The 111856-nt window shown below is 61.3% G+C and carries 110 protein-coding genes, 2 tRNA genes and 1 other RNA gene (2 of these 113 running past the window's edge); 54 read left to right on the top strand and 59 right to left on the bottom strand.

All coding sequences use genetic code 11. From position 1 onward, the window contains the following. The 5 genes from VWZ87_RS12375 to VWZ87_RS12395 form a co-directional block, all read left to right on the top strand. A protein-coding gene (locus VWZ87_RS12375) for a relaxase/mobilization nuclease domain-containing protein (protein ID WP_416601102.1) crosses the window boundary here: on the top strand, nt 1-496 show its end. Its footprint begins 1313 nt before the window's first position; 496 of the gene's 1809 nt are visible here — the last part of the coding sequence; its start codon lies beyond the left edge, outside the window; it ends in the stop codon at nt 494-496. Next, on the top strand, nt 489-2381 hold the full coding sequence (locus tag VWZ87_RS12380) for a type IV secretory system conjugative DNA transfer family protein (protein WP_416601105.1): 1893 nt from the start codon (nt 489-491) through the stop codon (nt 2379-2381). Before VWZ87_RS12375 ends, VWZ87_RS12380 begins: the two co-directional genes overlap by 8 nt. Nucleotides 2382-2518: 137 nt before the next feature. Further along, nucleotides 2519-3916: an SIR2 family protein gene (locus VWZ87_RS12385; protein WP_416601108.1), complete on the top strand. Its 1398-nt coding sequence runs from the start codon at nt 2519-2521 to the stop codon at nt 3914-3916. Then, nucleotides 3913-5706, top strand: coding sequence for an ATP-binding protein (locus VWZ87_RS12390; RefSeq protein ID WP_416601111.1), 1794 nt, complete (start codon nt 3913-3915; stop codon nt 5704-5706). The genes VWZ87_RS12385 and VWZ87_RS12390 overlap by 4 nt, the downstream gene beginning before the upstream one ends. A 16-nt stretch (nt 5707-5722) precedes the next feature. After that, a complete protein-coding gene (locus VWZ87_RS12395) occupies nt 5723-6775 on the top strand; it encodes a hypothetical protein (protein WP_416601114.1) in 1053 nt (350 codons plus the stop codon). Nucleotides 6776-6943: 168 nt separating this feature from the next. Here the strand turns inward: VWZ87_RS12395 and VWZ87_RS12400 are convergent, their stop codons facing one another. The 15 genes from VWZ87_RS12400 to VWZ87_RS12470 all read right to left on the bottom strand — a co-directional run bounded on the left by VWZ87_RS12400 (nt 6944) and on the right by VWZ87_RS12470 (nt 18166). Further along, nucleotides 6944-7240, bottom strand: coding sequence for a DUF1413 domain-containing protein (locus VWZ87_RS12400; RefSeq protein WP_416601117.1), 297 nt, complete (start codon nt 7238-7240; stop codon nt 6944-6946). A 106-nt stretch (nt 7241-7346) separates the two neighbouring features. Then, a complete protein-coding gene (locus tag VWZ87_RS12405) occupies nt 7347-8345 on the bottom strand; it encodes a type IV secretion system protein (RefSeq protein ID WP_416601119.1) in 999 nt (332 codons plus the stop codon). Between the two features lie 9 nt (nt 8346-8354). Then, on the bottom strand, nt 8355-8546 hold the full coding sequence (locus VWZ87_RS12410; RefSeq protein WP_416601122.1) for a DUF4177 domain-containing protein: 192 nt from the start codon (nt 8544-8546) through the stop codon (nt 8355-8357). Then, the gene (locus VWZ87_RS12415) at nt 8539-9534 is read right to left on the bottom strand and encodes an ATPase, T2SS/T4P/T4SS family (protein ID WP_416601125.1); all 996 of its coding nucleotides are present in this window, start codon (nt 9532-9534) and stop codon (nt 8539-8541) included. Before VWZ87_RS12415 ends, VWZ87_RS12410 begins: the two co-directional genes overlap by 8 nt. A gap of 2 nt (nt 9535-9536) precedes the next feature. Continuing rightward, on the bottom strand, nt 9537-10850 hold the full coding sequence (locus tag VWZ87_RS12420; protein ID WP_416601128.1) for a TrbI/VirB10 family protein: 1314 nt from the start codon (nt 10848-10850) through the stop codon (nt 9537-9539). Continuing rightward, nucleotides 10843-11538, bottom strand: a complete 696-nt coding sequence (locus VWZ87_RS12425) for a TrbG/VirB9 family P-type conjugative transfer protein (RefSeq protein WP_416601131.1) — start codon at nt 11536-11538, stop codon at nt 10843-10845. Before VWZ87_RS12425 ends, VWZ87_RS12420 begins: the two co-directional genes overlap by 8 nt. Before the next feature lie 3 nt (nt 11539-11541). Next, a complete protein-coding gene (locus VWZ87_RS12430) occupies nt 11542-12192 on the bottom strand; it encodes a virB8 family protein (RefSeq protein ID WP_416601134.1) in 651 nt (216 codons plus the stop codon). A 4-nt stretch (nt 12193-12196) separates the two neighbouring features. Further along, entirely contained in the window at nt 12197-12976 is a 780-nt protein-coding gene (locus VWZ87_RS12435) for a type IV secretion system protein (RefSeq protein ID WP_416601136.1), read from the bottom strand. Next, nucleotides 12973-14067: a lytic transglycosylase domain-containing protein gene (locus tag VWZ87_RS12440; RefSeq protein WP_416601192.1), complete on the bottom strand. Its 1095-nt coding sequence runs from the start codon at nt 14065-14067 to the stop codon at nt 12973-12975. Before VWZ87_RS12440 ends, VWZ87_RS12435 begins: the two co-directional genes overlap by 4 nt. A 46-nt stretch (nt 14068-14113) precedes the next feature. Beyond that, the gene (locus VWZ87_RS12445; RefSeq protein ID WP_416601139.1) at nt 14114-14272 is read right to left on the bottom strand and encodes a hypothetical protein; all 159 of its coding nucleotides are present in this window, start codon (nt 14270-14272) and stop codon (nt 14114-14116) included. After that, nucleotides 14265-16631: a type IV secretion system protein B4 gene (locus tag VWZ87_RS12450; RefSeq protein ID WP_416601142.1), complete on the bottom strand. Its 2367-nt coding sequence runs from the start codon at nt 16629-16631 to the stop codon at nt 14265-14267. Before VWZ87_RS12450 ends, VWZ87_RS12445 begins: the two co-directional genes overlap by 8 nt. Further along, entirely contained in the window at nt 16621-16899 is a 279-nt protein-coding gene (locus VWZ87_RS12455) for a type IV secretion system protein VirB3 (RefSeq protein ID WP_024096577.1), read from the bottom strand. Before VWZ87_RS12455 ends, VWZ87_RS12450 begins: the two co-directional genes overlap by 11 nt. A gap of 7 nt (nt 16900-16906) precedes the next feature. Beyond that, the gene (locus VWZ87_RS12460) at nt 16907-17197 is read right to left on the bottom strand and encodes a TrbC/VirB2 family protein (protein ID WP_025060020.1); all 291 of its coding nucleotides are present in this window, start codon (nt 17195-17197) and stop codon (nt 16907-16909) included. Further along, nucleotides 17197-17775: a lytic transglycosylase domain-containing protein gene (locus VWZ87_RS12465; RefSeq protein ID WP_416601145.1), complete on the bottom strand. Its 579-nt coding sequence runs from the start codon at nt 17773-17775 to the stop codon at nt 17197-17199. The genes VWZ87_RS12460 and VWZ87_RS12465 overlap by 1 nt, the downstream gene beginning before the upstream one ends. A 64-nt stretch (nt 17776-17839) precedes the next feature. Continuing rightward, nucleotides 17840-18166: a hypothetical protein gene (locus VWZ87_RS12470; RefSeq protein WP_416601148.1), complete on the bottom strand. Its 327-nt coding sequence runs from the start codon at nt 18164-18166 to the stop codon at nt 17840-17842. Between the two features lie 163 nt (nt 18167-18329). Here VWZ87_RS12470 and VWZ87_RS12475 point away from each other — a divergent pair, with 163 nt between their 5' ends. Beyond that, nucleotides 18330-18617, top strand: coding sequence for a hypothetical protein (locus VWZ87_RS12475; RefSeq protein ID WP_416601151.1), 288 nt, complete (start codon nt 18330-18332; stop codon nt 18615-18617). 279 nt (nt 18618-18896) lie between these two features. Here VWZ87_RS12475 and VWZ87_RS12480 read toward each other — a convergent pair whose 3' ends face one another. From VWZ87_RS12480 to VWZ87_RS12490, 3 genes are read right to left on the bottom strand one after another with little or no spacing between them, the layout of a single operon-like run. Next, nucleotides 18897-20114, bottom strand: coding sequence for an MFS transporter (locus VWZ87_RS12480; protein ID WP_416601153.1), 1218 nt, complete (start codon nt 20112-20114; stop codon nt 18897-18899). 57 nt (nt 20115-20171) lie between these two features. After that, nucleotides 20172-20957, bottom strand: a complete 786-nt coding sequence (locus VWZ87_RS12485; protein WP_416601156.1) for an enoyl-CoA hydratase/isomerase family protein — start codon at nt 20955-20957, stop codon at nt 20172-20174. A gap of 21 nt (nt 20958-20978) precedes the next feature. After that, on the bottom strand, nt 20979-21458 hold the full coding sequence (locus tag VWZ87_RS12490; RefSeq protein WP_416601159.1) for a winged helix-turn-helix transcriptional regulator: 480 nt from the start codon (nt 21456-21458) through the stop codon (nt 20979-20981). A gap of 138 nt (nt 21459-21596) precedes the next feature. On the opposite strand from VWZ87_RS12490, the gene VWZ87_RS12495 reads away from it, so the two are divergent. From VWZ87_RS12495 to VWZ87_RS12515, 5 genes are all read left to right on the top strand, one after another. Continuing rightward, nucleotides 21597-22199, top strand: coding sequence for a glutathione S-transferase family protein (locus tag VWZ87_RS12495; RefSeq protein WP_416601162.1), 603 nt, complete (start codon nt 21597-21599; stop codon nt 22197-22199). 9 nt (nt 22200-22208) lie between these two features. Further along, complete coding sequence (locus tag VWZ87_RS12500) at nt 22209-22946, top strand: SDR family oxidoreductase (protein WP_416601165.1); 738 nt, start codon at nt 22209-22211, stop codon at nt 22944-22946. 64 nt (nt 22947-23010) lie between these two features. Further along, a complete protein-coding gene (locus tag VWZ87_RS12505; RefSeq protein WP_416601168.1) occupies nt 23011-23925 on the top strand; it encodes an AEC family transporter in 915 nt (304 codons plus the stop codon). 33 nt (nt 23926-23958) lie between these two features. Then, entirely contained in the window at nt 23959-24375 is a 417-nt protein-coding gene (locus VWZ87_RS12510) for a GFA family protein (RefSeq protein ID WP_416601171.1), read from the top strand. A 452-nt stretch (nt 24376-24827) separates the two neighbouring features. Next, complete coding sequence (locus tag VWZ87_RS12515) at nt 24828-25745, top strand: DMT family transporter (RefSeq protein ID WP_416601174.1); 918 nt, start codon at nt 24828-24830, stop codon at nt 25743-25745. A 148-nt stretch (nt 25746-25893) separates the two neighbouring features. Here VWZ87_RS12515 and rpsU read toward each other — a convergent pair whose 3' ends face one another. From rpsU to VWZ87_RS12535, 4 genes are all read right to left on the bottom strand, one after another. After that, on the bottom strand, nt 25894-26094 hold the full coding sequence (rpsU, locus tag VWZ87_RS12520; RefSeq protein ID WP_114872101.1) for a 30S ribosomal protein S21: 201 nt from the start codon (nt 26092-26094) through the stop codon (nt 25894-25896). A gap of 189 nt (nt 26095-26283) precedes the next feature. Continuing rightward, nucleotides 26284-27345: a DMT family transporter gene (locus VWZ87_RS12525; RefSeq protein ID WP_416601177.1), complete on the bottom strand. Its 1062-nt coding sequence runs from the start codon at nt 27343-27345 to the stop codon at nt 26284-26286. A gap of 247 nt (nt 27346-27592) precedes the next feature. Then, nucleotides 27593-27793 (bottom strand): hypothetical protein, encoded by a 201-nt coding sequence (locus tag VWZ87_RS12530; protein ID WP_303704609.1) that lies wholly within the window; start codon nt 27791-27793, stop codon nt 27593-27595. A 2-nt stretch (nt 27794-27795) separates the two neighbouring features. Next, entirely contained in the window at nt 27796-28095 is a 300-nt protein-coding gene (locus VWZ87_RS12535) for a helix-turn-helix domain-containing protein (RefSeq protein WP_366140679.1), read from the bottom strand. A 71-nt stretch (nt 28096-28166) separates the two neighbouring features. Between VWZ87_RS12535 and VWZ87_RS12540 the strand changes: the two genes are divergently transcribed. Continuing rightward, entirely contained in the window at nt 28167-28808 is a 642-nt protein-coding gene (locus VWZ87_RS12540) for a hypothetical protein (protein ID WP_416601181.1), read from the top strand. Nucleotides 28809-28810: 2 nt separating this feature from the next. On the opposite strand, the gene VWZ87_RS12545 is transcribed toward VWZ87_RS12540, so the two are convergent. Next, nucleotides 28811-29158: a hypothetical protein gene (locus VWZ87_RS12545; RefSeq protein WP_416601184.1), complete on the bottom strand. Its 348-nt coding sequence runs from the start codon at nt 29156-29158 to the stop codon at nt 28811-28813. A 321-nt stretch (nt 29159-29479) separates the two neighbouring features. Here VWZ87_RS12545 and VWZ87_RS12550 point away from each other — a divergent pair, with 321 nt between their 5' ends. Then, a complete protein-coding gene (locus VWZ87_RS12550) occupies nt 29480-30664 on the top strand; it encodes a tyrosine-type recombinase/integrase (protein WP_416601187.1) in 1185 nt (394 codons plus the stop codon). Between the two features lie 62 nt (nt 30665-30726). Here the strand turns inward: VWZ87_RS12550 and VWZ87_RS12555 are convergent. From VWZ87_RS12555 to VWZ87_RS12575, 5 genes are all read right to left on the bottom strand, one after another. Beyond that, a tRNA-Cys gene (locus VWZ87_RS12555) sits at nt 30727-30800 on the bottom strand. 231 nt (nt 30801-31031) lie between these two features. Continuing rightward, nucleotides 31032-31796: a sirohydrochlorin chelatase gene (locus VWZ87_RS12560; protein WP_416535075.1), complete on the bottom strand. Its 765-nt coding sequence runs from the start codon at nt 31794-31796 to the stop codon at nt 31032-31034. 163 nt (nt 31797-31959) lie between these two features. Beyond that, nucleotides 31960-34263 (bottom strand): PAS-domain containing protein, encoded by a 2304-nt coding sequence (locus VWZ87_RS12565; RefSeq protein WP_416535076.1) that lies wholly within the window; start codon nt 34261-34263, stop codon nt 31960-31962. Continuing rightward, nucleotides 34260-35513, bottom strand: a complete 1254-nt coding sequence (locus VWZ87_RS12570; RefSeq protein ID WP_416535077.1) for an FIST N-terminal domain-containing protein — start codon at nt 35511-35513, stop codon at nt 34260-34262. The genes VWZ87_RS12565 and VWZ87_RS12570 overlap by 4 nt, the downstream gene beginning before the upstream one ends. A gap of 17 nt (nt 35514-35530) precedes the next feature. Beyond that, nucleotides 35531-36124 carry a LuxR C-terminal-related transcriptional regulator gene (locus VWZ87_RS12575; protein ID WP_416535137.1) on the bottom strand — a complete coding sequence of 198 codons (594 nt, stop codon included), beginning with the start codon at nt 36122-36124 and terminating at the stop codon, nt 35531-35533. A 465-nt stretch (nt 36125-36589) separates the two neighbouring features. Here VWZ87_RS12575 and VWZ87_RS12580 point away from each other — a divergent pair, with 465 nt between their 5' ends. From VWZ87_RS12580 to VWZ87_RS12600, 5 genes are all read left to right on the top strand, one after another. Continuing rightward, nucleotides 36590-37138, top strand: coding sequence for a CoxG family protein (locus VWZ87_RS12580; RefSeq protein ID WP_416535078.1), 549 nt, complete (start codon nt 36590-36592; stop codon nt 37136-37138). A gap of 121 nt (nt 37139-37259) precedes the next feature. Further along, nucleotides 37260-37333 (top strand) — tRNA-Gly (locus tag VWZ87_RS12585). Between the two features lie 198 nt (nt 37334-37531). Beyond that, nucleotides 37532-39331 (top strand): ABC transporter transmembrane domain-containing protein, encoded by a 1800-nt coding sequence (locus VWZ87_RS12590; RefSeq protein WP_340546090.1) that lies wholly within the window; start codon nt 37532-37534, stop codon nt 39329-39331. 181 nt (nt 39332-39512) lie between these two features. Next, the gene (locus VWZ87_RS12595) at nt 39513-41408 is read left to right on the top strand and encodes an acyl-CoA synthetase (RefSeq protein WP_340546089.1); all 1896 of its coding nucleotides are present in this window, start codon (nt 39513-39515) and stop codon (nt 41406-41408) included. Between the two features lie 142 nt (nt 41409-41550). Beyond that, nucleotides 41551-42477 (top strand): alpha/beta hydrolase, encoded by a 927-nt coding sequence (locus tag VWZ87_RS12600; RefSeq protein WP_340546088.1) that lies wholly within the window; start codon nt 41551-41553, stop codon nt 42475-42477. A 32-nt stretch (nt 42478-42509) separates the two neighbouring features. Here VWZ87_RS12600 and VWZ87_RS12605 read toward each other — a convergent pair whose 3' ends face one another. The 6 genes from VWZ87_RS12605 to VWZ87_RS12630 form a co-directional block, all read right to left on the bottom strand. Further along, the gene (locus VWZ87_RS12605; protein WP_416535079.1) at nt 42510-43073 is read right to left on the bottom strand and encodes a DUF4453 domain-containing protein; all 564 of its coding nucleotides are present in this window, start codon (nt 43071-43073) and stop codon (nt 42510-42512) included. 51 nt (nt 43074-43124) lie between these two features. Then, nucleotides 43125-43961: an alkaline phosphatase family protein gene (locus VWZ87_RS12610; protein ID WP_416535080.1), complete on the bottom strand. Its 837-nt coding sequence runs from the start codon at nt 43959-43961 to the stop codon at nt 43125-43127. Between the two features lie 123 nt (nt 43962-44084). Beyond that, nucleotides 44085-45722 carry an ABC transporter ATP-binding protein gene (locus tag VWZ87_RS12615; RefSeq protein ID WP_340546086.1) on the bottom strand — a complete coding sequence of 546 codons (1638 nt, stop codon included), beginning with the start codon at nt 45720-45722 and terminating at the stop codon, nt 44085-44087. After that, nucleotides 45719-46534, bottom strand: a complete 816-nt coding sequence (locus VWZ87_RS12620; protein ID WP_340546085.1) for an ABC transporter permease — start codon at nt 46532-46534, stop codon at nt 45719-45721. The genes VWZ87_RS12615 and VWZ87_RS12620 overlap by 4 nt, the downstream gene beginning before the upstream one ends. Next, nucleotides 46531-47487: an ABC transporter permease gene (locus VWZ87_RS12625; protein WP_416535138.1), complete on the bottom strand. Its 957-nt coding sequence runs from the start codon at nt 47485-47487 to the stop codon at nt 46531-46533. The genes VWZ87_RS12620 and VWZ87_RS12625 overlap by 4 nt, the downstream gene beginning before the upstream one ends. 14 nt (nt 47488-47501) lie before the next feature. Continuing rightward, a complete protein-coding gene (locus tag VWZ87_RS12630) occupies nt 47502-49088 on the bottom strand; it encodes an ABC transporter substrate-binding protein (RefSeq protein ID WP_061048721.1) in 1587 nt (528 codons plus the stop codon). Nucleotides 49089-49256: 168 nt separating this feature from the next. On the opposite strand from VWZ87_RS12630, the gene VWZ87_RS12635 reads away from it, so the two are divergent. Continuing rightward, nucleotides 49257-49403: a hypothetical protein gene (locus tag VWZ87_RS12635; RefSeq protein WP_340546082.1), complete on the top strand. Its 147-nt coding sequence runs from the start codon at nt 49257-49259 to the stop codon at nt 49401-49403. A gap of 161 nt (nt 49404-49564) precedes the next feature. On the opposite strand, the gene dtd is transcribed toward VWZ87_RS12635, so the two are convergent. From dtd to VWZ87_RS12680, 9 genes are all read right to left on the bottom strand, one after another. After that, the gene (gene dtd / locus VWZ87_RS12640) at nt 49565-50011 is read right to left on the bottom strand and encodes a D-aminoacyl-tRNA deacylase (protein ID WP_416535081.1); all 447 of its coding nucleotides are present in this window, start codon (nt 50009-50011) and stop codon (nt 49565-49567) included. Between the two features lie 28 nt (nt 50012-50039). After that, nucleotides 50040-50711, bottom strand: coding sequence for a nitroreductase (locus VWZ87_RS12645; protein ID WP_416535082.1), 672 nt, complete (start codon nt 50709-50711; stop codon nt 50040-50042). A gap of 50 nt (nt 50712-50761) precedes the next feature. Next, nucleotides 50762-51916, bottom strand: a complete 1155-nt coding sequence (locus VWZ87_RS12650; RefSeq protein ID WP_416535083.1) for a TFIIB-type zinc finger domain-containing protein — start codon at nt 51914-51916, stop codon at nt 50762-50764. 11 nt (nt 51917-51927) lie between these two features. After that, the gene (locus VWZ87_RS12655; protein ID WP_416535084.1) at nt 51928-52455 is read right to left on the bottom strand and encodes a cytochrome b/b6 domain-containing protein; all 528 of its coding nucleotides are present in this window, start codon (nt 52453-52455) and stop codon (nt 51928-51930) included. Between the two features lie 87 nt (nt 52456-52542). Beyond that, complete coding sequence (locus VWZ87_RS12660; RefSeq protein ID WP_416535085.1) at nt 52543-53730, bottom strand: SPFH domain-containing protein; 1188 nt, start codon at nt 53728-53730, stop codon at nt 52543-52545. A gap of 56 nt (nt 53731-53786) precedes the next feature. After that, nucleotides 53787-54671: a DUF2927 domain-containing protein gene (locus tag VWZ87_RS12665; RefSeq protein ID WP_416535139.1), complete on the bottom strand. Its 885-nt coding sequence runs from the start codon at nt 54669-54671 to the stop codon at nt 53787-53789. A gap of 86 nt (nt 54672-54757) precedes the next feature. Further along, on the bottom strand, nt 54758-55954 hold the full coding sequence (locus VWZ87_RS12670) for a toxic anion resistance protein (protein ID WP_416535086.1): 1197 nt from the start codon (nt 55952-55954) through the stop codon (nt 54758-54760). Between the two features lie 22 nt (nt 55955-55976). Then, entirely contained in the window at nt 55977-56894 is a 918-nt protein-coding gene (locus VWZ87_RS12675; protein WP_416535087.1) for a 5-bromo-4-chloroindolyl phosphate hydrolysis family protein, read from the bottom strand. Between the two features lie 191 nt (nt 56895-57085). Beyond that, nucleotides 57086-58450 (bottom strand): pseudouridine synthase, encoded by a 1365-nt coding sequence (locus tag VWZ87_RS12680; protein WP_416535088.1) that lies wholly within the window; start codon nt 58448-58450, stop codon nt 57086-57088. Nucleotides 58451-58512: 62 nt separating this feature from the next. Here VWZ87_RS12680 and VWZ87_RS12685 point away from each other — a divergent pair, with 62 nt between their 5' ends. Continuing rightward, nucleotides 58513-58974, top strand: a complete 462-nt coding sequence (locus VWZ87_RS12685; protein WP_340546073.1) for a nucleoside deaminase — start codon at nt 58513-58515, stop codon at nt 58972-58974. Between the two features lie 86 nt (nt 58975-59060). Then, nucleotides 59061-59684 (top strand): DNA-3-methyladenine glycosylase I, encoded by a 624-nt coding sequence (locus VWZ87_RS12690; RefSeq protein WP_416535089.1) that lies wholly within the window; start codon nt 59061-59063, stop codon nt 59682-59684. Nucleotides 59685-59831: 147 nt separating this feature from the next. Here the strand turns inward: VWZ87_RS12690 and VWZ87_RS12695 are convergent, their stop codons facing one another. Continuing rightward, entirely contained in the window at nt 59832-60524 is a 693-nt protein-coding gene (locus VWZ87_RS12695) for a metal-dependent hydrolase (protein ID WP_416535090.1), read from the bottom strand. A gap of 193 nt (nt 60525-60717) precedes the next feature. Here VWZ87_RS12695 and gatC point away from each other — a divergent pair, with 193 nt between their 5' ends. The 6 genes from gatC (at nt 60718) to rpmG (ending at nt 64902) form a co-directional block, all read left to right on the top strand. After that, a complete protein-coding gene (gatC, locus tag VWZ87_RS12700; protein WP_008561736.1) occupies nt 60718-61005 on the top strand; it encodes an Asp-tRNA(Asn)/Glu-tRNA(Gln) amidotransferase subunit GatC in 288 nt (95 codons plus the stop codon). A gap of 3 nt (nt 61006-61008) precedes the next feature. Then, the gene (gene gatA, locus VWZ87_RS12705; protein ID WP_416535091.1) at nt 61009-62496 is read left to right on the top strand and encodes an Asp-tRNA(Asn)/Glu-tRNA(Gln) amidotransferase subunit GatA; all 1488 of its coding nucleotides are present in this window, start codon (nt 61009-61011) and stop codon (nt 62494-62496) included. Between the two features lie 39 nt (nt 62497-62535). Further along, nucleotides 62536-63309, top strand: a complete 774-nt coding sequence (locus VWZ87_RS12710) for a hypothetical protein (protein ID WP_416535092.1) — start codon at nt 62536-62538, stop codon at nt 63307-63309. Between the two features lie 15 nt (nt 63310-63324). Further along, the gene (locus tag VWZ87_RS12715) at nt 63325-64035 is read left to right on the top strand and encodes an N-acetylmuramoyl-L-alanine amidase (RefSeq protein ID WP_416535093.1); all 711 of its coding nucleotides are present in this window, start codon (nt 63325-63327) and stop codon (nt 64033-64035) included. Nucleotides 64036-64206: 171 nt separating this feature from the next. Then, nucleotides 64207-64627, top strand: an RNA gene (rnpB, locus tag VWZ87_RS12720) — RNase P RNA component class A. A gap of 107 nt (nt 64628-64734) precedes the next feature. After that, complete coding sequence (rpmG, locus tag VWZ87_RS12725) at nt 64735-64902, top strand: 50S ribosomal protein L33 (RefSeq protein WP_007814563.1); 168 nt, start codon at nt 64735-64737, stop codon at nt 64900-64902. Between the two features lie 399 nt (nt 64903-65301). Here rpmG and VWZ87_RS12730 read toward each other — a convergent pair whose 3' ends face one another. The 3 genes from VWZ87_RS12730 to VWZ87_RS12740 all read right to left on the bottom strand — a co-directional run bounded on the left by VWZ87_RS12730 (nt 65302) and on the right by VWZ87_RS12740 (nt 67391). Beyond that, nucleotides 65302-65775 carry a GNAT family N-acetyltransferase gene (locus tag VWZ87_RS12730; RefSeq protein ID WP_416535094.1) on the bottom strand — a complete coding sequence of 158 codons (474 nt, stop codon included), beginning with the start codon at nt 65773-65775 and terminating at the stop codon, nt 65302-65304. 115 nt (nt 65776-65890) lie between these two features. Continuing rightward, the gene (locus VWZ87_RS12735) at nt 65891-66667 is read right to left on the bottom strand and encodes a Bax inhibitor-1 family protein (RefSeq protein ID WP_416535095.1); all 777 of its coding nucleotides are present in this window, start codon (nt 66665-66667) and stop codon (nt 65891-65893) included. Between the two features lie 508 nt (nt 66668-67175). Then, nucleotides 67176-67391 carry a DUF1127 domain-containing protein gene (locus VWZ87_RS12740; RefSeq protein WP_340546065.1) on the bottom strand — a complete coding sequence of 72 codons (216 nt, stop codon included), beginning with the start codon at nt 67389-67391 and terminating at the stop codon, nt 67176-67178. Nucleotides 67392-67518: 127 nt separating this feature from the next. Here VWZ87_RS12740 and VWZ87_RS12745 point away from each other — a divergent pair, with 127 nt between their 5' ends. After that, the gene (locus tag VWZ87_RS12745) at nt 67519-68412 is read left to right on the top strand and encodes a LysR family transcriptional regulator (RefSeq protein ID WP_416535096.1); all 894 of its coding nucleotides are present in this window, start codon (nt 67519-67521) and stop codon (nt 68410-68412) included. Between the two features lie 59 nt (nt 68413-68471). On the opposite strand, the gene VWZ87_RS12750 is transcribed toward VWZ87_RS12745, so the two are convergent. Continuing rightward, nucleotides 68472-69440: an NADPH:quinone oxidoreductase family protein gene (locus VWZ87_RS12750; protein WP_416535097.1), complete on the bottom strand. Its 969-nt coding sequence runs from the start codon at nt 69438-69440 to the stop codon at nt 68472-68474. A gap of 367 nt (nt 69441-69807) precedes the next feature. On the opposite strand from VWZ87_RS12750, the gene VWZ87_RS12755 reads away from it, so the two are divergent. The 3 genes from VWZ87_RS12755 to VWZ87_RS12765 all read left to right on the top strand — a co-directional run bounded on the left by VWZ87_RS12755 (nt 69808) and on the right by VWZ87_RS12765 (nt 72495). Next, nucleotides 69808-70179 (top strand): helix-turn-helix domain-containing protein, encoded by a 372-nt coding sequence (locus tag VWZ87_RS12755; protein WP_340546062.1) that lies wholly within the window; start codon nt 69808-69810, stop codon nt 70177-70179. Nucleotides 70180-70244: 65 nt separating this feature from the next. Further along, nucleotides 70245-71039: a histidinol-phosphatase gene (gene hisN / locus VWZ87_RS12760; protein ID WP_340546336.1), complete on the top strand. Its 795-nt coding sequence runs from the start codon at nt 70245-70247 to the stop codon at nt 71037-71039. 115 nt (nt 71040-71154) lie between these two features. Continuing rightward, entirely contained in the window at nt 71155-72495 is a 1341-nt protein-coding gene (locus tag VWZ87_RS12765; RefSeq protein ID WP_416535098.1) for an 8-oxoguanine deaminase, read from the top strand. A gap of 107 nt (nt 72496-72602) precedes the next feature. Here VWZ87_RS12765 and guaD read toward each other — a convergent pair whose 3' ends face one another. After that, nucleotides 72603-73889, bottom strand: a complete 1287-nt coding sequence (gene guaD, locus VWZ87_RS12770) for a guanine deaminase (protein ID WP_416535099.1) — start codon at nt 73887-73889, stop codon at nt 72603-72605. A gap of 136 nt (nt 73890-74025) precedes the next feature. Here guaD and mgtE point away from each other — a divergent pair, with 136 nt between their 5' ends. The 4 genes from mgtE (at nt 74026) to VWZ87_RS12790 (ending at nt 79038) form a co-directional block, all read left to right on the top strand. Then, nucleotides 74026-75414, top strand: a complete 1389-nt coding sequence (gene mgtE, locus VWZ87_RS12775; protein ID WP_416535100.1) for a magnesium transporter — start codon at nt 74026-74028, stop codon at nt 75412-75414. Between the two features lie 60 nt (nt 75415-75474). Further along, entirely contained in the window at nt 75475-76035 is a 561-nt protein-coding gene (locus tag VWZ87_RS12780; protein ID WP_416535101.1) for a 5-formyltetrahydrofolate cyclo-ligase, read from the top strand. A 114-nt stretch (nt 76036-76149) separates the two neighbouring features. Further along, nucleotides 76150-76962 carry a TIGR00282 family metallophosphoesterase gene (locus VWZ87_RS12785; RefSeq protein ID WP_416535102.1) on the top strand — a complete coding sequence of 271 codons (813 nt, stop codon included), beginning with the start codon at nt 76150-76152 and terminating at the stop codon, nt 76960-76962. A 297-nt stretch (nt 76963-77259) separates the two neighbouring features. Continuing rightward, a complete protein-coding gene (locus VWZ87_RS12790; RefSeq protein ID WP_340546056.1) occupies nt 77260-79038 on the top strand; it encodes an SLC13 family permease in 1779 nt (592 codons plus the stop codon). A gap of 51 nt (nt 79039-79089) precedes the next feature. Here VWZ87_RS12790 and VWZ87_RS12795 read toward each other — a convergent pair whose 3' ends face one another. Continuing rightward, a complete protein-coding gene (locus VWZ87_RS12795) occupies nt 79090-80760 on the bottom strand; it encodes an FAD-binding dehydrogenase (RefSeq protein ID WP_416535103.1) in 1671 nt (556 codons plus the stop codon). 111 nt (nt 80761-80871) lie between these two features. Then, complete coding sequence (locus VWZ87_RS12800) at nt 80872-82647, bottom strand: SLC13 family permease (RefSeq protein WP_416535104.1); 1776 nt, start codon at nt 82645-82647, stop codon at nt 80872-80874. Between the two features lie 180 nt (nt 82648-82827). Between VWZ87_RS12800 and VWZ87_RS12805 the strand changes: the two genes are divergently transcribed. Both VWZ87_RS12805 and VWZ87_RS12810 read left to right on the top strand, forming a co-directional pair. Further along, a complete protein-coding gene (locus VWZ87_RS12805; protein ID WP_340546053.1) occupies nt 82828-83568 on the top strand; it encodes a YebC/PmpR family DNA-binding transcriptional regulator in 741 nt (246 codons plus the stop codon). Nucleotides 83569-83656: 88 nt separating this feature from the next. Then, complete coding sequence (locus VWZ87_RS12810) at nt 83657-84127, top strand: GNAT family N-acetyltransferase (RefSeq protein WP_416535105.1); 471 nt, start codon at nt 83657-83659, stop codon at nt 84125-84127. A gap of 9 nt (nt 84128-84136) precedes the next feature. On the opposite strand, the gene VWZ87_RS12815 is transcribed toward VWZ87_RS12810, so the two are convergent. Continuing rightward, a complete protein-coding gene (locus VWZ87_RS12815; RefSeq protein WP_416535106.1) occupies nt 84137-85057 on the bottom strand; it encodes a hypothetical protein in 921 nt (306 codons plus the stop codon). 20 nt (nt 85058-85077) lie between these two features. Beyond that, nucleotides 85078-85962 carry a LysR family transcriptional regulator ArgP gene (locus VWZ87_RS12820; RefSeq protein ID WP_340546050.1) on the bottom strand — a complete coding sequence of 295 codons (885 nt, stop codon included), beginning with the start codon at nt 85960-85962 and terminating at the stop codon, nt 85078-85080. Nucleotides 85963-86100: 138 nt separating this feature from the next. Here VWZ87_RS12820 and VWZ87_RS12825 point away from each other — a divergent pair, with 138 nt between their 5' ends. The 3 genes from VWZ87_RS12825 to VWZ87_RS12835 all read left to right on the top strand — a co-directional run bounded on the left by VWZ87_RS12825 (nt 86101) and on the right by VWZ87_RS12835 (nt 88948). Further along, nucleotides 86101-86706, top strand: coding sequence for a LysE/ArgO family amino acid transporter (locus VWZ87_RS12825; RefSeq protein ID WP_416535107.1), 606 nt, complete (start codon nt 86101-86103; stop codon nt 86704-86706). Between the two features lie 136 nt (nt 86707-86842). Beyond that, nucleotides 86843-87811: a DMT family transporter gene (locus VWZ87_RS12830; protein WP_416535108.1), complete on the top strand. Its 969-nt coding sequence runs from the start codon at nt 86843-86845 to the stop codon at nt 87809-87811. A gap of 66 nt (nt 87812-87877) precedes the next feature. After that, a complete protein-coding gene (locus VWZ87_RS12835; RefSeq protein WP_416535109.1) occupies nt 87878-88948 on the top strand; it encodes a DUF1036 domain-containing protein in 1071 nt (356 codons plus the stop codon). Between the two features lie 55 nt (nt 88949-89003). On the opposite strand, the gene betI is transcribed toward VWZ87_RS12835, so the two are convergent. After that, nucleotides 89004-89579: a choline-responsive transcriptional repressor BetI gene (gene betI / locus VWZ87_RS12840; protein WP_340546046.1), complete on the bottom strand. Its 576-nt coding sequence runs from the start codon at nt 89577-89579 to the stop codon at nt 89004-89006. A 159-nt stretch (nt 89580-89738) separates the two neighbouring features. On the opposite strand from betI, the gene VWZ87_RS12845 reads away from it, so the two are divergent. From VWZ87_RS12845 to VWZ87_RS12865, 5 genes are all read left to right on the top strand, one after another. Continuing rightward, nucleotides 89739-90947 carry a BCCT family transporter gene (locus tag VWZ87_RS12845; protein WP_340546045.1) on the top strand — a complete coding sequence of 403 codons (1209 nt, stop codon included), beginning with the start codon at nt 89739-89741 and terminating at the stop codon, nt 90945-90947. Between the two features lie 182 nt (nt 90948-91129). Then, complete coding sequence (gene betC / locus VWZ87_RS12850) at nt 91130-92638, top strand: choline-sulfatase (protein WP_416535110.1); 1509 nt, start codon at nt 91130-91132, stop codon at nt 92636-92638. Between the two features lie 66 nt (nt 92639-92704). After that, a complete protein-coding gene (gene betB / locus VWZ87_RS12855) occupies nt 92705-94162 on the top strand; it encodes a betaine-aldehyde dehydrogenase (RefSeq protein ID WP_416535111.1) in 1458 nt (485 codons plus the stop codon). Nucleotides 94163-94328: 166 nt separating this feature from the next. Beyond that, on the top strand, nt 94329-95984 hold the full coding sequence (gene betA, locus VWZ87_RS12860) for a choline dehydrogenase (protein ID WP_340546042.1): 1656 nt from the start codon (nt 94329-94331) through the stop codon (nt 95982-95984). A 151-nt stretch (nt 95985-96135) separates the two neighbouring features. Further along, a complete protein-coding gene (locus tag VWZ87_RS12865; RefSeq protein WP_340546041.1) occupies nt 96136-96375 on the top strand; it encodes a YdcH family protein in 240 nt (79 codons plus the stop codon). Between the two features lie 110 nt (nt 96376-96485). Here the strand turns inward: VWZ87_RS12865 and VWZ87_RS12870 are convergent, their stop codons facing one another. From VWZ87_RS12870 to VWZ87_RS12885, 4 genes are all read right to left on the bottom strand, one after another. Next, nucleotides 96486-96983 carry a hypothetical protein gene (locus VWZ87_RS12870; protein WP_340546040.1) on the bottom strand — a complete coding sequence of 166 codons (498 nt, stop codon included), beginning with the start codon at nt 96981-96983 and terminating at the stop codon, nt 96486-96488. A gap of 135 nt (nt 96984-97118) precedes the next feature. Then, nucleotides 97119-98507, bottom strand: coding sequence for a helix-turn-helix domain-containing protein (locus tag VWZ87_RS12875; RefSeq protein WP_340546039.1), 1389 nt, complete (start codon nt 98505-98507; stop codon nt 97119-97121). 162 nt (nt 98508-98669) lie between these two features. Beyond that, the gene (locus VWZ87_RS12880) at nt 98670-99881 is read right to left on the bottom strand and encodes a multidrug effflux MFS transporter (protein ID WP_340546038.1); all 1212 of its coding nucleotides are present in this window, start codon (nt 99879-99881) and stop codon (nt 98670-98672) included. Nucleotides 99882-99928: 47 nt separating this feature from the next. Further along, nucleotides 99929-101158, bottom strand: a complete 1230-nt coding sequence (locus VWZ87_RS12885; protein WP_416535112.1) for a M10 family metallopeptidase — start codon at nt 101156-101158, stop codon at nt 99929-99931. 217 nt (nt 101159-101375) lie between these two features. Between VWZ87_RS12885 and VWZ87_RS12890 the strand changes: the two genes are divergently transcribed. The 7 genes from VWZ87_RS12890 to VWZ87_RS12920 all read left to right on the top strand — a co-directional run bounded on the left by VWZ87_RS12890 (nt 101376) and on the right by VWZ87_RS12920 (nt 108121). Then, nucleotides 101376-102908: an acyl-CoA carboxylase subunit beta gene (locus tag VWZ87_RS12890; protein WP_416535113.1), complete on the top strand. Its 1533-nt coding sequence runs from the start codon at nt 101376-101378 to the stop codon at nt 102906-102908. Between the two features lie 404 nt (nt 102909-103312). Beyond that, entirely contained in the window at nt 103313-103708 is a 396-nt protein-coding gene (locus VWZ87_RS12895; protein ID WP_260104883.1) for a DUF6497 family protein, read from the top strand. 283 nt (nt 103709-103991) lie between these two features. Beyond that, a complete protein-coding gene (locus VWZ87_RS12900; protein WP_416535114.1) occupies nt 103992-104132 on the top strand; it encodes a hypothetical protein in 141 nt (46 codons plus the stop codon). Nucleotides 104133-104201: 69 nt separating this feature from the next. Continuing rightward, nucleotides 104202-104558 (top strand): hypothetical protein, encoded by a 357-nt coding sequence (locus VWZ87_RS12905; RefSeq protein ID WP_416535115.1) that lies wholly within the window; start codon nt 104202-104204, stop codon nt 104556-104558. 552 nt (nt 104559-105110) lie between these two features. Next, nucleotides 105111-105314: a hypothetical protein gene (locus tag VWZ87_RS12910; protein ID WP_340546034.1), complete on the top strand. Its 204-nt coding sequence runs from the start codon at nt 105111-105113 to the stop codon at nt 105312-105314. A 227-nt stretch (nt 105315-105541) separates the two neighbouring features. Then, a complete protein-coding gene (locus VWZ87_RS12915) occupies nt 105542-107587 on the top strand; it encodes an acetyl/propionyl/methylcrotonyl-CoA carboxylase subunit alpha (protein ID WP_340546033.1) in 2046 nt (681 codons plus the stop codon). Nucleotides 107588-107596: 9 nt separating this feature from the next. After that, nucleotides 107597-108121 (top strand): hypothetical protein, encoded by a 525-nt coding sequence (locus tag VWZ87_RS12920; protein WP_340546335.1) that lies wholly within the window; start codon nt 107597-107599, stop codon nt 108119-108121. Between the two features lie 97 nt (nt 108122-108218). On the opposite strand, the gene VWZ87_RS12925 is transcribed toward VWZ87_RS12920, so the two are convergent. Then, on the bottom strand, nt 108219-108821 hold the full coding sequence (locus tag VWZ87_RS12925; RefSeq protein ID WP_416535116.1) for a DUF4174 domain-containing protein: 603 nt from the start codon (nt 108819-108821) through the stop codon (nt 108219-108221). 202 nt (nt 108822-109023) lie between these two features. On the opposite strand from VWZ87_RS12925, the gene VWZ87_RS12930 reads away from it, so the two are divergent. After that, on the top strand, nt 109024-109959 hold the full coding sequence (locus tag VWZ87_RS12930) for a hypothetical protein (RefSeq protein WP_416535117.1): 936 nt from the start codon (nt 109024-109026) through the stop codon (nt 109957-109959). Beyond that, nucleotides 109922-111856: the 5' portion of a methylmalonyl-CoA mutase gene (scpA, locus tag VWZ87_RS12935; protein ID WP_416535118.1), read on the top strand. 192 nt of this gene lie beyond the right edge of the window; only the first 1935 of its 2127 coding nucleotides appear in the window; it begins with the start codon at nt 109922-109924; its stop codon lies off the right edge, out of view. The genes VWZ87_RS12930 and scpA overlap by 38 nt, the downstream gene beginning before the upstream one ends.

The following is a 111856-nucleotide window of genomic DNA, read 5'->3' on the forward strand; positions in this document are numbered from 1 at the left end:
TGACCTGTCACGCGCCGATGAGCTCGAGAAAGCGATCGACCGTCTCGACCAAGTGCACAGTGATCTGGGCCGCGCGTTGGCAGATGCTGAGGTTCTTAAAGACAGTGGGACGGTGGAGACCGACCGACAGGAAGCCATCATCGACCGGCTTCCGCCGACCACTGCTGACATCCTGAGCCGTATGAGGGACGACCCAACTGCGGATCCATTCCACAGCGATCTGGAGCGCGAGACCTTGCGCGCCGAGCTGGAGGAACTGGTTGGTGAAGAAAGCACTCTGGACTTGGCGATTGGCGATGAGACCACGCTGGAGGAACATATCGAAGACCGCCTAGACCGGCTCTATGCGGCCAAGGCCTATCTGCAGAGCGACGCCGCTCTGGCGAACAGTGTGGCGATGGAGCATGTCCTCGACGAGATCGTCAATGAAGAAATTGATGTTCAACGCGAGCGGCATGTCGATAGCGATGGCGAAAAGGGTGTGACGCATGGGTAAGGCGCGGATCGCACTCGGCGTCATGAGCTTTGCTCTTCTGGGCGCGGCATTGGGCTATGTCCTGGCGTCGGCCTTTCTGACGGTTCGCTGGTTCGGGGTCGGGTCGGAAATCGATTTTCTGATGCTGGCGCGTGGTTATGTGGATTTTCGGGAAGCCCAGCCGGACCTTGTGCAGATCGTTCACCTGATCGTCGGGATCAGCACTGGTGGCGGTGTTTTGCTTAGTGCGGTCTTGATGAACGATGCGCTGACCAAATTTGGAGAAACCCATTGGCAGCACATGTCCGAGATGAAACGGAACGGCTTTTTTGGCAAGCCCGGCCACGGCTTTGTCCTCGGCAAAATGGGCACGCCCAAGAGCCGCAAACCGTTTGTCATGTCCAAGGTCTTTCCCCATGCCCTGATCGTGGCCCCGACCGGACGCGGCAAGACGACGGGTTTTGTTATCCCAAACCTTCTGACCTATCAGGGCAGTGCGGTGGTGCTGGACGTGAAGGGCGAAAACTTCGAGGCAACCGCCCGCCACAGGGCTGCACAGGGTGACAAGGTGTTCCGGTTCGCGCCAACAGACTGGAAGGATGGCCGTTCGCACCGGTACAATCCTTTGCTGCGCATATCGGCGCTGGAAAATGTCGACCGCCAGCAGATGGAGCTGCAACTCCTGGCATCCCTTTTCCTGCAAGCTGATAGCGACCGGGTCCAAGGGCTCCTCGATGGCGGCATTGACCTATTTGTGGCGGCAGGGCTTTTGGCGTTTGAACGAAAGCGGCCGACCCTGGGCGAGATCTACCGCATCACCGCATCAGGCGGTGACAAGCAGAAGGAGTATCGCCGCCGCGCTGACGAAGTGGTCAACCCAGCCGCCAAGCTGATCTTCATGCGCATGGCCTCGACCAACAACGACACGCTGACGTCCTACCTGTCGCTTCTGATGACCTCGGGCCTCAAACAATGGTCGAACCCTGCGATCGACCGCGCGACAGCAACGTCAGACTTTGACTTTCGTGACATCCGAAAGACGCCGTTTTCCGTCTATCTCGTGGTTGAACCGCTGATGGTGAAACCCCTCGCGCCGCTGATCCGTCTGTTTTTCTCGGACTTGTTGGCATCTCTGCAGGATCATGAACCTGGCAAGGACGAGCCTTGGCCGGTGATGATCATGCTCGATGAGTTCAACCGCCTAGGCAAAATGCCCATTGTTCTGGACAGCATCGAAACTCTGCGATCCTACCGGGCCAACCTCGCGATCGTCACACAGACGATCCCGGCGTTGGACGAGATCTATGGTGAAAATGCCCGCCGCGCCCTGCAGGGTAACGCGGGCATCAAGCTCTATCTGACCCCCTCAGATGAAAAGACCATCGAAGAGCTCAGCAAAGCCGTCGGCAAAACAACCAAGCGTGTTGTGACCCGCTCGCGATCAGTCGGCCGAAACCCCTTCGCCGGTCGCAGTATGTCTGAACGGACTGAAGAGACCGCGCTGCTACCTGAGGATGAGGCGCGGCGCATGGATCTTGATGACATCGTTCTGGTGGTCGACGCGCAAATGCCTGTGCGAGCCAAGCGGATCAAATACTATGAGGATCGGTTCTTTAAGCAGATCTTCGACAAGCAGAGCGGCGATCTGCCATATCCCTCAGCCGGAGACCAGATGCGCGGTCTGCAAGGGCAAATCAAGGCGCTGGAGGCGAAGATCGGGGCGCTGGAGGTGCCCAGAGCAGTTTCCGGTGACGGCTCTGAAAGTGGAGGGAAACGGCGCGATGAAATTGAAAAGTTGGCGTCCGGCAGTGAAAACGCACAGTCAGGTGACAAGGCCAGTTCAGGTGACTACCAGGCCGGAACTGAAAGGGTAGAGAAGTTCATGGAAGAGGCCGCTCGAGGATGAGGGGGAAATCCAAACCTCCGCTGCACCTGCGATAGAACAACGTTAGAATCTAAAAGCAGACCACTATGGTCTGCATGCTTACAACGTTGCCAATTCTTAGCGCGCTACCTGATAGAGCGTTTTACCGACAGCAATAAATGCACTATGTTCACCTCAGGATTGTAAGGCGGGCGAATATTTTGACTGATTATTGGGATGGCGAGCCGGTAGGCAAAAAAGAGTTGCTCCGGTTGCTAACACGCCAGAGTAGTTGGCTTAGGTGGGAAAGTGAAAAAGAAGCCTCCGAAGACCCAAGCAAAAAGCCTAAATCCGGATGCAAGGAACAAGTTGAAGAAGCCCTATTGGCGGCGCTACACTCTACCAATGTCGTGGTTCTGTTGGGGTCTGGGGCGTCGTTCTCCGCTAAGAACAAAGATGGGCCGAATGCGCCGGGGATGGGCGATTTGTGGCATGCCGTGCGAGATGCTGCTTCGGAACAGAACTTGGCCGACCAAAATGAGTTTGACGATCTCTCAAAGAAAGTAATGGGCGGCCTGCCGCAGAACGACAGCGAGGGAAAGCCGAAGGCTGGAGATATCGAAAGCCTGTTAAGCCTCTGCAAGATGCAAATCGAGCTGCTCAGTATTCGGGCCAAGAATGATCCTGATTTCGCTGATAGGCCTTGGTTGGAAGAACTGATCGAGTTTGTTCGCGTTGCTGAAAACACCATCTTGGACAAAGTGGGCTTCGTTGGCGCAGGGACAGATTTGCCAGCGCATTCGGCTTTCTTGAAGAAGTTCGCTCGTCGCTCTCCGGAAAAGCCCCGAGTTAAGCTCTTCACGACAAACTATGACCTTTGCATTGAGACGGCAGGGCTACGTCTGGGCGTGGTGCTGGTCGACGGGTTCTCCCACAGTGCGGAACAGCGATTCAACCGCGACCACTTCGACCACGATATCGTGCGGCGAGCCGCATCCGGCACGAAAGCCGACTACCTCGACGGCGTGTTTCAACTCTACAAGCTGCACGGGTCGGTGGATTGGCGGCGATGTTCCGATGAGGTCGTTATTCGTAGCCTCGATGATCCCGGCAAGGACCGAAAGCCAGTCCTGATATATCCTCGGTCTTCGAAGTATCAGGAGGCGTTCGAAAGCCCCTATCTCGATATGTTCGCGGCCTTGCAGGCAGCTTTGCGGGAACCTGACACGACGCTGATCGTCTCTGGGTTTGGTTTCGCTGACGATCATATCAGCGCCCCGATCTGGTCAGCCATCGAAACGAATCTGTCCCTGCGCCTAGTGCTCTGCGATCGTGGGTTCGTAGAGCAGCAAAAGCTATTCGATGACGAGGTGCAGGAAATCGACCTCGATCTGGGCGGACAACGCCGTTACCAGAGCAAGATCGCGCGGCTTGTACAGCAAGGTGACACTCGCATCATTATGCTGAACGGGCGCTTCGAAGACCTTGCCGATGCTCTTCCGATGATCTCAGGCAAGACGGATCGACAGCTCTTGAAAGACCGGCTTGAGAAGCTGCGCGAAGGTGATGACAGTTGAGTGAACTTGCCTCGCTAATTGACCCGTCTAAGCGCATCGGGACAGTCACGCGGGTGACAGCCAGCGCTGTTGAACTCACCTTACCAAATGCGCTTGCGGCCCTCGGCAGGCGAGGACTGGCGAAGGGATCAGTTGGTAATTTCGTCTTTGTCGATTGCGACCGCGCTGCAATCTTGGGGCGTGTCACGGAGGTTGGCATTCCAGATCGGCAGCGCAACTTGCTGGAACACCAGATCGAAACTGATGCCTCGGTTGAGCCGCAGGGGCACGTCCAACTGCTGGCGACCGTAAGCAAGACCACGCGAAAGGTGACACGCGGGATCAATACACAGCCAAGGGTTGGCGACGGAGTTTATCTCGCGGAAGGCGGGGCGTTGTCCCATTCCATCAAAGATGCACTTGAAGGTGGCAATGCACGATTGCTCGTAGAGTTAGGCCATCTTTCCGGGCTAGATGACGCTGCTCTGAGTATTCCGCCAGAGAAACTGTTCGGTCGCCATTGCGGTGTCTTTGGTGCGACCGGCGGGGGCAAGAGCTGGACGGTTTCCCGCCTTGTGAACGAGATCGTTCGGATCGGTGGGAAGTGCATTCTTTTTGATCCGACTGGAGAGTTTGCTGGAAAGGTCGCAGGAGCCCGTCAACTCGCCTTTGGTGCGGCTACTGCAAAAGGGGTAGAGCAGGTTCATTTCCCGCACAAAAATCTCTCCGAGATTGACCTCTATTCGCTCTTGACCCCTTCCCAACAAGTTCAAGGACCCACGCTGCGAATTGCTATCAAGAGCCTTCGTTTGGCCAAGGCGTTGTTGGCTGGGCAAGGCGACTACACCGTTGAAGAAGATGGTGGGCGAAAAAAGTTCGATATCGACGGTAAGGGGTTCGTAGAGGTATTGGCCAATGGCACGATCAGGAAGGCAGGTAACAGCCGCCATGCGATTTCAGTTGCTCAAATCGCTTTGGCGGAAGAGATAAATAGCGATCTCTGCGACTTTGATCTCACAATACTTGCCGAACAGATCCGTTACGAATGTGTCAAACAGGGCAGCAACAGCGATCATAGTGTGCTTGGGAATTTTGGCAAACCTGACGATTTCGCTCTGGGAGCCTGCAATCATCTCAACGTCCGCATCGAGACCTATCTCAGCGCTTCAGAGCTGGCGTGCATATTCAAATCTGATGGCCAAGATATTACGAGCGTAATAGAAGAGTTCATCGACGACGAAACACAGAGGGCGTTGGTCGTTTCATTTCGGGATGTTTCCTTCAAGTACAATGCACGTGAATTACTGCTGAACACGCTCGGCAGGCACCTTCTTGAACGGGCGCGAGACAGTAGATTTGTCAGTAAACCACTTGTTTGCTTTCTGGATGAAGCTCATCAGTTCATTGGGCGCTCAATTGGTGATGAACAGAATAGCGTTACTCTCGATGCCTTCGGCCTCATCGCCAAGGAGGGTAGGAAATACGGACTGACAACTGTCATTGCGACCCAACGTCCCAGAGATGTTCCACAAGATGTTCTCAGTCAACTGGGAACGCTTTTTGTGCATCGGCTCACCAATGACAGAGACCGGGAGACCATCGAACGAGCCTGCGGCGACCTCGACCGCAGCGCTGCTGCTTTCATCCCATCCTTGTCACAGGGCGAGGCGATCATTGTCGGCCCCGACTTGCCCGCACCTTTGCCGGTAATGATGAGTAAACCAGAATCAGGGCAGCAGCCGGAAAGCCACGGCCCGAAGTACCAAGAGTTTTGGGGAGAACGACAGGCCACCTCCGTGGTTGAAAATTAAGTTCGGAAAGTCGCAGATGAAACGGCAGTCAAGAAATCCAAAAAAGTTCGACACGCTAGAACTGTATTCGGCGCTTTCCCGTGAGGAGGGCTTTCAAATAAATGCCCCCGGCGATCTGGAGACATTTCACAGAAGAATTGGAGAATCCTTAAGGGCCACACTGAGCAACCCCAATGTCCTACACGGTAAGCGCGTTGAGGCTATGTTTGCCTATGTTGCGGGGGCTATGGGTCGATGCAAGTACTTAAAACAGGAAGACGGTGGTACTGCTTTTGCATCTTCCGATGACTATGTTGCTCCAGACTATCGTATAGTAACTCACTCTGACGAGCTATTTCTGGTGGAGGTAAAGAACTTCCACATGAAGCACTTTTCATCGGTATACCGGATAAAACGGGCCTATCTTAAGAAGCTCGAGGCCTACGCGAGAATTAACCGCGCTGATCTCAAACTTGCAATTTATTTTTCAAGGGTCAATCAATGGGCGCTTCTTTCCCCTGAATCATTCTTGGAAAAAAACGGCGAGCTTTGGATAGACCTACCTCATGCCATGGCCCGAAGCGAGATGTCGGCCTTCGGAGATAGAAAGATTGCGACTTTGCCCTTATTGCGGTTTGAGATGCTCTGCGATCAGGAAGGTGATGAATCGCGCATCTCGAACGACGAGACAGCAGCCATTACGATCAAAGAAGTCAAGATGCACTGCGGAGACCAACTGCTCGAAAACTCCATAGAGGCAAGGATCGCATTCTACTTAATGCGCTATGGTGATTGGGAGACAACTCAGGATCCCGTCGTCATCACCGACGGGCGAATTTCGAAAGTATCATTTTCGTCGTCGCCACGTGAAGCCACAACCGATCAAGGGTTTGAGATTGTTGGCAGCTTGAGTTCAATGGTTAGTAACGCATTTCGAGAGCTGACGGTCGATGATGGCTCAGATATTGTTTCGCTTGATGTAAAATACGATCCTGAGTTTTTTGAACTCGCAATTCCGGAAAACTATAAGGGCGAAGGGCTACCCATCTGGCAGTTCATAATTCAGCCCAATCCTGAATTTTCGACGTAGAAATCTGCGTTAGTGTTCTGGCTCAAAATGTCCAAGTTCCAGTGTTTGGGGTGTTCAGGGTCGCTGAGAACTTCCCGTTGTCGTTCTTCCATTCGCGGAACGGCGATTAATCGAGTGGCCAAGGCCCGGTCCTTCAGATGTATCGGGTTTGACCATTGAAGGTTTTGGTTAGAGGCCTTCAATATAGTTGTACCGGGCTTCGTTTCCGCCGCGTTCATATCGCTGTTCGTTGCGGGCTATTCTTGGAAACCGCCCATTGTTTACATCTTGACCGAACCGACGGCCGAACCTTTGCCGAGCCTGTCCATCGCCGATTTGAGCCCATTCTTCGGGCGTGAAGAGGTCTTCGATGTTGAAACCGTTTTCCGGTTGCTGTTCTTCTAATCTTTGTTGGATCTCAGCGTAGCGCTGTTCGAATCCTTGTCCCTCTTGTCGCTGGGGTTGTCTGGCCATTTGATCATCCATTTTTCTTGAGGTCCTCAACCTTCAATAAGCGAAGAACAGCTTGCTTTCTATGAACTAGACAGCTTCGCCGAAGCAATATTGCAATGAATGGCAGCTATGGGAACTCCTATTCCAACCGCTTCGCACGCTCAGCCACCCGCTGAACCATCGAAACAGTCGCGCCGCCCGCCTGACGTATCCCAGCCCCGGCGATCTCTGCATTCGACCTCGTTCCAAACCGTGCCCGCGCCCGTGAGCCCTTGGTGCCAATCAACCCCTTTGCGAAGCCGCCCGGTCCCGGAATGCTCGGCGGTCCGGCCATCATGAAGTTGCCTGAGATCGATCGCACGATCAGCGGGGTGGCGATGATCATGCCGCCTGCGAGGAACATCATCATGAAGAAGGGCACCAGCGCGCCGATGTTGCTTGCGCCGGAAGGATCTCCGAGTTCTGTCATCAGCGAGCGGGACATGCCGACGACGGTGGAAAACACGCCTGCGATCACGAGGGGGTATAGCGCGTAGGATACGGTGCTGGACAGCCAGCGGTGGAAATAGTCCTTGCTGACATCAAACAGTGAAAGCGCGATCATGATTGGTGCGATGCCGATCATGAAGGCCAGCATGATTTTGGCGAAGATCAGGACAAGGCCGCAGAGCGCACCGATAACGCCCAAGAGGAACGCGCCGATCGCGCCGATCAGGGCTCCGGCCATCCAATGCATGTTGTCACCGGCCGCGTTCAGGTAGTCGCCAAATTCCTCGATGAGACTGTCAAAGGCCTCGGCAAAGTAGGATGCACCTACGCCGCCACCGCCAAGCCCGGCCACCATGCCGCCCGCAAGTTGGTCTAGGCCATCAATCAGGGCGCTTGCCACGGCGTTGAATTGGACCCAGTTCATCGCAAAGAGGGTGATGAGCATAAGCTTGAGGGCGAACCAGAAGGCAGTTCGTCCATCCATGGATTTGTACTGAAACACCATGTTGAGAAAGACGCCTATGACAGCGAGCGTCGAGGCCACGGCGATGATGCCGCCTAGTTGACCCGCGACGTTGCCAAAAGTGGTTTGGGCCGCGTCGTCCAGAAAGTTGTCGGTTGTCTCGACCATCCAGGTGACGACGCCCATTGGGTGCTCCTATGCTTTCTCGGTCGGTTTGACACGCCAGATGTCGCGCTTCAGGAAGGCCTTCAGGATGTGTTCGCCGTCGAAATCCGGCACGACCGAGACCAGTTCCCAGCCTTCTTGGCCGAGTGCGGTCAGCTGCGCTTCAATCTTTGGCGGCTTTGTCTTGGCGGTGTTGATCTGTTCAATCTTGTACTCAAACATGGGCTGTTTCCTTTGAATGGGCCGGATCAATCGGCAGGTAGAATTCGGTGATGCCGCGCGCGCCTTCATGGCGACCGGCCTGGATGATCACATCGATGGAGCGGGTGATGTAGTCGTTCATGTCCTGGTAGGTCATGGGCACGTCGGTTTTCAGGGCGGCGATAGCTAGGCGCTGGACCGCCAGCTGCGGCGTCTCAGCGTGTAGCGTGGTCAGCGAGCCACCATGGCCGGTGTTTATGGCCTCGAGGAAGGTCATGGCCTCTTTGCCTCGTACTTCGCCCAAGACGATGCGGTCCGGTCGCATGCGGAGCGTGGAGGTCAGCAGGACATCAGCGCTGCGCGTGGCCTCATCGCGGTCAGACATCAGCGTGACGACATTGGGCTGCGTTGGCCGCAGCTCGGCGGCCTCTTCGATCGTGATGATGCGCTCGTTGGCGGGCACGAAGGAGAGGATCTTGCGCGCCGTGACGGTCTTGCCGGTGGAGGTCCCGCCGGACACGATCATGTTTAGCTTGTGGGTGACGCAGAACGTGATCGCAGCGTCTATGTCGCCTGTAGCGACGACATCGCGCAATTCGGCTTTGCGCTTGCGCCGCGCACCTTCATTGCTGCGCTCTTTGCCGAAAAGGTAGGACAGCTTGATCTGCTCAAGCGGCAGGTCGGCAAAGAACCGCAGTGAAATCGCGTGACCGCCATCAACGGCTGGGGGCTGGATGACTTGCGCGCGGATCGGGCGGTCCCGGTAGGTGATGCTGACCGAGACGATAGGCTTGGTCCGGCTGAGGGTGGTGTTCGCGGCCGAAGCAATCTGATTGCCAAGGTCCTTGATCTCATTCGGCGAGAGCCGACGACTGAGGGACCGCATGAAGTGATCCCCTTGAAACTCCGCCCACAGCGTGCCGTCGGGGTTGATGCAAAGCTCGATCAGCTTCGGATCACGCGCCTCGGGGATCTTGTCCATCGAGCTTTGCAGATAGCTGGCGGCCATAGTCAGAAAATCTCCAGATCGCGGTCGACCATCACGGTGACGCGGGCACCTTGATCGACATAGATCACGGGCGAGACGGAGAGATATTCGCCAATCACGCTTTGCGCGCTGTCTTGCAGGTCTTCGCCAATGCCTTCCAGAACATCAGAGGTGATCTCATCTTCGGTGTTCTGGGCTGCCACGGCGGGCAAGGCTCCGATCAGCGATATCAGGGAGGCTGACCCAAACCGCGTGCCAAAGCGGCTGTCGACGAAACCGGTTGTGCCGGAGCGCCCCAACTCATCACCGCCAAAGGCGCTGATTTCGACGGTCTGGTTGCTGGGCAGAATGATCCGGTCCCAAGCGATGGTCACGCGTTGTTGCGCGATGTCGAGGCCAGATTGATATCGCCCGATCAGACGCGCGCCGCGCGGGATCAGGATCCGCGTGCCGTCATAGGCGTGGACATCTTCCGATACCATCGCGCGGACCTGACCGGCGAGCGAACTGTCAATTGCGGTTTCCAGCACAGCCTGGATCATCGTGCCCTGAACGACTGTGTTTGACGGATTCACAATCAATTGAGCCTGCGTCACCTCAGCGGGATCTGCGCCGTTGCGGACAAAGTCTGTGTCGCCATCAAGCCGCCGCTGCTGCGCGGCGGTTTCATTGCTGCCGCCTTCGGCGCCGCCAAAGGCGATGATAGGACTGGCGATGCGGGCTTGGAGTTCCTCAAGTTCGGCTTGCCGCCGCCGTTCTAGTTCCTGAAGGCGCAGTTCTTCGGCCGTGGGGCCGGTTGGTGCTGGTGTGCGAGGGGTTTCCAGGCGTGCAAGCTCCAGATCATTCTGCAGTCGCTGTATTTGTCGTGCACGTTCTTCCAACTCCTCGCGCAAGGCGGCTTGCGTTGCTGCTGCCTCGCTGCGCAGGGCATCGATCTCTGCACCCAAGGTATCCAATGCCTCGATGTCGACGGTTGGGGCTTCAGGTGCTGGCGCGTTGCGCAGAGCTTCAAGCTCTGCCCGCATAGCGTCCATTTGCGCGCGCAGCTCTTCTGTTTCGCGGTCTGGTTCCGGCTCCGGCGGCGGGGTTGTGTCTATCGGTGCAGGCGTGGGCTCGAGCGCACCAAAGCCCGGTCCCGCCGCCTGGAACTCATCCGGTGAGGCGGTTTCCAGGCTGTCGGGTTCAGAGCCGCCAGAGAACAACAGCAAGAGACCGCCAAGGGTCGCGATTGCTCCGATGCCTAGGGCAATCGTGACAACAGATGGCCGTGACTTGCGGTTTTGTGGTTTTCCTTCAAGTGCTTCTAGGCGCTTCTTAAGTTCGGCGGTTTCACTCATCTTGGTTTGCCTCGCTCATCTCTTGGACGCAGAGCTCATCCTCACCGAGCCTGAGAACCCATCGATCGCTGACACCTGACACACGGATCACGCCGTCTGGCCTTGCGAGAGCATTCACGCTGCGCTCATTGCCAGCCGACCAGCGAAAGATCGCGGGCAACGGCGCGTTTGAGGCGAAGCGGAAATAGGTGAAGGTCCCGTCGTCCCAGATTTCTTGCGGGGTGATATCGGACCGCGCGCTGACGCCATAGGCGTGGTTTGCAGGTTGGCTTGCGGCCACTCGGGATTGCTGGGGAGCGGACTCAGAATAGGTGAAGCGGATGACATAGAAGGTCGGCGAGCTCGCCTCGGTCACGTTGAAGTAATAGCTGCGCCGGTTGGTGTAGACGGTGATGTTGGTATGCGCGCCGCGCGTGACGGGCTTGATCGCAAAAGCCTGACCACCCGGCACGCCGTCCAAAAGGAACCCTTCAGTGTCACCGGCAATGATCGAGCGGATGGTCTCGCCTTGGCCAAACTCGATGCTGGTCACGTGGGTCAGGCTGGTTCTGATGCGATAAACCTGCCCATCCTGATAGGTGGCCAGCCGGACGCGGGCATCATAGGGGCCTTGGCGCGGCTGGGTCTCCGCATAGGCGGTGCCAGCAAGCGGAACAATGAGGGCGAGGATCAAGAACAGGCGGCGCATGGGTTACTCCAAACGATCCGAGCGGATCGCGTATTCTGTGACAGTGAAGCCGAAAGGGTTCTGCCAGACATCATCGATCGACCGGCTGTTCTCGGGCCGAAACTCAAACATCAGGGTTGCAGTAAAGAGACCGTTTTGACTGCCGCGCGGCGAGTTCAAGCGCTTGCGCAGACGTACCTGGGCACGATTGGCGCTGATATGGGTGATCGACAGAACCTCGACATCAAGGCGGGCATCTGTGCCGTAGCTGTCCGGCGGATAGGCTTCGTGGCCGCTGGTCCAAAGCGCGCGCAGCCCTGCAGCGGCCGCACCATCCGACTGGTCCAGGACCCGCCGCACACGCACGTCATTGTCGAGCTGATTGTACGTCTCTCGTTCAATGACATAGCGGTAGACCTGTGCCTCGATGATAGCGGGGCGTTCCGTGAGTGAGACCGCTTCAACCATGGCATTGGGGAGGGCCATGCCGGTTTCGCTATCAAAGGGCACGATCATTGGCGGCGGGTCCACGTCGAACAGGGCAACAAGGGCAGCGGCGAGGCAACCTGCCATGCCAAACGCCATGCCTGTCAGCCCCAGTTTCTGCCACATGAGCTCGCGTCGTCGTGCGCCGTAGACGAGCTCTTCTTCGATGATTTCTGCCTTGCTGCTCATGGGATCAGTCCGCGCGCAGGTCTGGCAGGGTGAAGTCCATGTAGCGGCGCTCTTCGGCCAGCGTGGCGGCATCGACCACGCCAGATTGGCCCGCGCCGACGGTTTGAATGGCTTCGAGCTCCCACATGCGCGTCATGGCAATGGCCAGTTCGGCTGTGACGCGGGTGTTGTGGTCGACCGCTTCCTTGAGAGTTTCCATGTCGGGGATCAGCGAGACCAGTTGCTCGACGCGTTCCAGGGATTGCGCGGCTTCTTCGTAGCTGTTCTCGGCCGCCGCTGACATCACGGCCCCGGTGCCCGCCTGGCTGGCAATGCGCTCAGACCCCGGATTGCCGCTGCTGGCCATGTCTGAGAGCGTTTCTTGGTCAAAACCTGCGTCCTCCAAGGCTTGCGTCATGCGGCCTTCCATCTGAGGGGCCGCGTTGCCGATCAACCCGCTGAAGTCGCCGCTCTGGATTTGCCGGATGGTGCCAAGAAGATCGCCGAACTCCTGATCGAGAAGCCCGTCGAGATCACCGCCCATGGCCATCTCAATGATGTCCGTCGCTCCGGTCAGGGCGGCGTAAGTTTCATTGAGCGTGTCCAGTTGCTGCTGCACCAGGTCGAGCTGTTCGAGAAGCGTGTCGAGCTGGTCGGTCTGGATCCCGAAATCTTCAAGCATCTGCTGCAGCTGACGAATTTCCTGCGCGATGTTGCGGGTGTCGATCGTCGGCACGCCTTGGGCAGATACGGGCGACGCAACCAGTAAAGCGCAGGTGGCAACGGAAGAGAAAAAGCGGATCATCGGAGAGCCTCCAGATCAAAGTGCATGAAGTCTTGTTCGCGCGCTTGCGAGGCCGCCATGGCCAGCTCTGCGGCGCTGAGCGGGCGGGTATGAGCGGCCTTGAGGCGCGTGCGGATGGCGATCAAGCGGGCGAGTTCCGCCCGCGCATAGGTGTTGAGCGACATGGCCGCGTGAATGTCATCTGTCTCGCCAATGCGGGTGATGATGTCCTGCACGCGCAGAGCTGCCGCGCGCACCGAGACCATGGAATAATCGCCATAGATCCCTGCACCGAAGGAGGTGAGGCTCATGGTCGAGTTAGCAAGCAGAACCGGATCAATGGTGCCAAGCGCATCGACGCCGCCGACACGGGCGAGGTAGAGATTGTAGCGCTCGGGGATGACCTGAACGTAGTGCTGGGTCTCAGCAAAGGGCGGCACGCCGCCGTAGCGCTGCACATTGCCGGGACCGGCATTGTAGGCCGCCAGACCGTGAATGATGTTGCCATCAAACATGGCCAGCATCTGCGCCAGATAGCGCGCGCCGCCAGTGACCTGGATGTAGGGGTTTTCATAGTAGGCCGGGTAAATCCCGAGATCCTGCGCCGTGCCGGGCATGATCTGGGTCAGGCCGAACGCGCCGACAGGAGAACGCGCGCCGATGGTGAAGCGGCTTTCTTGCCAGATCAGCGCCTGCAACAGACAGCGCCACTGCTTGGGCGATAGACCCGCTGCGCGCACGCCAGACATGTTGTGCGTTTCTTGGGCGGCGCGAATGATCAGCTCTTCGATCGATCCCGAGGCATCGCCGAACATCTGTGCCGCACCAGGGTTTGGGTCAACCGGACCGTAAAGCGTGTCTGCGGCGCTTTCAGGTGATGAACCAGCTTCCAAGCTCGCGACAAGTGCGCCGGAATTTCCGCTGGCAAGCGTCGCGGCATCGAGGATGTCTTCTAGCGCTTGGAGTTGTTCTTGTTCGAGCTCTTCAAGCTCGTCTTCTTTGGTCAACCGATCTCGCTGCAGCGCCAGATCTTGTTCGCCATGCTGCAACACGCGCTCGCGCTGCAAGAACATGCCCGCATCAAAGGTCGGCACGCCTTGGGCATAGGCCATTGGCGCAGCGAAACAGACCAAGCCCGCAAAGATATGCAGGCGGTGCTTACTCACCGAGACCACCAATCGGCCCGAGCAGCTCGAAATTGCAGTTGCTGCGGCTGACCTCGGCAAAGGAGTTGAAGCATTCCGCTTCCGACGGCCGGTATTCTGCGCAGGCTGTCAGGGTCAAAAGGGTGAGGGTCAGTATGCAAAGTCTACGCATCAATCTGTCTCCAAAAATCGGGGTTCTGGCGATAATCAGCGCCCACCAGTGCTTCGCCTTTCTCCATGCCGCCAAGGATCGTGAGGTAGGGGCCAAGGGCGCTTAAATCAGCGTCGATCACCACCGAACCTTGATCATCGCGCACCAACGCCAGACGGGAGTTGCTGCCTGTGCCGAGCAAAACGCTCAGCTCTTTTTCAGTGAGGCCCAGCATGGTGTAGTCGCTGGCCGAAGCGCGGATGTTGGGAAGCAGGAGCTGCGTAGGAACGGCCTCGACAATCGTCTTGCCGGTGCGGGTTTTCTCAAGCTGGCTTGCGTATTGGGTCATCATCACGACGACCGCGTTCTGTTTGCGCGCCGTGACCAGCCAGTTGCTCAGCCTGTCGGCAAAATAAGGGTTGTCGAGCGCTTTCCAGGCCTCATCGATAATGATCAAAGTGGGCTTACGGTCCTCGATCACGCGTTCCACCCGCCGAAACAGATAGGACAGGACCGCCATGCGTTCCTTCTCGCTTTCGCTGTCGAGAATGCCGGTAAGGTCGAACCCCACGACATCACCGTCGAGCGAGAAGGTATCCTCAGCGCTTTGACCGAAGATCCAGCCATATCGGCCGTCTGCGGTCCATTCCTGGATTCGCTCGAACAGATCCCCTTCATCAGCCCCGGCCACAAAGAGCGAGGCCAGATCCTGCCAGTTACGAAGGGCGGCATCGCTGGCTCCGGCATTCTGGCGCACCACTTCCTGAATGCGGTTGATCTGGACCGGGATCAGGGGCTTGTCGATGCGATGCAGCAGCGTGGCCAACCAATCAGAAAGCCAGGCTTGCCCGCGCCCGTCGATTTCTGTGTGCAACGGGTTGAGACCAGTGGCTTCACCTGCCTTGATGGCGCTGTAACGCCCGCCATTGGCGCGCACCGCCATTTCCATGCCCGCGCGATAATCGAAGACAAAGACGCGCGCGTCGCAGCGACGGGCTTGGGTCATGAGGAAGGCCGACAAAACTGACTTGCCTGAGCCAGGACGACCGAGGATCAAGGTATGCCCACCGGTCGGTTCTTTGTCCGGCTGACCTGTCTCATGATAGTTGAACAGGAAGCCTGAGCGTTCAGGCGTCGGGAACAGTGTAATCGGTTTGCCCCAAGGCACTCTTTCGCCGAGCTTGCCCAGTTGACCGCGATGCAGCGCTGCGAGATCGGCAAAATTCGTGTTGGTGATGGCGGCCTTGCGGCTGCGCATCTGTCCATTGCCCGGATGCTGCGCAAAATAATGGGTTCGCGCCGCAAAGCTCTCGTTTACCAGATTAACACCTTCACTGGCCGCGATGTTGCGCACCTCGGCAGCGATTGCATCCAGCTTTTCCCCGGTCTCGGCGAAAACCGTGACCGTCATGTGATGATCGCCGAAGCTGAGGCGTTTGGATTCCAGATCGTCCAGCGCGTCGACCAGTTCTTCAGCAAGGGAAATCGCGCCGTCATCGCTGGCCTTCATCAGACGCTGTTGGCGTTTGATCCGGCTGGCCATGATGTTGCTGTTGATCGGCGTGAAGGAATGCGTGACCACCATGTCGACAGGAAGGTTCAGCTCATCGAACATGGTGCAGTTGGTTTTGGCCGGGTAGGTCTTGATCGCAAAGCTCGTACCAAACCGCTTGCCCGCCGTCCCATCGTCGAGCAAAAAGCCTCGCCCCTGAAACGTGACGCGGCTGTTTGCCACATCCTCGGCAATGACGCCAAAGCGGGATTTTGCGAAGAGCGGTCTTTCCTGTCCGATATTGAGCGCCCCGAGGAACCCGAACAGTTCGCCGCTCTCAGCCTCGAGCAGGCGCGGGTTAATCTCTGCAAAAGACGAGAGCAGAAACCCAACTACTTCCTCAAGCTTGCGCAACTGCTTGGCCGATTGTTCCTTCATCTGTGCGATTGAGTCTGAACGTTTCAGGCGCAGCCGCGCGCCGAGGGGCGGTCGCTTCAGTACCGTGAGCGTGAGAGTCTTGTCCCGCAGGCCTGCCCGCGCCATTGCCATTTGCCAACGGCTGTCCAGGGCTTGGGCAAACCCCTCTTTGGGCACTGGTGGCAAGGCAGTCTCAATCGCTTTTGAAACCTTGTGGACGTAAAAACTGTACTCTGGCCCAATCTGCGCAATGATCGCCGCAAAGAGCGCGCGGATCTTCTCCAGATGCGCGTCATCGCTGGTCATACTGTTGACGCCATCGAGGCGGATGCACTGGAACAGTGCGTTGCCGCGCGTGCGGATCGTCACGTCATTCACGAGGCTGACATAGGGCAGCATGCTGGCCATCGGCCGCTCTTTGCGCGCCCAGTCTGGCAGCGTTGCAAGATCATCCGAGGGGTCATGGAGCATAGCTGTCCCCCGAATGGATCTTGCGGTTCGGGGTGGGCGGCGTTTCCTGCAGGGCGGTGACCATCACTTCAAGAAAGGCCGGATCCCAATCTGCGGCTTTCCACAGCGCAGGATAGGCCAGAGCGGCAATGATGATCACCGGCCAGCTCTGGACCCACAGAAACAGCAGCACAAACCCGAATAGCCAGACCATGGCATACATGATCGGCAAACCGATGAGCTTTGGCGGCCGGATCAGGCCGAGGAAGAGGCGGGTTTGCGTTGCCATGTCGGATTTACGCGCCCCAGATCGCGGTCACGATGGTCGGTGCGGCTGCGATGCCTGCAATGGCAACCAGCACCCAAAGGGCTTGGCGGAAATCCAGAATGCCAAAGAGCCAGGAGAGGAACACGCCGATCAAGGCCAAGGTGCCGATGACTATGCCCAGGGGGCCGGTGATCGTGTCGACGATGCCCTGCAAAAGGTTCTGCACCGGCGAGAGGTCGATGCTCTGCGCAAAGGCCGGGTTGGCAATCATCAAACTGGCCAGAGCCAGCGACAGGATCGTGCGGAATTGTATGTGCATCAGGAGGCTCCAGTCAGTCGGTCACGCACGGCCATGACGCGGTGCACGTGATTTTGGGTTTCTTGGTAGGGAGGAATGCCGCCGTAGCGCGCGACCGCGTCAGGCCCTGCGTTGTAGGCAGCGAGCGCGAGTTCGGGCGAGCCGAACTGCGCCAGCATCATCAAAAGGTAGCGGGCAGAACCATCGAGGTTGGCCTGCCAGTCATGCGGATCTACGCCGAGTTCTGCGGCCGTCGCTGGCATCAACTGTCCGAGGCCAATCGCACCTGCAGAACTGCGTGCATTTGGGCGATAGGCGCTTTCGATTTCGATATTGGCTTGGAAGAGCGCCTGCCATTCCGTCACCGACAGACCTGCGCCGCGCAGAGCAGGGTGCCCGCCATAGCGATGCGCGGTGCTTTCAATGGCTGCGAGGATTTCGGGACGGGGAACTGCGCGGGTGGGTGCTGGGGGCGGTGCTTCAGGCGCACGGGCCGCAAACACAATCAGCTCTGGTGGGTTTGCACCAATCCCGTCGACATAGCTCTGTGCAAATCCGGATTGGGGGGATTTGGTTTCCAGCTGGCCATCGGCCCGCATGGAAAGCACGAAGCCTTCAGAATAGGCGGGGGCAGCAATAAATGCTGCGAGGACGGCGAGTAGCTTAGCCCGCGTCGTCCAACTTGTGTGTGGCAACTTTGCCTTCGAGCATGGGGATCGAGACGATCGAAACTCCAAGTCCTGCAAGGAAGCTGGATAAGCCGTTGATTGTCTTGAATTCCCGAGCGGCCATGTTGTTGCGCGCAGTGACGAGCAGGCGACGCACCTCACCGTCGGACGAGACGCAATGCACGGTCCAAACTCCGGACCACTGAGCACCTGTACGTTTGGGCGTAACCCGGCACACAACATCCGCCGAATGACCCTCGGCAAGCAGCGTGCGCAGCCCATCTTCACTGACAACATTGGGGGCGTCTTGCATCAAATTCATAGGATCGAGCCTTGCAGAATTGTGCATTGGCTCGGCAGTCCCTCATGGACTCCCCAACCGATACAGTATTATAATTTTGCAATCAATGGGTGCAATTTGCGTTATTGCGCCTTTCATGCGTTGAAACGAATTTACTGCAACGGAGTGGCTGAGCCAAGATAATATGGCGCTTTTGAAACAAACATGGGTGGTTATGGTCGTTCTGAGCTGGGGTTCTGCCGCGATTGCGGGCACTTGCCTGCCGCCTGCGCCGCCTTGGATGCCGACCAATGCCGACCACGTGCGGGCATATGCTGACCTGTTGAGGCGCGATGCGGAGACGTATTTTACCGATGTCGAGCGGTACTTCCGATGCCTGGATCAGCAGAGGCGAGAGGTCTTCGAGCAAGCGCGCGAGGTCAGTGGAGACTATGCGCGCGTTCTGGAGTTCCTGGACGACATGAGGAAATGATACCCGTCCTCACGTAGAGAAAGCTGCCTTTCAGTAAAGCTGCCGCGAAGGTCGCCAACGCGGACTTTCCCGACATTGATGCTTGGGCATGTTGCTGACGCAGCATCGCTTCGCGGGTGCGGTACGCACGTCGCTGCGTTGCAGCCAAAGTCGCAAAATCGGTCATTTAAAGCCCCGCCGAGCCACAAATTTCAAACCGTGCTTTCGCCGCAGACGGTTCCAACGCTTCAGTCGCGGGATGAGGCAGTCTCTGAGTCTGTCTACCTTTCGGATCACGCATCACCCCCTCGCTTCAGCCCGCGCAAGTGGACCCGGCTCTTCGCGAATGGGGAGGTGGATCAAAGCGGCCAACAGGCCCAGCACCACCGCAGCCCACCACATCAGCGTGTAGTCTTGTGCCACGTCATAGATGCGACCACCAAGCCAAGCACCGATGAAACTGCCAGTTTGGTGACTGAAGAAAACAATACCCGCCAAGGTTGAGAAGAACTTCAATCCTTGGGTCTGCGCCACCAGTCCCATCGTCAACGGCACGGTTGAAAGCCAAAGCAGGCCCATTACGGCCGAGAACACCAGAACACTGACCTCTGTGACCGGCACAAGAACAAACAGCGAGATCACCACGGCGCGCGCAAAGTAGATGCCGCTAAGAACGGCTTTCTTTGACAAATGCTGGCCCGACCATCCCGCGAAGAACGACCCGGCGATGTTAAACAGGCCGATCAATGCCAGCGACCAGGCCCCAATAGATGCGGCAAGGCCAAGATCCATGACATAGGCGGGCAAATGGGTTTGGATGAACGCCACGTGAAACCCGCAAACGAAAAAGCCGAAGAACAGGCAAAGATAACTCCGGTCGGTGAAGGCAACCGACAAGGCGTGGCCGAAATCGCTCGCGCTTGACCCAGATGCGGTTGGCTTTGCCACGCGCGCGATGAAGATCAGGAAAGGCAGGATGAGTGCAAAACTGCATCCGATCACGATCAGAGCGGTTTGCCATCCGATTGTGCCAATCATCGTTGTTGCCGTGGGTGCCGCGACAAACATCCCAAGCGAGGCCGCTGCGGTCCCCAGACCCAAGATGAAACTTCTACGTTCCGCACTGACAATCTTGCCCAGGGCGCCGATCACGATCGGAAACGAGGCCGCCCCGGTGCCTGCCCCAACGAAAATGCCGGTCAGGACAAATGCCGTCGGATCGGTCGTCATCCCACGCAGGGCAAAACCGATACCTGCGCATATTGCGCCAAAGGCGAGAACCCGCGCCGTTCCAAACCTGTCTGCAACCGCCCCGGCAATGGGTTGGGCAAATCCCCAAGTGAGAAGTTGGACAGCGACGGAAAGAGAGAATACCTCTCGACCCCAGCCAAGGTCCTGAGACATGGGGGTCAGAAAAACGCCAAAGGTGGCGGCAAATCCAAATCCCAGAAAGGCCACCATACACCCAGCCAAAATGGCCGCCCGAAGGCCTGGTGTCTTTTCTTCATCCGTCTTCATTACTGCCCCCTATCGATGTTTGAAACGTTGCCCGATACGCTGTCGCTCAAGACCGGATCACTCCCCCTCGAACCGGGGCGTTTCCTTGGCCAGAAAAGCCGCGATCCCGGCAGGACCATCCGTTGTGCGCATCATGTCGGCGATAGAGCGCGTCTCGCGATCCAGCTGGGTTTCCAAGCCATCTGAAAATGCCGTGTCCAGAAGTCTTTTCACACCGCCAAAAGCCTTGGTCGGCCCGCTGGCGATGCATTGCGCCATTGCTCGGGCTTCGTCTATCACGGTCTCTGTCGGGACCACCTTGTTGACCAGGCCCCAGGCCTGAGCCTCGTCAGCTGTCAGGACGCGATTTGTCAGCATCAGCTCTTTTGCTCGCAGCAACCCGACGTGTTTCGCAAGGTAGTAGGTCGACGATCCGTCCGGTGTCAGACCCGAGGACGTATAGGCGGAGACAAACTTAGCCTTGTCCGACGCGATGACAAAATCGCCAGATAGGACGACAGAGAATCCACCGCCGCCCGCAGTGCCGTTCACCGCCATGATGACCGGCGCATCGATCCGGGCAAGCCGGATCAGACCTGCATGCAGCATCGTTGCCATTCGGGTCAGATGCGCGTGTTTGTCGGGTGCGGCATCCATTTCAGCTAGATCACCGCCGCCGCAGAACATCTTGCCCGTGGCGGTAACGATCACGGCGCGCACGTCGGGCGCACCGCAACGTACACCGACATCAAACAGCTCTTCGGCCATCCGCGCGTTCAGTGCGTTGGCCGGGTTGTCCTTACGGTCCAAAGTGATTGTCGCAATGCCGTCGGCAATCTCGAAGCGAAGTGTTTCATAATCCATATGTTTGACCTTTGGCAGATTTTACGGCGCACGCCTTGCGGCCTGTCGTTCCAATTCAAAACTGTGCGAAAGCTGGGCTTCGGCGTCGTGGGCCTCTATGCGCTCGCCGCAATCTGGGCAGGTCATATGGGGCCTGACAACCTTGCCGCAAGCCTTGTGCATGATCTGCACAGGGGTGTCATCCGTGCCCAACCAGCCATCGCCCCATTGCTTTAACGCGATGATCACCGCCCACAGGTCGCGCCCCTTTTCCGTCAGGCGGTATTCGTGCCGTGGCGGGCGTTCTGAATAAGGATCGCGCCGGATTACACCTTCCGCTTCCAGCTTTTTTAGGCGCTGCGCAAGAAGGTGGGACGACATGCCGGTGAGGCGCAGGAAGTCGTCAAAGCGTCGGGTCCCTAGGAACATTTCCCGCACGATCAAAAGCGTCCATTCATCGCCGACTTGCGCAACGGCGCGCGCGATGGTGCAGGTGTGCGACGGAAGGTCAGAGCGGCTCATGAACAGTCACTTCATTTTTTGAATTGACTAACTTCTAAAGTTGAAGTCTCCTGCTTGTCAACAAATCCCAGAGGACAGCCGGGCCGGTCTTGTGCCGAACGCTTCGCAAAGTCCTAACGTGTTTCCGAGAGGTTCGTCATGAAAGTCTATTTTGCGCCCCAGTCGCGTGCGGTACGCACGGTTTGGCTGCTCGAAGAAATAGGTCAGCCCTATGAGTTGGTGAAATTTACGTTGGGCCAGAAGGAAATGCGCGCACCGGATTACACGGCTATCAATCCCAATGGCCGCGTGCCCACACTGATCGACGGGGATGTTACGATCAGCGAGAGCACCGCCATTGCGCAGTATCTGGCGGCCAAATATGCGCCCGACTTGGCCCCTGGCCCCGAAGCCGCGAACTTTGCCGAATACCTGCAATGGCTGCATTATGCCGAAGGCATGATTATGCCACCAATCAACAACTATGTGGTCGAAACCATCCTGTTGCCGCCCGAAAGACGCAATGATGAGATCGCCGCGCGCGCGCTGAAGCTTCTGAACCGCACACTCGCGGCGGTCGAGCTGCATATGGAGGGGCAAGACTTTCTGGCCGGGGATTTCACCATTGCAGACACGATAACTGGGCATGCCGTTGTTATGTCGCGCCGCCTTGGGGCGGCGTTCGAAAACCTGCCGAACCTGTCGGCCTATGCTGATCGGTTAGAGGCCAGACCGGCTTTCCAGACAGCCGAAGCAGCATAGAGTAACGATATGACCGCAAAGCCCATTTGTCTGATCATCGGTGCCGGAGACTACATTGGTGCAGCTATTGCCAGGCGATTTGCCAGAGGCGGATTTCATGTTGTGATGGGTCGCCGTCGGGGGGAAAAGTTTGCCCCCCTGATCGCTGAAATCGAAACAGCGGGCGGCAGTGCCCAAGGGTTCACATGGGACGCCCGAAAGGAAGAGACCGCGATCGAGATGTTCGCAATGGTCGAGGCCGAGATCGGACCGATAGAGATCTGCATCTTCAATGTCGGCGGCAATGTGCGGTTCCCCATTCTGGACACAACCGAGCGCGTCTTTCGCAAGGTGTGGGAAATGTGCGCCTATGCTGCGTTTCTTTCGGGGCGTGAAGCGGCGAAATATATGGTGGAGCGACAGAAAGGCTCGATCTTTTTCACCGGGGCAACGGCCTCAGTCCGTGGCAGTGCGGGATATGCTGCCTTTGCTTCTGGCAAATTTGCGCTGCGCGGGCTGGCGCAGTCCATGGCGCGCGAGTTGGGCCCCGAAAACATCCATGTCGCGCACTTGGTCATTGATGCAGGCGTCGACACCGCCTTTGTCCGCGACCGGGTCCGACAAGCGGGCAATGATCCCGATACCCTGCCCCCGGATACGCTGATGAACCCAGACAGCATTGCCGAAGCCTATTGGACCCTGCACCACCAGACGCGCGACGGCTGGACCCACGAACTGGATATCCGCCCCTTCGCCGAAACATGGTGACAGCCGACAGCCTGTGCGGTTCCAGACAGGCCGGTCTTCCACCAGACAAGCAGAAAGAGACGCCATGCTCGACCAATTGCTGAACGGCGTGCTGCCGGTGTTTGGGATTGGCGCGCTTGGCTACGTGTTTGGCCTGCGCGGCACTTTCGATTTCAACATGGCCATGGCCCTGAACAAATTTGTGATGTTTGTCGCCATGCCCGCCCTGGGGTTTCAATTGCTGGCCAATGCCCCGCTGGCAGAGTTCAACTTTGCCATGCTGGGTGGGTATTTCGTCACCGAAGTGGTGATGTATGCGGTCGGATTTCTGATCGCGCGGCGGGTCTTCAAAACCGATGTTATGGAGGCCGCCCTTCTGGGCCTGGCCATCGCCCTGACCAACCATATCCTCTTCGTTCTGCCGATTGCGGTCACCCTGTTCGGAGAGACCGCCGCGATGCCGATTGTCGCGATCATTTCCATGGACGGAATCCTGATTTTCAGCGGTTCTTTGATCCTGATGGACGTCCTGTCCACCAAAGGTGCCTCTCTTGGGCACACGCTGGGAAAGATCACGCGAAATCCGCCGCTGGTTGCCATGGTGCTTGGCTTGGTGATCGGACTGTTGGGCGTCTCGGTACCCACAGGCTTTGATGTCTTCGCGGACTTCTTGGGCGCGACAGCCTCGCCTGTGCTGTTGTTCGCGCTTGGCGTTATTCTGAGCCAGAAGGCCAGCGGCGCCCGCCCCATGTTGCCGGTGGCCATAACCGGTGTGAAGCTGGTCGTTCACCCATTGCTGGCCTGGGCCATCTTTGCCGGGGTGCTGCAACTGACGCCCGAGGTGCGCAACCCCGCCATGATGGTGGCCGCGGCACCCTGCGGGGCAATGTGTTTCATGCTGGCGCTGAACTATGGCGTGCGGGTTGACGCCATCGCGCGCGCAATTCTCTATTCGTCGATAGGGTCATTGGTCACAATCACGGTGGCTGCGTCGCTCTGATGCGAAAAACAATGGCCAGTGCAGCAAGGAGGAATGATGACAGATAGCTTTACAGGCGGCTGTGCCTGCGGTGCAATCCGCTACCGCTCTACGGGCCCCGCGCGATACATGGGCAACTGCCATTGCCGCCATTGCCAGCAAGCAACCGGCGGTGCCTACTTCCCGGCGGTGCTGGTCAAAAAAACCGACTTCACGATGGAAAAAGGTGAGCCAAGTTGGTTCGAACGCCCGGCTGATCGTGGGCATGCCATGCGCCGGGGCTTCTGTGTGACATGCGGGTCGCCTTTGTTCCTGATCAATGGCGGTGGCGAGGGCGCGATCGTGATTTATGCAGGAAGTCTGGACGACCCGAGTTGGTATACCCCCAGTCGTGACATCTTTGTAAATAGCGCACAGCCTTGGGACGTTATGGATCCGGCCCTGCCCAAGTCCGATGTGATGCCAGGATAAGAACCTATGCCGCAAAGGCTTTCTGAAGCAGATAGCTCCGAACAAGCCCCGGGAGCATTCGGATTTCCTTGTTGCGGACCCGCGCCATTTGCGAGTTGCGCATTTGATATCATTGATATTGGGTCGCAGGTTGAGAGCAGACAACCGTTTCAGAGTCCCGAAGTTGGACTGACCCAAAGCATAATGGCTGGACATGTCCGGAACGGGCTCTTTTGACACCTTCGCTGCGCAGATCGCCAAAGGCTGGTTCAGGATGGACCGACCTTCGCTGTGCCGTGCATGAACTTGCATAGTGCGGGACGAAGTACCAATTCGCGGCGTTGGCAGAAGGTGCTGGTCAGAGGCCATTCCTTGGCGTCTATGTACCACGAACAGTTTCAGTGTCGCAAAAGGAAGGCTAATGCGACAGCCGCATCGCTAGCAATGAGACAGAAATGTCCCAAGGAGACCAAATGACTGCCATGAGCCAACCGTCACAAGGCACGGACGGGCACCGGTTTGGTGTCCTGTTTGTCTTTGCTGCTGGTGTGCTTTGGTCGACCGTCGGGCTTGGAATACGGCTGATCGAAGACGCGGTTGTGTGGCAGATATTACTTTACCGATCGGCCAGCCTGTCACTTCTGCTTTATGTGTTCATTCGTATGCGCTCTGGTGAAAGCCCTTTTGCCCAGATCCGTCGCACCGGGTTCCCAGCAGTGATCGCAGGGCTGTCACTGGTGGCCGCCTATTCCGGAGGGATATATGCAATCCAGGCGACATCTGTGGCAAACGCCATGCTTCTGTTTGCAACAGCACCCTTTATGGCGGCGGTCTTGGGGTGGGTTGTTCTGCGTGAACCTGTACGCGCTGCCACCTGGGTGGCGATCACCGTCGCCATTGCCGGTATCGCGATCATGGTCGCAGATAAATCCGGAGGCGTTGCCCTGAGGGGTAGCCTTGCGGCGTTGGGGTCCGCCTTTGGATTTGCGGTCTTCACTGTGGCGCTGCGGTGGGGGAAATCGGTTGAAATGCTGCCGTCGGTGTTTCTGTCCGGAGTGTTCGGCATCATCGTGACGTCCGGCATATGCCTGATTTTGGAATTGTCCCTGGTGCTGTCGGTCCGGGATGGCGGCATTGCCATGGGCATGGGGGTGTTTCAGGTCGGCGCAGGGTTGATCCTGTATACACTGGGGTCTCGCAGTCTTCCTGCTGCGGAACTTGCGCTGTTGTCACTGGCCGAAGTGCTCCTTGGGCCGTTATGGGTCTGGTTGTTCATCGGTGAAACCGCCACGCTCAACACATTGACTGGCGGCGCGGTGTTGCTTGCGGCGATTGCCGGAAACGCTCTGTCAGGCAAGCGACGTAGGCCGCCGCCGATCACGTCACCTTAGGGGATTGGGAACAACCTATTCCAGATGGGGTCGCCGTGAGTGGGTGCGTTGCATGTGTGATCAGATCCACTTGCGCATGATGATTGTTGCTTTTGGGGTTCCGCTGTATGTGTTGCTATTGCGCGATATTAGCCAAAGGGACGTCTAGCTACCCTTCGCGTTCCAGTTTTTTTCGCGCAAGTTTTCGGGCGCGGCGGATTGCTTCGCCTTTTTCCCGCAGCCTTTTCTCGGAAGGTTTTTCGAAGTGTTCCTTCAGCTTCATTTCGCGGAATACACCTTCGCGTTGTAGTTTTTTCTTCAACACCCGAAGAGCTTGATCAACATTGTTGTCGCGAACACTTACTTGCATGTGGTTTTCAAACCTTTCCAGAAACAACTTATTGAGATTTGCACGAGCCCGTCAGTTGTCAAAGTAATTTTTGTGTATGCAACTGCATGTCGGGAAAACGGTGTTCTTCCTAGTTCTGGTTTTCGACCGTTGAGCCGCGTTTTCAGCAGTATCTTCGCTCACCCAGTATCAGCCGAGGCTGATGGCAGATTAAGGTAACTTCTTGTCAAACTCATCCAGTTCCATGGCGTCAGCATCCAACGCGTCCGCCAATACCATAGAAGGCGCGCCTGGGGTAAAAACCGTCTGAGCCGTGGGCGGGTTGTCGTCTGCGGAGCGATTGACCCGAAGCTCACGATAGGCTGTGTACATGCCGCTCACTATGATCAGTACCATGCCAATGAAGGTCGTATGGGGTGGGATTTCCCCCCACAGCAGGTATGCGAGGATGGCTGCCAAAGGCAGGTAACTATAGTCGAATGGTGCGATCACACTCGCGCTGGCGATCTGATATGCACGCGAGACCAGTGTATAGGCCACCGTTCCGATTGCCCCCAGTAAAGCCAGCATGGCGATGCCCTCGACCTTTGGCAGGGGCCAACTCATGCGCAAATGGTTTAGTTCTGGCGAGACCACAATCATTTGCGTAACCACAAATCCCATCGGAACGATTACAAAACCCGAGAACGAGATCGTGTATAGGCCGATGACGAGCGATGTGTCCTGCTCTCCGATCCTTCGCACAATGATTTGGCTGATCGCATAGGTAAGTGCGCAAAAAAGCGGAAGAACCGAAATCCAGCCAAAATTTCCGCCTGTGGGGTTCATCGCGATGACAACGCCCGCAAACCCTACCAGCAGCGCGGCAATGCGGTGTATTCCAACCTTCTCCTGCAGAAACAGCGCAGCCAAAGTCGCAGTCATCAAGGGTGCGGCGAAGAACAGTGTCGTGACCTCGGCAAGGCCCATAAAAGGGAAGGCGGTATAGAACATCGCGAAGCCTGAAGCAAAGAGCATGGCACGTGCTAGATACCAAGGCCAAAGAGGGGTAAAAATACGATGCGGCGCACCTAGCCACAGGACGAGCGGCAGCAAGGTCATCAAAGCGACGATGGAGCGGCTGAAGATCAGCATCCACACCGGGTAATGTGTCAACATACCCTTCATTAGAACGTCCTGCCCGACAAACAGCACCATGCCCGCAAGCACACAGGTGATCCCTTGGAGAGTGCGGGACAGCGACGGTGCGTGTGTATATGTTGAGGCGGTCATGACAGTAGACTGCTTATTCCAGGATGAGCATCCCGCCACGCAGCGACCGGAATGTCGGTTTCAATCAATAATCCAGATCAAAGGTCAGTTTGTCCCACAACTCGGTCGTAGCCCATCGTGATTTCGCTGCACCTACAACGAATGGCTGCTTTTCTCTCTGCGGCGCAGCTAACAATTTTGGCGTCCGAATTGCTGCACTTGCGAGCGTTTGCGCAGGAGCACTTCCGGTATGGGCTCTTTCCGGCCGTTAGCTGCGTTTTGCACCAAGGTCCGGTTCAGCGGGATGATCTGAGCAGTGTGGTGTTTTAGGATGGCCGCCATCGTATAGCGAGGCCTGCGTCTCGCCGTTATCCCACTGATACAGCAGACCGATTTCTTCGCCTGTCTTGATACACGTAATGCGGCCGATGGCTTCGGCCGTTGAGCGAACACTTTCATGTTCGGGCATAACTAGCCCCTCTCGTTAAGCAATTCCTTGGGAGCAACATCAAGGGCAAGCGCAATCTGCTCCAGAATATCGATTGATACTGAATTCTTGGCGAGTTCGATCTCGCTGATGTAGCTGCGGTCCACGTCCGCAGCCAAAGCTAGTTGTTCTTGGCTCATACCTTTGGAATTTCTTAGATTCCGGATATTTAACCCTACTTCTTCCCTCAATCTCATGGCCTGTATTCGGCCAGATCGCTGAGATTGCTCTACGGAATATATTCCACAAAACGCGCGCGAGCCTCGCAAAATGGATACTCGCATATGGTGTAAAGGTGGAGTGTAACCGTAAGCTATCAATAATGTAGTAATGAGATCAAAAGGCACATATTGACATGCGGCGCAGACTTATCAGAAATTGGACTGCCGGAACGGTTTTGGCTTTGCTTTCAACCGTGGCTCCACAAGCGGCGAAAGCCTATCAGGTCGATTGTGCCATTCTGCTTTGCCTGGCCGGTGGGTGGCCCGCGTCAGCAGAATGTGCCCATGCCCGCGCCGTGTTTATCCGCCGGATCACGCCCTGGCCGATTGAGCCGCCATTGCAAATCTGGCGTTGTCCTATGGGTATTGCGGAGCGCGCGCCTATGCAAAGCACGGCCCCGAAAATCTGGGAGGCCAGCAACCAAACAGGTCAGACGCTCGGCCAAGTCATTCTGACACAGGTGGTTGAAGGCGGTGCCGATATCGACATCAGTGGTCTGGAATTCGATTTCGTGCGCTCAATCCGCGTCTGGGATGTGCGGTACTATAGTCATCGCGAACGTGGTCGCGACGATGATTGTTCCGAGAGCTACAACATGCGCCTCGGGACCTACGGCACGCAGGGCGAATTCGGCTGGCAACGCACGACACCAGCCGCCGCCCCACAATGGGTTCTGCCGTCACGGCGCTGTTCTTCGTCAAGCTGGCGTCGCGGGGTCGGTGTCGAATGGGAAGATCACGAGGGCACCCACGGATATGAGTGGGTGGCCTATTAGGGCTATTCGCCGATGTCCTTCATACGTTCTGCGATATCGCCCGCAATGCGTTCATACAGGGCGGCTTGTTTGTCCCGAGGTGTCCCAGCCTTTGGGTTTCTTCGACGGATGCGTTTGGCAAGCCAGAAGAGCAGCCGGGCCGCTGGGTCGGACGTCGCATCCGGTTCTGCAGCTGGGTACTTCTCCTCTAGTGCGACGACGATTTCCTGCGACAGGCTGCGCCGGTTCAGGGTGGCATGTGTTTCCAGACGCTTCTTCAGCGCGGCAGGAAGCAAGAGTTTGAATTGGAGCAAAGCTTCATCTTTCATGATTCCATGATGGACAATATTTGTCCTCAATGATATGGACATTTAATGTCCTTTTGTTGAGGTGTAAATATGAAGACAACCCAATTCAAACTGAACCTACCAGCGGACGTGAAAGCTTGGCTCGAAGAGGAGGCTGTGCGGAACTTGCGCTCACAGGGCGCGCAGGTGGTGTCTTGTTTGCGGGCAGCCATGTCGCGGCAGGAAGCCGTGGGTGAGAGGGCTGAGAAATGAGCCCTAGCCATATTCAGTTGATTCCAACCCCAGAGCTCGCGCTTCTCTTCGGTTACAATGAACCGAGCGCGTCGTTTTACGACTTTTGCCGCAGGACTGGCATCGCTCCGGTGCCCGGGCGGCGCGGGTGGTATGATCCGAAACTCATTCGGGCGCGACTGGATGCTGTTCAAGGCATCAGCGCAGCAGAACGCGAAGCCACTTCGCAATCGAGCCTCGTTGCACAGCGGAGAGCGCGCCGTGCCCAGAAGTAACCTCCCTAAAGGCGTCCATCGTGTCCGGCGAAAGGTTGTGTCTGGTGTTCGCTACCATTTCTATGCCTGGCGGGGTGGCCCCAAATTTTGGGAAGGGACGGACCCAAGCCCCAAAGACCCCGATTTCTTCCATGCGTTTTCACAGTGCGGTACGCCTGTAAGCCCCGCCGAATATCTGACGACTCAGTTGGTCGACGATTTCCTGTCCAGCGCGTCACTGCCCAAGGCTGAGCGCTCTAAGGTCGATATCCGCAAATGGTTGGAGCTGTTTCGCGAAGAATTCGGTGCAGATCCTGTCGCGATGTTCGAAGAGCGCGCCTCGCGGGGCGAGGTCAATAATTGGCGCAAGAAATGGCTCCATTCGCCCAAGCAGCACGACATGGCGGGCACCCATGCGACACGCGTTCTGAATTGGGCGGTAGAAGAGGGCAAACTGAAAGAGCATCACTGTCACAAGCTTAAGAAGCTCTACCAATCGAACCGCACAGAAATCATCTGGACGAGTGGCGACATCGCCCAGTTCAACAAATTTGCGCCTAGGTGGGTGCAGAGGATCCTGACCGCCGGATGCGAAACCGGTTTGCGAGCGGCCGATCTGGTTCAGGTCAAGATGGACCAATTCGAAGACACGCCGCACGGAAAGCGCCTTCGTTTCAGGACCAGTAAGCGTGGTCAGATCGCATATATCCCTGCCACATCAGCCCTTGAGAAACTGATCGCAGAGACGCCTGAAGGCCAAGAGGTGCTGCTGGTATCAGAGCTTGGCAGGCCTTTGACGGCCCGTTGGGCATCAAACCAGATTACCAAGTGGCGTCGCGAAGCTCAGATCCCGCCGTGGATCGACGGCAGGGAGAAGACTCTGTCTGACACGCGCGGGACGGCGGCGACAAGATTGCTGAATGCCGATCTGTCTTTGCGCCAGATCGCGGTGCTCATGGGGTGGTCGGTTCGCTACGCAGCGCAGGTTATCGAGCATTATGCGCAGGTTAGCCCGGACGAAAGCGATGCGGTTCTGCGCAAGCTCAATCGAGCAAAATCACTGTCTCAAGACGCAAAAATGTAAACGCCCCTGTAAACGCGGGGCCTCAAACACGGCAAGGAGTGATGTAAGTGATTGTTTTTAAATGGAGGCGAGTACCGGAATCGAACCGGTGTACACGGATTTGCAATCCGCTGCGTCACCACTCCGCCAACTCGCCTTACCGGTGGTGTGAGGCGTGATTAATCACATGCCGGGGGGCGGTGCAAGGGGGCGTGCGCAGAACCGGCGGGAAATTTTGAAAAATTCTGCGGCCGCAATGGGCTGGAGTGCCGCTTTGAGTGTCGATCTGCCGGGGGCGCCAGCGGGGCAGGCTGCCTTGGTGGCTGTCCGTAGCCCTGCCGGGTGTCGCAACGGGGGGACGGTTACGCCGGGCTGCGGGCGGGTTTGGTCAGATCCCACCGGCTTTGTCTCCTGCCGGGTTTGGCCCGAGGAGAGCCTGCCTTAGGGCGTCGGCGATCAGCTGGGGGACGCCGGGCAGCGCCCCGAGCACGGGCAATATGTCGCCGGGATAACTGGCATCGGCCAGCGCCTCGGGGATATCGTCGCGGACGTGTTCGCCGGATTGTGCAAAGAACGGCAGGCAGAGGGTCAGGTGTTCAGGTTTGGCCGCCGCAAGATCGCGGGCGGCGTCCGCGATACGCGGATCTTCCTCGACATAGCCTGTGAGCAGATCCGTGCCCGGCAGGTGGTGGCGCATCGCGGCTGCAAAGGCCTCGGCGGCTTCGGCGGCCTTGGGGCCCCGGGCCGACCCATGAGCGGCCAGAAGGATGCGGGTCCGGGGCAGCGACCATCCGCGTGCCTCGCAGGCCGTGGCCAGCGCCTTGCAGGCCAGTTCCGGCAGGGCCGGGTCCAGACCGAAGGGGGGTAACAGGTGAACATCATGCCCCTGGAGCCGCTTGGGCAGCACCGAGCCGGTGAACCAGCCGTTGGCCATGAAGAACGGATAGATCAGCGCGCCCTTTGGTGTCACCTGTTCCAGTCGATCAGCTGTGGACAACGTGGCCGAGCGGATATCCCAGTCGGGCAACAGCGCAGCGACGGCATCGGCCAGATTGGCCAGCGCGCGTTCCTGGGGCGCCGGATCGGAGGGCTGGCCATGCGCGGTAATCACGGCGGTCAGGCGATGTGGGGGCAGGGGGGCGGGATCGGTCATCTGGAGGAGCCTTTCGGCTGTAGGAGGGGGCTGGCAGGGCATCGACCTTGCGGGTCGCCTGCGGGTGTTTCGATGGCATTACGGCAGGGCGGGGGCGCTGGATCAATCTTCTGCGGGCCGCCATGGCCTCGCCACCGCTGGGGCTGGGGGCAAGCCATGGGCGTCATTGAGGCGGCTGTCGCAGATCGTCGAGGAAACTGCGCAGCTGCTCCGGTTGAATGGGTTTTGTGAACAGTCTGGCACCTGTGTTTTGGGCAAGCCGGGCGACCTGCGGGCGGCGGTCGGCGGAGATCAGGCAGGCGGGCAGCGCGCCAAGGTCGCGGTTGAGGCGGGCGATCACCTCGGCGCCGTTCTGGTCCGCCCCCAGTTGCAGGTCAATCACCAGAACATCCGGTGTGACGTCGATTTCCGTCAGCAAGGCGCGGGCATCCTCTTCACTGGCACAGGGCAAGACATCGATCCCCCATTGCTCCATCGTCAGGGTCAATGCGTGGCGCAGATCGGGATCGGTGACGATCAGCAGCGCGATCAGCTGCCCCAAGGGCACAGCTGCCGGATCCGGGGAGGCTGTCCCGGAAGGGGCGACCTCGGCCATGCGAGCGCCGGACAGCTCCGACTGATGTGACTGGTGCAGCCGTGCGGTGTCACGGGGCAGATCAACGGCAAAGACCGTTCCGCGCCCCACATGGGATCTGAGCGTCAGGGGATGGCCCAGCAACCCGCAGGCGCGTTCCACAATCGCAAGGCCAAGGCCCATGCCGTCAGCGGCGCTCACCGTGGCGTTCAGCCGCTGGAATTCTGCAAAGATCAGCGTGCGATCCTCGTCGGGAATGCCGGTCCCGGTGTCCCAGATCTCAACCCGGACCGAGTCCCGGCGGGGGCGGATGCCGACAAGCACACCCCCCCGGCTGGTATAGCGAAGCGCATTTGATATCAGGTTCTGCAGGATGCGCCGCAGGTAGGTCACATCGCTCAGCACCCGCGTCTGGCTGAGCCTGAGGCGGAACGAGAGGCCCTTGGCATCTGCCATCGGGCGCAATTCGTCATGCAGTTGCAGCAGCAGGTCGTCGAGATCGACGGACGTCACATGCCGTGTGGCGCGGCCGGAATCCAGTCGCGAAATATCAAGGAGCGCTGAGACCAGTGTCTCTACACTGTCCAGCGCATTTGCCGCCTTGTTCAGGGTTTCGCGGGGACCGCCTGTCGGCAATTCGCTCTGCAGCGCTGCGACAAAGAGCTTTGCCGCCGAGAGCGGTTGCAGCAGGTCATGGGAGGCGGCGGCCACAAAGCGCGACTTTGAGGCATTGGCGCGTTCGGCGGCCTGAAGCGCGTCTTCCAACTCCAGAGTTCGGTCAAGCACACGCTGTTCAAGCGTGTCACGGGCCTCGCTCATCGCGCGCGCGGCGGTCCGTTCGGCGGTGACATCGGTGAAGCTGATCACGAAACCGCCGTCGGGCATTTCCTGCATAAAAACCGTCAGGACCCGCGTCATGCCCTGCTGCACGTCGAAGGAAAGCGGCGCCCGTATCGCTGGGCCGGATCGCATCCGTTCAGAAGGGATATCCGGTGCAGGATCTGCTTTTGGCCGGGTCCAGAGGGTGACCTGATCGGCCATATCGGCCTGTTCAAATGTGAACTCCGCCCGCAGATGTTCGAAGATCCGCTCGAAGCGGCTGCCGATGCGAAACCGGCTGATCGGAATGGACAGCAGCTCTCCCATGAGCCGGTTCCAGCCAACCAGACGCGCCTGCTGATCGAAGATGCAGACCCCCTGGTTCAGGTGTTCCAAAGTGGCGCGGATGAGCCGGGCCTGATCGTCGAGGATGCGTTCACGTTCCTGGTGCTGAAGGCGCATGATGTCGGTGACATCGGTTTGCAGGATGACGGTGCCACTGTCGGAGGTGCGGTGTTCGCTGACCTGAAGCCAGCGGTTCCCGGTCATGCGAACGTTGAACATGACGCTGCGGTCCTGATGCCGGGCCAGCCTGCGCGCGGCCCATTCGGCGGCTGTGGTCCCGGCGGGCAGCGACAGGGCCGAGCTGCCGCTGACCAGATTGACATAGGCCTCAAACGCCAGCCCCGGCCGCAGCCGCGCGTGGATGTCGGGCATGTGCATCCCAAATCGGCTGTTGCACATCACCAGTACATCCTGCGGATTAAAGAGGGCAAACCCCTCCTGCACGGTTTCGATGGCATCGGCGAGATTGGCGCGCGCCGCCTCGGTCTCGCGGTTGGCCTCGGCAAGTTTGGCATTGGACAGGTTCAGAAGGTCCAGCGTTCGCTCCAGATCGCGGGTGCGGCTGCGGATTTCCTCTTCCAGCAAAACGGCGCGTTCGAACTGCGCATAGGCGAGACCGGAGGCATCGGTGTTCTGTTCCACCCGGCGCATCAGCGTTGCGGTGATTTTCAGCAGTTTTTCGTTCTGCCGCTCCAGCGAGTCGCGCGGATCAATCAGGCCTTGCGTCATGATCGTGCCGGTGGGTCGCAGGCCAGGGGCGGATAGATGGCAACCCCTGTCAGCGTCTGGTTCACATGGATGGAATTCACCTGTTCACCATAGGTGCAGAAGCCGACAGCGCGATGTTTGGCAAGAAGCGATGAGATCTGCGGCGTGAGCTGTTTTTGCTGGGCTTCCATCCGTCGCAGGAGGCAATCGCAGGCAAGGATCACATCCGGGGTCTGTGTCTCGCCAAGAGCGGTCAGGGCGCGGTCGAGGTGATCGACCATGTCCAGGGGTTCGGCCAGGGTCAGCACGACGCCTTCGTCGATGGCGGAAAAGAACACCAGATCGCCCGTCTCAGCGACCTGCTGAATCGCGCGGACATGGTGCTGGCCACCCAGGCGCACGACGACGGGATGGGCCGCAAAGGTGAAAGTGGTCAGCTGTTCAGGATCCTTGCCCAGGAGCCGTGCATATTCTCGCGCGGCCGGCTCGGCGTTGATTTCATAGACCAGCCGACGGGCGGGATCGGCACCGGTGACCACCATGCGCTGGGCCGTGGGCACCAGATGGTCGGTGTTGAAGACCTTGACCGGGCAATTGCTGCGGATCTGTAGCAACACCGCCGCATTCTGGCGCGCGATGCCGTCACAGAGCACATAGGTCGCGCCAAAATCGGTACCATCGCCTGCGGAGCCGCCAAACAGCGGCACGGGGCCCAGACCGGGTGCGAGATCGGCGGTCAGCGCGTCCTCCTTGATCGACAGCCCGTCGATCAGCAGAAAGGCGAATTCGGAGGTCCATTGCGGCGTCTCTCGCGCCATGTCGTTGCGGTTGCGGATGATCTGGTCGATCTGGCACTGGGCATCATATGTGTTCAGATCTTCGATGCTCAGCACACGTGCGCAGAAATGGCTGCGCGGCAGGCCGATTGCGATGATCTCCCCGTCGGTATAGCCCGCTTCGCCGATCTCGCCTGCGGTGGTGCATCCAACAACAGTGGCCGGTGCGAGCTGCCGCGCCGCAGCCGCGCTGAGCGCATGGATATCGGCCCGCGGCGAGACAAAGAGGATGACCAGCTCCAGCTCGTCCAGCGGCGCCAGCGTTCCGGCCAATGTCGCCAGCGCATCAGGGGCGTCTGCCGCTGCCCGTCCCGTGCGGGTGATGCGATCCGCATTGTGCAGCGCCCCCGCCATGGCGGGCAGAGAGACCCGGTCTGAAGCCTGCGCCGTTGCGCGGGGATCAGCCGTGTCAGGGAAGGGGGCGGGGCGCGTCATGTCGGATGGTAGGCAGCTCAGCCCAGATCTTGCAAGACGTTTGCAAAGCTTGTTTCCTTTGCAATCAGAACCGCTTGGGTCCGGCTTTGGACCCCGAGTTTGCGCATGATCGCGGTGACATGCGCCTTTACCGTGGTTTCGGCGATCGACAGGTCATAGGCGATCTGCTTGTTCAGTTTGCCCGCGCAGATCAGTTGCAGGATCCGCGCCTGCTGATTGGTCAGCGTCGCCAGACGCCCGGTCGCATCCTGCGTTTCACTGTCCCGCGGCAGCAGCACATAGCCGGGCGGGACGAAAGGCGTGCCCCTGCCGATGGCGTCAAAGGCGTCGATATAGATCTCGCGCTGGCTGTGCTTGGGCACAAAGCCGGCGGCACCGGCGTGGATGGCTGCGCTGATGACCCGGTTGTCCGCCATCGACGATACGACAAGGATCGGCGCGGTCGTCGCATTGTGCAGCCGTATCAGCCCGTCGAGGCCCTGAGCATCGGGCAGGTTGAGATCCAGCACCACCGCATCGGGAGCAGGAGTGTCCGAAACCTCGGAAATGGCCTGTTCCACTGTCGCGGCGGTTGCGATGCTGGTGATCCCAACCGTGGCGCGCAGCGTCATCGCCAGGGCGTCGCAGAACAGCGGGTGATCCTCGACGATCAGCGCGGTCACAAAGCCTGCCGGGTCCTGCGCATCCGGGGTGCGAGGTCGCTGGGGATGATCTGGGGCGGGCGAATGGGTCATCAAACTCCTCAAGCCTATGCCAATGGTCCATGGTCTGCGCCGGGCAATCGCGGGTCACATCGCGCGCCAAAGCCACGCGCCCGCCATGCCGCTCATGCTAGCAGCACCTGCAAGCCGCGACCAATAGGCGAAAAGTCTAAGACGGCTCGCGAAGATGCAACGGCCGTGATTTCGCGTCTGGCGGGAGCGTAGGCCTGTGCTATCCTTGCTGCGCGCACCGTCGCCGTCTGATCTGCAACCAATGTCGCATATCGGCGCGCAGCCGGATTGCGTTATGCAGGCGCCAGCAGGGGCGTCCCAGTGCCCGCAACACGATGTATCGCCAGCAAAAGGAATAGGCTTATGAAACTTGCCGATACCCGCAGCATCGCTGCCCCGCGCGCCGAGGTCTGGCAGGGGCTTCTGGATGCCGAAACGCTGAAGGATGCGGTGCCCGGCTGCCAGGAAATGGAGGGATCGGCCGAGGAGGGTTTCACGGCGGTTGTGGTACAAAAGGTCGGCCCGGTTAAGGCGACATTCCGTGGCACTGTGACCCTGTCCGATCTAGATGCGCCCAATAGTCTGACCCTGCGGGGGGAGGGCAAGGGCGGCGCGGCTGGGTTCGCCAAGGGCGACGCCCATGTGACGCTGAGCGATGGTGAGGACGGGCATACCCTGCTGACTTATGAGGTCGAGGCCAAGGTCGGCGGCAAACTCGCCCAGCTTGGAAGCCGGATCATCGACGGGTTTGCCAAAAAGATGGCCGACCAGTTCTTCGAACGGTTCCAGACCGCCGTCGAAGGGGATAGTTCGGTCGAAACAGATGCCTCAGTGGAGGAGGCCGGGACACCTGACGCCAGCCAGGACGAGGCGCCGCGCAAAGGTTGGATTGGCCGGGTGCTCGGCAATTGAGCGGACAGGTGGTCAGGGGAGAGATGGCGGTTAATCCGGCTCTTCCAGATGAAATTTCACGATTTCACGCCACAGCCGCTTGACGCTCCGAAAGCACCGATTTATAGACCAAATTCCCTGAGCGGGTATGGTGAAATGGTATCATAAGAGCCTTCCAAGCTTAAGGTGCGGGTTCGATTCCCGCTACCCGCTCCAGGATTTCCGACATAGATCAGACCGGTAGCCGCGCAGAAGATCTCTCTGGGGTGTTCAGGGCGGTCCCGAACCATTCATGCGGCGGTATGACAGGCTTTGACGGCCTCTGTGCGCTTGACCTCAGGGGTTTGCGGGGTCATGAACCTTGGCGATGCGCAGGCGACAGAGCCTGCCACACGGAACGTCGAAGGAGCTGACATGGCGGGCAATCAAGCGGTCCCGACTGCGGATGTAGAGCGCGAGAAATCGCGCAAGATTGGTGTCCTGTCTGCCCTCTGGCCGTTTATGCGCCCCTACCGCCTGTTGATGGCCACCGCGACGCTAGCACTCGTGCTCACCGCGGGCCTGTCGCTGACGCTGCCGCTGGCGGTTCGCCGGGTGGTCGATAACTTCCGGGTTTCCGATGCTGAGCTGCTGAACCAGTATTTCGCCGCTGCTCTGGTGATTGCGGCGCTGCTGGCCGTGGGCACGGGCCTGCGCTATGCGCTGGTCACGCGGCTGGGAGAGCGGGTGGTTGCAGATATCCGCAAGGCGGTGTTTGACCGCGTCATCGGCATGAGCCCGGCGTTTTTCGAGCAGATCATGACCGGAGAGGTGCTGAGCCGGATCACCACGGATACAACGCTGATCCAGTCGGTGCTGGGCTCGTCGGTGTCGATTGCCCTGCGCAATATGCTGATCTTTGGCGGCGGTCTGGTGCTGATGCTGCTGACCTCGGCCAAGCTGACCAGCCTTGTTCTGCTGATCGTGCCTGCGGTGATCGTGCCGATTCTGGTGTTGGGGCGGCGGCTGCGCAAGATCAGCCGCGAGAATCAGGATTGGATCGCGGCCTCTTCCGGCAACGCGGGTGAGGCGCTGGGCGCGGTACAGACGGTTCAGGCCTATACGCATGAGAGCGCCAGCCGGGGCGAATTCAGCCGGATGACAGAAACCGCATTTGACGTTTCAATGCGGCGGATCCAGACCCGTGCCTTCCTGACCGTGATCGTGATATTTCTGGTGTTCTCCGGCGTGGTTGGCGTCCTGTGGATGGGCGCAAACGATGTGCGCGCCGGGGTCATGTCCGAAGGCACCCTGGTCCAGTTCGTGATCTATGCGGTGCTGGTAGCAGGCTCGGTAGCGGCGCTGTCAGAGATCTGGAGCGAATTGCAACGGGCCGCTGGCGCAACCGAACGTCTGGTGGAGCTGCTGACGGCGGTGGATGAGGTGCAGGATCCGTCGCGTCCGCAGGCGCTGGCCGAACCGGTGCGGGGCGAAATCCGATTTGACAATGTGTCCTTCCGCTATCCCGCCCGTCCGCTGATTCCGGCCCTGAGCGACGTCTCCCTGACGGTGAAGCCGGGCGAGACGGTTGCCTTTGTCGGCCCCTCCGGTGCGGGCAAGACAACCATCATCCAGATGATCCAGCGGTTCTACGATCCCACTGATGGTGCGGTCTGTCTGGATGGTGTCTCGTTGCGGGACCTGCAACGGGATGCTTTCCGCAGACATATCGCGCTGGTGCCTCAGGACCCGGTGATCTTTGCCGCCTCGGCGCGGGACAATATCCGCTTTGGTCGTCCCGAGGCCAGCGACGCCGAGGTCGAGGCCGCCGCCCGTGCGGCCGCCGCACATGACTTTATCACTCGGCTACCAGAGGGTTATGACAGCCAGGTCGGGGAACGTGGCGTGATGCTGTCGGGCGGTCAGAAACAACGGATCGCCATCGCCCGCGCGATTCTGCGCGACGCGCCGGTGCTGTTGCTGGATGAGGCCACATCCGCACTGGATGCCGAAAGCGAACGACTGGTGCAGGCCGCTGTCGATGAGCTGAGCCAGGGCCGCACCACCTTGATCGTGGCGCATCGACTGGCAACCGTGAAAAAGGCAGATCGCATCGTGGTGATGGAAGAGGGCCGTATCGTGGCCACCGGCAGCCACGATCAGCTGGTTGCCGAAGGCGGGCTTTACGCGCGTCTTGCACGGCTTCAGTTCACCGATGGGCTGGCTGCGGAATAGGCAGACCCGGTCTCAAATGAGCCGAATTTCGGCTTCAAGGTCGAAAAACTTCAAATGTCGCTGCGTCAAAGCGCAGGCTTCCTTGACGTGACCCTGTCGGCGCGCTTGCGCGGCGGGTCGTTTCAAATCATTTTGTGTTAACTGAAATTCCCCGGCACAAGGGGACTAGGGGAGGAAACCAATGGGATTTGCCACGGCTGCGGACTGCTTGGCACTAACGAACGAGATGCCTTTTGGGCAGCGGAATATGCCGACGACGCTTTATGGGTTGCTGTCCCGTACGGCCGGGAAATTTCCCGACAACAACGCGGTGAGCTACCAGATTTTCTCTGGTCCCAAGGATAAGGCCGAGACCCTGACCTGGCGCCAGCTGAAGGACAAGGTGACCCAGGCGGCGAATATGTTCCGGTCCATGGGGATCGGTGAAAAGGATGTGGTCGCCTATATCCTGCCGAACTGCAATGAAACCGTCGTGACCCTGCTCGGCGGCGCTGTGGCAGGCATCGCTAATCCGATCAACCCTCTGCTTGAGCCTGAGCAGATCGCCTCGATCCTGCGCGAAACCGGGGCGAAGGTGGTGGTGACCCTGAAGCCTTTCCCCAAGACCGACGTCGCCCAGAAGGTGGCGGAGGCGGTGCGCCATGCGCCCAAGGTGAACACGGTTCTGGAAATCGACCTCAACCGCTATCTGACGCCGCCAAAATCCTGGATTGTACCGATGATCCGCCCCAAGCTTGAGGGCAAGGACAAGCTGGCCCATGCGGATTACAAGAATTTCAACAAAGAGCTGCGCAAGCATCCGACCGAGCTGACGTTCGCGGATTCCGACAGCGACCGGGTGGCCTGCTATTTCCACACCGGCGGCACCACCGGGATGCCCAAAGTGGCGCAGCACACCTATTCCGGCATGAACTACAACGGCTGGCTGGGCAGTAAGCTGCTGTTTACCGCAGATGACAATATCATGTGTCCGCTGCCGCTGTTCCATGTCTTTGCCTGCCATGTGATCCTGATGGCGGCGGTGGCCTCGGGGGCGCATGTGGTGTTCCCGACACCGCAGGGCTATCGCGGCGAGGGTGTCTTTGACAATTTCTGGAAGCTGATCGAACGCTGGAAGATTTCCTTTATCATCACCGTGCCCACTGCAATTTCGGCCAAGATGCAGCGGCCCGTCGATGCCGATGTCTCGACCGTGAAGACGGCCTTCTCCGGCTCGGCGCCACTGCCGGTCGAACTGTTCAAACGGTTCGAAAGCGCAACGGGCGTCAGCATTGTCGAAGGTTACGGCCTGACCGAGGCGACCTGCCTGGTCTCCTGCAACCCGGTTCAAGGCGAAAAGAAGATCGGCTCGATCGGCATTCCGCTGCCCTACACTGACGTCAAGATCGTGAAGGCAACCAATGGCGATATGGTCGAGCTGGGTGTGGATGAGATCGGTGAGATCTGTATCTCGAGCCCCGGCGTCTATGCCGGTCATACCTATACCGAGGTCGAGAAGAACGAAGGTCTGTTCTACAAGGACACCTATCTGCGCACCGGCGATCTGGGCCGTCTGGATGCGGATGGCTATCTCTGGATCACGGGCCGGGCGAAGGATCTGATCATCCGCGGCGGCCACAATATTGATCCGGCCGAAATCGAAGAGGCGCTGCTGGGGCATGAGGCCGTCGCCTTTGCGGGTGCAATCGGCCAGCCGGATGCCCATGCCGGCGAGGTGCCATGTGCCTTTGTCGAGCTGGTGGATGGCGCAAGCGTGACGCCGGAGGATCTTTTGGCCTATTGCAAGATCCACGTGCATGAACGCGCGGCAATCCCGAAACATGTCACGGTGATGGATGAGCTGCCAAAGACGGCCGTGGGCAAGGTGTTCAAACCTGATCTGCGCAAGAATGCCATCACCCGGATCTACAATGAGGCCCTGCTGAAGGCCGGCCTGCCTGCGCGCGTCGAACATGTGGTCGACGACAAAAGCCGCGGTCTGGTCGCCCAGGTTGAGGCCAATGGCGCCTCGGCCTCCGATATTTCGGATGTGCTTGGTGTCTTTACCCGCCCCTGGGAGCCGATGCCAAAGGGCTGATCCCAGAGCGGCGGATGGCACTGCGTCACCCCAGCATCAGAAAGCGCCCCACGCGGGCGCTTTTTTCATTTGTAAAGCATGGTTTTTGATTTCGGCGCTGCTAATCTCATTCGACGGACTATGAAGATAGGGAACGGGTGAGATGAACTACGAGCGGCTGATCGACGAAGAAACCTGGGCCTTTATCCGCAAAACCGGCGAATGTTACCCGGATGATGCGGTGGATCTGTCGATCACGGAACAGCGCAAGGTCTATGATGACATGGCCGCTGAATTCCGTGTCGCGCGCCCGGATGTGGTCCGCTGCGAGGATCGGCTGGTGGGGGCGGTGCCGGTGCGGATCTACACCGCCGGAGAGCCGGGCTGCACGGTGATGTACTGCCATGGCGGCGGCTTTGTCGTTGGTGGATTGGACAGCCACGATGACGTCTGCGCCGAGCTTTGCGCCCAGAGCGGCTATCGCGTTGTGGCGGTGGATTACCGTCTGGCCCCAGAACATCGCCACCCTGCGGCCTTTGAGGACGCCTGGGCGGTCTTGCAGTGGATCCGCGACAGTTTTGAGGGGGATCTGGTTCTGGCTGGTGACAGCGCCGGTGCCAATCTCTGTGCCGCCGTGGCGCATCATGCGCGCGGACGTATTGACGGGCTGGTGGGGCAGGTGCTGATCTACGGCGCCTTTGGTGGCGATATCAATCAGGGCTCTTATCTGGAACACGCGCAGGCGCCGATGCTGACACGGGATGATATCCTCTACTACGGGTCAATTCGCCGCCCGGAAGGCACGCAGGCGACGGGCGATCCGACCCTCGAACCGCTGGCCGATACCGATTTTTCTAACCTGCCCGCAACGGTGCTGATCACTGCCGACTGTGATCCGGTGCGTGATGATTCCCGCCATTACCGCGACAAGATCATGGCCGCCGGTGGCAAAGCGCATTGGATCAACGAACAGGGGCTGGTCCATGGCTATCTGCGCGCCCGCCACAGCGTCGGCCGCGCCCGTGATAGTTTCGAACGGATCTCCGTCGCCGTGGAGGCGCTGGGGCAGGGGCTCTGGCCTTATGAGTGAGCGCTGTCGTCGGCCCGGCCCCTGGCACATGATCAGCCTGCGAAGTCGCGGCAGTTTTCAGGGGCGGCTGCGCGGTTGTACCAGCCGCCGCTCTTGACCCGCCAGTCGCTGCTGTGGGTGGTGACATAGGACCAGTTGCCCACTGGAAGATGCGCATAGCCGATGGTGTCGCCGGGTTGGATCGTGCCGATACGGGCGGTGCCCGCACTATGGCCGGAATAGAGCGGGACCGGAGCGCCAAGCCAACCCAGACAGGCGCCCTCAAATTCATCGCGGATCGGCAGATCCACCAGCAACCGCCGCAGATGCGTATCGTTCAGCGTCAACTGCCTGCGCCCGGTGTTGACCTTGCAGCCGTGATACTTCTCCAGCGCGCGGATGTCCTGCACCTGCCGGTTGCTCTGCGGGTCAAGCGCGACGGATTTTCCGAGGCAATCGCTATTGTCGAAAACGCTTTGGCCCAGCACCGTTCCAAAACAATAGCCGGCACGGTCCATGATCAGATTTCGCGTGAACCACAGATCATCGCAGCCGTCCTGTGCAAACGCGGGCAAGGGCAGCAGCGTTAACAGTAGTGTGAGATAGCGGATGGGCATGGCAGGCTCCTGTTGATCGCGGCGACGGTCCGATAAGCCTGCCATGGATCCTCAGCTGAGGAAAGATTTTGCCTTCATCGTGTCGGCGATGGGCGCACCAAGGCGGCTGAGGATGGTAGGCGCCAGCTGGCGCTGGTCGATCACCACATCTTCCGCCGGGCCTTCGGCCGGGCCGAAATAATACAGCGCGGTTTCCTGTTGCAGGGCGCTGCGCCCGCCATGGTGGCCGCGATCATCCTGCCCGTGATCGGCGGTGACGATGATCTCATAGCCCATTTCGCGCCATTTGAAGATAAACGGCGCCAGCATCTCATCCATGACGAAACAGGCGTGGTCCATTTGCTGGCAATCGTGGAAAAACCGGTGCCCCATGCTGTCCAGCGTGCAGGTGTGCAGCATTCCGTAGTTCAGCCCGAACCGCAGGCAGAGGTTTGTCAGCGTGCCAAACAGATCGACGTCCGACGGGGTCATCTGGTTGTCCAGCCCGTAGCCGGTCATCGAATGGAACCGCCCGTGATTGATCGTGGCGCTGTCCGGTTCGTCATATTCAACGTCGCGCACGGGGTCATAGGGGTGGCGGTTGAAGAAGGAGGACCAGAAACTATGCGCCACCGCACCGGTTACGCCGCCGCCCTCGCGAACCTGGCTGAACACATCCTTGTGGCCCAAGCGGAAGACATTGCCATTGCCGGTGCAGCCATGTTCGGCGGGGGCAACACCTGTGTGGATCGAGGCATAGCAGCTGGCGGAGATCGAGGGCAGCACCGACCGGTGTTTCCAGACCCGCGCTTCGCCGCTGTCGACCCAGCCTTCCAGATTGCCAAACAGCCGACGGAAGTTGCGCCACGGCACCCCGTCCAAGATGATAAGGAGAAGTTTGTTGTCCATCGCAGAACCCAAGGTCTTGTAAAGGTGAGTTAAAAAGGCGGCCGTGAGGAGTGTTCCTGCGGCCGCCTTTGAGTGCGTCCCGCCGCAGGTGCCTGCGACGGGGGGATATCAGGTGCTGGGCTGCTAGTTGCCCGCACTTTCCATCTTGCGGTTGGCGATGACCTCTTCCAGCCACCCGAGCCGCATTTCCGGCACCGAGCTGAGCAGCAGATCGGTGTAATCGTCAAAGGGGGGCGACAGCACTTCGGTCTTGCCGCCATAGCGCTGGACGCGGCCCTGATACATCACCGCGATATTATCCGAAATCGCCCGCACCGTGGCGAGATCGTGGGTGATGAACAGATAGGCGACATTCTCGATCTTTTGCAGTTCCAGCAACAGCTTCAGAATGCCATCGGCCACCAGTGGGTCCAGCGCCGAGGTGACCTCGTCGCAGATGATCATCTTGGGCTTCGCCGCCAGCGCACGTGCAATACACACCCGCTGTTTCTGTCCGCCCGACAGCTCCGCCGGGTAACGGTCGATGAAGCTTTCGCCCAGCTCGATCTCATCCAGCAGTTCGATGATCCGTTTGCGCTTCTCCGCGCCCTTCATGCCAAAGTAGAACTCTAGCGGACGGCCGATGATCGTACCGACGGTCTGGCGCGGATTCATCGCCACATCCGCCATCTGATAGATCATCTGCAATTCGCGCAGATCCTCGCGGGTGCGTCCCGCCAGATCGGAGGACAGCCGACGCCCGGCAAACTCGATATCACCCTCGCGCGGTGGCAATAGCCCGGTGATCACCCGTGCCAGTGTCGATTTACCAGAGCCGGATTCTCCGACCACGGCCAGCGTCTGACCGGGGTGCAGGTCGACGTTCACATTATGCAGCACATCGAATTTGGTGCCCTGGTAGCGCGCGGTGATATTGCGCACGCTCAGCACCGGCTCCGAGGTCGGGGCCTTTTCCTCATGCGTGATGGAACGCACCGAGACCAGCGCCTGTGTGTACTCCTCCTGCGGGGCGTTGATGATCTGATCGACGGGGCCGTATTCCACCATATTGCCGTGGCGCAGCACCATGATGTCGTCGCTCACCTGTGCCACCACCGCAAGGTCGTGGGTGATATAGAGTGCAGCCACACCCGTGTCGCGGATGGCTTCCTTGATCGCCATCAGCACCTCGATCTGGGTCGTCACATCCAGCGCCGTTGTCGGCTCGTCAAAGACCACCAGATCCGGCTCCGGGCAGAGCGCCAGCGCCGTCATGCAGCGTTGCAGCTGACCGCCGGAGACCTGATGCGGATACCGCTCGCCGATATTGTCTGGATCGGGCAGACCCAGCTTGGCAAAAAGCGCGCGGGCGCGGGCTTCGGCCTCTTTCTTGGAGAATTTGCCCTGCTCAACCGCCGCTTCGATCACCTGTTCCATGATTTTCTTGGCCGGGTTGAACGAGGCCGCCGCCGATTGCGAGACATAGGTGACCTCGCCGCCGCGCAGGCGACGGATATCGCGCAGTTTGGATTGCAGGATATCGCGGCCATTCACCCAGACCTCGCCGCCGGTGATCTTCACACCGCCCCGGCCATAGGCCATGGAGGCCAGACCGATGGTGGATTTTCCGGCGCCGGATTCGCCGATCAGCCCCAGCACCTTGCCCGGTTGCAGATCAAAGCTGACACCATGCACGATTTCGATGTCATGGGGCTTTTCCCCCGGCGGGTAGACAGTTGCGCCGATCTTGAGATTGCGCACTTTCATAAGAGGTTCGCTCATCCGCGGCCTCCTTTCAGCGAGGTTGTGCGGTTCAGGACCCAGTCCGCGACAAGGTTGACCGAGATCGCAAGGGTGGCGATGGCGATGGCAGGCAGCAGTGCCGCTGGAATGCCATAGACGATGCCTTCCTTGTTTTCTTTCACGATCCCGCCCCAGTCGGCTTCTGGCGGTTGCACGCCAAGGCCGAGGAAAGAGAGCGTCGAGACAAACAGCACCATGAAGATGAACCGCAGGCCCATTTCGGCCACCAGCGGTGACAGCGCGTTGGGCAGGATTTCGCGGAAGATGATCCAGGCGGTTTTCTCACCGCGCAGACGCGCGGCTTCGACGTAGTCCATCACCTCGATATCCACCGCAACCGCACGGGCAAGACGATAGACGCGGGTGGAGTCCAGCAGACCCATGACCACGATCAGAACCGGTACGGTCACCGGCATCACCGACAGCACCACAAGGGCAAAGATCAGCGTCGGGATCGACATCACCAGATCGACCAGCCGCGACATCACCTGATCCACCCAGCCACCGGCAACGGCGGCAAAGAAGCCCAGCACCGATCCGGTGACAAAGGACAGGATGGTGGCCGCAGTGGCGATGAAGATGGTGGTGCGTCCGCCATAGATCATCCGGCTGAGAAGATCACGACCGATATTGTCGGTGCCAAGGAGATGCTCAGCCGAGCGCGGCTCCCAGACGTCACCGACAATTTCAGCCATCCCATAGGGGGCCAGCAGCGGTGCAAAGATCGCCATCAGGAAGTAGAGGGCCGTGAAGAACAGCCCGATCATTGCAGAGATAGGGATATTCTTCATTTCGGATGCCTCAGACGCGGGTTCGACAGGATCGCCACGATGTCGGCAATCATGTTCAGCACGATGTAGACGGCGGCAAAGATCAGACCGCAGGCCTGCACCACCGGGACGTCACGCTTGGACACGTGGTCGACCAGATACTGGCCCATGCCCGGGTAGACAAAAACCACCTCGATCACCACGACACCAACCACCAGATAGGCGAGGTTCAGCATCACCACATTGACGATCGGTGCGATGGCATTGGGAAAGGCGTGACGGGCAATCACGTTGAAGGTGCTCAGCCCCTTCAGCTCCGCCGTCTCGATATAGGCCGATTGCATCACATTGAGGATCGCCGCCCGCGTCATGCGCATCATATGCGCCAGAACCACCAGTGTCAGCACCGCGACGGGCAGGGCAATGGCGTTCAGTTTTTCCAGCAGGCTCATGGATTCATTGATCATTGCGACAGAGCTGAACCAGCCCATCTGCACCGCAACGAAATAGATCAGCAGATAGCCAATCAGGAATTCCGGGATCGAGATCGAGGCCAATGTCACGGCCGAGATCAGTTTGTCAGGCCAGCGGTCGCGGTAACGTACCGCCAGAAGGCCCAGGAAGATCGCCAAGGGAACCGAGATCACGGCAGCCCAGAACGCCAGGAACAGCGTGTTGCCAAGACGGCGGCCAATGCTGGTTGCAATGTCCTGACCATTGGTCAGGGCGGTGCCCAGATCACCTTGCAGGGCGCCGAACAGCCAGTCGAAATAGCGCAGAACAGCCGGTTCATTCAGCCCCAGTTCCTCGCGCAGGTTGGCAAGAGCCTCTGGCGTGGCCGACTGACCCAGAATGGACTGCGCCACATCGCCGGGCAGGATCAAGGTGCCCATGAAGATGAGCACGGATGCGGCGATCAAGAGAATTAGTCCCAGCGCGAGGCGCTGGGACACAAGTTTCACGACGGGGTGCATGGCATGGACCTCTATCAGGCCAACCAGCACTTATGCGACCATTTGCCGGCCATAGTGTCGCCGGTGGAATCCACCACCCAACCCTGAACCTTGCTGCTGGTCGCTTCGATGAAGTCGTTGAACATCGGGCAGATCAGACCGCCTTCGTCCCGCACCATCATGCCCATCTGGCTGTAGAGCGCCTTGCGCTTGGCTTCGTCCAGCTCGCCGCGGGCGGCAAACAACAGCTGGTCAAAGTCTTCGCGCTTGAAGCGGGTGTCGTTCCAGTCTGCGGTCGACAGATACGCGGTCGAATACATCTGATCCTGCACCGGACGGCCACCCCAGTAGGAGGCACAGAACGGCTGGGCGTTCCAGACTTCGGACCAGTAACCATCACCGGGCTCGCGCTTCAGTTCCAGCGGGATACCGGCGGCATTGGCCGACTGCTGGAACAGCTGGGCTGCATCCAATGCACCCGGGAAGGCAACATCCGACACCCGCAGGGTGATCGGGCTGCCATCATGGCCGGATTTCTTGTAGTGCTCTGCCGCTTTGGCCGGATCAAACGGGCGCTGCGGGATGCTGTCATCAAACAGCGGATAGGCGGAGTTGATCGGCATGTCGTTACCGACGGAGCCATAACCGCGCAGAACCTTATCGACCATTTCCTCACGGTTGATGGCATATTTAAGCGCCAGGCGCAGCTCGTTGTTGTCAAACGGCGCGGTGTCGCAATGCATGATGAACACATAGTGGCCCGGACCGGCTGCGTTGCGCACGGTCAGGTTCGGTGCACGGTCGAGGAGACCTGCAACCTTCGGCTCAACACGGTTGGCGATATGCACCTGACCCGATTGCAGCGCCGCCATACGGGCGGTGGCGTCGTTGATTACCACGATTTCGACTTCATCGACATGGCCGCGGGTGTCATCCCAGTAGTTGGGGTTTTTCTTCCACATATGGCGCACGCCCGGCTCATCGGCGACCAGCATATAGGCACCGGAACCGATGCCCGCTGCCGGGTTGTCAAAGCCGCCATCAGGCTGGATCATCAGGTGATAATCGGCCATCAGATAGGGCAGGTCGGCGTTCGGCGTGGTCAGCGAGACGACGAAGTTGTCGCCATCGGCCTTCATGCTTTCGATGCCGCGCATAATGCCGAGCGCACCCGATTTACTGTCCTCGTTGGAGTGGCGCTCCATGGTGCGCATCACGTCCTCGGCCGTCACCGCCTTGCCGTTGTGGAATTCAACGCCCTTGCGGATCTTGAAGGTCCAGGTCTTGGCGTCTGCACTGGCTTCGACGCTTTCGGCGAGACGGTTTTCGATGCCGCCTTCGGGCGTCACGTTCACCAGCGTTTCACCGAACTGATAAAGATTGTGGTAGGGCACCTGGCTTGCGGCCACGGCGGGATCGAGCGAGTCGGTGCTGCCGCCGCCGATGGAGCCGAGCTTCAGCGTGCCCCCTTTGACCGGGCCTGCGGCCTCGACGGCGCGGGCAAACAGGCTGCCTGCTACTGCGGCGCTGATGCCGAGTGCGGCGGTTTTGCCCATGAATTCACGCCGGGTCATTTTCCCGGAGGTGACGCTTTGCGTCATGAAATCAATCTGGTCTTTCATTGCGGACTCCCTGTCGTATCTAGACGCTGAACACGTCATTTCTTGAATTGTCATTCAAGGTTTGCGCATTTGCTGCGACCTCGCAACCCTTATTAGCGTGCTTTCTGGCGCAGGCGGGGATGGCGAAGGCATAAAGAGACGGTGATCCCGTCGTCTTTTGGAACTGGTATGTCGTATTTGGTAAGAAGTGAATGGCTGGTGGGACAATATGTGGAAAAAACCAATGCACTCGCGATGCCAATTATTATCGCCGCCGCACCCCGTATTTCGCCAATGGATGGTGGACCCCGCCTGATTTTCGGCCAAAACGGGTGATCCGAGCCGGTTTTGCGACAGGCCGCAGCTGCGGGCGCGATGGCCGATCTGGCGCATTTTCGCGATTTCGGATGCTTGCTTTGGCACCAATGGGCGCGTCAGGACATGACGGAAAACGACATCCGCAACCTAACCGCAATCCGCCCGCAGAAAAGCGCAGTTCACCAGTCCGCGCTGTCCATCCAGATGGTCACCGGACCGGAGTTGATCAGCGCAACCTGCATATCGGCCCCAAAGGACCCGCGCGCCACAGGCACCTCAAGCGCCGCCAGCTGATCGGCAAACCGGGTGTAAAGCGCGCGGCCCAGATCCGGCGCGGCGGCATTGGAGAAGCCGGGCCGGTTGCCACGGCGGGTATCGGCGGCCAGTGTAAACTGGCTGACAACCAGCGCGCCGCCGCCGATATCCTTTACCGAGCGGTTCATCTTGCCCGCCTCATCGCGGAAAATCCGCAGCTTGCTGATCTTGGCCGCCATCTGATCCGCTTCGGCCGCGCTGTCCCCCGCCATCGCGCAGATCAGGATCAGCAGGCCTTCACCGATTTCACCGATGATATCGCCGTCGACGGTGACAGACGCCTCGGACACTCGCTGGATCAGGGCACGCATGGATTATCCTACTCAGTGATATGCGGCGTCAGTCGCGCCAGGTGGTGAAGTCGTGCAGTTCAGCGCGTTCAGTGCGGAACTGGTTGGCCGGGTGGTCGGGATCGGCATAGCCGAAAGACAGCGCACAAAGGATATTTCGATCCTCCGGTATGTCGCAGAGCTGATGCAGCATCGGCGCATAGGTGGCAACAGCGGCCTGCGCGATGCTGGCAACGCCCGCTGCGGTTGCGGCCAGCGTGAACCCGGTGACAAAGCCACCGCAATCCAGCGCACCATAGGGGCCAAGCTCCTTGGGGCTGGTCAGGATCGCGCAATGGGGGGCGTCAAAAAGCGTAAAGTTGCGCATCATCTGCCGGTGAGAGCCGGCGCGATCGCCGCGTTCAACACCAACCGCCTCATAAAGCGCCCAGCCGCAGGCCTGTCGCCGCGCCTTATAATCGCCACTGTAACGCTCGGGAAAGGGGAGGTCGGGGGCAACAGAATCCTTTGCGACCGCCTCCGCCAGGGCCACCCGCAGCGCATCCGTCGCCGCGCCGCTGAACAGTGTCACCTGCCAGGGCTGGGCATTGCACCAGGAGGGCACTTTCTGGGCGCAACGCAGGATATCCTCGATAATCGCACGGGGTACCGGATCGGGGCGAAAGCCGCGACAGCTGTGACGGCGGCTGAACAGCGCATCAAGCGCAGGAAGGGTGGTCATGGCGGATCCTTATGTCGGCTTCGGGGGGCTCGTGGTCTCGGCGCGGAATGTCAGCGTGATCCGAAATAGGCCACAGCAGCGCCGATCAGCAGTGCCAGAGCAACGGCGGCGGCAATTTTCCATACCGAATAGGGGCGTTCTCCCTGTACCCGACCGGATTGCCCGTTGACCACAAAACGATAAGTCTTGCCCCGATATTTATAAGCGGCCAGCCAGACCGGCAGCAGCACATGTTTGAAGGTGATATCGGAAAAATCGCTGTCGATATGTTCGATCCGTTGCCGATCCCCGCCAATGTCAAAACGCACGTCGCGTTCGATGACCCGGCGCATCCGCGCAGTCGCCTCGCCGTAGCCATCGGCCAGTTCCACCGCATAGGCCTCGGCCCGGAACCCGGCCAGATACTGCGGCTGGTAAGGCTCCAGCGCCGACAGGTCCCAGGGCTCCAGCGCATCGGTGTTCTTTTTCGGCAGGCTCTTGGAGGCGAGCACCAGCACATCGTCAAAGAACCGCTGCACCCGCCCCGAGACCGGCCGCCAGCGTATCTTCGGCACCTGCCGCGACTGGCGCTTGCCGTCGACCATCACGGTTTCGGTGACATAATAGACGGTGCCGCGCTGGCCGCGATACTGCGAGCGGGTGTCGGCGTCGAAGGTCCAGTAGGGGACATAGATGCCGTCCATGCGTCGGCCTTTGCGGGCATATTGTTGCAGGCCGCTCGGCGCAAACCACAGCTGGCCCAGCCAGCCCGACATCGCCTGATGGGCGCTGCGCTCATCAAAGGCGAAGGGCAGCACGCCCTTGGGCTTGATATGACGGTGGATCCCGGTGTCTGTGACCATCGGCGTGGCGCAGAACGGACATTCCCCCGCATGGTCCTTTTGGTCAAATTCCACCTGCGCGGCGCAGTTCGGACAGCGCAACACGCGGGTTTCTTCCATGTCGGCCTCGGCCAGCCCCGAGGAGAGCGCCGTCTCGAAATCCAGCTCCCGCAGGCTGCCACCCCGCCACGGGCCGGATCGGATCGCTTCCCGGTGGCCGCAATGATCGCAGGTCAGCGTGCCGTTTTCAGGATCATAGCGATAATCCGCGCCGCATTGCTCGCAGGGGAACCGATGTTCCTCAAGCGGTGCCTGCGTCTCGGCGCTGGCGGAGCTCTCGGCAGGCGACAGGCCGGAGGGCGGCGGCGGTGGGGGCTGGGTCACGTGGGGAAGCCTCAAAGATATCTATGCAGCAGTTTCGGCACCATGATGCGCAGGGCGTTGTCCTTCAACAGGAAATGGCGCCACAGATGGAACAGCCCATGCAGGACGATGACAATGAACAGCGCATCAAAGGCAAGTTCATGCAGCTCTTCAGCCAGCTCATGCAGGGTGCGGCTGCCTGCGGCAGGATTGATCGGCAACACCCCAAAAGCGCGGATCGCAAAGGGAGCCAGCACCCCGGCCAGCGCCCCGGTTGCGACCATGACCGGCAGGCCGATTTGCAAGACACGGTGGTTCAAACCGTGGAACCGTCTGGCCCAGCCCGGCAGCTTGGGACCGGCGCGCCCGGCCAGCCCTTTGCGCAGATAGACAAGCGTCCAGATCAGCACGACCACGGCAAGGAGCAGGCCAACGCCCGCGTGGGTGGCCAGCGCCAGCCCCGGATCGGCGCGGTTCTCCTCCGGTTCCACGAGAAAGAAATAGAGGATCAATCCAAGGCTCAGCCAGTGGAGCCATTTGAGCGCGCTGCGTCGGGTCATATGCAGAAGGTCCTTCGTGGCATAAGGGCTGCGGTCTGTCCTGAGAAAGGGCGCCGGTGATCGCAGCGCCCTCGGGATTGTGTGATGTCAGCCAGCCGGCGGTGCGGGCGGCGGTGGCGGAGGCGGCGGTGGCATGATGGTGAACAGCTGCGCCAGTTCGATGACATCGCCTGCCGCCTTCCAGCCGTCCTGACCGGGTGTCCAGACCAGGCTGTCCCGGCGCAATCCGCCCTCCTGTGCCATTCGCCCCAGTCGGGCCTTGGAATAGGGGCCGGTGGTCTGACCGTTCTCGGCGATGTGCCAGACATGTTCCACCGGTGGAGGCGGCGGCGCCACCGGCGCGGCGGCCTGCGGCGCAGCGGGTGCGGGCCGCGCGCCCCAGGGACCGCTGGTCTGACCCGCTGCATGAGCGGCGGCACCCGGCTGCGCCATCTGCGCCATCTGCTGGGCCATTGCCATGCCCATCCCCATGCCCATTCCGGCCCCCATGCCACTATTGGGCGCCTGGGCGGCGGCGGTCATCGCCTCGGCGGCGGAGAACTGCGTGTAACGGCCAAGATCACCGACGATTCCCATCTGGGTGCGCTTGTCCAGCGCCTGTTCGACCGCGGCGGGCAGCGAGATATTCTCGATATAGAGCTCGGGGATCGCGATGCCGTATTCGGCCACCGTGGCGGAAATCTCAGCCGCCACCAGCTTGCCCAGATCGGCGGTATTTGCAGCCATATCCAGAACCGGAATGCCGGAGCCTGCCAGCACCCGGCTCACCTGCTGGACGATGATATTGCGGATCTGGAAGGAGATTTCATCCATGGTGAACTCACCATCGGTGCCGACGATCTCGCTCAGGAACCGGGCCGGGTCCACCACCCGGATGCTATAGGTGCCAAAGGCGCGCAGACGGACCGGCCCGAACTCCGGGTCGCGCGCCATGATCGGGTTCTTGGTGCCCCACTTCAGATCATTGAACCGGGTGGTGTCGACAAAGTAGATCTCGGATTTGAACGGCGACTGAAAGCCGTGATCCCAATGTTGCAGGGTGGTCATGATCGGCATGTTGTTGGTCTCCAGCATGTAGAGACCGGGGGTGAAGATATCGGCCAGCTGACCTTCATGCACAAAAACCGCCGCCTGACCTTCGCGCACCGTCAGCTTGGCGCCGTATTTGATCGCGTGGCCTTCGCGCTCGAACCGCCAGACCAGCGTGTCATTGGTGTCGTCGGTCCAGTGGATGACGTCGATGAACTCTCCCTTGAGAAAGTCGAAAATACCCATTGTCTTCATCCTCTTTCGGCGATGCCGGGGCATCGGGGTCGGCAAATGCGGAGCCGCTACTGCGGCTCTCCCATGATATCATATGCGATGGCTTGCACGATGGGCCGCGCCTCATCGGCGGACATGCCGGTGCGCAGGCGCGGATCGTACAGGATTTTCAGGAGTTTCTCATCCTGGCTGGTCAGCAGCGCAAATTCGTCGTCATCGTTGAAGATCGAGGGGCGCGCCTGCGGGCTGTCGTTGCGCAGGCCAAGGCCCTGGGCAACTTCCTCGTGGATACAGCTGCGCCGCGCCAGATCCGGGTGCTCGGCGCGGATAAGCGCGACCCCGCGCATATAGGACGATGGATCCGCCTGCAGCCCCCCGGCGCGCACCAGACAATAGTAGCTCTGCGGCGGGTTGGCAAAAACCTCTAGGTCGGCGTCGCTGATCGACGGCAGGATCTCCCGCACGCGGCCGGCGACATAGGCGCTGTCGTCGGCGCCTGCAAAAATCACGTTGAAATTGGCGCGCGCACGGCTGGTGGTGGTGCTGATCGGATGGCCGGTGATCCGGGCCAGACGGGCGGCATAGGCATCAAGGGTGGCGCGATCCTTCTGCTGCTGTTCTGCGCTGACCGAGGGGCCAAAATCGGCCCGCAGACGCACCGGCCCGTCCCAGCGCCCAAGCGCGCCGGAGGTGCGCAGATTGCTGCTGACATATTCGTCGTAAAAGGCGATCTGCTCAAAATTCCGGCGCAGATCATCGGCGTCATAGGGCGTCTCCGGCCCGCCCCCATCGGTCCGCAGCAGCCCGCGTGTCAGCAGGTCCTGCTGGAGGGCGCCATAGTAGCGGGCCAGCCGCTGGCTCTCTGCGGAGGGCGGCTTGGGCTGCGGGGCGAGATTGGCCGGGCGTGTCGGCGGCACCAGCGAGGTGCGCTGAGCGAGGGGATCGCATCCCATCAGGAACGCAGTCCCGGCCAGCGCGCCGACAAGCATCGGCACCAGCCGTCGCCTTCGGGCGCGCTGCGATATCGGCGCGGCTGCGGTCATGCGGTGCCGGGAACCGCCGTGGCGGCGGTATCGCCGACCCCGTCGCGCCGCGCCTTTGCCGAGGCCAGCGTGTCACGCAGCTCCGCTTCCATCTTCTTCAGCTCCGCCTCGGCGGCGGCGCGCTTGGCCTTGCCCTCATCGGCGATCTGAAGGCTTTCCTGAATGGTGCCGATCAGATCCGCATTTGCCTGTTTCACCGCTTCGATATCAAAGACACCGCGCTCCATCTCCTGTCGGATCATCTTGTTGCTTTCGCGCAGATTGGCCGCGTTGGAGGTCAGCAGCTCATTGGTGAGGTCATTGGCATCGCGCACCGCCGCCGCCGCCTCGGCGGAGCGCTGGATGGTAACAGCCTGTGCCAGCTGGGTCTCCCAGAGCGGCACGGTATTGACCAGCGTCGAATTGATCTTGGTCACCAGCGATTTGTCATTCTCCTGCACCAGCCGGATCGACGGCAGCGACTGCATCGTCACCTGGCGCGTGAGCTTCAGATCATGCACCCGACGTTCCAGATCGTCGCGGGCCGCGCGCATGTCACGCAGCTCCTGCGCGCGCATCACCTGATCGGCCTCCGGTGCGGCGGCCACTGCCGCCTCCAGCGCCGGGATTTCCTTGCTGTCCAGTTCGGCCAGCTTGGCCTCACCTGCTGCAATATAGAGCGCCAGTTCGTCATAGAAGCTCAGCGTCTTGGCATAGAGCAGATCCAGCGACTTGATATCCTTTAGCAGCTGATGCTCATGGCCAAGCAGATTGTCGGTGATGCGGTCGATCTGGCCCTGCACATCCTCAAACCGCGCGGTGAACTTCGCAAAGGGCGCAGCGCGACCCAGCAGCCGCTCCCAGAAACTGCGCTTGCGGCGCACATCCAGTTCGGACACCGAAAAGCCCCGGATCGTGGTGACGATATTGCGCAGCGAATCGCCGGCAGGACCAACATCCTTGTTGCGCACATCGGTCAGCATGGCCTGGCTGATCTGTTGCAATTCAGCCTGCGCACCGGAGCCGAAGTTGATGATCGAGTTGCTGTCGGACATGTCGATCTGCGCCATGCGCGACTGGATGTCTGCACTGGTGGCGGCGTCGGCCTGATCCAGCGACTGGATTTCGGCCGTCGGCTCCGGCAGTGCGATCGCGGTGATTTCGGAGATCAGCTGAGCCTCCTGGGCGGCTTTCGTCTGGGTCGTCTTGGACATGTCGAAGTTCCTTATGGCTGTGTCAGCGGGGGTCCAGGTGAACGCCCTCGCGCTGCAAACGGTCCCGCAGCACGTCGATTTCAACGGTCAGATCGGTGCGGTCCTCCAGCAGCATCTTGCGGGTGCGGGCGGCAAAGTTTTCCTCAAGGTCGCGCAGCAGCGCCAGATAATCCTCGCGCGACCGGGGGTCGCCACTGCGCGTATAGATATCGGCAAACTTGATCGTGGCGTCGCGCGCGCCCATCAGATAGACGGTCAGATAGCGCCGCGCGCCGGTCAGGTCGCGGGGGTCTTCCTCAACGGTGCGGAAGAGATCGCGCGCCACCTCCTGAAAGGCCTCAACCCGCTGTTCGACCTCGCGGTCACGGGCGCGCAGAGCGGCATCCTTCATGGCCGAGAGATAGGTTTCCGCCTCTTCGACGACACGGGCGACCCGGTCGCGCTGGAAATCGTCGATGCCCTCGGCGCCCTTGTCGCGCAGGGGATCAAGCCCAAAGGCCGCCAGATGCAGGCCGCTCGCCGCTGCGGCATAGATCAGCGCCGTCAGCGCGCCGGGGTCCTGCCGCCAGGCGGCAAACAGCGCGCCGACACCGCAGAGCAGCGCGGCGAGGATCTTGCGGGGCAGGGCAGGGCGACGGGCGACCTTGCGATCGTCATAAGCGGCCTCGGCCCTCAGCCCGTCGCGCAGCAGATAGGCCGATCCGGCCCATGTCGCGGCCGCAAGCAGCCCAAAGGCGAGACCGGCAGCCCCCGAAAAAACGGACATCAGCGCGACCAGACCGGAAGGCAGCGCCATCAGATTGGCGCGTGCTCCGACCGGATCGACGCGGGCATTGCGATAGCTGCCAGAACTGGAGCCCGCGCCGATCGACGCCGGTTCATCGGCGGCTTTCCGCTCGTGTTCGTCGGGACTGTATTTGCCGCCAAAACGCCGCGCCATGCCATCAGCCTCCGACCAGCCAGCCGGTTGCCAGACCGATCATCAGGATCAGCAAGGCCACAAAGGCGAGTTTCTGCACGTTTATTCCCCCGAGATGAGCGCTCCAAGCAATTGGAAACTTAGGATATGCAGCGCCATCTTGCTAGGGGGAAGTCTCAGGCCTTCGCCGCAGGGCCGTCTTTGGCGGTGGCTCAGCGTCGGGGCGGTTTGCCGCCACCGCGTGGGGCTGAACTGCGACCCGCATCACGGCCAGCTCCGCCGCCTGCGGGTTTACCGCCGAATTTTCCGGTCGGTTTGCCTGTCGGCTTGCCCATCGGTTTTCCGGTCGGTTTGCCAGCTTGCTTGCCAGCTTGCTTGCCAGTCGGCTTGCCAGCCGGTCTGCCGCCCGGCGTCTCCGTGCTGCGACCCGCCGGTTTTCCGCCGGGCTTTCCGGCGAACCGGTCAGCGGGTTTGCCCTTGCCTGAAAATTTGCCGCCGGACGCGCCGCCAGGACCGGACCGGCCGGCGGGCCGGGCGCCTGAACGCTCTGCGGATTTGTCGCCAGAGCGGTCCGAGCCTGCAAATGAACGGCCCGCCGGGTTTCCGGCAGGTTTTCCGACGGGCTTGCCGCCTGGTTTTGTCGCTGGTCTTGCGCCGGCTTTCGTCGCTGGCTTGCCCGCCGGTTTCGCGGCACCGGGGCGCTGTCGTACCGGGCGGCCTGGGCGCTTGGGCTTGTCGTCTTCCTCGGTCTCGGGACCGGTCAGACCCAGCTGATCGCGCACCACACGCGGACGCAGCTCCTCGACTTCGCCTGGCTTCAGATTGCCCAGCTGGAACGGCCCATACGACAGGCGCAGCAGGCGGTTCACGGTAAACCCGATATCCTCAATGGCGCGGCGGATCTCCCGGTTCTTGCCTTCGCGCAGGCCAATGGTCAGCCAGGCGTTTGCGCCCTGCTGACGATCCAGCGCGACCGTCATCGGCTGAAATCTCTCTCCCTCGATCACGAGCCCCTGACGCAGCGGTTCAAAATCGCTGTCCTTCGGTCGGCCGTTGATCCGCACCCGGTAGCGGCGCAGCCAGCCGGTCGACGGCAGCTCCAGCTGCCGCTTGATGCCGCCGTCATTGGTCAGCAGCAGCAGCCCCTCGGAGTTGAGGTCAAGCCTGCCGACCGTCATCACACGGGGCATGTCCTCGGGCAGCTCATCAAAGATGGTCCGGCGGTCCAGCTCGTCGCTGGTGGTGGTCACCAGCCCCGCTGGTTTGTGATACATCCACAGGCGCGGCGGCTCCGGATCCTGCATCGGCATGCCATCCACCACGATCCGGTCCTTGCCCAACACCACATTCAGCGCCGGGCTGTCGATGACCTTGCCGTTCACGGCGATACGCCCTTCGGCGATCATCTTTTCGGCCTCGCGCCGCGATGCAACACCGGCGCGCGACAGCACCTTTGCGATGCGGTCGCCGTCCGGGCTCTCGCCGGTTGCGGAGGGGGCGGTCGGTTTCTTGCTGGCGCGGGCTGGTTTCGCCGCTGCGGGGCGCTGGCCCTTGGGGGAGGATGGTGTTTTGCTCATACCTGAGGCCATAGATCATTCCGCGCGGTTGCGAAAGCTCCCATTCTGGGGCAGGGAGAGCTATGCCGTTTCGTTCTCATATGGATATTGCCCTTGCCGAGGCGCGCGCAGCCGCCGCGCGCGGCGAGGTGCCGGTGGGCGCCGTGCTGATCGCGCCGGATGGCCGTGTCGTGGCACAGGCGGGCAATCGCACCCGCGAACTGAACGACCCCACCGCCCATGCCGAGGTGCTGGTGATCCGTGCGGCCTGCGCCGCCGCCGGTTCCGAGCGGTTGACCGGTCACGACCTTTACGTGACGCTGGAACCCTGCGCGATGTGCGCGGCGGCGATTGCTGCCGCCCGCATCGGGCGTGTTTACTACGGGGCGTCCGATCCGAAATCCGGTGGCGTCGCCCATGGTGCCTGCGTGTTCTCGCACCCGCAGGCTCATCACGCGCCCGAGGTTTACGATGGCATTAGCGCAGAGCCGGCCGAAACCCTGCTGAAGGAGTTCTTTGCGGCGCGTCGCGCCGGGGACGGTTGACCGCGCTGATTTCCTGCCCGTAGCGTGTCGGCGCGGCGGGCCAGCATATGAGCGGCCTGCACTGCCGAAATGGGGGGGGGCGAGTGATGAGCAAGGAATATCTGGCAGATGACGGGCAGCTGCGCTGTGGCTGGGCTGGATCCGCGCCCGAGTTTCTGGCCTATCACGATCAGGAATGGGGTTATCCGGTGGCAGATGATCGCCGCCTGTTTGAAAAGATCTGTCTGGAGAGCTTTCAATCCGGCCTGAGCTGGCGGACCATTCTGGCCAAGCGCGAGAACTTCCGCGCAGCCTTCCATGGTTTTGACTGGGACCGCGTGGCGGAATTTGGCCCGGCAGATGTGGAGCGCCTGTTGCAGGATGCAGGCATTGTCCGCCATCGCGGCAAGGTCGAGGCGGTGATCAACAATGCCCGGCGCGCGCAGGAGCTGGTCAGGCAGGAGGGCTCGCTGGCGGCGTTTTTCTGGCGGTTTGAACCCGGTCCCGATGCGCAGGTGCCGCCGCAGACGGCCTCTATCACGCCGCAGTCCATCGCGCTGTCAAAAGAGCTGAAGAAACGGGGCTGGAAATTTGTCGGCCCCACCACCTGTTTTGCCTTCATGCAGGCGATGGGGCTGGTCAATGATCACGCGGAGCATTGCATCTGCCGCGCGCAGGCGGCCAGGGCGCGCGCCAGCTTTCAATCCCCGGCCTTATCCGGCGGCGAGTGATAAGGCCGCACGCGTGATCTTCGCGCTTTTGAGGTCAGCGCGCTACCAGGCTTTCGCGCGTGCCCGCGCCGCCCCGGCCGGGGCGGCGCCATGCCCAACGGGACCGGATCTGCACCGCAGACCGGGGTCCGGGCGGGAGCCTGTCGGCTAGACGTCGATTACGTCCAGAACCTGCGGCTCGATCACCGTCACATCCGGCAGCGCCTCGGCCAGTTTCTCGGCGCTCTGCTCAAGGATCGGGAACGTGCGGTAGTGGCAGGGGATCACGGTCTTGAAGTTGAAATACCGTGTCGCCGCATAGGCCGCCTGCGCCATATCCATGGTGAAATGCCCGCCCGCGCTCAGGATGCCGATGTCGGGTTTGTAGTAATCCCCCATCCAGTCCATATCGGCCATCAACCCGGTATCGCCCGAGATATAGAGCGTCTTGTTTTCACTCATCAGCATGTAGCCGACTTCGCTGCCCGCGGTGCGCAGCCCGTCCTGGGTGGCAAAGGTCGAGCTGTGCGAGGCAGGCACCATCGCCAGTTGCGGCCCGTCCAGATTGACGGTTCCGCCTTTGTTGAAGCCGATGGTGGTGACCTCCTCGGTCTCGCCCCAGATGCCCATCAGGTCATATTGCCCCACAATCGGCACATCCAGGCGTCGCGCCAGCGCCAGCACGTCGATCACATGGTCGAAATGCGCATGGGTCAGAATGATATGGGTGGCGCCGGTGATCGCGGCGTCATGCTGGTCCTCGGCGAGCATGGGATTGCCGGTGAGCCAGGGGTCGACCAGCAGAACCTGCCCTGCGGTCTCGATGCGAAAACTGCCATGGCCCAACCAGATGATCTTCATGTTCTGTCTCCCTCAATACTGTTACGATCGGCCCCGCTGGCGCATCGTCTTGGCCTAAGCCTATCGCGCTTGGTGCAAAAATCCACTCGCCCGCGCTCCGTCACGCCGATTTCACCGGGGTTTCGCGCCGCCACAGGCTTGCGGCGGCGGCGGTGCGGCGGTAAATGCGTCCTAACACGAGATGAGGGTTTCCATGTCGATTGACCAAAGCACCGCCGCAAAAGTGGCCAAACTGGCCCGTATCAAGGTCGAAGAGGACGCGCTGCCAGCACTGGCGGATGAGTTCAACACCATCCTCGGCTTTATCGAGCAGCTGAACGAGGTGGATGTTGAGGGCGTCGAACCGATGACGTCGGTGACGCCGCAGCGCCTGAAACGCCGCGTCGACGAGGTGACCGATGGCAATCAGCAGGACAAGATCCTGGCCAATGCCCCCGATGCCCGCGAAGGGTTTTTTGCAGTGCCCAAGGTGGTTGAATAAGACATGACCGAACTCAATAAACTCACCCTGTCCGAAGCCCGTGACGCATTGCGCAAGGGCGAGACCACCTCTGTCGAGCTGACCAAGGCCTGCCTCAAGGCCATCGAGGCCGCAGATGCGCTGAACGCGTTTGTGCACAAGACACCCGAAATCGCGCTGGAGCGCGCCAAGGCAGCAGATGCACGGATCAAGGCAGGCGATGCGCCCGCCATGTGCGGCCTGCCGATCGGCATCAAGGATCTGTTCTGCACCAAAGGTGTCGCCAGCCAGGCCGCCTCCGGCATTCTGGAAGGTTTCAAGCCCGAATATGAATCCACCGTATCGCAGCAGCTGCAGGATGCCGGCGCTGTCATGCTGGGCAAGCTGAACATGGACGAATTCGCCATGGGCTCGTCCAATGAAACCTCCGTCTATGGTAACGCGGTCAGCCCCTGGCGGCGCGGCAATGATACTGCCGAGCTGACACCGGGCGGCTCCTCCGGCGGCTCCGCAGCGGCCGTGGCTGCGGATCTGTGCCTAGCGGCCACCGGCACCGACACTGGCGGCTCGATTCGCCAGCCGGCCGCCTTTACCGGGATCACTGGCATCAAGCCCACCTATGGGCGCTGCTCGCGCTGGGGCGTTGTGGCCTTTGCCTCCTCCCTGGATCAGGCGGGCCCGATGACCAAATCGGTGCGCGATGCGGCAATGATGCTTGAGGCGATGTGCGGCCATGACCCCAAGGACAGCACCAGCGCCGATCTGGCGGTGCCGAACTTCGAGGCGATGCTGACCGGCGATATCAAGGGCAAGAAGATCGGTATCCCGCGTGAATACCGCATGGATGGAATGCCCGGCGAAATCGAGAAGCTCTGGTCCGAAGGCGCCGAGATGCTGCGTGCCGCCGGGGCGGAGATCGTCGATATCTCCCTGCCGCACACCAAATACGCCCTGCCTGCCTATTACGTGATCGCCCCGGCCGAGGCCTCCTCCAACCTCGCGCGCTATGACGGTGTGCGCTATGGCCAGCGCGCGGCGCTGGAGGCGGGCGATGGCATTACCGAAATGTACGAAAAAACCCGCGCCGCAGGCTTCGGCCATGAGGTACAGCGCCGCGTTATGGTGGGGACCTATGTTCTCTCGGCCGGTTTCTACGACGCCTATTACAACCGCGCCCGCAAGGTCCGCACCCTGATCAAGAAAGACTTCGAAGACGTCTTTGCCCAGGGCATTGACGCGATCCTGACCCCGGCGACACCTTCGGCCGCCTTTGGCCTCGGCGAAATGATCGACGCGGATCCGGTGCAGATGTATCTCAATGACGTCTTTACCGTCACCGTGAACCTCGCCGGCCTCCCCGGCATTTCGGTTCCGGCCGGTGTTGATGCGCAGGGCCTGCCGCTGGGGCTTCAGCTGATTGGCCGCCCCTGGGAAGAGGGCGATCTGCTGAATACGGCCTATGCGCTGGAAGGGGCCGCCGGTTTTGTGGCCAAGCCGGCCCAATGGTGGTAAACCCTGTCCTGATCTGAGCAGAACCAACAGGTGGTGATCATGCGTCTATTCCGGCCCATCTTGGCGACCAGCAGTCTTGTGCTGCTGGCCGCGTGCCAGCCTCCGGTGCCTGAAAGTGGCCCAGAGGCCGGATTTGGCTCCAGCCCCTTTGACCGGGCACCGGCGACAGGCACCACGATTAATGGCGATCCGCTGGTGCCGCCGGTCCGCGTCGCAACCGAGAGCTTGCCGGGCAGCGCGCAGCCCGCCCCCCGCGTCGCAGCCGCAGGCGGTAGCGCCGGATCCCTCGCACCCGCGACCGGCAGCAGCGACGATATTGCCCGCGAAACCGCCGCGGCCCTCGCGGCTGCACGCGGCAACTCGGGCACCGCACCGATCGAGGCCAGCCCGTCAAACCCGGCACCGGCCCTTGCGGGCAATCCGCGGATCTCCGACGAGAATGATTTCGATGCGGTCGCCTCGCGCCAAAGCATCGAAAGCGATGCCGAGCGTCTTGCCCGTCAGCGCGCCCAGTATCAGGTGGTCAGCCCCACCGCAGTGCCCGAACGCAGCGGCGACCGCGATCCCAATATCGTGCGCTATGCGCTCAGCACCTCCAACCCGCGTGGGCAGCGGATCTATTCACGCTCCGGCTTCAACCTGGCGGCCCGCTCCTCGCGCAACTGCGCCGGATTTGCCTCGCCGGAACTGGCCCAGATTGCCTTTCTCGAAGCGGGCGGCCCGAAACGTGACCGCCAGGCGCTTGATCCCGATGGGGACGGCTACGCCTGCGGCTGGGATCCGGCGCCCTATCGACTTGCGGTGCAGAACTGAGGCGGCTGGCGCCTCATGACACCTCCGCCGACCTCTGCTGACACCGGGACGGATGCCATCTGGCACCCCAGTCCCAATTTCAATGCGCGCCGCCATGATCTGACGCCGCATCTGGTTGTGCTGCATTACACCGCGATGGACAGTGCCGAGGCCGCATTGGAGCGGCTCTGCGACCCGCAGTACGAGGTGTCGGCCCATTACCTGATCGCCGCTGACGGACGGCTGTGGCAGATGGTCAGGGAGGCCGACCGCGCCTGGCATGCCGGCGCCGGGGAATGGTGCGGGCAGAAGGATATCAACTCCCGCTCGATCGGGATCGAATTGGACAACCGGGGCGATCATCCGTTTTCTGCAGCCCAGATGAACCGGCTGGAGGAGCTGCTGCGGGCCGTGCTGTTGCGCTGGCGGATCCCGGCCTCCGGTGTGATCGGGCATTCCTGCATGGCGCCAGGGCGCAAATGTGACCCGGGCGCCCGCTTTGACTGGGCGCGGCTGGCCAGACAGGGGCTGGCCAGCGCCGCGCCGGGGGCTGCGGCGTGGCCAGAGACCGACGTCGGGATGGACCGCTTTCGCGCTCTGGCGCGGCGGCGTGGCTTTACGGCGGATGTGGATGACGCCACCCTGCTGCAGGCGGTGCGCCTCAGATTCCGGCCATGGCAGACCGGTCCCTTGACCGACAGGGACGTCCTGCCGCTGCTGACCGATGCGTCCCGGGCAGAGGCCTGAGCGAGGCTCTGCCTCGCGCTCCGGGATATTTGACGCCAGAAGATAGAGAGCGTCCCGGCATCTTCTGGCCGCAAATATCCTGGGGGTGAGCGCCGCAGGCGCGAGGGGGCAACGCCCCCGGTGCACTATCCGCTTGACCTTGGGCGCAGTAGTTTCTACCCCAACCCCTGCGCAGAGGGCCGGACGGCCGCGGGGGGCCGCAAGGCGTCGCGAGGAAAGTCCGGACTCTACAAAACAACGGTGCCGGGTAATGCCCGGGCAGAGCGATCTGACGGAGAGCGCCACAGAAAACAGACCGCCCATATGCGCCTGCCTGTCAGGTGATCCCATGTGGGTAAGGGTGAAACGGTGGGGTAAGAGCCCACCGCGCCGCTGGCAACAGGGGCGGCACGGCAAGCCCCACCGGGAGCAATGCCAAATAGGACCCCCGCGCGGGCCGGTCGGCGTCAGCCGATACCGCCGCTAGGCATGTTTTGGCCAAGAGGGGTCGGGTTGGCAGCTGGAGGTGCACAGCAATGTGCATCCTAGATGAATGGTCGTCGAAGGGGCCCTGGCCCTGGAACAAAATCCGGCTTACAGGCCCTCTGCGCAAAATATCCCCTCGAATCCTATTGACTCGCGGGGTGGTGCAGGTAAAAGCGCACGCTCATATAGGAATTTACCGAGAGGCCCCTGCCTTTTCGGACGCAGGAGAATACCATGGCGAAGCCGACCACAATCAAGATCCGCCTGAACTCGACCGCGGGCACGGGCCACTTCTACGTGACCAAGAAAAACGCACGCACCATGACCGAGAAAATGGTTGTGCGTAAGTACGACCCGGTCGTGCGCAAGCACGTTGAATACAAAGAAGGCAAAATCAAATAAGCCTCTTGGTGTTGCGCTGCCTCCGGCCGCGACACCGCCCCCGATATTCGGGACAGTAGATCAGAAGGGTCGCACCAGGGTGCGGCCCTTTTTCGTGTGGCCGCGCTGTTGCCTGACTGACCGGGCGCCACTGACCGGGCGCCGCTGGCCGGGCTGCCGGTCGCGCGCATTTTATGAAAATTCGGTAAATGAAAACACCGACGGCGCGCCGGATCGGCCCGAAAATGCCACATTTGGCCGTCACATATGTCCTGGGATGTGGGTGAGAGAGTGGGTCCGGGATGCAGCGCCAGAAGCGCGCGGTTTCGGAAGTTCACAGCACCACAGGTCGGCTCGGGGGAGCGACCATGACAGGAGGCGACGGTGGGGTCGCCTCCTGTTTTTCGTTGTGGCCGCAGATCAGCGGCGCCACTCGGCCATGACCATCACAGGCAGCAGGCCCATACGCTGCATCAGCGCCGCAGAGGCGGTGTTGAAGGGGGCGTATGTGGTGGCGATCACCGGAACGCCCTTGGCCGCCACAGAACGCTTCATATCGGTGATCAGCGCGGTTGCGACACCCATGCGCTGCCAGCTCTTGGCGACGGCGACATGGTGCAGCATGGCGCGGGTCTCGGCCCTGCGGACGGGGAGGGCAGGGCGCTCCTCGATGCCGTAGATGACATAGCCCATGATCCGCCCCTGCGGGCTGACGGCGGCGCGGGCGGTCAGGCTTGGCTCGCTCAGCCATGTCTCAAGCCAGCGGGCCAGCGCTGCACCATCAGGATCGGCCGGGTAGCGGTCAGGCTGGTGGGTGACATGCAGCGCGTGCAGCTCTTGCAGCAGCGGGACAATGCGGTGCGCCTCTTTTGGGGCGATATCAATCAATCTCATCGGGGTCTCAAATTCGTTGCGTGACATGTCCCGGCCGCAACGGCAGCGCGGGCAAAGAAAAAGGGCGGATCGTGATGATCCGCCCCGGTCTTGGTTGGCTCTGGAAGGAGACGCGTTATTCGCGGTTTCCAAGCAGCTGGAGCAGCATCATGAACATATTGATGAAGTCCAGATAGAGGCTCAGCGCGCCCATGATCGCGGATTTTGCCAGCCATTCCTGGTCGCCCATATGGGCGTGCTGGAGATAGTCGTTCTTGATCCGCTGGGTGTCATAGGCGGTGAGGCCCGCAAAGATCAGCACGCCAATCACCGAGATCGCAAAGGCCATTGCCGACGACGCCAGGAAAATGTTGACGATAGACGCCACGATCAGGCCGATCAGGCCCATGATCAGGAAGGCGCCCATGCCGCTGAGGTCTTTCTTGGTGGTGTAGCCCACCAGCGACAGGCCCGCAAAGGCGATGGAGGTGATCAGGAACACCTGCACGATGCTTTCGCCGGTGAACACTAGGAAGATCGAGCTGATCGACAGGCCCATCACGGTGGCGAAGACGTAGAACAGCAGCTGGACGCCCGCGGCCGACATGCGGTTCGCGGCGGCGCCGATGCCAAACACAAAGGCCAGCGGGGCAAACATGATCACCCACTTCAGCGGCGAGGCGTAAAGCGCATAGCCGATGCTGGTCAGGTATTTATCGGCACTCAGCTGGGCTGCGGCATTGGCCGGATCAGTGGTCACCGCCAGGCCGGAGATGGCCCAGGCAGCCAGAAATGTAATGAATGTGCCCACGGCCATGGTGCCGTAGACCTTGTTCATATGGGCGCGCAGGCCCGCATCGATCTCCGCAGAGCGTGCGCCCGCTGTGGACCGGATGGTGTCAAACTGTGCCATGTATCATGGTCTCCGTCTTTAAACTCCCTCGCGCAGTTTCCCTGCTGCGTGCAGAGAGCTGGCGTTCCTCGCAAATATCGGGTGAAGCGGGGCGCGGTTCAAGGCCGTAGACCGAAGTTTCGGTGGAATTATCGACAAAAAACCTGGGATGTTTGGCGAGGGCTTGCACGGAGCCAGACCAAAGTGTTCCGGATCCGGGTCCGCGCCCCCTCTGAGATCGCCCTGAGGCAGTTCTCACAACTTGGGCGTGCGGTTCTGTTGGTGCTGTCTGGCGACCCTGTTGCAGGCTAACATCATGAACCCACAAAAGACGTACAAAGATTCCATCTTCACGGCATCGCCACAGGTGGCCGCCGGTCGTGCGTCGGCGACACCTCCGGTGACGGTCCCAGAGAGTTCCTTGACTCCCAACCTTGATCCGGGGGCAGACTGTTGGGGGTGCAAAAGGCCCGCAGCGCGGACCTCTTTTCGTATTAGGCTTGGTGTGAGCCTTGTCGGCGCGTCGCCTTTAGCGGGTCCAGCTGCTCGGCGCGTCCCAGATCGGGCGGCGGGCCTCTGCCTGGGCTTCGGTCTTGCTGATGCCCATGTCGTCCAACGCGCTTTGATCAAGCGTGGCCAGCATCCGGCGTTCGCGCCAGATGGCGAGGCGTTGGGCAACGGTTGCGAGGAACGAGCGGCGGGGCGCGCAGGTGCAGTTGCGCAGGCTGTTGTCCATATAGGTCATGATTTTTGTCCTTTTCTGGAACTCTGATGAGGTTGCAGTGTCTGATCAATTCTATTGATGTATATGGCGGAGTGTGATTGATATGAAAAACGAATGTTTATGATTTAAACCATCAGGGATTGTGATGATGCGAAATCTCGATATCACCACGCTGCGCTCGTTTGTGGCGGTTGCGGACAATGGCGGGGTGACCCGCGCGGCCGGTTTTCTGCATCTGACCCAATCGGCGGTCTCCATGCAGCTGAAGCGGCTGGAGGAGCTGTTGGGCCTGCAACTGCTGGACCGTTCTGGCCGCACCATTGCGCTGACCGCATCGGGCGAGCAGCTGCTGGCCTATGCGCGGCGGATGGTGGCACTGAATGACGAGGTGATCGGGCGGCTCACCGATCAGGCCTATGAAGGTGAAATCGTTCTCGGCGTGCCGCATGACATTGTCTACCCGGCGATTCCGCAGGTGCTACAGCGTTTCAATGCGTCGTTCCCACGGGTGAAGGTGCAGCTGATCTCCAGCTATACCCGGTCCTTGAAAGAGCAGTTTTCGCGCGGTGAATGCGATCTGATCCTGACCACCGAAACGGCCACCTCGGAAAACGGCGAAACGCTGGCCAAACGGCCGCTGTGCTGGATTGGTGCGCCCAATGGATCAGCCTGGCGGCAGCGCCCGCTGAAACTGGCCTTTGGCCGCTATTGCACCTTCCGGCCCAAGGTGGTGAGCGCGCTGGACGCCGCCGGGATCGCCTGGGAAATGGTGGTGGAGACCGATAGCGACCGCACCATCGAGGCGACGGTCAGCGCCGATCTGGCGATCCACACCATGATCGAGGGCACCGAGCCGCCGCATCTGCTACAGATCGACCACGGTGGCAGCCTGCCGGATCTGCCGATCCAGCTGATCAACCTCTATGGGGCAGAGACCTCTGGCTCGCCGATGGTGACTGAACTGGCCTTTCTGGTACGGAAGGCCTTTCGCAACATCAGTACCCCGCTGGCGGCGGCGCAGTCCCATTGGACCGCAGCCTGAGACCTGCGCCCTAGGGATCGCACCCTGCGGTTGCCCTGCACGGCGGCGGCTGCCGTCGCCTAGGCCTCTGGCCGGATCATGATCACCACCTTGCCGGTGGCTTTGCGGTTGCGCAGCAGCTCCAGCCCTGCGTCAGTCTCCTCCAGCGGCAGGCGGTGGCTGATGTGTGGGCGCAGCGAGCCGTCACGATACCAGTCGATCAGCCGCGCGATGGCGCCCCTGACCACCGCCGGGTGGCTCTTCAGGTAGCCGCCAAAGTAAAACCCGATAACGCTGAGGTTCTTCACCAGCAGGTGGTTCGCCGGGATCTGCGGCACCTCGCCGCCGGCAAAGCCGATGGGCAGCAGCCGCCCGCCCGGGTTGGTAGACCGAAAGGCCGCTTGCCAAACATCGCCGCCAATCGCCTCATAGACCACATCGGCGCCGCCCAGATCCTTGACCGCCTGCCGCAGATCCTCGTCGGCGTCGATCAGATGATCCGCGCCCGCCGCCTTGGCCACGGCCAGCTTCTCGGCTCCACGCGCATGGGCGATCACCCGCGCGCCCAGACGTTTGCCGATTTCCACAGCCGTCAGCCCGACACCACCGGCAGCGCCGGTGACCAGCAGGGTTTCCCCCGGTTGCAACCGCGCACAGTGATCCAGCGCAACCAGTCCGGTGCCATAGGTGATCTGAAACGCCGCCGCATCGGCAAAGGACATCTCATCGGGGATCCGCGTGACGCGATCGGCCGCAAACACCCCGGCCTCCGCCAGCCCGCCCTGACCGGAAAACACCGCCACCCGATCGCCAACCGCCAGCCCCTCCACATCAGGGCCAAGCGCCTGAATGACGCCCGCCAGTTCCAAACCGGGAATAAATGGCAGGTCCGGCGTATCCTGATATTTGCCACGGAGCAGAAGAAGATCGGCAAAATTCAACCCACAGGCGTGTATTGCAACTGCAACTTCTCCGCTTCCCGGTGATCCTACGTCAACTTCTGCGATAGTCGGGGAAATGTCAAAACTGCTGACACTGTAGGCGCGCATATCATTTTTCCATATCTGGCATGGGGTAAGGTGATTCTGAATGGCCAAACCATGCCAGATTCGCCTTCAGATCACCTCACTATTTATGGGGAGGTGGAGAACATGTGTAAAACATGCAAAAAAGTGAAATAAAATTGGTACATGAAATCATGCGTTTGCCGCACAGGTGCTGACCCCGGCGAGAGTGAACGCTTGAATTCAACCGTTAAGGTCGTACACTCAACTCCAATGGGAGCACCTTGTCGTTTGTCCAGAAACCCGTCGGGTTTTTTGGCAACATTGGCACCACGCGGTATTTGCCGGGTGGGCGGGGGTTTAAAAAGGCGGTTAGGGTGGCACCCAGTTTTGTAAATCTTAGGAGAAACGCATGGCTCATCCAGTGGACGTGCACGTGGGGAAACGTATCCGGCATCGCCGGTGGCTCATCGGCATGACGCAACAGCAGCTCGCAGAGCTGGTTGGTATTAAATTTCAACAGATCCAGAAATATGAAACCGGTGCAAACCGGGTCAGCGCCTCCCGGCTCTGGGATATTTCCGACGCGCTCAGCGTGCCGGTCAGCTTCTTTTTTGAAGGTCTGCAAGATGATGATGCCCCGGCGTCGGACAAGGCACGCGTGCCTGACGATCTGATGGGCGACAAGGAGGCATTGGATTTGGTGCGCTCCTACTATGCGATTCCTGAAAACCAGCGCCGTCGTCTGTTCGAACTGGCGCGCGTGCTCAGCGACGCAGCCTGATTTTCCCGCCTCAAGTGGGGGCTTGGGGCTTGAAATATGCGCGGTTGAATGTCACCCCTTCGGGTATGACTTCAGCCGCGTTTTCAGATCTGGACGTTGCCCATCGGATGGCCGATGCCGCACGTCAGGCGATCCTGCCCTATTTCCGCTCAGCCGGGCTGCAATCCGACAACAAGCTGGACGAAGGTTTCGATCCCGTCACCATCGCCGACCGGGCCGCCGAACAGGCGATGCGCGCGGTGCTTTCGCAACTCAGGCCCGAGGACGGCATCCTCGGCGAGGAATACGGCGAGACCCGTGGCCAGTCCGGGCGCATATGGGTGCTGGACCCGATCGACGGCACCCGTGGCTTTATCAGTGGCACCCCGACCTGGGGGGTGCTGATTGCCCTTGGCGATGCGGATGGCCCTTTCCTCGGCATCATTGATCAACCCTATATCGGTGAGCGGTTCATCGGTACGCCCGAGGGGGCCAGTCTGACCGGCCCGCTGGGGGAGGTCGCACTCAGCACCCGCAAGACATCGGATCTGTCGGCGGCCACGCTGTTCACCACCTTTCCCGAAGTCGGCAGCGCAGCGGAACGCGCTGCCTTCCAGCGGGTCGCCAGCGAAGTGCAGCTGACCCGCTACGGGATGGATTGCTACGCCTACGCGCTGCTGGCCGCCGGGCAATGTGACCTGGTGATCGAGGCCGGGCTCAACGCCTACGACATCCAGGCGCCGATCGCGGTCATCGAGGCCGCCGGTGGCGTGGTGACCAACTGGCAGGGGGAGCCTGCGCATGAGGGCGGTCAGGTCCTGGCCGCAGCCACCGCCGAGCTTCATGCCGCGGCGCTTGCCCTGATCCGCAAAACCACTTGAAACGACCTCGGGCAATCCATTAGGGTTCGGCCACGCGCCGAGTCCTTTGCCCATATTCTGTCGGCGCGCCATCACACTTCTGAACCGAAATGGGCGGCCTGACGGAGTGTGACCTGTGCCTGAAATTCTGATCGAAGATATTGATATCGCGCTGACAATGGATGATCAGCGCCGCCAGCTGACCCATGCCGATCTGCGGATCCGCGACGGCGTGATCGCCGAGATCGGCAGCGATCTCACCACAGAGGGCGAGCGGATCAGCGGCCGGGGCTGCGTGGTGACCCCGGGCCTTGTGAACACCCATCATCATCTCTATCAGAATCTCACCCGCGCGGTGCCCGGCGCGCAGGACGCGCTGCTGTTTGGCTGGCTCAAACGGCTCTATCCGATCTGGTCGGCCTTCACCCCGGATGACATCCATGTCTCCGCCCAGCTGGGGCTGGCCGAACTGGCCTTCTCGGGCTGCACGCTCACCTCCGATCACCTCTACCTCTATCCCAATGGCACCCGGCTGGAGGACAGCATCGAGGCGGCGGGTGATATCGGTCTGCGCTTCCAGCCGACGCGCGGCGCCATGAGCATCGGCGAAAGCGCGGGCGGCCTGCCGCCGGACAGTCTGGTCGAGGAGGAACGCGCCATTCTCGACGATATGATCCGCGTCGTGGACCGGTTCCATGACCCCGCCGAAGGCTCCATGTGCCGGGTGGCGCTGGCGCCCTGTTCACCGTTTTCCGTCAGCCGCGAACTGATGCGCGACACTGCGCTTCTGGCCCGCGACAAGGGGGTGATGCTGCACACCCATCTGGCCGAAAACGACGAGGATATCGCCTATTCCCTGGCGCAGTTCGGCTGCCGTCCCGGCCAATATGCCGAAGATCTGGGCTGGACCGGCCCCGACGTCTGGCATGCCCATTGCGTGAAACTGGATGCCGGGGAAATCGACCTCTTTGCCCGGACAGGAACCGGCGTTGCCCATTGCCCCTGTTCCAACTGCCGCCTTGGCAGCGGCATCGCGCCGCTGCGCGCCATGCGCGATGCGCAGGTGCCGGTTGGTCTCGGCGTGGATGGATCGGCCAGCAATGATATGGCCAGCCTGATCAGCGAAGCCCGTCAGGCGATGCTCTTGCAGCGGGTCGCACGGGGGGCTGATGCCATGAGCGCCTATGAGGCGCTGGAGATTGCCACCCGTGGCGGCGCGGAGGTGCTGGGGCGGCGCGATGTCGGCCAGCTGGCGGTGGGCAAACGTGCCGATATCGCGATCTGGGACGTGACCGGCATCGCCTCCAGCGGCAGCTGGGATCCGGCGGCGCTGCTGTTGGCGGGGCCGGCGCAGGTGAAACATCTCTTTGTCGAAGGGCGCCAGATCATCCGCGATGCCACGCTGGCGACAGTGGATCTGCCAGACCTTCTTGAACGGCACCAAAAAGCCACCACACGGCTGATGCAGCTGGCCTGACGCAGCTGACCAGATCGGCGACAGCGCGCTGCGCTCATCTTCTGGCCCGAAATATCCCCGCCGGAGGCAGAGGCGCATCAGCGCCTCTTTCCCCCTCGGTGCCCGGCTCAGCTGCGCGCGCCGTTGATCCAGACCTCGGTCACCGCCCGGTCATCGCCCATCATGATGGTGGCAAAGATCGCCTCCCAGAGATCGCGCGCCCCCGCGCAGCGCTGCGCAATCGCCGGGGTTGAGGCCAGATCCAGGACCACCAGATCGGCCTCCATGCCCGGGGCGAGATTGCCGATCTGGGCCTCCATGCGCAGCGCGCGGGCCGAGCCTTGGGTGGCCAGCCACAGCAATTGTGCAGCATGCAGCGGCGTCCCGCGCAGCTGGCCGATTTCATAGGCCGCCGCCATGGTGCGCAGCATCGAGAAACTGGAGCCACCACCGGTATCCGTCGCCAGACCAATGCGTTGCCCCTCAGCCATCAGCCCGGCCATGTCGAACAGCCCAGACCCGATGAAGGTATTGGAGGTTGGACAATGCACCAGCGCCGCGCCAACCTCGCGCAGACGGGCGCGCTCGCGGTCTTCCAGATGGATCGCATGACCGTAGAGGCCACGTTCGCCCAGCAGGCCAAATTGCTCATAGGTGTCCAGATAGTCCCGGGCCTCGGGAAACAGCGATTTCACCCAGGCAATCTCGTCGGTCTGCTCGCTCAGATGGGTCTGCATCAGGCAGTCTGGGTGCTCGGCCCAAAGCGCGCCCATCGCCTCCAGCTGTTCGGGGGTCGAGGTGGGCGAGAACCGTGGCGTGATCGCATAGGACAGCCGGTCCACCCCATGCCAGCGGCCAATCAATGCAGCGCTGTCGTCATAGGCCGATTGCGCGGTGTCGCGCAGGCCTTCCGGGGCGTTGCGGTCCATGCAGGTCTTGCCCGCAACCACGCGCTGCCCGCGCGCCTGCGCAGCGCTGAAAAACGCCTCCACGCTTTCGGGGTGGATGGTGCAGTAGCTGCACATCGTGGTGGTGCCATTGGCCCGTGTCAGATCCAGATAGCGGCCTGCGATTTCATCGGCATAGCCACGGTCGCCAAAACGCATCTCCTCGGGGAAAGTATAGCTGTTCAGCCAGTCGATCAGCCGCTTGCCCCAGCTGGCAATGATCGCGGTCTGCGGGAAATGCACATGGGCATCGACAAAGCCGGCGAGGATCAGGTGATTGCCGTGATCCACCAGGCTGGCGGAGGGGTGGGCCTTGCGCAGCGTATCAGCCGCGCCCAGTTCCAGCACCTTGCCACCACCAATCGCCACCGCTTCATGCAGCGTCGCCGCAGCCTCGGGGTGGTCGCCCTCAAACGGGTCTCCCGCAAATGATAGGACCTGCCCCCGTAAGATAAATTCTGCCTGCATCCAACGCGGTCCTTTCTTGCCAAACTGCGATGCGCAGGATACGCGCAGCGACATCGACGGTAAATTACGTCATTGTCATTGTTTTTCGGTAACAGCTTCTTTTATTCCAGAAGCAATCACCAAAAGGGGCCTCGGAATGATCGCAGATGACCAAAAAGAGCCAGTCGATGCCACATTCGAGGATGCCTACGAGCTGGACCGCAAACGGGTTGCCCAGATTCTGGAGGCGGTGGAGGCCGATGACCAGCCTCAGCTGACCGAGCTGATGGAGCCGCTGCACGCCGCTGACATCGCCGACCTTCTGGAACAGATCAGCGCCTACGAACGTGGCCGCCTGATCCGCCTTTATGACCGCGAATTCGACGGCGAGATCCTGTCGGAACTGGATGAATCAATCCGCGAAGAGGTGATTTCGCTGCTGGCGCCGCAGGTTCTGGCCGAGGCGGTGCGCGACCTCGAAAGCGATGATGTGGTCGACCTTCTGGAGGATCTGGAAGAGCCTCAGCAGGCGGCCATCCTCAATACGCTCGAAGATGCCGACCGGGTCGCGGTGGAGCAATCGCTGAGCTACCCGGAGAACTCCGCCGGCCGTCTGATGCAGCGCGAGGTGGTGATGGCTCCCGACCACTGGACGGTGGGGCAGGCGATTGATTTCATGCGTGAATCCGAACACCTGCCGGATCAGTTCTACCATGTGGTTCTGGTCGACCCGCGGCTGCACCCGGTGGGCAATGTCACGCTTGGCCGTATCATGTCCTCGAAACGGGAGGTGCGGCTGAGCGAGATCGTCGAAGACACCTTTCAGATCATTCCCGCCGATCAGGACGAAGAAGACGTCGCCTATGCCTTCAACCAGTATCACCTGATTTCGGCCCCGGTTGTCGATGACGAGGGGCGGCTGGTTGGTGTCATCACCATGGATGACGCCATGATCGTGCTGGATGAGGAACATGAAGAAGACATCCTGCGTCTGGCCGGTGTCGGTGAGGGCAGCCTGGCCGACCGGGTCATGGCCACCACGAAACAACGCTTTCCCTGGCTGGCGGTGAATCTGGCAACGGCGATTCTGGCCTCGCTGGTGATTGCCCAGTTCGAGGCGACGATTGCGGAATTTGTGGCGCTGGCGGTGCTGATGCCCATTGTGGCCTCGATGGGTGGCAATGCCGGCACCCAGTCGCTGACCGTGGCGGTGCGCGCGCTGGCCACCCGCGACCTCACCGGCTCCAACGTCTGGCGGGTGATCCGGCGGGAGGTCCTGGTGGGGCTGGTGAACGGCCTCGCCTTTGCGCTGATCATGGCCGTTGTCGGCATCCTGTGGTTTGGCTCACCCATGCTGGGCGTCGTGATCGCCGTCGCTATGGTGATCAATCTGGTCGTCGCGGGGCTGGCGGGGACAGCGGTGCCGATTATTCTGGAGAAAATCGGCGTCGACCCGGCGCTGGCCTCCGGCGCCTTTGTGACGACGGTCACGGATATCGTTGGTTTCTTTGCCTTTCTCGGGCTGGCCGGGGTGTTGCTGCTCTGATCCTGCCCGCTGTTGCTGCCCGTCCGGGTGGTGTTCACTTGCTTTGACAGGAGCCGCATCATGGATGACCTCACCCGGATCAAGGCCGACGCCCGCAAGGCGGCCTTTCAGCGCCGCAAGGCCGCCTTTGACATGAATAAACCCGGTGTCGCGGGGCATCTCTCGGAGGTGCTGGCAGGCTATCGCGGCGTGCCGCTGTCGGGCTATATGCCGATCCGCACCGAGATCGACCCGCTTCCTGCGATGGCGGAAGCCGCCGCCCATGGCCCTGTTGGTGTGCCGGTGATCAAGGCGAAGGATACACCGCTAAACTTCAGCCGCTGGCAGCCTGATGGCGCGCTGCGTGACGGTCCCTTTGGGGCAAAGGTGCCGGAGGTCGATGACTATTTCGAACCGGAAATCCTGATCGTGCCGCTGGTCGCCTTTGATGCGCGCGGCGGGCGGCTGGGCTATGGCGGCGGCTTTTATGACCGCACTCTGGAGCTGCTGCGGGCCAAACGTCCAACCCTCGCCATCGGTTTTGCCTTTGACGCGCAGGAGGTCGAAAGCCTGCCGCTGGAGCCCACCGACCAGCCGCTGGACATGCTGATCACCGAAAGCCGGGTGTTGCAGTTCGGCTGACACCTGCTGCGACGGGCCAAGGGTTTGTCAAAAAACCTTGGCAAAACTTTTAAAAAGTTTTGCACCCGCAACGCGGCTCTTGTCCTGAGCCTTGCAACGGCGTACCACGCGGCAATGCGACTATTATTTCTTGGCGATGTCATGGGCCGTGCGGGACGCAAGGCCATTTCCGAACACCTCCCGCAGATGCGCAAGGACTGGCGGCTCGATTTTGTCGTGGTCAATGGCGAGAATGCCTCAAACGGTATGGGGCTCAATGGCGAACACGCCAAGCTGCTGCTGGATGCCGGGGCCGATTGCCTGACGCTTGGCGATCATGCCTTTGACCAGAAGGACATGTTGCAGGCCATTGAGAAAGAGCCGCGCATCATCCGGCCGCTGAATTTTGCCAAAAACGCGCCGGGGCGCGGCTACCGGCTGTTCAATGCTCCGGGCGGGCGCAAGGTGCTGGTGGTGCAGGCGCTGGGGCAGGTGTTCATGAAACGGGCCTATGATGATCCCTTCGGCGCCGTTGAGGCGGTGCTGAAATCGCACCCGCGTGGCGGGCTGGCGCAGGCGGTGATCGTGGATATGCACTGCGAGGCCACCTCCGAGAAGATGGCGATGGGCCATTTCTGCAATGGCCGCGCGTCGCTGGTGGTGGGCACCCATACCCATGTGCCGACGGGCGATGCGCAGATCCTGTCGGAGGGCACCGGCTATCTGACCGATGCTGGCATGTGCGGCGATTACAACTCGGTGATCGGCATGGAGAAAGCCGAACCGATGCGCCGTTTTCTCACCGGCATGCCCAAGAACCGCTTTACCCCGGCCGAAGGCCCGGCAACCCTGTCGGGTGTTTTTGTCGAAACCGATGATCACACCGGGGCGGCCAAATCGATCCGCATGATCCGGGTCGGCGGCCTTCTCGAGCAGGCAACTCCCTGACGCTGGCCACCCGATCCAGGCCCCCTAGTGCAGGCCACGGCAACCCCGCCCGTTCCATGCGCGAAATCTGGGCAGGCGGGGCGGGATATTAGCCCGCCAAACCCCTCAAATTCCGAAGCTTATTCGCAAAGGACCGCTAAATAGGGACCAGATGCTCCCATCGTGTTGCGAAACACTTGCCTCCGGTGACCGGATCAGGTTCACTCCCTTGGGCCGCGCGATATGCGAGGCGGTTCGCGCAGTTCTTTCAGGTCGCCGATGATTGATCTCTCAACCTCTTGGATGTCTTTACCCCTGATGCAGTTCATTCCCCTTGGCGAAACCGGTGGCGCGGTTCTGACGTTGCTGATCGTGGTGGCCATGTTTGCCGCTTTCCTGCGGGAAACCTTCCCGACCGAGGTGGTGGCGCTGGCCGGTGTCTCGGCGATGCTGGCAACCGGCGTTCTGCCCTATCAGGCGGCATTGCCCGTGCTGTCGAACCCGGCGCCCTGGACCATTGCGGCCATGTTCATCATCATGGGCGCGCTGGTGCGCACCGGTGCGCTGGATGCCTTTACTGCGCAGGCCCGCAAACAGGCCGAGGTCAATCCGAAACTGGCCATTGCGCTCTTGATGGTCTTTGTCGTAGCCGCCTCGGCGGTGGTGTCGAATACGCCGGTAGTGGTGGTGATGATCCCGGTGTTCATCCAGATCGCCCGCACAATGAACGTTTCCGCCTCCAAGATGCTGATCCCGCTCAGCTATGCGGCCATTCTGGGCGGCACGCTGACGCTGATCGGCACCTCTACCAACCTGCTGGTTGACGGTGTCGCGCGGGCGCAGGGGCTGACGCCTTTCACCATCTTCGAAGTGACACCGCTTGGCATCATTCTGGTGATCTGGGGCATGATCTACCTGCGCTTCATCGCGCCGCGCCTGCTGCCGGATCGCAGCAGCATGGCCAGCCTGCTCAGCGACCGGTCCCGCATGAAATTCTTCACCGAGGCGGTGATCCCCCCGGACAGCAACCTGATCGGCCGCGAAGTCACCGGCGTGCAGCTGTTCAAACGGCCCGGCGTCCGTCTGGTCGATGTCATTCGCGGCGATATCTCGCTGCGCAACGCGCTGAAAGGGGTTGAGCTTCAGGTCGGCGACCGCGTGGTGCTGCGCACCCAGATGACCGAACTCCTCAGCCTGCAACGCAACAAGGAGCTGAAGCGCGTCGATCAGGTCTCCACCGTGGAAACCACAACCGTGGAGGTGCTGATCACCCCCGGATGCCGCATGGTGGGACGGTCGCTCGGCGCGATGCGCCTGCGGCGGCGCTATGGCGTTTATGTGCTGGCGGTGCATCGGCGCAATCAGAACATCGGTGTGCAGCTTGAGGATCTGGTGGTGCGCGTGGGCGATACCCTGCTGCTGGAAGGCAATGTCGAGGATATCCAGCGACTAGCCGCCGATATGGATATGGCGGCCGTCTCGCAACCCTCGGTGCGCGCCTATCGCCGGCGCCACGCCCCCATCGCCATTGCCGCGCTGATCGGGATCGTGCTGCTCGCCGCGCTCAATGTGGCGCCAATCCTGCTGCTGTCGGTGCTGGCCGTCTCCACCGTGCTGATCACCCGCTGCATCGACGCGGATGAGGCTTTCTCATTTGTCGATGGGCGCCTGCTGACGCTGATCTTTGCCATGCTCGCGATCGGGGCCGCCCTGGAAAGCTCGGGTGCGGTGCGTCTGATCGTGGATGCCGTGGCCCCCTCGCTGTCTCTGCTGCCGCCGTTCCTACTGGTCTGGGCGGTCTATCTGTTGACCTCGATCCTGACCGAGCTGGTCTCGAACAATGCCGTGGCGGTGGTGGTCACGCCGATTGCGGTCGGGCTGGCACAGGCCATGGGCATTGATCCGCGCCCGCTGGTGGTTGCGGTCATGGTTGCGGCCTCGGCCTCTTTTGCGACGCCAATCGGCTATCAGACCAATATGCTGGTCTACGGTCCGGGCGGTTACAAATTCACCGACTTCCTGCGCGTTGGAATTCCACTGAACTTCAGCGTCGGCCTTCTGGCCTCCATCCTCATCCCCTTCTTCTGGCCGCTTTAACAACGGCCGGTAAGAGTTTGTTAACCATGAGTTACCGCAGGTTTTGGCCGCTCATGCGATGGCGCGGGACCGGCCTGCCTGACGGCCGGTAAACAGGCAGCCGCCCAGAAAGCTGCCCTCCAGCGCATTGTAGCCGTGATAGCCGCCACCGCCAAAGCCTGCGACCTCTCCGGCGGCAAACAGTCCCTGCACCGGCGTGCCATCGGCGCCAATCAGCTGCCCGTCAAGATCGGTCTGCAAACCGCCCAGTGACTTGCGGGTCAGGATATTCAGCCGCACCGCGATCAGCGGCCCATTGGCGCGGTCCAGAATCCGATGCGGCTTGGCGGTGCGGATCAGCCGGTCGCCCCGGTAGTTGCGCGCGGCATTGATGGCGATGATCTGCGGATCCTTGGCAAAGGGATTGTCGGCCTGGGCATCGCGCGCTTCGATCTGACGCCGCAGGTGGGTTTCCTCCAGTGCGACATCGCCGATCTCATTCATGCCCGCCACCAGCTCGCTCAGCGTGTCGGCCACCACAAAATCCGCACCATGTTTCTTGAAGGCCTCAACCGGGGCAGGGGCCTTGCCCCGCGACAACAGCCGGGCGCGCAGCACCTCGCCCCATTTGCCGGAGGTGAGATCGGGGTTCTGTTCGGACCCCGACAGGGCGAATTCCTTCTGGATGATCTTCTGGCTCAGGATGAACCAGCTGTAATCATGGCCCGTCTTGAGGATCTCGCGCAGCGTCCCCAGCGTGTCGAACCCCGGCAGATAAGGCGCAGGCAGCCGGTCGCCTCTGGCGTCAAACCACATCGACGATGGCCCGGGCAGAATGCGGATGCCGTGGTTGGGCCAGATCGGATCCCAGTTGCGCAGCCCTTCGGTGTAATGCCACATCCGGTCGGCATTGATGACATGGCCGCCCGCCGCCTGCGCAATCGGGATCATCCGCCCATCGACGTGAAAGGGCACGCCTGCCACCATGCGGCGCGGTGCAGGTCCCAGCCGCTCCACCGGCCAGTTCTGGCGCACCGCATCCAGATTGCCGCCAATCCCGCCCGAGGCGACCAGCACCGAGGGCGCATAGACCTCGAATTCGCCGATTTCCTGACGGTTGGTTCGGGCCCCCTGCGGCGCGTCATCTGCCGCCAAGACCTCGCCGGAGACACCTTTGACAGTGCCGCCCTGGGTGATGATATGGCTCACCTGATGGCGAAAGCGCGGCTGGATTAGACCAGCCTCGATATGGGCCTCGACCCGCGCGGCAAAGGGGGCGACCACCCCCGGTCCGGTGCCCCAGGTCAGGTGAAAGCGCGGCACCGAATTGCCATGCCCCTCGGCGTCGCCACCGCCCCGTTCGGCCCAGCCGACCACCGGAAACCAGCGCATTCCCAGACCATGCAGCCAGGCCCGCATCTCGCCGCTGGCAAAGTCCAGATAAGCGCGCGCCCAGCGTTGCGGCCAATGGTCTTCGGGGCGGTCAAACTGGGCGCTGCCGAACCAGTCGCGCCGCGCCAGATCGGGACAGTCGCGAATGCCCATGCGGCGCTGCTCGGGCGTGTCGATCATGAACAGCCCGCCCAGGCTCCAATGCGCCTGACCGCCCAGGAAATGTGCAGGCTCCTGATCCAGCAGGATCACCCGCTTGCCCCGGTCGCCCAGTTCGGCTGCCGCCACCAGCCCGGCCAGCCCGGCCCCGACGATGATCACATCTGCGCTGTTGTCCGTCGGCTGTCCCATGGCGTGCCTCTGCTGTTGGTCCCGGTTGTGGGATCAGCCTAAGCGTGCAGAGGGGCGCGGCGCAAACCCTGCGGTCCCTGCCGTTGGGTCACAGCAGCGCCACAGCGCCGATCACAGCGGCCAGAACAGCAGGATTGCGGGGATGGAGACCGCGATGATCAGCACCTCCAGCGGCAGGCCAATGCGCCAGTAATCGCCAAAGTGGTAGCCGCCCGGACCCAGCACCAGCGTGTTGTTCTTATGCCCGATGGGGGTCAGGAACGCCGCCGAGGCCGCCACCGCCACCGCCATCAGGAACGGATCCGGCGACACGCCCAGACCATTGGCCATCTGGATCCCGACCGGGGCCGCGACAATGGCCGTGGCGGTGTTGTTCAGCACATCCGACAGCGTCATGGTCACCACCATCAGCACGGTCAGAATGGCCCAGGCGGGCATGCCTGCTGTCAGCGTCAGCAGGCTCTCGGCGATCAGCGCAGTGCCACCGGCACTGTCCAGCGCCGCCCCCAAGGGGATCATCGAGCCGAGCAGAACCACCACCGGCCATTCGATATGGTCGTATAATTCCGCCAGCGGCAGGATCTTGGTCAGAACATAGGCCACCACCACCAGCCCCAGCGCAATCGGCAGGTAGATGATACCCAGCGAGGCCGCCAGCACCGCGCCTGCAAACAGCGCGATGGCAAGCCAGGTCTTGTCATTGGCCGTGACCGACAGGCCGCGTTCCGCCAGCGGCAGGCAGCCCAGCCATTCGGTGACATCCGTGCCGCGATCACGCGGGCAGAGCAGCAGCAGGATATCCCCCGCCTCGATCTGTTCCTGCCGGATATGCCGGGTCAGGCGGCGGCCCTGCCGCGCCAGCCCCATCAGCACGGTGTTCTGCCGCCAGGCCAGACCCAGCGCCTGCGCGCTGCGCCCCTTGATACGGGCGGTTTCCGGCACCACCACCTCGACCAGCTCCAGCCCATCACCCGCGGCGCCCAGCTTCTCCTGCCGGGCGGCATCGGCAAAATCGAGCGAGGCGGCGGTGCGGAATTCATCCAGCGCCTCGGGCGTGGCCTCCAGCACCAGCGCATCACCGGCCCGCAGCAGCTGACCCGCCGCGCGCCCATAGAGCCGCTTGCCGTCGCGGATCAGCCCGAGGATCGCCACATCGGCCTTGTCGGCTTCCGCGTCCAGCTCGCCCAGACGCTGACCGATCAGGCCCGATCCTTCGGGCACCGTCAGCTCGGCGATATACTGCGACAGCTGTGCCTCCGAGTCGCCGGCCGCATTCTGGCGCAGCGGGATCAGCCGCCAGCCGATCAGCGCCACAAACAGCAGCCCCGCCAGCGCCGCGATGCCGCCGACCGGGGCAAAGTCGAACATTCCGAAGGGTTCGCCCAGAGTTTCGGCCCGGATCGACGCAATAATGATATTGGGCGGCGTGCCGATCAGCGTCACCATACCGCCCAGAATGGTGGCAAAGGACAGCGGCATCAGGCTCAGCCCCGGCGCCCGCCCGGCCTTGCGCGCGGTCTGGATGTCCACCGGCATCAGCAGCGCCAGCGCCGCCACATTGTTCATAAAGGCCGACAGCACCGCACCGATACCACCCATCAGCGCGATATGTGCGCCCAGATTGCGGCTGCTGTCGACCAGCGTGCGGGTGATCAGAAACACCGCACCCGAGCGCACCAGCCCGGCCGAAACCACCAGCACCAGTGCCACCACCAATGTTGCCGGATGGCCAAATCCGGCAAAGGCGTCATTGGCAGGCACCACCCCCAGCAGGACCGCCACCATCAATGCGGAAAAAGCCACGATATCATAGCGATACTTGCCCCACAGCAGCAGGCCAAAGACAGCAGCGAAGAGGGCGAACAATACAATCTGGTCAAATGTCATGGCGCCACTCTAGCGGTTGCGCGCTGCGGGACAAGCGCCTCCCTGCACGCCGGATGCAGTGCGGCTCACGGCTGTCACCGCCCGCATGGTGCGCCGGGCCGGATATGGGGCGCTTGAAAGCCCCCCGGTGTCGGGGCTATATGGGCGCCAGATCCGAAATTGAATTAGCAAGGATGCACCATGGCAGGCCATTCCAAATGGGCGAACATCCAGCACCGCAAGGGCCGTCAGGACGCCGCGCGGTCGAAACTGTTCTCGAAACTCTCCAAGGAAATCACCGTCGCCGCAAAGATGGGCGACCCCGACCCGGACAAGAACCCGCGTCTGCGTCTGGCCGTCAAGGAAGCCAAGAGCCAGTCCGTCCCCAAGGATGTGATTGACCGCGCGATCAAGAAAGCCACCGGCGGCGACGCCGAGAACTACGACGAAATCCGCTATGAGGGCTATGGCCCCAACGGTGTCGCCGTGATCGTCGAAACCATGACCGACAACAAGAACCGCACCGCTTCCAACGTGCGCTCCACCTTCTCCAAGAATGGTGGCAACCTCGGCGAAACCGGTTCCGTGGGTTTCATGTTCGAACGCAAGGGCGAGGTGACATATCCCGCCGCTGTCGGCGATGCTGATACCGTCATGATGGCCGCCATCGAAGCCGGTGCCGAGGATGTCGAAAGCGCCGAGGACGGGCATCTGATCTACTGCGCCGACACCGACCTCAACGAGGTCTCCACTGCGCTTGAGGCTGAACTGGGCGAATCTGAATCGACCAAGCTGGTCTGGAAACCCACCACCACAACCGAGCTGGATCTCGAAGGCATGCAGAAGCTGATGAAGCTGGTGGATGCGCTGGAAGATGACGACGACGTGCAGCGGGTCACCACCAATTTTGAAGCCTCCGACGAGGTGATGGCGCAGCTCTGAGCCAGCGTCCGATGCGATTTTCAAGGCCCGCCAGCCCGGCGGGCCTTTTTCTTTGAACCCCTTGGGAATGCTGTAGAAAGGCCACCCGATGCAGATCAGAGAGTTCCGCGCCGAAGATGCCGCCGCAGTGGCGCAGATCTTTCATGCCGCCGTGCATGGTGTTGCGCGGCAGGACTACACCGCCGCGCAATGCGCCGCATGGAGCCCGGAAGCCGCCCCCGCCACGGTCTGGCAAAGCCGGGCTCTGGACGGGCGGGTCATCTTCGTTGCGGCTGACGGCCGCGATCAGCCGCAGGGCTTTATCGAGCTGGAGCAGGACGGCCATATTGATTGTTTCTACTGCCACCCGGATGTGGCGGGCACAGGCGTCGGCGTGGCGCTCTATCGTCAGCTGGAGATCCGGGCGCGCGATCTGGGGCTGAAGATCCTCTATGTCGAGGCAAGCGAGGCCGCAAAGCGCTTCTTCACCCGGCAGGGCTTCAGCGATGAGGGGCGGCGCGATTTCGAACGGCGCGGCGTGATGCTGCACAACTACCGAATGACCAAATCGCTGCAATAAACCCGCGCCTTAGGGCCGGGTCAGCACACCTGCGCGCCGCAGCTCGTCCGCATCCGGCGTCCAGAGCTGGCGATGGTCGGTGGCAAACAGCCGCTCGGCAAAATCGGCGCTGACCCCCTGTGCAATCAGAAAATCGCGGTCGCGGGCCTGTTCGCGGTTCAGATCGACCTGCGGCAACCCGCCGGGAAAGGCCAGCGCATAAGAATGGAACCCAAGGCTGCCTCCCTTGGCGAGCCTGCGCTCCTCTCCGGCGGCAAAGACCAAGGTGCAGGCCGAGGCGCAGGCACCCTCGGCCACCGTGTCCAATGCGCGCTCCCGGATCAGCCGGGCCACACCTCGCGCCTCATAGATCAGCCCGCCCGGACCGCTCAGCGCCACCTCGCGCAGGGCCGGGGCCTCGGCCATCATCGCCGCCACCCGGCGCGTCAGCCCATGCGGGATTTCCCCGGCAAAGACCAGCCGACGCCCATCCGGGGTGATCGACAGATCATATAGCGCCTCGCGCGCCAGCCGTTCGGTTTCGGCATAATCCGGCTCCTCCGGGGTGGTGGCGATCAGCACTGCGTCCCACCACAGGGTCACCGTGGCAAAACCGGCGAAGAGAATGGCCAGATAGCCGCCCCAGACCGGCGCCAGATGACCGGTGTCGCGAATATGGGCATCGGCGCTGCGCAGGAAACTGCGCGCCTGCCACAGCAGCAACAGCCCATCAATCAGCACCAGCGTATAAAGCAGCCGAAGCGGCAGCACGACAACCGTGTTCAGCAGCGCCCATGTCAGCAGCACCAGCAGCCGTGGCAACACCAGCTGCCACAGGAAACTGCGGCCCAGCGTCAGCCTATGCAGCCGCTCCGGCGAGCTGCGGGCGGGATCTGTCTTCAGGCTGGATAACCTGCCGTCCGTTCTGTTGCCTTTGTGGTCCTCTGGCACTGTATTCGTGCCCCCGGTGGTTAGATCGGCGTCAGATGCCGACGGGCTGATTTGAGCACGGCACGGGTCACATCGGCAAGGGCCGGGGCCAGAACCCGGCTCACCTGCCAGGTCAGCGGTACATCCAGCGGGGTGTCTGGGATCAGCGGGCACAGCTGCTCGGCCGTCAGATAGGGCGCAGCCAGCTGCTCGGGGTTCATCCCCCAGCCGACGCCCGCCAGCGCCGCATCGACGAATCCCTGGCTCGACGGCAGGAAATGCGCAGGCGGCGCAATTCCCGGCCCCACATGTGCGCCAAGCCAGCGCGCCTGAAGCTGATCCTTGGCGTTGAAGATCAGACAGGGCGCACGACGCGCCGTCTCCGGGGTCACGCCGCTGGCAAACCAGCGGTCGCGGAATGCAGGCGAGGTGGTCGCGATATAGCGCAGCGCCCCCAGCGGATGGGCATCGCAGCCGGTCACCGGCTTGGCGCGGGCCGTCACCGCTGCCGAAACCTCGCCCCGGCGCAGCCAGTCGGCGCTGTGGTCCTGATCGTCGATCACCAGATCAAACAGCAGCCCCTCGCAGGCCGCCATCACCGGAACGAACCAGGTCGCCAGACTGTCGGCATTGATCGCCACCCGCAGCCGCGAGGCACCGGGCGCGCGCTCCAGCCGCAGATCGTCGGACACTGCCGCCTCCAGCAGGGCGACATCCTCGGCATGTTTGGCGATCCGCAGACCGGCCTCGGTGCCCAGACAGGGGCTGCCGCGCTGCACCAGGCTGCTGCCAATGCGATCCTCCAGCGCCCGGATCCGCTGCGAGATCGCCGACGGCGTCACCCGCAAGGCCTGCGCGGCCGCCTCAAACGAGCCGAGCCGCAAGACAGCCGATAGCGCGGCGAGGTGATTGGGATCGAATTGCATTAGCAGATCTTAATTTGGGTAAGTCAGATTAATTTGCTTACACCCGCTCAGCACCTTAGTCAAAGCACAGGCCACGACCACCACCAGGTCACCTGTTGGACCAGGCCGCCTGCACCAAGATGACAAAGGACAGATCCCATGCCTTCCAGCCTGATTGCCGGTTTCTTTCTCGGCCTGAGCCTGATCATGGCCATTGGCGCGCAGAATGCCTTTGTGCTGCGGCAGGGGCTCAGACGCCAGCATGTGTTCTGGATCTGCCTCACCTGCGCCAGCTCCGATGCGCTGTTGATTACCGCAGGTGTGCTGGGCTTCGGCTCGCTGGCGCTGGCACTGCCGTGGTTCGAGCTGGCGATGCGGCTTGGCGGCGCGGCCTTTCTGCTGTGGTATGGCGCGCGCAGCCTCAGGTCGGCATGGTGCGGCGGCGCGCATCTGGACAGCGCAGACGGGCAGGGCGCGCCGGTGACACTCTGGCCGATGCTGGCCACGGTGCTGGCGCTGACCTGGCTCAACCCGCATGTGTATCTCGATACCGTGGTGCTGCTTGGCTCGATCTCGGCGCAATATCCGCAGCCGCTGGTCTTTGGCCTTGGTGCGGCGCTGTCGAGCTTTGTCTTCTTCTTCACGCTTGGCTACGGGGCCAGCCTGCTGGCACCGGTCTTTGCCCGACCCCGAGCCTGGCAGCTGCTGGACGTGCTGGTGGGGCTGACCATGTGGGCCATCGCCATCAAGCTGCTGATGATGTGACAGTGCGGGGTGTCATACAGGTTCTGATGCGCCTCTGTGCGCGTCACGCACAAACCCGGTCGTGCCGCCCGGGACAAGAACATATTTCATATGTGAAGGGTTGTTCTGCGACCGCCCCGGTGCTCTCATGCGCGCCATGACCACTCCATCCGACGACCACCCCACATCCGACCGCGCCGCCACCGCCGCCGCCGCAAGGCCGCCGGCGCCCGCCGTCGGCAACCCGGTAAAAGGGGTGTTCTGGATGCTGGTGACGGGGCTGTGTTTTGTCGCGGTGACCGCCCTTGTCAAATACCTCGGCAATCGCATCCCGCCTGCGGAATCGGCCTTTCTGCGCTACCTGATGGGGCTGGTGTTTCTGGTGCCGATGGTCGCGACGCTGCGCCGGTCGCGGCTCACCGCCCGGCTCTGGGGGCTGTTTGCCATGCGCGGCTTTGTGCATACGCTGGGGGTGATCCTGTGGTTCTTTGCCATGACCCAGATCCCATTGGCCGAGGTCACGGCGATGAACTACCTGTCGCCGATCTATGTCTCCATCGGTGCCGCCCTCTTTCTGGGCGAACGGATGGCCCTGCGCCGTGTGGGCGCCATTCTTGTGGCGCTGCTGGGCGCGCTGATCATCCTGCGCCCCGGATTTCGCGAGGTAGAGGCAGGCCATCTTGCCATGCTCTTTACCGCGCTGGCCTTTGGCGCGTCCTACCTTCTGGCCAAAACAACGGTTGATGGCACCAACCCGGTGGTTGTCGTGGCGATGCTGTCGATCTGGGTCACGGTGTTTCTGGCTCCCTTTGCCGCCGCGGTCTGGGTGACCCCGAACATCTGGGAGCTGGCTGTCCTCTTTGCGGTCGCCTGTTTTGCGACAGCGGGGCATTTCACCATGACGCTTGCCTTTGCGTCAGCGCCGGTGACGGTGACCCAGCCGGTAACCTTTCTACAATTGCTTTGGGCGACACTTCTCGGCGCCCTCGTCTTCGAAGAGGCGGTGGATATCTGGGTTGTCGCCGGTGGCTGCCTGATCCTGGCGGCTGTCAGCTTCATCACCTGGCGGGAGGCGGTGCTGAAACGCCGGGCGCTGACACCTGCCAGCCTCGCCACAAAGGTCTGATTTCGCAAAACCGTCACAGAGCACTGATAGGGACACCGGAATAATTCGAGAATAGAGGTGAACGACATGCGCGTCCGATGGATCTTGGCTCTTCTGATTGCACCGGCGGCGCTGGTGCAATCGGCTTGGGCCGACACCGGTCATGTCGGGCTGGAGATCTGCAATGACACCGCAGTGCCGCAGTCGCTCAGCCTGGCGTTCCGCGATGACGGGCGCTGGATCTCCCGTGGCTGGTGGCAGTTGCCACCCGCCACCTGCGAGCGGGTGATCGACGCCCCGCTGCGCAACCGCTTCTACTACTTCCGAAGCGAGGCACAGGACTGGCAGTTTCAGGATGAGCGGATTTCCTTCTGCACCGCGCCGGATGAGTTCACCATCTATGGCGACCATGATTGCGCCATACGTGGCTATGACAGCGCATTTTTTGCCAAGATCGACACCCAGGCGCCCGCCACCACCACCGATGCCCCCGGCGCCAAAATCGCCTATGTGGCGCAGCTCAGCGAACATTCCCGCCCGCGTCACGCCCCGCCTGAAAGCGCGGCGTCAGGTGCCACCGCGCCGCCGGGCAGCGGGTTTGATCGGGATGTCACCTTTCAGGGCTGCGAAGTCCGGCAGAGCGACGGGCGGGTGATCTGCAAGCTGGTGATGGAGGAGGGGCAGATCTGCGTCATCAATGACGGCGCGACAGAGCCTGCCATCATCGAGCGTCTGCTGACGCTGGATGCAGGCGCTCCGGTGCGGGTGGCCGGCAATCGTCTGGCGATCGGGGATCGCGTCATCCAGGCCAGCATCAGCGCGCTGACAGAGCGGGACGAGACCCGATATGACACCCTGCTTACTCAGCTGGCGGGCAGGTGGGTCTCACAGTCGGATGCCTACGATCTTTTTGTGGTCGAAGGGGCGGCGCGGCGCAATTTCTACGGCTCGGTCGAAACCATGACCGAACTGCTTTCGGTGCAGACCGCCTGCGCAGATGCTGCGGGTGCGGGCCCGTTCCTCGTCGCCCAGGCCGAGGACGGCGGGCCGACCCATTGTTACCGCATCCTCTCCCTCACGGAGACCGATCTGGTGCTGGGCTACATGCCGCGTGACAGCCGATTGCACTATCGCCGTCAGGACCTGCCGCTGAACTGAACTGCCATCCGGTCGACGGGCCAGATCGTCGGGCAACGGCCCGGCTCAGTGGCTGTCAGCCGATCGCCAGATCCACAACCCGATGTGCCGCCCGGCGCGCCTGTTCGGGATCCAGCGGCGTTTCGGACTGGGCCGCCTGAAGCCAGACACCATCCATATAACATTGCAGCGCCTGACGGGCGGTTTCGACCCGGTCCTGCGGCAACAGGCATTTCAGCTCGGCCCGGAAATGGCTGCGCACGCGGCTGCGGTTGATTCTGTGCAGCCGCGACAGACGACTCGAATAAGGCGCGCTGGCCCAGAACTGCATCCACAGGCTACAGGGCGCGACACGAAACAAATCATCGTCAAAATTGGCGTCCATCACCGCATAAAGCCGCTCTTTTGGCGTCTGCGCCGTGGCATATCCACGAATCATCGCCAGGCGCAGCTTGTTCAGCAGATGGCGCATCGTGGCCTCCATCAGCCCTTCCTTGGAGCCGAAATAATAGTTGATCGAGGCTGCCGAGGCCCCCGCTTCCTTCGCGATTTCCGCCATGGTAACAACACCATAGCCGCGGCGGTGGACCGCAACGATGGTTGCTTCGATCAGCTCTTCGTTCCGGATGTCGCGAATTCTTTTTCTAGCCATATAGAAGTCTTGCGCCAGCTCGGTCTGCGTTTCAACTCCTGTTATGACTATTCCGGATCTTGAATGGTCATTTAAAAACTATTTGGGGACCTCCCGTTTTCTGCTATGTCTGTCGCACACGTCAAAAGGGCGACCAACGCCCATCCAAGGGAGGGACGTATGACAACAATCATCTCAGCCGGGATCTTGCTGGCCTTTGCGCTGGTGATTTTCTGCGTGATCAAATGGTGGAACATGCGCATCGTCGGGGTCACCCCGGTGCCGCTGTTCACCTTCATCGCTATTCTTTTCACCTCGGGTCTGGATGTGGGGCTGATCATGTTCCCACTCGCCTTCGACTTCCCGCTTTACGCGGATACGGCGACAGAGCCCGCCTATGCCTTCACCAATCCGCTGGCGCTCGAATTTGGCTTCTGGGGCTTCCTGATCTGGGCGTTCTACTTCCTGACCGCCTTCTATTTCTGCGCCATCGAGCCGCGGGTGAAGTTCTTTGAAATCGGCATCGTGAAGCTGCTGAACAATCTGGTGATCATCACCACCTGCGCCTTCACCGGCGCGCTGTTCCTGATCTACATGCCATATTACATCGCCGAAGTCGGCGACGGCGAGACGGTCATCCCGGCCTTCTATGTGATCTGCTTCCTGGTGATCCTGGCGGCGGCCTATTCCTCGACCGATATCAAATACGTCCGTATCCTGTCGGTGGCCTCCACCTTCCTGTTCTTCGCGCTGATCCTCGGCATGTGGGCCTATGCAGGTATGGGGCTGGGTGAGTTTGTCACCACGGCCGGCAATATCGGCGGCTACTTCGGCAATATCCACAAATTCATCCTGCCGCTGACCGAATACCATGAATTCTACCTGTTCTGGTGGTTTGCATGGTCGATCATGATCGGCCAGTTCACCTCGCGCTTTGTCGGTGGCCTGACCACATGGCAGCTGCTGGCCTCACTGCTGGTGTTCCCGTCGATCCCGCTCGCGGTCTGGTTCTCGGTGCTGTATTTCTACCACCTCAACACCATTCCCACCGCTGGTCTGATCAACTGGTCCATGACGGTTGTTGGCATCCTCTTCGTGATCAACTCGTTTGACTCGCTGATCCGCCTTTACACCGACAACATGAACCTCAGCGCCGAACGTCTGGGCAAGCTGCCTTACGTGCTTGGCAACGCCGTGGCGCTCTTTGCCCTGACCCTGGCCTTCCAGAGCCAGTGGCTGCAGATCCAGTGGGTCGGCACCGTGGTGATCGGCATCTACATCGCCTGCCTGATCTACATCTTCGTGAAGAAGCGCAGCGAAGTTGCAGCCATCACTGCCTCGCCTGAGGAAAACACCCTCGATTTCGATCGTATCAAGACAGCCCACTAAAAACCGGGCGCCCCGGCCCGCCGGATGGCAGGGCCGGGGCCTTTCGCGGCATCGCCGCACCGAGATATCCGACAGGTTTGGTCTTTTGCGCCATGGGCCTCGCGCCTTGGCTCTCTCCAATCTGTCACCCCAGATCACCCGGCCACAGGCCGCATCGCAGACCATAAGGAGCGCTTCGACATATGACTGCCCCGAACATCCTGATCGTGATGGTTGACCAGTTGAACGGCACGCTGTTCCCCGATGGTCCCGCCGAGTTCCTGCATGCGCCGAACCTGAAAAAACTGGCCGCCCGCTCCACCCGTTTTGCCAATGCCTATACCGCCTCGCCCCTCTGCGCGCCGGGACGGGCGTCTTTCATGTCCGGCCAGCTGCCCTCGCGCACCCGCGTCTATGACAACGCCGCCGAATTTCGCAGCGACATCCCCACCTACGCCCATCATCTGCGCCGTGCGGGCTATTACACCTGCCTTTCCGGCAAGATGCATTTTGTCGGCCCCGACCAGCTGCACGGGTTCGAGGACCGGCTGACCACCGACATCTATCCGGCCGATTTCGGCTGGACGCCGGATTACCGCAAACCGGGAGAGCGGATCGACTGGTGGTATCACAATATGGGATCGGTCACCGGCGCAGGCATCGCCGAGATTTCCAACCAGATGGAATATGACGATGAGGTCGCCCATCACGCCAAGGCCAAGCTCTACGATCTGGCCCGTGGCAAGGACGATCGCCCCTGGGCGCTGACCGTCAGCTTTACCCACCCGCATGACCCCTATGTGGCGCGCCGCAAGTACTGGGACCTCTACGAAGATTGCGACCACCTGCTGCCAGAGGTCCCGGCGATGGACTACGCCGACCACGATAACCACGCCAAACGGATTTTCGACGCCAACGACTGGCGCAGCTTTGATATCTCGCAAGAGGACATCAAACGTTCCCGCCGTGCTTATTTCGCCAATATCTCCTATCTTGATGACAAGATCGGCGAGATCCTTGAGGTGCTGGAAACCACTCGGCAAGAGGCGATCATCCTCTTTGTCTCCGATCATGGCGACATGCTGGGCGAGCGTGGATTGTGGTTCAAGATGACCTTCTACGAAGGCTCCGCGCGGGTGCCGCTGATGATCTCCGCGCCGGACCTGCCCGCGGGCCGGATCGACACCCCGGTCTCCACTCTCGATGTGACGCCAACGCTGGGCGCGCTGGCCGGTGTGGATATGGCAGAGATCGAACCCTGGACGGATGGGCAGAACCTGCTGCCTTTGGCCCTTGGGGAGGAGCGCAGCGCACCCGTCGCCCTGGAATACGCAGCCGAGGCCTCTTATGCGCCGCTGGTCTGCCTGCGCTATGGCAAATGGAAATACACCCGCTGCGCGCTCGATCCCGACCAGCTGTTTGATCTGGAGGCCGACCCGCACGAGCTGACCAATCTGGCCGCTGACCCGGCCCATGCCGGCACGCTGAACTCCCTGCGCGCCAAATCCGAGGCCCGCTGGAACCTTGAGACCTTCGACGCAGAGGTGCGCGCCAGTCAGGCCCGCCGCTGGGTCGTCTACGAAGCCCTGCGCCAGGGCGGCTATTTCCCCTGGGACTACCAGCCGCTGCAAAAAGCATCCGAACGCTACATGCGCAACCATATGGATCTGAACGACGTTGAGGACGGCAACCGCTTTCCTCGCGGCGAATAGACCACTCACACACACTCCTACGCCAGTTCTTCTGGCCCTAAATATCCCCGCCGGAGGCATAAAATCATGACACACCCCGCACAGCCCAAAGCCAGCCATTTCATCAATGGCGCATATGTCGAAGACACCAGCGGCACCCCGATCCCGGTGATCTATGCCGCCACCGGCGAGCAGATCGCCACGGTCTACGCGGCCACGCCCGCAATCGTCGAACAGGCGCTCTCCACCGCCAAAGCCGCGCAAAAGGCATGGGCCAAGATGACCGGCACCGAGCGCGGCCGCATCCTGCGCCGCGCCGCCGACATCATGCGCGAACGCAACCACGAGCTCAGCGTGCTGGAAACCTACGACACCGGCAAGCCGCTACAGGAGACGCTGGTGGCCGACGCCACCTCCGGTGCCGATGCGCTGGAGTATTTCGGCGGCCTTGCAGGCTCCCTCACCGGCGAGCACATCCCGATGGGCGAAGACTGGGTCTATACCATGCGCGAGGCACTGGGCCTGTGTGTCGGCATCGGCGCCTGGAACTACCCGACCCAGATCGCTTGCTGGAAAGGCGCGCCTGCGCTGGCCTGCGGCAACTCGATGGTGTTCAAACCCTCCGAGACCACGCCGCTCTGCGCCCTCAAGGTGGCCGAGATCCTGCATGAGGCGGGCGCTCCGGCCGGTATCTACAATGTCATTCAGGGCATGGGCGAGGTTGGGGCTGCGCTGGTCACCGACCCGCGCGTTGATAAGGTCTCGCTGACCGGCTCGGTGCCGACCGGCAAGAAAGTCTATGCGGCGGCGGCTGAGGGCATGAAGCATGTCACCATGGAGTTGGGCGGCAAGTCGCCGCTGATCATCTTTGACGACGCCGATGTGGAAAACGCCGTGGGTGGCGCCATCAATGGCAACTTCTATTCCTCCGGTCAGGTCTGCTCCAACGGCACCCGCGTGTTCGTGCAGAAGGGCATCAAGGAGAAATTCCTCGCCCGTCTCGCTGAACGCACCGGCAACGCAATCCTCGGCGACCCGATGGATGAGGCCACCAGCTTTGGCCCGATGGTCACCGAAAACCAGATGAACATCGTGCTTGGCTACATCGAGAAGGGCAAAGAAGAGGGCGCCCGCCTGATCTGCGGCGGCAAGCGCGCAGACATGGATGGTTTCTTTGTCGAACCGACCGTCTTTGCCGATGTGACCGACGATATGACCATCGCCCGCGAGGAGATCTTTGGCCCGGTGATGTCGGTCCTCGACTTCGACACCGAGGAAGAGGTGATCGCGCGCGCCAATGACACCGAATTCGGCCTGTCGGCGGGCGTCTTCACCAATGACTTCAGCCGCGCTCACCGGGTGATCGGCCAGCTGGAGGCGGGCAGCTGCTTCATCAACTCCTACAACGACGCGCCGGTCGAGGCGCCGTTTGGCGGCGTGAAGGCCTCCGGTGTGGGGCGCGAGAACTCGAAAGAGGCGATCAAGCACTTCAGCCAGGTGAAATCAGTCTACGTCCGTATGGGCGACGTCGAAGCGGCGTTCTGATTGCCCTTTTGGGCAACGCCCACCCACCCGCCCCGTTGCCCAAAAGGGCAATCAGGGCAGGGCGCAAAATAACCGGAGCTGCCTGCCCAGGCGGGCAGCCCGGCAGGAAATGCAAGGCAGAGCCGGGCAGGCGGGCAGCCCCCGGTCTCAGCGACGGAGAAAAGAAATGAACGCGGATTATGTGATTGTCGGCGCCGGCTCTGCCGGCTGTGCCATGGCTTACCGCCTGTCCGAGGCAGGAAAATCGGTTCTGGTGATCGAACATGGCGGCAGTGATGCCGGACCGTTCATCCAGATGCCGGGGGCGCTGAGCTACCCGATGAATATGTCGATGTACGACTGGGGCTACAAATCGCAGCCGGAACCGCATCTGGGCGGTCGCGAACTGGTCTGCCCGCGCGGCAAGGTGATCGGCGGTTCCTCCTCGATCAACGGCATGGTCTATGTGCGCGGCCACGCAGGCGATTACAACCACTGGGCCGAGACCGGGGCGACAGGCTGGTCCTATGCCGACGTGCTGCCCTATTTCAAACGTATGGAAACCTGGGACGATCGCGGCCATGGCGGCGATGCGGACTGGCGCGGCACCGACGGCCCGCTGCATGTGACCCGCGGCCCCCGCGACAACCCGCTGCACGCGGCTTTTGTAAAGGCGGGCGAACAGGCCGGCTATCCGGTGACCGAGGATTACAACGGCGAGCAGCAGGAAGGCTTCGGCCCGATGGAAATGACCGTCTACAAGGGTCAGCGCTGGTCCGCCGCCAACGCCTATCTGAAGCCCGCGCTGAAGCGTGACAATTGCGATCTGATCCGCGCCTTTGCCCGCAAGGTGGTCATCGAAGAAGGGCGCGCCGTCGGCGTCGAGGTCGAGCGGGGCGGCAAGATCGAGGTGATCCGCGCCAACGCCGAGGTCATTCTTGCGGCCTCCTCGCTGAACTCGCCCAAACTGCTGATGCTCTCGGGCATCGGTCCGGCCAAACATCTGGCCGAGCATGGCATCGACGTTGTTGTCGATCGTCCCGGCGTGGGCCAGAACCTGCAGGACCATCTGGAATTCTATTTCCAGTTCGCCTCCAAACAGCCGATTACCCTGTTCAAATACTGGAACCTGCTTGGCAAGGCGATGGTGGGGGCGCAGTGGCTGTTCACCAAAACCGGTCTGGGCGCTTCCAACCAGTTCGAAAGCGCCGCCTTCATCCGCTCGGACAAGGGCGTCGATTACCCGGATATCCAGTACCACTTCCTGCCCATCGCGGTGCGCTATGATGGTCAGGCCGCAGCCGAGGGCCACGGTTTTCAGGCCCATGTCGGCCCGATGCGCTCGGACTCGCGCGGTGAGGTCACGCTGGCTTCCAGCAATCCCAAGGATGCGCCGAACATCCTGTTCAACTACATGTCGACCGAGAAGGACTGGGAGGATTTCCGCAAATGTATCCGCCTGACCCGCGAGGTATTTGCACAGGATGCGATGAAGCCGTTCGTGAAATATGAGATCCAGCCCGGCGATGGGCTGCAATCGGATGACGAGCTGAACGGCTTTATCCGCGAACATGTCGAAAGCGCCTATCACCCCTGCGGCACCTGCAAGATGGGCGCGGTGGAGGATCCGATGGCGGTGGTTGATCCCGAATGCCGCGTCATCGGCGTCGAGGGGCTGCGCGTCGCCGACAGTTCGATCTTCCCGCGCATCACCAATGGCAATCTCAACGGTCCCTCGATCATGACCGGCGAGAAAGCCTCCGACCACATCCTCGGCCGCCGCCTGCCGTCGTCAAACGCGCAGGCCTGGTTCAACCCGAATTGGCAAACCTCCCAGCGCTGAACAGCCGGGGGATAGCCCTGAAACGCCCGCTGCACCCCGTTGCGCGGGCGTTTTTTAGTCGGCCGAAGCTGCCGGTTTGATCCGCGTCAAAGTGGGCAGGGGCAGGGCTGGCTAAGGTCCGTCTGACGCTGAAAAATCAAGGAGCGAGCAGATGTCCAATACCCCCCACGAACTGGCCGAAGAATTTCCCGACAAGCAGTCGCAGATCCATGCGCTGAAGCAATCGGACGCCCATTTTGCCAAGCTTGCGGACAGCTATCACGCGGTGAACCGCGCGGTGCATCGCGCCGAAACCAATGTCGAGCCGATGTCCGAAACTGCCGAAGCCGACCTGCGCAAACAGCGCGCCGCCCTCAAGGATGAGATCTGGGGCATGTTGTCAAAGGCGTAAGAAACCCAGCCAACAACAGCAAAGAGGGGCGCCGCCGGTGCCCCTCTTTTCCTGTCACCCGCGCGATTATTCCTGCGATATCATGCCGAAGACCGGGGCCGAGATATCGCTCAGCCCATTTCTTCCTGACATTCGATTGCCGCTTCAAGCGCCTTGTAGCTCCCGGTGAGGTCTATCGACATGACTTCGCCCTCGGTCGTGTAGAGCGTCATCGTCTGTTTGATCGCGAGGTCGAACAGGAAATCGGGGTTGTCAAAGGCGATATCCGCCCCGGGCACATCCTCAAGATAGATGCCCGTCGCATCGGCATCATAATCCTGACCGTCAAGCGAGAAGAGAACCGGATAGGAGGCCCCTTCCTCGATGTCGCCCCAGCCCATGTTGAAGGCAGTGACATAGCCCGTGCCTTCGGTGCGGTCAAAACCGATGCGGACAACGGATCCATCGGTGAATTCCGACTGGATCAGGCAGCCGTCGCCCAGTGAGGGATCAATCAGAACATCCCAGTAATCAGAGGCCCCCCATTGCTCCAGTGTCTGGGCACCGACCGCGTTGGTATGGACCGCACCGATCAACAAGAAACTGGCGGCAATAGCTGGGATTTTCATGTGGTTACTCTCTTTTCCGGGGGACACTCGTATCTGGCTGCCGAGCTTGGAGGCTTGCCCCTGTTTCTGCAAGAAACTTTTCTGGCGGGGCGCTCAGGTCCTGCTGGGCACCGTGGCTGGGTGTTCCGCATCCTTTCAGCTCACCTCATAAGGCAGCACGCCGCGCTGGTCGGTGTTGATGCTCAGCCGCCGTTCCAGCGGTGGCACCGATCGCTGATGGCAATCGCGTCGTTCGCAGATCCGGCAGGAGATGCCAATCGGCTCATAGGCGCTGTCCTGACTCACATCCAGCGTATCGGCATAGACCAGAGCGTCGGCATGGCGCACCTCGCAGCCCAGGGCAATCGCGTAGCGCCGGACAGGAGAGCCAAAGGAACCGCCCGGTTTCGACACATCCCGCGCCAATGAGATATAGCGCACCCCGTCCGGCGTCTCCGCCAGCTGCCGCAGGAACCGGCCCGGCGTCTCAAAGGCGCGGTGCACATTCCACAGCGGGCAGGCGCCGCCAAACCGTGCAAATTGCAGCCGCGTGGCCGAGTGCCGCTTGGTGATGGTGCCCGCCTGATCAACCCGGACAAAGAAGAACGGCACCCCCTTGGCGCCGGGGCGCTGCAATGTGGACAGGCGATGCGCCACCTGTTCGATCGAGGCGCCAAAGCGGGTGGCGAGCAGCTCCAGATCGTGGCGGCAGTCCACGGCGGCATCCAGAAACTGCCGGTAGGGCATCATCGCGGCCCCGGCGAAATAGTTGGCGAGGCCGATCTTGGCGATGGAGCGGGCCGCCTCGCTGTGAAACTTGGCAAAGTCCAGCGTGGCCTCCAGCAGGTCGTTCTGATGCAGCAGCGCCACCTGCAACAGCAGCTGGAACAGCTGCGTCTGCGGTGAGGCACGGTTGGACAACCGCAGCACCTTGCCTGCCGGATCAAACTTTCGCAGCCCGTCGATATCGCCGAAAACCACGCTGATCCCGGCCTGATCCAATGCGGCGATGGCGGCGCTGCGGGCGTCTAGCCTGCCACTGAAATTCTCTGCCGCGCGATCCACCGCATCAATGTAGTTGTCACAATAATGGAAGAAATCGCGCACCTCTTCCCAGGGCGAAGCCTGAATGCGCGCATCCTCGCGCCCCAGCGCCTCATCCAGCGAGGCCAGTCGCTCATGGGTCTGACGGTAGGCGCGATGCAGCGTCAGCAGCGCGCGCGCCAGCGCCGGCGCGTTGGAAGCCGTCAGCCGCAGATCCGCCATTGGTACTGCCGCATCGGCAAAAACCGGGTCGGCCATCACCTCACGCATGTCGCTGACCAGTCGTTCGCTGTCACCGGTGGACAGCTCGGTGACATCCAGCCCGAATTCCTGCGCCAGCGCCAGAACCACGGTCGTGGAAACCGGGCGGTTGTTGTTTTCCATCTGGTTGAGATAGGGCAGGGAGACCCCCAGCTTGGCGGCGAACTCCTTTTGCGTCAGCGACAGGCGCAGCCGCATTTCCCGCAGCTTGGCTCCGGCATAGAGTTTCTGTTGCGCCATGGGTGTCCCCTTTGCAAATATTGGATATTGCAACTGTAGAATTGCAAATCATGCGGTGCAAGAGCGGCACGCCCATCGGACGCGCTGGCGGGGAAAGTGCAAGGTGATGATGGGAGGGCGTTATGCGAACACCCGAACCGGGCAGGGCGGCGCTGCTGCCGCTCAGATCCCGAGGTTTTTCTCGCGGCGGATCACCACCTGGATCGACACAAAGCCCAGAACGGCGGTGGCCAGCATGATGGTCAGCAGCGGCACTGGCGTCGATCCCGGAACCAGCAGGTAGCCCGCATAGGCGCTAAGCCCGGCGCCAACGCCAATCATGATCGCACCGGCAAGCCCTGAGGCGGTGCCCGCAAGATGGGGCCGCACCGAAATCGCACCGGCGGTGGCATTGGGGATCGCCATGCCGTTGCCCAGCCCGACAAAGGTCATGAAGCCAAAGAAGGAATAGACGCTGTCGGCACCCGCCAGCGCCAGTGTGAGCGACAGCGCCACGCCGATGCCGTTGATCAGACAGCCCCAGAGCACCATCCGATTGAGCCCGATCCGGGTCGAATAGCGCCCGGACAGGAAATTGCCGATGAAATACCCCACGGCCGGCGAGGCAAAATAGACCCCAAGCTCGGCAGCAGACAGACCATAGACCTGTGTGCCGACAAAAGGCGCGCCGCCCAGATAGGCAAAAAACGCGCCCGACGACAGGCCCGAGGCCAGCGAATAGCCCCAGAACCGCGGCGACCGCAGCAGCTCGGGATATTCGCGGAACTGCGCCATCAGGGTCTTGCCGCTCTTGCGGGCGGTTTCGCCAAGGTCGAGATAGGCAATCGCGAATGTTGCCGCCCCCAGCACCATCAGCAGCCAGAAATTGGCTTTCCAGCCGAGGGTCTCTTCCAGCGCGCCACCGATCACCGGGCCGATCATCGGCACCACCGCCATGCCCATGGTGACATAGCCGATCATGCTGGCGGCGGCATCATTGTCGTAGATGTCGCGCACGGCGGCACGGCTCAGCACCATCGCAGAGGCGACAATCGCCTGACACATCCGAAACAGCAGAAAGATCTCCGCCGTCGGCGCATAAAGACAGCCCAGCGTCGCCAGCAAGAACAGCGCCACGCCCCACAGGATGACCGGGCGGCGCCCCAGCTTGTCGGAAATCGGCCCGACAAAAATCTGCACCGCCGCGCTGACGGCAAGGTACAGCGCGACCGACAGCTGCATCAGGCTGTAATCGGCATCAAAATATCGGGCCATCCCGGGCAGGGAGGGCAGAAAGATATTCATCGCCAGCGCCGACAGCCCAGAGAGCAGGATCAGCGTGCCGATATTGGGGTTGGACCGACGGTCCAGAAATCGCCGCGGAATGGTTCGCATGTGAACGAATTAGGTCACACCGCGGCGATTGTCCATAATGCGCAGCCTCAGACCAGCAGATCGTCGCTGATCTGATCCAGGGTCATATTGCGCAGCGTGATGCTGTTGTTGCCATCAAGGTCGAAGTATAGATCGTCGCCCACCTCGCTGGCGCGGGCGAGCACCTCGGCTCTGCTGCCGTGGCCGACGATGCGCAGCGTGTCGATGTCGTCCTGAAAGTCGCGGATGGTGTCATTGCCGCCATTGCGGGCAAAGATGAAGATATCGGCGCCGCTGTTGCCCACCAGACGATCATTGCCGCCGGCGCCGTTCAGGCGGTCATTGCCGCCGCCACCGATGAGCAGGTCAATCCCGCTGTTGCCGTTCAAGGCATCATTGCCGCCATCGCCGCGCAGGGTGTCCCGTCCGCCGCCGCCGACCAGCCGGTTGTTGGCGTCATTACCGATGAGCAAATCCCGGCCTCGCCCGCCGATGGCGTTCTCGATGTTGACGCCATGGGCTATTGTCACATCGCTTTCGGTGTCAAAGCTTGAGAAATGCATCTCGCGCAGATCCAGTGTCACCGCCGTGCTGCGGTCGCTGGCGTTGAAGGTGTCGCGGCCACCGGTGTCCCAGATCACATCCACGGTGTCGGTGCGCGATCCGCGATAGGTAGAGTTGCCGGTGTTGTAATCGACGGCACCCCAGATGTCCTGCAGCGCCAGCACGTCAAACAGCATCATCGCATCGCTGTCCTGCCCGTTCAGCGGGTTCTCGCGGTAGGACATCACCGAATAGAGGTTGCTGTCATAGCCTTCGGGCAGGCTTGAATCATGGGTGTGCTGAAGACCAAGAGCATGTCCCAGTTCATGCAGGATGAGGCTTTCACGGTTGTCCTGTGACATATCCAGGGTGTTGTCAAAAACCGCATAGCCGTCCCAGCTGCTGATATCACTGCCGCGAAAGCTCATGCTGTAGCCGCCGATCCCGACCGTGCTGCCGGGGATGGTGACGGAGCCGAGGTTCAGGTCGGGATCAGCCGCGCCCCGCACCTCGACAAAATCGACGTTCAGGAAGGTTTCGATATGGTCGAACGCCTCGGCAAAGGCAGCCCGTTCCGCGGCGCTGAAACTCTGCCAGCCGGAATATGTGCTGCCGGTCGGCAGATCGCCGGGCGCGGAGCTGCCCGCGAATTGATAGGTGATGGTCAGCCGGGGGGCGTTATCCGTGTTGATCGGATTGCGGGTGTAGAACCCGTCGAACTGCATGGCCTGTATGATCTGGGAAGGGTGTAACATGGGGGGTGGTCCGTCTCCGTTGCTCGGCCCCGGTGATACGAGCACATCGGTCAGCACATCAAGAACACCCGCCGCTTCGGCGGTTTCTGCGCGGTTCTGTGCCTGTTTGCAAATTAGCGCATCTGTTACGCAAATGCTTTGCAAATTTGCCATTATTGACTTTGGCTTCTCCTGTGCAGCGTCTATGGTCGCCTGAAATTCAACAGGGGGCATGGCCATGAAAGATATCCTTTCCGAGCTGGAAGACCGTCGCAACGCAGCGCGACTGGGGGGCGGACAAAAGCGGATCGACGCTCAGCATGGGCGCGGTAAACTGACCGCGCGCGAGCGGATCGAGCTGCTGTTGGACGAGGGCAGTTTCGAAGAATTCGACATGTTCGTGGCGCATCGCTGCACCGATTTCGGCATGGAAAAACAGCGCCCGGCGGGCGATGGCGTGGTTACCGGTTGGGGCACCATCAATGGCCGGATGGTCTATGTCTTCAGCCAGGATTTCACGGTGTTCGGCGGCTCTCTGTCGGAAACCCACGCGCAAAAGATCTGCAAGATCATGGATATGGCGGTGCAGAATGGCGCGCCGGTCATTGGCATCAACGATTCCGGTGGCGCCCGTATTCAGGAAGGTGTCGCCTCGCTTGCGGGCTACGCCGAGGTGTTCCAGCGCAACATCATGGCTTCGGGCGTGGTGCCGCAGATTTCCGTCATCATGGGCCCCTGTGCCGGCGGCGCGGTCTACTCGCCCGCGATGACCGATTTCATCTTCATGGTGAAGGACACATCCTACATGTTCGTGACCGGCCCCGATGTGGTGAAGACCGTCACCAACGAGGTCGTCACCGCCGAGGAACTGGGCGGCGCCTCGACCCACACAAAGAAGTCCTCGGTGGCTGATGGCGCCTTTGAAAACGACGTCGAAGCCTTGGCGGAGGTCCGCCGGCTGGTCGACTTCCTGCCACTGAACAATCGCGAAAAACCGCCGGTTCGCCCCTTCTTTGATGAGCCGGGCCGCGTCGAAGCCTCGCTCGATACGCTGATTCCAGAGAATCCCAACACGCCCTACGACATGAAGGAGCTGATTCACAAAGTCGCGGACGAGGGGGATTTCTACGAAATTCAGGAAGATTTCGCTAAGAACATCATCACCGGCTTTATCCGCCTTGAAGGGCAGACCGTGGGTGTTGTTGCCAACCAGCCGATGGTTCTGGCGGGCTGTCTCGATATCGATTCCAGCCGCAAGGCGGCGCGGTTCGTGCGCTTCTGCGACTGTTTCGAGATCCCGATCCTGACGCTGGTTGATGTGCCGGGCTTCCTGCCGGGGACCAGCCAGGAATATGGCGGCGTCATCAAACATGGGGCAAAGCTGCTGTTTGCCTATGGCGAGGCGACGGTGCCGAAGGTTACCGTGATCACCCGCAAGGCCTATGGCGGCGCCTATGACGTGATGGCCTCCAAACATCTGCGTGGCGATTTCAACTACGCCTGGCCGACGGCGGAGATCGCCGTGATGGGGGCCAAGGGTGCGACCGAAATCATCCACCGCGCTGATCTGGCGGATGCCGACAAGATTGCCGAGCACACAAAGGATTACGAAGAACGCTTTGCCAATCCCTTTGTGGCGGCGGAACGCGGCTTCATCGACGAGGTGATCATGCCGCAATCCACCCGCAAACGCGTCAGCCGTGCCTTTGCGTCGCTGCGGGGCAAGCAGCTCAAAAACCCGTGGAAAAAACACGACAATATCCCGCTGTAACACCCGGACCCGTTCCGGATTTCCTGACCCAGACCCTTGCGGCCAAAGGTAAATATCGCCTTGGTTGCGAGGGGCGATGAGGATACAACTCAGATGTCAGCGCCTGCCTATGCCGCGATCTGCCGCCACCCCGATGGCAAAAGCCTGTTGGAAATCAGCGGGCTGGAACCAATCGCCGGCATATCGGGTGGATTGTTCGCAAAATGCGATCAATTTGAACAATCTCAGATGTTTGCGCCCACATTTGTATCTTTGTTTGACACCGGAACCGAATCTGACACATGATCCGCGCCAGCTCATATCGGACAGCGCGCACCGCGTGTGCAGCGCCTGCAGCCCCGACAGGAGGAGCCCATCGTTTTTGGGGTCGGGGCTGCGGTATTGGGCCTGTCATTAAATCTGCCATGACGGCCTCCGGAGTCTCGGTTCTGCTTGCCCTTGGCGCGGCTGCGCAGGCCGGATCGCTGCCGATTGATCTGCCATCGGGGCAGGAGGTCGATCTGCATGAGGTTCTTCTGGACGACAGCACCGGCGAGCTTTGGGTGCGCTTTCGCTTTCTTGCGCCACAGATTGCCCGCGACGCGGCGCTGATCAGCTATGAACAGGCCGCCCCGGATATGGATCACCTGTGCCAGACCCTGGTTCTGGCCTATCTGCACCAGCATGGGCTGGAGCCGGTCCGGGTGGTGATCTCGCTGTCGGACCGCGAAGTGCCCTTTGGGGCGGCGGATGCGGCGGCGACACAGTTCTTTGAAAGCTACCGCCCCGAGGGTGACAGCTGCATCTGGGAGGCATTCTGATGATCTGTTGTCTGCCCCGCGGGCTGCGGGCCACTACAGCCCGGCAGCTGCCGCCGGTTCTGGTGTCCCCCGGTGTCACAAAAACGCCGATGCAGGCTGAAAACTGGCGCTTTTTTGCAGCTTTGCCCGCCGAAGTGTCGTCGGATCCGGCTTTGGGATGTGAAACCCCGCGCATCTCCGCTACTCTCTCGTCAGATCACATGAGCGTGATCTGTTATTTGAGGATGAGGCAGGCGCCGGCCGTGGCCCGCGCAGGTTTCAAAGACACAATTGGGAGACAGAAATGTCCAAGAGCATCAAACTCGTTGCCCTGGTGGGCCTGCTTGCAGCCGCCGCAGCCTGCGCACAGCAGGAAGAAGAATACGTCGTTGTCGAGCCCGAGCCGATTTCGGCTGAGCCCGTTTACACCGGCAAATACAAGTAATCACGACAGGGGTCCGGCCCTGCGGCCGGACTCTACCGTCCCGCGGGGTGCCGGATCGGAGGCACCATCATGCTAAAACACCGCGGTTTCCCCGGCCGTCTGCCGGGCACCGATTTTCAATTCGTCATCCGCCGTCCCAACCCCAAGGGGGTTACGCCGATCACCCGTCGCGAACGGTTCCGCGACCGTCGCCCGGCAGACCGGCGCGCCGATGCGGGCTTCATGCAGGCGCTGTGGGACTGCTTTGGCGATCAGCCCTTTGAACGTGGTAATCTGGATGCAGGTCGTCTGAGCTGGCTGTTCGGCCGCGAGGTGATCCCGGCCGAAGACCCGTTTGATCCCGAAAGCTATGAGGCGCTGCTGGTCATCAATGTCGATGTTGCCCAGCTGTCCTTTCCCGAAGTCTTCGACGGGAGCGCGCGCTGAGATGTTTGCCGGGCCCGACCATATCGCTGTGCAGAGCTGTCGTCGCCTCGCGCGACCGCCGCGCAGTGGCTGTGATCGGGCCCCGGCGAATCTCTTGACCCTGCGCGATGTGACGAGCCCCGCGGCAAACCCGGCCGCAGGGAGGGTCAGATCGCGGGGCGGTGACACTATATGCGGCGCGAGCCGGGCATTCCGGGCCGATTTCGGCGTAATCCTGCAGGGCAGATCCCGGTTTGCGCAACTTCTCGCCAAATTGGCGTGTTTTGCAACTCAGGGGATGTTTCTGTGGCGCGGGCTGTGCACTCTGGTCGTGACAGGTCAGCCTGTCGTGCATCTGATCCAGCCCCTTCGCCTGGAAGGGCAGGTTTGCCCCCCCAATCGCGGCCTGCCCATTTTTTCCTTGGATGCAAAGGCGGAAGCTTGCCAATTGCCCCCCAGTGTTTGGCAGGCTTCTGCGCATTCCCCTGATCCGCAACAGAAATCCTTGTTTGCTCTGGACCGTGCTGCGAACAGTTGCGCAGAGCTTGGATCACAAAACGAAGGATCATTCCAATGCAGGCAAAACTCATTCTTGCGGCTTTTGGCCTCTGCACCGCGCTTGCGGCCTGTGGCGACACCACCGGCGAACAGGTTGTTTACGGTGCCGGTGCCGGTGCCGTCGGCTCGGCGCTGCTCAACGGCAACCTGGTCACAGGTGCCGCTGTTGGTGCTGCGGCCAACGTCATCTACTGCAAGGAAAATCCGCGCAAGTGCTAGGCCTGCCGGTGGCGCCGCAGGCACGCGCCTGTATCGCCGCAGCCATGCCCTGACAGCAACGCCGTCTGACCGCCTCGTCGCAGGGGCGGTGGCCGCGCGCCACATATATATCACCGCACAAAGGCCGCACCCGGAGACCCCTCCGGCGCGGCCTTTTTTGTGTTCTGACGAAGCCAAGACCGTGACGGGGCAGGGCTCCGTCACCCACCGAAGACAAGGGACAGCCAATGTTTGAAAAGATCCTGATTGCCAACCGGGGCGAAATCGCCTGCCGGGTCATCAAGACCGCCCGCAAGATGGGCATCAAGACCGTTGCCATCTACTCGGACGCCGACAAGCAGGCCCTGCATGTCGAAATGGCTGATGAAGCTGTCCACATCGGCCCGCCGCCCGCCAACCAGTCCTATATCGTCATCGACAAGGTGATGGAGGCGATCCGTGCAACCGGTGCGCAGGCGGTGCATCCGGGCTATGGCTTCCTGTCGGAAAACGCCAAATTCGCCGAGGCGCTGGCCGCCGAAGGCGTCGCCTTTGTCGGCCCGCCGGTGGGCGCCATCGAAAGCATGGGTGACAAGATCACCTCGAAGAAGATCGCGCAGGAGGCTGGCGTCTCCACCGTGCCCGGCTACATGGGCCTGATTGCCGACGCTGACGAGGCGGTGAAAATCTCCAACGAGATCGGCTATCCGGTGATGATCAAGGCCTCTGCCGGTGGTGGTGGCAAGGGGATGCGGATCGCCTGGTCCGATGAGGAGGCCCGCGAAGGGTTCCAATCCTCCAAGAACGAGGCGGCGAACTCCTTTGGCGACGACCGGATCTTCATCGAGAAATTCGTCACCCAGCCGCGCCATATCGAAATTCAGGTGCTCTGCGACGGCCATGGCAATGGCATTTATCTGGGGGAGCGCGAATGCTCGATCCAGCGCCGCAACCAGAAAGTCGTCGAAGAGGCGCCGTCGCCCTTCCTCGATGAGGACACCCGCCGCGCCATGGGCGAACAGGCCGTCGCCCTGGCCAAGGCGGTGGGCTACGCCTCTGCTGGTACGGTGGAATTCATCGTCGATGGCGACAAGAATTTCTACTTCCTGGAAATGAACACCCGCCTTCAGGTCGAACACCCGGTCACCGAACTGATCACCGGTGTTGATCTGGTCGAACAGATGATCCGTATTGCCGGCGGTGAGCCGCTGTCGATCACCCAGAATGACGTCAAACTGAACGGCTGGGCCATCGAAAACCGCCTCTATGCCGAAGATCCCTATCGGGGTTTCCTGCCCTCTATCGGTCGCCTGACCCGCTATCGTCCGCCCGCCGAAGTCGCCGCAGGCCCGCTGCATGACAGCGGCAAATGGCAGGGCGACGCCCCTGCGGGCGAACTCGCCGTGCGCAATGACACCGGCGTCTTTGAGGGCGGCGAGATCTCGATGTATTATGACCCGATGATCGCCAAGCTCTGCACTTGGGGGCCGACACGCGAGGCGGCGATTGCCGCCATGCGCGATGCGCTTGACGGCTTCGAGGTTGAAGGCATCGGTCACAACCTGCCGTTCCTCAGCGCGGTGATGGATCACCCGATCTTTATCGCGGGCACCATGACCACCGCCTTTATCGAGGAGCAATATCCCGAAGGGTTCGTCGGGGTGGAGCTGCCGGAGCAGGATCTGCGCAAGATCGCCGCCGCTTCTGCCGCCATGCACCGGGTTGCCGAAATCCGCCGTACCCGCGTGTCGGGCCGGATGGACAACCACGAACGCAAGGTCGGCAGCGACTGGGTGGTCTCGCTTCAGGGTATGGATTTCAACGTCATCATCGACGCTGACCGCGACGGCTCCACCGTGCGGTTTGACGATGGCAGCACCCTGCGCGTCACCTCGGACTGGACCCCCGGCGATCAGCTCGCCCGGCTGACGGTTGGCGGTGATGCTCTGGTGGTGAAGGTCGGCAAGATCTCCGGCGGGTTCCGCATCCGCTCGCGCGGGGCCGATCTGAAGGTTCATGTGCGCACGCCACGACAGGCGGAACTGGCCAAGCTGATGCCCGAGAAAGTCGCCCCCGACACCTCCAAACTGCTGCTCTGCCCGATGCCGGGTCTGGTGGTGAAACTGGAGGTTGAAGTCGGCGACGAGGTTCAGGAAGGTCAGGCGCTCTGCACCATCGAGGCGATGAAGATGGAGAACATCCTGCGCGCCGAGCGGAAAGGCGTCGTCAGCATGATCAACGCCGCCGCCGGTGACAGCCTCGCCGTTGACGAAGTGATCATGGAATTCGAATAACACCAGATGATGTTGGTGCAGCCATATCGCAAACTGGCGCGTGTCGCCTGTCTGGCGCTGGTCCTTTCGGGGCTGGCGGGCTGTGCCATGCAAGATGAGGCGGCGGCCCGTGCCGCCGTCGGCGACTGGGTGCAGCTGGGGGAGACACAGTATTACTTCTCCCGCCGCAACTGCGCCGCAGGCGTGTTCGAAATCAAGGCCACCCGGATTTCATCGCTGCTGACCAAGGCACGGTCGGTCCGGGCGGGGCTGCGTCATCTCGATGACGACAAACCCGTCGCCTTTGAGGTGCCCGGACTGTCGCCCAATATGGTTTCGGTTCAGGTGATGACGATGGATCAGGGGCGCGGCAATGGCATCTTTGCCGCCGGGATCGTCGGCAAGGACTGCATGCTGGAGGAGGTGAGCCGCGCCTATCTGATCGCGCTGCTCGATCCGACATCGGTGTTGATCTATGAGCCACGCGCCCGGTTCATGGCGGTGGTGGACCGCACCAACAGGCGTCTGTTCTACGCGCAGGGCGGGGCGGTGTGATGGGCCTGCGATCTGCCACCCAGCCGCTGCGGGACGCGGCCCCGGATCCCGGCGCGTTTCATCGCGCGGGTGCGGGGCGCGGTGCATCGGCGGCGGCTCAGCTGCCGCGCCGTTCCTTCACCTCGCGCAGCCGGTCGGGGAATTTGTCGATCGTCCGGCTCAGCTCGCGCACGGTCCAGGGCTGCGGCTTGCGCAGTTTGACGCCGCCGTCCTTGCCGATCAGAACCAGCATGAACCCGCGCGGCCGCAGTGTTTTGCGCAGCGCAGACGTCACGCTTGGATCGGTATCGGTCAGCACGATGACATCGCGATCCAGCAGCGCCTCGGCGCCGTCGGTCAGCCGCTCCATCTGCTCGTGGAACCGCGGATCGGCAGGGCTGTCGGCAAAGACCACGATGGGGCGGTATACCCACAGGAGACTGTCCAGATCGACGCTGTCACCGGCGCGGATCAGCTGGGTGATCGGATCCTGCGCCAGGTTTTCTGCGGTCTGCGGCAGCTCCTGCGCGGCGCTGGCGGGATCGGTGCCTTCGACCATCATCGTTGCGGTCTCACCGCGCGCGTCATCTGCGGCCTCGGTTGTTGCAGGCTCCTGCGCCATGGCCGGGCCGGGCAGCGCCAGCAGCAGCGCCAACGCGGCGCCCGCAGCTGGGACTGCGGGCCAAAATCGGGTTTTTCCAAAGACAAACAACTGTTTCATCGGCTCTCCTGTAGCGATGAATATATGCTCCGCCCCGCCAATTGCGATGGGCAATCCGGCTTGCCGGGCAAAAAAATCCACCCCGCACTTCGGGGCCAAAGCCGCCGTTAACCCTATTGTCAGCCTGCCCATGTCATCCTCCCGGCCTCTGCAAACCGGGCTGTCCGCCTCGCGCGGCGCCACCAACGGGACGGGACCGGCTATGGATATCATGCTGCACATCGGCGCACATCGCTGCGCTACGGGATATTTTCAGGGCTTTCTTGCCCATCATGAAACGGCGCTGCGCCGTGACGGGCTGGCGGTCTGGGGACCGGCCCAGACCCGCGACGGGCTGTTCCACGGCATCCATCCCGGCCCGGCCCCGGTAACAGGCCGTGACCTGGCAACCCGCGCCCGTGGTCGTCTGCGCCTGCGCCTCGCGACCGAGGCCGCCAGCGGCAGCACGCGGCTGCTGATCAGCGACGCCAATATGATGGGCAGTCCCAATGACCTGCTGCAACAGAGCCAGCTATATGGCAGCATCGGCGTGCGTATGGCGCGGTTCGATGCCGCCTTTGACGGGCAGGTGCGCGATGTGATGCTGAACCTGCGCAGCCCGGAGCGGTTCTGGACCTCGCTGCTGACCCGGATGGTGACCAATGGCCACCCGTTGCCCTCGGCCGCGCTGCTGGGGCGGATCGCCGCCCATCCGCGCAGCTGGCGCGATGTGATCACCGATATTGCCTGCGCCATGCCCAATGCCCGCATCCGGGTGCTGCCCTATGAAACCTATGGCGACCGGCCCGAGGTGCAGATGGCGCTGCTGACCGGGACGCGGCTGGCGCGGTTCACCTGTTCGGATCGACTCAACCGCTCAGACGGGCTGCCGACCCTGCGGCATCGCCTGTCGGCAGCCGTCGCCCGCGACCTGCCACGCGGCGAGGGCCGCTGGACCCCGTTTTCCGACATTCAATCCGCAGCGCTGCGCGAGCGCTACGCCGATGATCTGATGTGGCTGCAAGGCGGCGCGGACGGTCTGGCAGAGCTGATGCGTGACCCTGACAAACATGCGGTGGGCTCGAACCCGCCCTCATACGACCTGACAAGAGGAACTTCCGATGACGACCAAAACCGACGATTGGCGGGCTCTGGCTGAAAAAGAGCTGCGCGGACGCCCGCTGGACGCGCTGACCTGGAATACGCTGGAAGGCATTGATGTAAAACCGCTTTATACTGAGGCCGACAGCAAGGATCTGCCTCATATGGGCACGCTGCCCGGCTTTGGACCCTTTACCCGGGGCGTGAAGGCCACGATGTACGCAGGCCGCCCCTGGACCATCCGCCAATATGCGGGCTTCTCCACGGCTGAGGAATCCAACGCTTTCTACCGCCGCAACCTCGCGGCCGGGCAGCAGGGCGTTTCGGTGGCCTTCGACCTTGCCACCCACCGCGGCTATGACAGCGACCACCCCCGCGTGATGGGCGATGTCGGCAAGGCCGGTGTGGCCATCGACAGCGTTGAGGATATGAAAATCCTGTTTGATGGCATCCCGCTGGATCAGGTCTCGGTCTCGATGACGATGAACGGCGCGGTGATCCCGATCCTGGCCAGCTTTATCGTCGCGGGCGAAGAGCAGGGCCATGACAAGGCGCTGCTGGCAGGCACCATTCAGAACGATATCCTGAAGGAGTTCATGGTCCGCAACACCTATATCTATCCGCCGGAACCCTCGATGCGGATCATCTCGGACATCATCGAATATACCTCGAACGAGATGCCGAAATTCAATTCCATCTCCATTTCCGGCTATCACATGCAGGAAGCCGGCGCCAATCTGGTGCAGGAGCTGGCCTATACGCTGGCGGACGGTCGCGAATATGTCCGCGCCGCGATTGAGGCAGGCATGGATGTTGACAAATTCGCAGGCCGCCTGAGCTTCTTCTTTGCGATTGGCATGAATTTCTTCATGGAAATCGCCAAACTGCGCGCCGCCCGCACGCTTTGGCACCGGGTGATGACGGACTTTGGCGCCAAATCCGACCGCTCCAAGATGCTGCGCACCCATTGCCAGACCTCGGGCGTGTCCTTGCAGGAGCAGGATCCCTACAACAACGTGATCCGCACCGCCTATGAGGCGATGTCGGCGGTGCTTGGCGGCACGCAGTCGCTGCACACCAACGCGCTGGACGAGGCCATCGCGCTGCCCACCGATTTCTCTGCCCGCATCGCCCGCAACACCCAGCTGGTGCTGCAGGAGGAAACCGGCGTCACCAATGTGGTCGATCCGCTGGCTGGCTCCTACTATGTCGAAAGCCTCACCAATGAGCTGATCGAGAAAGCCTGGGCGCTGATGGAGGAGGTCGAGGAGATGGGCGGCATGACCAAGGCCGTGGCCTCCGGCATGCCGAAACTGCGCATCGAGGAAAGCGCGGCCCGTCGTCAGGCGATGATCGACCGGGGCGAAGAGGTGATCGTCGGTGTCAACAAATACCGCAAGGAAAAGGAAGATCCGATCGACATTCTGGATGTCGACAACGTCAAGGTGCGCGACAGCCAGATCGCCCGGCTGGAACAGATCCGCGCCAGCCGCGACAGCGCCGCCTGCGAGGCCGCGCTGGACAATCTGACCCGCGTCGCAAAGGAAGGTGGCAACCTTCTGGCCGCCGCCGTCGAAGCCGCCCGCGCGCGGGCCTCAGTCGGAGAGATCTCCATGGCAATGGAAAAGGAATTCGGCCGTCACAGCGCCGAGGTCAAGACCCTGGCCGGTGTCTATGGCGCCGCCTATGAGGGCGACGAAGGCTTTGCCGCCATTCAGAAATCCATCGAAGACTTTGCCGAGGCAGAGGGCCGTCGCCCGCGTCTTCTGGTGGTCAAGATGGGGCAGGACGGTCACGACCGGGGGGCCAAGGTGATCGCCACCGCCTTTGCCGATATCGGCTTTGACGTTGACGTCGGCCCGCTGTTCCAGACCCCGGAAGAGGCCGCGCAGGACGCCATCGACAATGACGTCCATGTGGTCGGGATTTCGTCGCAGGCCGCAGGGCACAAGACG

It is taken from the genome of Phaeobacter sp. JH20_37, assembly GCF_048056015.1.
GTDB classification, from domain to species: Bacteria; Pseudomonadota; Alphaproteobacteria; order Rhodobacterales; family Rhodobacteraceae; genus Phaeobacter; species Phaeobacter bryozoorum.

Bases quoted from the DNA above. Each gene is read 5' to 3' on its own strand.
- VWZ87_RS12380 (WP_416601105.1), top strand. From the start codon at position 489: ATGGGTAAGGCGCGGATCGCACTCGGCGTCATGAGCTTTGCTCTTCTG.
- VWZ87_RS12385 (WP_416601108.1), top strand. From the start codon at position 2,519: ATGCACTATGTTCACCTCAGGATTGTAAGGCGGGCGAATATTTTGACT.
- VWZ87_RS12395 (WP_416601114.1), top strand. From the start codon at position 5,723: ATGAAACGGCAGTCAAGAAATCCAAAAAAGTTCGACACGCTAGAACTG.
- VWZ87_RS12400 (WP_416601117.1), bottom strand. From the start codon at position 7,240: ATGGATGATCAAATGGCCAGACAACCCCAGCGACAAGAGGGACAAGGA.
- VWZ87_RS12405 (WP_416601119.1), bottom strand. From the start codon at position 8,345: ATGGGCGTCGTCACCTGGATGGTCGAGACAACCGACAACTTTCTGGAC.
- VWZ87_RS12410 (WP_416601122.1), bottom strand. From the start codon at position 8,546: ATGTTTGAGTACAAGATTGAACAGATCAACACCGCCAAGACAAAGCCG.
- VWZ87_RS12415 (WP_416601125.1), bottom strand. From the start codon at position 9,534: ATGGCCGCCAGCTATCTGCAAAGCTCGATGGACAAGATCCCCGAGGCG.
- VWZ87_RS12420 (WP_416601128.1), bottom strand. From the start codon at position 10,850: ATGAGTGAAACCGCCGAACTTAAGAAGCGCCTAGAAGCACTTGAAGGA.
- VWZ87_RS12425 (WP_416601131.1), bottom strand. From the start codon at position 11,538: ATGCGCCGCCTGTTCTTGATCCTCGCCCTCATTGTTCCGCTTGCTGGC.
- VWZ87_RS12430 (WP_416601134.1), bottom strand. From the start codon at position 12,192: ATGAGCAGCAAGGCAGAAATCATCGAAGAAGAGCTCGTCTACGGCGCA.
- VWZ87_RS12435 (WP_416601136.1), bottom strand. From the start codon at position 12,976: ATGATCCGCTTTTTCTCTTCCGTTGCCACCTGCGCTTTACTGGTTGCG.
- VWZ87_RS12440 (WP_416601192.1), bottom strand. From the start codon at position 14,067: ATGGCCTATGCCCAAGGCGTGCCGACCTTTGATGCGGGCATGTTCTTG.
- VWZ87_RS12445 (WP_416601139.1), bottom strand. From the start codon at position 14,272: ATGCGTAGACTTTGCATACTGACCCTCACCCTTTTGACCCTGACAGCC.
- VWZ87_RS12450 (WP_416601142.1), bottom strand. From the start codon at position 16,631: ATGCTCCATGACCCCTCGGATGATCTTGCAACGCTGCCAGACTGGGCG.
- VWZ87_RS12455 (WP_024096577.1), bottom strand. From the start codon at position 16,899: ATGGCAACGCAAACCCGCCTCTTCCTCGGCCTGATCCGGCCGCCAAAG.
- VWZ87_RS12460 (WP_025060020.1), bottom strand. From the start codon at position 17,197: ATGCACATACAATTCCGCACGATCCTGTCGCTGGCTCTGGCCAGTTTG.
- VWZ87_RS12465 (WP_416601145.1), bottom strand. From the start codon at position 17,775: ATGCGGGCCGATGGCCAGCTGGAAACCAAATCCCCCCAATCCGGATTT.
- VWZ87_RS12470 (WP_416601148.1), bottom strand. From the start codon at position 18,166: ATGAATTTGATGCAAGACGCCCCCAATGTTGTCAGTGAAGATGGGCTG.
- VWZ87_RS12475 (WP_416601151.1), top strand. From the start codon at position 18,330: ATGGCGCTTTTGAAACAAACATGGGTGGTTATGGTCGTTCTGAGCTGG.
- VWZ87_RS12480 (WP_416601153.1), bottom strand. From the start codon at position 20,114: ATGAAGACGGATGAAGAAAAGACACCAGGCCTTCGGGCGGCCATTTTG.
- VWZ87_RS12485 (WP_416601156.1), bottom strand. From the start codon at position 20,957: ATGGATTATGAAACACTTCGCTTCGAGATTGCCGACGGCATTGCGACA.
- VWZ87_RS12490 (WP_416601159.1), bottom strand. From the start codon at position 21,458: ATGAGCCGCTCTGACCTTCCGTCGCACACCTGCACCATCGCGCGCGCC.
- VWZ87_RS12495 (WP_416601162.1), top strand. From the start codon at position 21,597: ATGAAAGTCTATTTTGCGCCCCAGTCGCGTGCGGTACGCACGGTTTGG.
- VWZ87_RS12500 (WP_416601165.1), top strand. From the start codon at position 22,209: ATGACCGCAAAGCCCATTTGTCTGATCATCGGTGCCGGAGACTACATT.
- VWZ87_RS12505 (WP_416601168.1), top strand. From the start codon at position 23,011: ATGCTCGACCAATTGCTGAACGGCGTGCTGCCGGTGTTTGGGATTGGC.
- VWZ87_RS12510 (WP_416601171.1), top strand. From the start codon at position 23,959: ATGATGACAGATAGCTTTACAGGCGGCTGTGCCTGCGGTGCAATCCGC.
- VWZ87_RS12515 (WP_416601174.1), top strand. From the start codon at position 24,828: ATGACTGCCATGAGCCAACCGTCACAAGGCACGGACGGGCACCGGTTT.
- rpsU (WP_114872101.1), bottom strand. From the start codon at position 26,094: ATGCAAGTAAGTGTTCGCGACAACAATGTTGATCAAGCTCTTCGGGTG.
- VWZ87_RS12525 (WP_416601177.1), bottom strand. From the start codon at position 27,345: ATGACCGCCTCAACATATACACACGCACCGTCGCTGTCCCGCACTCTC.
- VWZ87_RS12530 (WP_303704609.1), bottom strand. From the start codon at position 27,793: ATGCCCGAACATGAAAGTGTTCGCTCAACGGCCGAAGCCATCGGCCGC.
- VWZ87_RS12535 (WP_366140679.1), bottom strand. From the start codon at position 28,095: ATGCGAGTATCCATTTTGCGAGGCTCGCGCGCGTTTTGTGGAATATAT.
- VWZ87_RS12540 (WP_416601181.1), top strand. From the start codon at position 28,167: ATGCGGCGCAGACTTATCAGAAATTGGACTGCCGGAACGGTTTTGGCT.
- VWZ87_RS12545 (WP_416601184.1), bottom strand. From the start codon at position 29,158: ATGTCCATATCATTGAGGACAAATATTGTCCATCATGGAATCATGAAA.
- VWZ87_RS12550 (WP_416601187.1), top strand. From the start codon at position 29,480: ATGATCCGAAACTCATTCGGGCGCGACTGGATGCTGTTCAAGGCATCA.
- VWZ87_RS12560 (WP_416535075.1), bottom strand. From the start codon at position 31,796: ATGACCGATCCCGCCCCCCTGCCCCCACATCGCCTGACCGCCGTGATT.
- VWZ87_RS12565 (WP_416535076.1), bottom strand. From the start codon at position 34,263: ATGACGCAAGGCCTGATTGATCCGCGCGACTCGCTGGAGCGGCAGAAC.
- VWZ87_RS12570 (WP_416535077.1), bottom strand. From the start codon at position 35,513: ATGACGCGCCCCGCCCCCTTCCCTGACACGGCTGATCCCCGCGCAACG.
- VWZ87_RS12575 (WP_416535137.1), bottom strand. From the start codon at position 36,124: ATGACGCTGCGCGCCACGGTTGGGATCACCAGCATCGCAACCGCCGCG.
- VWZ87_RS12580 (WP_416535078.1), top strand. From the start codon at position 36,590: ATGAAACTTGCCGATACCCGCAGCATCGCTGCCCCGCGCGCCGAGGTC.
- VWZ87_RS12590 (WP_340546090.1), top strand. From the start codon at position 37,532: ATGGCGGGCAATCAAGCGGTCCCGACTGCGGATGTAGAGCGCGAGAAA.
- VWZ87_RS12595 (WP_340546089.1), top strand. From the start codon at position 39,513: ATGGGATTTGCCACGGCTGCGGACTGCTTGGCACTAACGAACGAGATG.
- VWZ87_RS12600 (WP_340546088.1), top strand. From the start codon at position 41,551: ATGAACTACGAGCGGCTGATCGACGAAGAAACCTGGGCCTTTATCCGC.
- VWZ87_RS12605 (WP_416535079.1), bottom strand. From the start codon at position 43,073: ATGCCCATCCGCTATCTCACACTACTGTTAACGCTGCTGCCCTTGCCC.
- VWZ87_RS12610 (WP_416535080.1), bottom strand. From the start codon at position 43,961: ATGGACAACAAACTTCTCCTTATCATCTTGGACGGGGTGCCGTGGCGC.
- VWZ87_RS12615 (WP_340546086.1), bottom strand. From the start codon at position 45,722: ATGAGCGAACCTCTTATGAAAGTGCGCAATCTCAAGATCGGCGCAACT.
- VWZ87_RS12620 (WP_340546085.1), bottom strand. From the start codon at position 46,534: ATGAAGAATATCCCTATCTCTGCAATGATCGGGCTGTTCTTCACGGCC.
- VWZ87_RS12625 (WP_416535138.1), bottom strand. From the start codon at position 47,487: ATGCACCCCGTCGTGAAACTTGTGTCCCAGCGCCTCGCGCTGGGACTA.
- VWZ87_RS12630 (WP_061048721.1), bottom strand. From the start codon at position 49,088: ATGAAAGACCAGATTGATTTCATGACGCAAAGCGTCACCTCCGGGAAA.
- VWZ87_RS12635 (WP_340546082.1), top strand. From the start codon at position 49,257: ATGTCGTATTTGGTAAGAAGTGAATGGCTGGTGGGACAATATGTGGAA.
- dtd (WP_416535081.1), bottom strand. From the start codon at position 50,011: ATGCGTGCCCTGATCCAGCGAGTGTCCGAGGCGTCTGTCACCGTCGAC.
- VWZ87_RS12645 (WP_416535082.1), bottom strand. From the start codon at position 50,711: ATGACCACCCTTCCTGCGCTTGATGCGCTGTTCAGCCGCCGTCACAGC.
- VWZ87_RS12655 (WP_416535084.1), bottom strand. From the start codon at position 52,455: ATGACCCGACGCAGCGCGCTCAAATGGCTCCACTGGCTGAGCCTTGGA.
- VWZ87_RS12660 (WP_416535085.1), bottom strand. From the start codon at position 53,730: ATGGGTATTTTCGACTTTCTCAAGGGAGAGTTCATCGACGTCATCCAC.
- VWZ87_RS12665 (WP_416535139.1), bottom strand. From the start codon at position 54,671: ATGGGATGCGATCCCCTCGCTCAGCGCACCTCGCTGGTGCCGCCGACA.
- VWZ87_RS12670 (WP_416535086.1), bottom strand. From the start codon at position 55,954: ATGTCCAAGACGACCCAGACGAAAGCCGCCCAGGAGGCTCAGCTGATC.
- VWZ87_RS12675 (WP_416535087.1), bottom strand. From the start codon at position 56,894: ATGGCGCGGCGTTTTGGCGGCAAATACAGTCCCGACGAACACGAGCGG.
- VWZ87_RS12680 (WP_416535088.1), bottom strand. From the start codon at position 58,450: ATGAGCAAAACACCATCCTCCCCCAAGGGCCAGCGCCCCGCAGCGGCG.
- VWZ87_RS12685 (WP_340546073.1), top strand. From the start codon at position 58,513: ATGCCGTTTCGTTCTCATATGGATATTGCCCTTGCCGAGGCGCGCGCA.
- VWZ87_RS12690 (WP_416535089.1), top strand. From the start codon at position 59,061: ATGAGCAAGGAATATCTGGCAGATGACGGGCAGCTGCGCTGTGGCTGG.
- VWZ87_RS12695 (WP_416535090.1), bottom strand. From the start codon at position 60,524: ATGAAGATCATCTGGTTGGGCCATGGCAGTTTTCGCATCGAGACCGCA.
- gatC (WP_008561736.1), top strand. From the start codon at position 60,718: ATGTCGATTGACCAAAGCACCGCCGCAAAAGTGGCCAAACTGGCCCGT.
- gatA (WP_416535091.1), top strand. From the start codon at position 61,009: ATGACCGAACTCAATAAACTCACCCTGTCCGAAGCCCGTGACGCATTG.
- VWZ87_RS12710 (WP_416535092.1), top strand. From the start codon at position 62,536: ATGCGTCTATTCCGGCCCATCTTGGCGACCAGCAGTCTTGTGCTGCTG.
- VWZ87_RS12715 (WP_416535093.1), top strand. From the start codon at position 63,325: ATGACACCTCCGCCGACCTCTGCTGACACCGGGACGGATGCCATCTGG.
- rpmG (WP_007814563.1), top strand. From the start codon at position 64,735: ATGGCGAAGCCGACCACAATCAAGATCCGCCTGAACTCGACCGCGGGC.
- VWZ87_RS12730 (WP_416535094.1), bottom strand. From the start codon at position 65,775: ATGAGATTGATTGATATCGCCCCAAAAGAGGCGCACCGCATTGTCCCG.
- VWZ87_RS12735 (WP_416535095.1), bottom strand. From the start codon at position 66,667: ATGGCACAGTTTGACACCATCCGGTCCACAGCGGGCGCACGCTCTGCG.
- VWZ87_RS12740 (WP_340546065.1), bottom strand. From the start codon at position 67,391: ATGACCTATATGGACAACAGCCTGCGCAACTGCACCTGCGCGCCCCGC.
- VWZ87_RS12745 (WP_416535096.1), top strand. From the start codon at position 67,519: ATGCGAAATCTCGATATCACCACGCTGCGCTCGTTTGTGGCGGTTGCG.
- VWZ87_RS12750 (WP_416535097.1), bottom strand. From the start codon at position 69,440: ATGCGCGCCTACAGTGTCAGCAGTTTTGACATTTCCCCGACTATCGCA.
- VWZ87_RS12755 (WP_340546062.1), top strand. From the start codon at position 69,808: ATGGCTCATCCAGTGGACGTGCACGTGGGGAAACGTATCCGGCATCGC.
- hisN (WP_340546336.1), top strand. From the start codon at position 70,245: ATGACTTCAGCCGCGTTTTCAGATCTGGACGTTGCCCATCGGATGGCC.
- guaD (WP_416535099.1), bottom strand. From the start codon at position 73,889: ATGCAGGCAGAATTTATCTTACGGGGGCAGGTCCTATCATTTGCGGGA.
- mgtE (WP_416535100.1), top strand. From the start codon at position 74,026: ATGATCGCAGATGACCAAAAAGAGCCAGTCGATGCCACATTCGAGGAT.
- VWZ87_RS12780 (WP_416535101.1), top strand. From the start codon at position 75,475: ATGGATGACCTCACCCGGATCAAGGCCGACGCCCGCAAGGCGGCCTTT.
- VWZ87_RS12785 (WP_416535102.1), top strand. From the start codon at position 76,150: ATGCGACTATTATTTCTTGGCGATGTCATGGGCCGTGCGGGACGCAAG.
- VWZ87_RS12790 (WP_340546056.1), top strand. From the start codon at position 77,260: ATGCAGTTCATTCCCCTTGGCGAAACCGGTGGCGCGGTTCTGACGTTG.
- VWZ87_RS12795 (WP_416535103.1), bottom strand. From the start codon at position 80,760: ATGGGACAGCCGACGGACAACAGCGCAGATGTGATCATCGTCGGGGCC.
- VWZ87_RS12800 (WP_416535104.1), bottom strand. From the start codon at position 82,647: ATGACATTTGACCAGATTGTATTGTTCGCCCTCTTCGCTGCTGTCTTT.
- VWZ87_RS12805 (WP_340546053.1), top strand. From the start codon at position 82,828: ATGGCAGGCCATTCCAAATGGGCGAACATCCAGCACCGCAAGGGCCGT.
- VWZ87_RS12810 (WP_416535105.1), top strand. From the start codon at position 83,657: ATGCAGATCAGAGAGTTCCGCGCCGAAGATGCCGCCGCAGTGGCGCAG.
- VWZ87_RS12820 (WP_340546050.1), bottom strand. From the start codon at position 85,962: ATGCAATTCGATCCCAATCACCTCGCCGCGCTATCGGCTGTCTTGCGG.
- VWZ87_RS12825 (WP_416535107.1), top strand. From the start codon at position 86,101: ATGCCTTCCAGCCTGATTGCCGGTTTCTTTCTCGGCCTGAGCCTGATC.
- VWZ87_RS12830 (WP_416535108.1), top strand. From the start codon at position 86,843: ATGACCACTCCATCCGACGACCACCCCACATCCGACCGCGCCGCCACC.
- VWZ87_RS12835 (WP_416535109.1), top strand. From the start codon at position 87,878: ATGCGCGTCCGATGGATCTTGGCTCTTCTGATTGCACCGGCGGCGCTG.
- betI (WP_340546046.1), bottom strand. From the start codon at position 89,579: ATGGCTAGAAAAAGAATTCGCGACATCCGGAACGAAGAGCTGATCGAA.
- VWZ87_RS12845 (WP_340546045.1), top strand. From the start codon at position 89,739: ATGACAACAATCATCTCAGCCGGGATCTTGCTGGCCTTTGCGCTGGTG.
- betC (WP_416535110.1), top strand. From the start codon at position 91,130: ATGACTGCCCCGAACATCCTGATCGTGATGGTTGACCAGTTGAACGGC.
- betB (WP_416535111.1), top strand. From the start codon at position 92,705: ATGACACACCCCGCACAGCCCAAAGCCAGCCATTTCATCAATGGCGCA.
- betA (WP_340546042.1), top strand. From the start codon at position 94,329: ATGAACGCGGATTATGTGATTGTCGGCGCCGGCTCTGCCGGCTGTGCC.
- VWZ87_RS12865 (WP_340546041.1), top strand. From the start codon at position 96,136: ATGTCCAATACCCCCCACGAACTGGCCGAAGAATTTCCCGACAAGCAG.
- VWZ87_RS12870 (WP_340546040.1), bottom strand. From the start codon at position 96,983: ATGAAAATCCCAGCTATTGCCGCCAGTTTCTTGTTGATCGGTGCGGTC.
- VWZ87_RS12875 (WP_340546039.1), bottom strand. From the start codon at position 98,507: ATGGCGCAACAGAAACTCTATGCCGGAGCCAAGCTGCGGGAAATGCGG.
- VWZ87_RS12880 (WP_340546038.1), bottom strand. From the start codon at position 99,881: ATGCGAACCATTCCGCGGCGATTTCTGGACCGTCGGTCCAACCCCAAT.
- VWZ87_RS12885 (WP_416535112.1), bottom strand. From the start codon at position 101,158: ATGTTACACCCTTCCCAGATCATACAGGCCATGCAGTTCGACGGGTTC.
- VWZ87_RS12890 (WP_416535113.1), top strand. From the start codon at position 101,376: ATGAAAGATATCCTTTCCGAGCTGGAAGACCGTCGCAACGCAGCGCGA.
- VWZ87_RS12895 (WP_260104883.1), top strand. From the start codon at position 103,313: ATGACGGCCTCCGGAGTCTCGGTTCTGCTTGCCCTTGGCGCGGCTGCG.
- VWZ87_RS12900 (WP_416535114.1), top strand. From the start codon at position 103,992: ATGTCCAAGAGCATCAAACTCGTTGCCCTGGTGGGCCTGCTTGCAGCC.
- VWZ87_RS12905 (WP_416535115.1), top strand. From the start codon at position 104,202: ATGCTAAAACACCGCGGTTTCCCCGGCCGTCTGCCGGGCACCGATTTT.
- VWZ87_RS12910 (WP_340546034.1), top strand. From the start codon at position 105,111: ATGCAGGCAAAACTCATTCTTGCGGCTTTTGGCCTCTGCACCGCGCTT.
- VWZ87_RS12915 (WP_340546033.1), top strand. From the start codon at position 105,542: ATGTTTGAAAAGATCCTGATTGCCAACCGGGGCGAAATCGCCTGCCGG.
- VWZ87_RS12920 (WP_340546335.1), top strand. From the start codon at position 107,597: ATGTTGGTGCAGCCATATCGCAAACTGGCGCGTGTCGCCTGTCTGGCG.
- VWZ87_RS12925 (WP_416535116.1), bottom strand. From the start codon at position 108,821: ATGAAACAGTTGTTTGTCTTTGGAAAAACCCGATTTTGGCCCGCAGTC.
- VWZ87_RS12930 (WP_416535117.1), top strand. From the start codon at position 109,024: ATGGATATCATGCTGCACATCGGCGCACATCGCTGCGCTACGGGATAT.